This is a genomic window from Halomonas sp. 18071143 (assembly GCF_019211725.1).
GTDB classification, from domain to species: Bacteria; Pseudomonadota; Gammaproteobacteria; order Pseudomonadales; family Halomonadaceae; genus Vreelandella; species Vreelandella stevensii.
Map to the genome: position 1 here is coordinate 849,736 of NZ_CP078120.1, position 114,338 is coordinate 964,073.

Annotated in this window: 99 protein-coding genes, 1 tRNA gene and 6 pseudogenes (2 of these 106 only partly in view); 73 read left to right on the top strand and 33 right to left on the bottom strand. The window is 60.7% G+C overall.

The window, feature by feature from the left end:
• Both KVY02_RS04145 and KVY02_RS04150 read right to left on the bottom strand, forming a co-directional pair.
• Positions 1-1,182, bottom strand: partial view of an AbgT family transporter gene (locus KVY02_RS04145; protein WP_039175630.1) — the 5' portion only. 390 nt of this gene lie to the left of the window's left edge; the window shows 1,182 of its 1,572 coding nt (coding positions 1-1,182); its start codon is at positions 1,180-1,182; its stop codon lies beyond the left edge, outside the window.
• A 179-nt stretch (positions 1,183-1,361) separates the two neighbouring features.
• Positions 1,362-2,003 (bottom strand): hypothetical protein, encoded by a 642-nt coding sequence (locus KVY02_RS04150; protein WP_081136110.1) that lies wholly within the window; start codon positions 2,001-2,003, stop codon positions 1,362-1,364.
• A 183-nt stretch (positions 2,004-2,186) separates the two neighbouring features.
• On the opposite strand from KVY02_RS04150, the gene KVY02_RS04155 reads away from it, so the two are divergent.
• Positions 2,187-3,554, top strand: coding sequence for an L-serine ammonia-lyase (locus KVY02_RS04155; RefSeq protein WP_218314489.1), 1,368 nt, complete (start codon positions 2,187-2,189; stop codon positions 3,552-3,554).
• A gap of 14 nt (positions 3,555-3,568) precedes the next feature.
• Here KVY02_RS04155 and KVY02_RS04160 read toward each other — a convergent pair whose 3' ends face one another.
• The gene (locus KVY02_RS04160; RefSeq protein ID WP_081192448.1) at positions 3,569-4,456 is read right to left on the bottom strand and encodes a LysR family transcriptional regulator; all 888 of its coding nucleotides are present in this window, start codon (positions 4,454-4,456) and stop codon (positions 3,569-3,571) included.
• A gap of 209 nt (positions 4,457-4,665) precedes the next feature.
• Between KVY02_RS04160 and KVY02_RS04165 the strand changes: the two genes are divergently transcribed.
• The 3 genes from KVY02_RS04165 (at position 4,666) to mtgA (ending at position 7,431) form a co-directional block, all read left to right on the top strand.
• Entirely contained in the window at positions 4,666-5,775 is a 1,110-nt protein-coding gene (locus KVY02_RS04165; RefSeq protein ID WP_016916325.1) for an S-(hydroxymethyl)glutathione dehydrogenase/class III alcohol dehydrogenase, read from the top strand.
• Between the two features lie 72 nt (positions 5,776-5,847).
• Positions 5,848-6,702, top strand: a complete 855-nt coding sequence (fghA, locus tag KVY02_RS04170; RefSeq protein WP_016916326.1) for an S-formylglutathione hydrolase — start codon at positions 5,848-5,850, stop codon at positions 6,700-6,702.
• 12 nt (positions 6,703-6,714) lie between these two features.
• A complete protein-coding gene (gene mtgA, locus KVY02_RS04175) occupies positions 6,715-7,431 on the top strand; it encodes a monofunctional biosynthetic peptidoglycan transglycosylase (protein ID WP_016916327.1) in 717 nt (238 codons plus the stop codon).
• A 7-nt stretch (positions 7,432-7,438) separates the two neighbouring features.
• Here mtgA and KVY02_RS04180 read toward each other — a convergent pair whose 3' ends face one another.
• Together KVY02_RS04180 and KVY02_RS04185 are read right to left on the bottom strand one after the other, a co-directional pair.
• The gene (locus KVY02_RS04180; protein ID WP_081192442.1) at positions 7,439-8,128 is read right to left on the bottom strand and encodes an EAL domain-containing protein; all 690 of its coding nucleotides are present in this window, start codon (positions 8,126-8,128) and stop codon (positions 7,439-7,441) included.
• Between the two features lie 114 nt (positions 8,129-8,242).
• Positions 8,243-9,166 (bottom strand): DMT family transporter, encoded by a 924-nt coding sequence (locus KVY02_RS04185; RefSeq protein ID WP_218314490.1) that lies wholly within the window; start codon positions 9,164-9,166, stop codon positions 8,243-8,245.
• Positions 9,167-9,312: 146 nt separating this feature from the next.
• Here KVY02_RS04185 and KVY02_RS04190 point away from each other — a divergent pair, with 146 nt between their 5' ends.
• From KVY02_RS04190 to KVY02_RS04200, 3 genes are all read left to right on the top strand, one after another.
• A complete protein-coding gene (locus KVY02_RS04190) occupies positions 9,313-9,702 on the top strand; it encodes a DUF4168 domain-containing protein (protein WP_039175645.1) in 390 nt (129 codons plus the stop codon).
• A gap of 229 nt (positions 9,703-9,931) precedes the next feature.
• A complete protein-coding gene (locus tag KVY02_RS04195; RefSeq protein WP_218314491.1) occupies positions 9,932-11,842 on the top strand; it encodes a DUF294 nucleotidyltransferase-like domain-containing protein in 1,911 nt (636 codons plus the stop codon).
• A gap of 1 nt (position 11,843) precedes the next feature.
• On the top strand, positions 11,844-12,569 hold the full coding sequence (locus tag KVY02_RS04200) for a 3'-5' exonuclease (protein ID WP_081192434.1): 726 nt from the start codon (positions 11,844-11,846) through the stop codon (positions 12,567-12,569).
• A 95-nt stretch (positions 12,570-12,664) separates the two neighbouring features.
• Here KVY02_RS04200 and KVY02_RS04205 read toward each other — a convergent pair whose 3' ends face one another.
• The gene (locus KVY02_RS04205; protein ID WP_256357560.1) at positions 12,665-14,182 is read right to left on the bottom strand and encodes a BCCT family transporter; all 1,518 of its coding nucleotides are present in this window, start codon (positions 14,180-14,182) and stop codon (positions 12,665-12,667) included.
• Positions 14,183-14,196: 14 nt separating this feature from the next.
• Between KVY02_RS04205 and KVY02_RS04210 the strand changes: the two are divergent.
• A pseudogene (locus KVY02_RS04210) lies at positions 14,197-15,447 on the top strand (IS256 family transposase).
• 634 nt (positions 15,448-16,081) lie between these two features.
• Complete coding sequence (gene ltrA, locus KVY02_RS04215) at positions 16,082-17,362, top strand: group II intron reverse transcriptase/maturase (RefSeq protein ID WP_023006382.1); 1,281 nt, start codon at positions 16,082-16,084, stop codon at positions 17,360-17,362.
• 94 nt (positions 17,363-17,456) lie between these two features.
• Here ltrA and KVY02_RS18255 read toward each other — a convergent pair.
• Positions 17,457-17,675: pseudogene (locus tag KVY02_RS18255) on the bottom strand (BCCT family transporter); the annotation flags it as partial.
• A gap of 445 nt (positions 17,676-18,120) precedes the next feature.
• On the opposite strand from KVY02_RS18255, the gene KVY02_RS04220 reads away from it, so the two are divergent.
• Entirely contained in the window at positions 18,121-18,543 is a 423-nt protein-coding gene (locus tag KVY02_RS04220; protein WP_100731053.1) for a hypothetical protein, read from the top strand.
• A 243-nt stretch (positions 18,544-18,786) separates the two neighbouring features.
• Positions 18,787-18,981 (top strand): hypothetical protein, encoded by a 195-nt coding sequence (locus KVY02_RS04225; protein ID WP_081136101.1) that lies wholly within the window; start codon positions 18,787-18,789, stop codon positions 18,979-18,981.
• A 283-nt stretch (positions 18,982-19,264) separates the two neighbouring features.
• On the opposite strand, the gene KVY02_RS04230 is transcribed toward KVY02_RS04225, so the two are convergent.
• From KVY02_RS04230 to KVY02_RS04255, 6 genes are all read right to left on the bottom strand, one after another.
• On the bottom strand, positions 19,265-20,665 hold the full coding sequence (locus KVY02_RS04230; protein WP_100731054.1) for a sigma-54-dependent transcriptional regulator: 1,401 nt from the start codon (positions 20,663-20,665) through the stop codon (positions 19,265-19,267).
• An 11-nt stretch (positions 20,666-20,676) separates the two neighbouring features.
• The gene (locus tag KVY02_RS04235) at positions 20,677-22,122 is read right to left on the bottom strand and encodes a sensor histidine kinase (protein ID WP_218314493.1); all 1,446 of its coding nucleotides are present in this window, start codon (positions 22,120-22,122) and stop codon (positions 20,677-20,679) included.
• A gap of 32 nt (positions 22,123-22,154) precedes the next feature.
• Positions 22,155-23,357, bottom strand: coding sequence for a PQQ-dependent sugar dehydrogenase (locus KVY02_RS04240; RefSeq protein WP_218314495.1), 1,203 nt, complete (start codon positions 23,355-23,357; stop codon positions 22,155-22,157).
• A gap of 80 nt (positions 23,358-23,437) precedes the next feature.
• Positions 23,438-24,313, bottom strand: coding sequence for an AEC family transporter (locus KVY02_RS04245; protein WP_218314497.1), 876 nt, complete (start codon positions 24,311-24,313; stop codon positions 23,438-23,440).
• A gap of 75 nt (positions 24,314-24,388) precedes the next feature.
• Positions 24,389-25,309: a LysR family transcriptional regulator gene (locus KVY02_RS04250; RefSeq protein ID WP_081136426.1), complete on the bottom strand. Its 921-nt coding sequence runs from the start codon at positions 25,307-25,309 to the stop codon at positions 24,389-24,391.
• Between the two features lie 190 nt (positions 25,310-25,499).
• On the bottom strand, positions 25,500-27,686 hold the full coding sequence (locus KVY02_RS04255) for a TonB-dependent receptor domain-containing protein (RefSeq protein ID WP_218314498.1): 2,187 nt from the start codon (positions 27,684-27,686) through the stop codon (positions 25,500-25,502).
• 244 nt (positions 27,687-27,930) lie between these two features.
• On the opposite strand from KVY02_RS04255, the gene KVY02_RS04260 reads away from it, so the two are divergent.
• The 5 genes from KVY02_RS04260 (at position 27,931) to KVY02_RS04280 (ending at position 33,824) form a co-directional block, all read left to right on the top strand.
• The gene (locus tag KVY02_RS04260; RefSeq protein WP_081192418.1) at positions 27,931-28,923 is read left to right on the top strand and encodes an ABC transporter substrate-binding protein; all 993 of its coding nucleotides are present in this window, start codon (positions 27,931-27,933) and stop codon (positions 28,921-28,923) included.
• 56 nt (positions 28,924-28,979) lie between these two features.
• Complete coding sequence (locus KVY02_RS04265) at positions 28,980-29,948, top strand: FecCD family ABC transporter permease (RefSeq protein WP_218314500.1); 969 nt, start codon at positions 28,980-28,982, stop codon at positions 29,946-29,948.
• 88 nt (positions 29,949-30,036) lie between these two features.
• Complete coding sequence (locus KVY02_RS04270) at positions 30,037-31,119, top strand: FecCD family ABC transporter permease (RefSeq protein ID WP_218315037.1); 1,083 nt, start codon at positions 30,037-30,039, stop codon at positions 31,117-31,119.
• Positions 31,116-31,925 (top strand): ABC transporter ATP-binding protein, encoded by an 810-nt coding sequence (locus tag KVY02_RS04275; RefSeq protein WP_081136089.1) that lies wholly within the window; start codon positions 31,116-31,118, stop codon positions 31,923-31,925. The genes KVY02_RS04270 and KVY02_RS04275 overlap by 4 nt, the downstream gene beginning before the upstream one ends.
• 63 nt (positions 31,926-31,988) lie before the next feature.
• On the top strand, positions 31,989-33,824 hold the full coding sequence (locus KVY02_RS04280; RefSeq protein WP_218314502.1) for an ABC transporter ATP-binding protein: 1,836 nt from the start codon (positions 31,989-31,991) through the stop codon (positions 33,822-33,824).
• Positions 33,825-33,874: 50 nt separating this feature from the next.
• On the opposite strand, the gene KVY02_RS04285 is transcribed toward KVY02_RS04280, so the two are convergent.
• Entirely contained in the window at positions 33,875-34,450 is a 576-nt protein-coding gene (locus tag KVY02_RS04285) for a hypothetical protein (RefSeq protein ID WP_218314503.1), read from the bottom strand.
• A 184-nt stretch (positions 34,451-34,634) separates the two neighbouring features.
• Between KVY02_RS04285 and KVY02_RS04290 the strand changes: the two genes are divergently transcribed.
• The 3 genes from KVY02_RS04290 (at position 34,635) to alr (ending at position 37,163) form a co-directional block, all read left to right on the top strand.
• A tRNA-Ile gene (locus KVY02_RS04290) sits at positions 34,635-34,711 on the top strand.
• A gap of 97 nt (positions 34,712-34,808) precedes the next feature.
• A complete protein-coding gene (locus tag KVY02_RS04295) occupies positions 34,809-35,846 on the top strand; it encodes a tyrosine-type recombinase/integrase (RefSeq protein ID WP_100731063.1) in 1,038 nt (345 codons plus the stop codon).
• A gap of 63 nt (positions 35,847-35,909) precedes the next feature.
• Positions 35,910-37,163 carry an alanine racemase gene (gene alr / locus KVY02_RS04300; RefSeq protein WP_081136085.1) on the top strand — a complete coding sequence of 418 codons (1,254 nt, stop codon included), beginning with the start codon at positions 35,910-35,912 and terminating at the stop codon, positions 37,161-37,163.
• Between the two features lie 122 nt (positions 37,164-37,285).
• On the opposite strand, the pseudogene KVY02_RS18515 reads toward alr, so the two are convergent.
• From KVY02_RS18515 to KVY02_RS04330, 5 genes and pseudogenes are all read right to left on the bottom strand, one after another.
• A pseudogene (locus tag KVY02_RS18515) lies at positions 37,286-37,522 on the bottom strand (type II toxin-antitoxin system RelE/ParE family toxin).
• A gap of 74 nt (positions 37,523-37,596) precedes the next feature.
• The gene (locus KVY02_RS04315) at positions 37,597-38,394 is read right to left on the bottom strand and encodes a hypothetical protein (RefSeq protein WP_139788419.1); all 798 of its coding nucleotides are present in this window, start codon (positions 38,392-38,394) and stop codon (positions 37,597-37,599) included.
• 2 nt (positions 38,395-38,396) lie between these two features.
• Complete coding sequence (locus KVY02_RS04320) at positions 38,397-38,582, bottom strand: hypothetical protein (RefSeq protein ID WP_081136082.1); 186 nt, start codon at positions 38,580-38,582, stop codon at positions 38,397-38,399.
• A complete protein-coding gene (locus tag KVY02_RS04325; protein WP_170919432.1) occupies positions 38,579-39,007 on the bottom strand; it encodes a type II toxin-antitoxin system VapC family toxin in 429 nt (142 codons plus the stop codon). Before KVY02_RS04325 ends, KVY02_RS04320 begins: the two co-directional genes overlap by 4 nt.
• Complete coding sequence (locus tag KVY02_RS04330; protein ID WP_081136080.1) at positions 39,004-39,258, bottom strand: type II toxin-antitoxin system Phd/YefM family antitoxin; 255 nt, start codon at positions 39,256-39,258, stop codon at positions 39,004-39,006. The genes KVY02_RS04325 and KVY02_RS04330 overlap by 4 nt, the downstream gene beginning before the upstream one ends.
• Positions 39,259-39,739: 481 nt before the next feature.
• Between KVY02_RS04330 and KVY02_RS04335 the strand changes: the two genes are divergently transcribed.
• The 3 genes from KVY02_RS04335 to KVY02_RS04345 are packed head-to-tail and all read left to right on the top strand — an operon-like array spanning position 39,740 to position 44,213.
• Entirely contained in the window at positions 39,740-43,006 is a 3,267-nt protein-coding gene (locus KVY02_RS04335; protein WP_218314504.1) for a helicase-related protein, read from the top strand.
• Between the two features lie 23 nt (positions 43,007-43,029).
• The gene (locus tag KVY02_RS04340; protein WP_081136077.1) at positions 43,030-43,401 is read left to right on the top strand and encodes a four helix bundle protein; all 372 of its coding nucleotides are present in this window, start codon (positions 43,030-43,032) and stop codon (positions 43,399-43,401) included.
• Positions 43,398-44,213, top strand: coding sequence for a DUF4391 domain-containing protein (locus KVY02_RS04345; RefSeq protein ID WP_218314506.1), 816 nt, complete (start codon positions 43,398-43,400; stop codon positions 44,211-44,213). The genes KVY02_RS04340 and KVY02_RS04345 overlap by 4 nt, the downstream gene beginning before the upstream one ends.
• A gap of 97 nt (positions 44,214-44,310) precedes the next feature.
• On the opposite strand, the gene KVY02_RS04350 is transcribed toward KVY02_RS04345, so the two are convergent.
• Positions 44,311-45,062 (bottom strand): IS5 family transposase gene (locus tag KVY02_RS04350; protein WP_371317400.1). Its coding sequence is split into 2 segments (ribosomal slippage): positions 44,311-44,736 and positions 44,739-45,062, totalling 750 coding nucleotides; the frame shifts between segments, so codons are not numbered across the junction.
• Between the two features lie 117 nt (positions 45,063-45,179).
• Here KVY02_RS04350 and KVY02_RS04355 point away from each other — a divergent pair.
• The 7 genes and pseudogenes from KVY02_RS04355 to KVY02_RS18520 all read left to right on the top strand — a co-directional run bounded on the left by KVY02_RS04355 (position 45,180) and on the right by KVY02_RS18520 (position 52,117).
• Entirely contained in the window at positions 45,180-46,937 is a 1,758-nt protein-coding gene (locus KVY02_RS04355) for a site-specific DNA-methyltransferase (RefSeq protein ID WP_218314508.1), read from the top strand.
• A 156-nt stretch (positions 46,938-47,093) separates the two neighbouring features.
• Positions 47,094-50,189, top strand: a complete 3,096-nt coding sequence (locus KVY02_RS04360) for a type III restriction-modification system endonuclease (protein ID WP_218314509.1) — start codon at positions 47,094-47,096, stop codon at positions 50,187-50,189.
• Positions 50,190-50,316: 127 nt separating this feature from the next.
• Positions 50,317-50,571 (top strand): annotated as a pseudogene (locus tag KVY02_RS04365) (transposase); the annotation flags it as partial.
• Between the two features lie 187 nt (positions 50,572-50,758).
• Positions 50,759-51,229: a CopG family ribbon-helix-helix protein gene (locus KVY02_RS18260; RefSeq protein ID WP_254893740.1), complete on the top strand. Its 471-nt coding sequence runs from the start codon at positions 50,759-50,761 to the stop codon at positions 51,227-51,229.
• Positions 51,226-51,513 (top strand): type II toxin-antitoxin system RelE/ParE family toxin, encoded by a 288-nt coding sequence (locus tag KVY02_RS04375; RefSeq protein ID WP_254893739.1) that lies wholly within the window; start codon positions 51,226-51,228, stop codon positions 51,511-51,513. Before KVY02_RS18260 ends, KVY02_RS04375 begins: the two co-directional genes overlap by 4 nt.
• Before the next feature lie 186 nt (positions 51,514-51,699).
• A pseudogene (locus tag KVY02_RS04380) lies at positions 51,700-51,930 on the top strand (IS5/IS1182 family transposase); the annotation flags it as partial.
• The gene (locus KVY02_RS18520; protein ID WP_371317401.1) at positions 51,926-52,117 is read left to right on the top strand and encodes a hypothetical protein; all 192 of its coding nucleotides are present in this window, start codon (positions 51,926-51,928) and stop codon (positions 52,115-52,117) included. The pseudogene KVY02_RS04380 and the gene KVY02_RS18520, both read left to right, overlap by 5 nt.
• A 99-nt stretch (positions 52,118-52,216) precedes the next feature.
• Here KVY02_RS18520 and KVY02_RS04385 read toward each other — a convergent pair whose 3' ends face one another.
• A complete protein-coding gene (locus tag KVY02_RS04385) occupies positions 52,217-52,555 on the bottom strand; it encodes an AzlD domain-containing protein (RefSeq protein ID WP_218314511.1) in 339 nt (112 codons plus the stop codon).
• Positions 52,552-53,292: an AzlC family ABC transporter permease gene (locus KVY02_RS04390; protein ID WP_256357561.1), complete on the bottom strand. Its 741-nt coding sequence runs from the start codon at positions 53,290-53,292 to the stop codon at positions 52,552-52,554. Before KVY02_RS04390 ends, KVY02_RS04385 begins: the two co-directional genes overlap by 4 nt.
• 145 nt (positions 53,293-53,437) lie before the next feature.
• On the opposite strand from KVY02_RS04390, the gene KVY02_RS04395 reads away from it, so the two are divergent.
• On the top strand, positions 53,438-53,668 hold the full coding sequence (locus tag KVY02_RS04395) for a hypothetical protein (RefSeq protein ID WP_254893738.1): 231 nt from the start codon (positions 53,438-53,440) through the stop codon (positions 53,666-53,668).
• 78 nt (positions 53,669-53,746) lie between these two features.
• On the opposite strand, the gene sstT is transcribed toward KVY02_RS04395, so the two are convergent.
• Positions 53,747-54,970, bottom strand: coding sequence for a serine/threonine transporter SstT (sstT, locus tag KVY02_RS04400; protein WP_218314513.1), 1,224 nt, complete (start codon positions 54,968-54,970; stop codon positions 53,747-53,749).
• Between the two features lie 415 nt (positions 54,971-55,385).
• Here sstT and KVY02_RS04405 point away from each other — a divergent pair, with 415 nt between their 5' ends.
• The 5 genes from KVY02_RS04405 (at position 55,386) to KVY02_RS04425 (ending at position 62,488) form a co-directional block, all read left to right on the top strand.
• Positions 55,386-55,715 (top strand): hypothetical protein, encoded by a 330-nt coding sequence (locus KVY02_RS04405; RefSeq protein WP_039175695.1) that lies wholly within the window; start codon positions 55,386-55,388, stop codon positions 55,713-55,715.
• 481 nt (positions 55,716-56,196) lie between these two features.
• Complete coding sequence (locus KVY02_RS04410) at positions 56,197-57,780, top strand: SLC13 family permease (RefSeq protein ID WP_256357562.1); 1,584 nt, start codon at positions 56,197-56,199, stop codon at positions 57,778-57,780.
• Positions 57,781-57,933: 153 nt separating this feature from the next.
• Positions 57,934-59,082, top strand: coding sequence for a metallophosphoesterase family protein (locus KVY02_RS04415; RefSeq protein ID WP_218314515.1), 1,149 nt, complete (start codon positions 57,934-57,936; stop codon positions 59,080-59,082).
• Complete coding sequence (locus KVY02_RS04420) at positions 59,079-61,679, top strand: AAA family ATPase (protein ID WP_218314517.1); 2,601 nt, start codon at positions 59,079-59,081, stop codon at positions 61,677-61,679. Before KVY02_RS04415 ends, KVY02_RS04420 begins: the two co-directional genes overlap by 4 nt.
• A gap of 89 nt (positions 61,680-61,768) precedes the next feature.
• Entirely contained in the window at positions 61,769-62,488 is a 720-nt protein-coding gene (locus KVY02_RS04425) for a tellurite resistance TerB family protein (RefSeq protein ID WP_218314519.1), read from the top strand.
• An 81-nt stretch (positions 62,489-62,569) separates the two neighbouring features.
• Here KVY02_RS04425 and KVY02_RS04430 read toward each other — a convergent pair whose 3' ends face one another.
• Entirely contained in the window at positions 62,570-63,952 is a 1,383-nt protein-coding gene (locus KVY02_RS04430; protein ID WP_218314521.1) for an NAD-dependent succinate-semialdehyde dehydrogenase, read from the bottom strand.
• Between the two features lie 167 nt (positions 63,953-64,119).
• Positions 64,120-65,031, bottom strand: a complete 912-nt coding sequence (locus KVY02_RS04435) for a LysR family transcriptional regulator (protein ID WP_016916378.1) — start codon at positions 65,029-65,031, stop codon at positions 64,120-64,122.
• A gap of 139 nt (positions 65,032-65,170) precedes the next feature.
• Between KVY02_RS04435 and KVY02_RS04440 the strand changes: the two genes are divergently transcribed.
• The 10 genes from KVY02_RS04440 to KVY02_RS04485 all read left to right on the top strand — a co-directional run bounded on the left by KVY02_RS04440 (position 65,171) and on the right by KVY02_RS04485 (position 78,021).
• Complete coding sequence (locus tag KVY02_RS04440; protein ID WP_218314523.1) at positions 65,171-66,682, top strand: CoA-acylating methylmalonate-semialdehyde dehydrogenase; 1,512 nt, start codon at positions 65,171-65,173, stop codon at positions 66,680-66,682.
• Between the two features lie 51 nt (positions 66,683-66,733).
• A complete protein-coding gene (locus KVY02_RS04445) occupies positions 66,734-68,401 on the top strand; it encodes a GMC family oxidoreductase N-terminal domain-containing protein (protein WP_218315040.1) in 1,668 nt (555 codons plus the stop codon).
• Positions 68,402-68,591: 190 nt separating this feature from the next.
• Positions 68,592-68,795: a cold-shock protein gene (locus KVY02_RS04450; protein ID WP_009101184.1), complete on the top strand. Its 204-nt coding sequence runs from the start codon at positions 68,592-68,594 to the stop codon at positions 68,793-68,795.
• 222 nt (positions 68,796-69,017) lie between these two features.
• On the top strand, positions 69,018-70,787 hold the full coding sequence (locus tag KVY02_RS04455) for an SLC13 family permease (protein WP_218314524.1): 1,770 nt from the start codon (positions 69,018-69,020) through the stop codon (positions 70,785-70,787).
• 72 nt (positions 70,788-70,859) lie between these two features.
• Positions 70,860-71,525 carry an alpha/beta hydrolase gene (locus tag KVY02_RS04460; RefSeq protein ID WP_016916382.1) on the top strand — a complete coding sequence of 222 codons (666 nt, stop codon included), beginning with the start codon at positions 70,860-70,862 and terminating at the stop codon, positions 71,523-71,525.
• A gap of 50 nt (positions 71,526-71,575) precedes the next feature.
• On the top strand, positions 71,576-72,265 hold the full coding sequence (locus KVY02_RS04465; protein ID WP_218314525.1) for a hypothetical protein: 690 nt from the start codon (positions 71,576-71,578) through the stop codon (positions 72,263-72,265).
• Positions 72,262-73,752, top strand: a complete 1,491-nt coding sequence (locus KVY02_RS04470) for a complex I subunit 5 family protein (RefSeq protein ID WP_218314527.1) — start codon at positions 72,262-72,264, stop codon at positions 73,750-73,752. Before KVY02_RS04465 ends, KVY02_RS04470 begins: the two co-directional genes overlap by 4 nt.
• The gene (locus KVY02_RS04475; RefSeq protein ID WP_218314529.1) at positions 73,749-75,254 is read left to right on the top strand and encodes a complex I subunit 5 family protein; all 1,506 of its coding nucleotides are present in this window, start codon (positions 73,749-73,751) and stop codon (positions 75,252-75,254) included. Before KVY02_RS04470 ends, KVY02_RS04475 begins: the two co-directional genes overlap by 4 nt.
• On the top strand, positions 75,251-77,020 hold the full coding sequence (locus KVY02_RS04480) for a proton-conducting transporter transmembrane domain-containing protein (protein ID WP_256357564.1): 1,770 nt from the start codon (positions 75,251-75,253) through the stop codon (positions 77,018-77,020). The genes KVY02_RS04475 and KVY02_RS04480 overlap by 4 nt, the downstream gene beginning before the upstream one ends.
• Positions 77,017-78,021 (top strand): YihY/virulence factor BrkB family protein, encoded by a 1,005-nt coding sequence (locus KVY02_RS04485; protein ID WP_218314530.1) that lies wholly within the window; start codon positions 77,017-77,019, stop codon positions 78,019-78,021. Before KVY02_RS04480 ends, KVY02_RS04485 begins: the two co-directional genes overlap by 4 nt.
• Positions 78,022-78,090: 69 nt before the next feature.
• On the opposite strand, the gene KVY02_RS04490 is transcribed toward KVY02_RS04485, so the two are convergent.
• Both KVY02_RS04490 and KVY02_RS04495 read right to left on the bottom strand, forming a co-directional pair.
• Positions 78,091-79,500, bottom strand: a complete 1,410-nt coding sequence (locus KVY02_RS04490) for a PhoH family protein (RefSeq protein WP_016916388.1) — start codon at positions 79,498-79,500, stop codon at positions 78,091-78,093.
• Between the two features lie 204 nt (positions 79,501-79,704).
• Positions 79,705-80,574 (bottom strand): LysR family transcriptional regulator, encoded by an 870-nt coding sequence (locus KVY02_RS04495; RefSeq protein ID WP_039175729.1) that lies wholly within the window; start codon positions 80,572-80,574, stop codon positions 79,705-79,707.
• A gap of 109 nt (positions 80,575-80,683) precedes the next feature.
• Here KVY02_RS04495 and KVY02_RS04500 point away from each other — a divergent pair, with 109 nt between their 5' ends.
• The 8 genes from KVY02_RS04500 to KVY02_RS04535 all read left to right on the top strand — a co-directional run bounded on the left by KVY02_RS04500 (position 80,684) and on the right by KVY02_RS04535 (position 89,266).
• Complete coding sequence (locus KVY02_RS04500) at positions 80,684-81,547, top strand: cation diffusion facilitator family transporter (protein ID WP_016916390.1); 864 nt, start codon at positions 80,684-80,686, stop codon at positions 81,545-81,547.
• A 99-nt stretch (positions 81,548-81,646) separates the two neighbouring features.
• Positions 81,647-81,916, top strand: a complete 270-nt coding sequence (locus KVY02_RS04505; RefSeq protein WP_039175732.1) for a hypothetical protein — start codon at positions 81,647-81,649, stop codon at positions 81,914-81,916.
• Positions 81,917-82,095: 179 nt separating this feature from the next.
• Positions 82,096-82,563 (top strand): Cys-tRNA(Pro) deacylase, encoded by a 468-nt coding sequence (gene ybaK, locus KVY02_RS04510; RefSeq protein WP_081139034.1) that lies wholly within the window; start codon positions 82,096-82,098, stop codon positions 82,561-82,563.
• Positions 82,564-82,830: 267 nt separating this feature from the next.
• Positions 82,831-84,228, top strand: coding sequence for an ATP-dependent RNA helicase DbpA (dbpA, locus tag KVY02_RS04515; protein ID WP_256357565.1), 1,398 nt, complete (start codon positions 82,831-82,833; stop codon positions 84,226-84,228).
• Between the two features lie 20 nt (positions 84,229-84,248).
• Positions 84,249-85,106, top strand: a complete 858-nt coding sequence (locus KVY02_RS04520; protein WP_189462635.1) for a PA4780 family RIO1-like protein kinase — start codon at positions 84,249-84,251, stop codon at positions 85,104-85,106.
• A 108-nt stretch (positions 85,107-85,214) separates the two neighbouring features.
• A complete protein-coding gene (locus tag KVY02_RS04525) occupies positions 85,215-86,258 on the top strand; it encodes an AbrB family transcriptional regulator (RefSeq protein ID WP_193461621.1) in 1,044 nt (347 codons plus the stop codon).
• 48 nt (positions 86,259-86,306) lie between these two features.
• Positions 86,307-88,199, top strand: coding sequence for an ABC transporter ATP-binding protein (locus tag KVY02_RS04530; RefSeq protein WP_034072633.1), 1,893 nt, complete (start codon positions 86,307-86,309; stop codon positions 88,197-88,199).
• Positions 88,200-88,258: 59 nt separating this feature from the next.
• On the top strand, positions 88,259-89,266 hold the full coding sequence (locus tag KVY02_RS04535) for a zinc-dependent alcohol dehydrogenase family protein (protein ID WP_081192372.1): 1,008 nt from the start codon (positions 88,259-88,261) through the stop codon (positions 89,264-89,266).
• A 156-nt stretch (positions 89,267-89,422) separates the two neighbouring features.
• On the opposite strand, the gene KVY02_RS04540 is transcribed toward KVY02_RS04535, so the two are convergent.
• Positions 89,423-89,686, bottom strand: a complete 264-nt coding sequence (locus tag KVY02_RS04540; RefSeq protein WP_016916399.1) for a hypothetical protein — start codon at positions 89,684-89,686, stop codon at positions 89,423-89,425.
• A 137-nt stretch (positions 89,687-89,823) separates the two neighbouring features.
• Between KVY02_RS04540 and KVY02_RS04545 the strand changes: the two genes are divergently transcribed.
• Genes KVY02_RS04545 through KVY02_RS04555 form a run of 3 tightly spaced genes read left to right on the top strand, consistent with a single transcriptional unit; the run spans position 89,824 to position 92,587 of the window.
• A complete protein-coding gene (locus KVY02_RS04545; RefSeq protein ID WP_081192819.1) occupies positions 89,824-90,990 on the top strand; it encodes a hypothetical protein in 1,167 nt (388 codons plus the stop codon).
• 8 nt (positions 90,991-90,998) lie between these two features.
• Positions 90,999-91,829, top strand: a complete 831-nt coding sequence (locus KVY02_RS04550; RefSeq protein WP_081192370.1) for a mechanosensitive ion channel family protein — start codon at positions 90,999-91,001, stop codon at positions 91,827-91,829.
• On the top strand, positions 91,826-92,587 hold the full coding sequence (locus tag KVY02_RS04555; RefSeq protein ID WP_016916402.1) for a hypothetical protein: 762 nt from the start codon (positions 91,826-91,828) through the stop codon (positions 92,585-92,587). Before KVY02_RS04550 ends, KVY02_RS04555 begins: the two co-directional genes overlap by 4 nt.
• A 4-nt stretch (positions 92,588-92,591) precedes the next feature.
• Here the strand turns inward: KVY02_RS04555 and KVY02_RS04560 are convergent, their stop codons facing one another.
• Positions 92,592-93,323 (bottom strand): YebC/PmpR family DNA-binding transcriptional regulator, encoded by a 732-nt coding sequence (locus KVY02_RS04560; protein WP_016916403.1) that lies wholly within the window; start codon positions 93,321-93,323, stop codon positions 92,592-92,594.
• Between the two features lie 238 nt (positions 93,324-93,561).
• Here KVY02_RS04560 and KVY02_RS04565 point away from each other — a divergent pair, with 238 nt between their 5' ends.
• Together KVY02_RS04565 and KVY02_RS04570 are read left to right on the top strand one after the other, a co-directional pair.
• Positions 93,562-94,179, top strand: a complete 618-nt coding sequence (locus tag KVY02_RS04565) for a LysE family translocator (protein WP_016916404.1) — start codon at positions 93,562-93,564, stop codon at positions 94,177-94,179.
• Between the two features lie 101 nt (positions 94,180-94,280).
• Complete coding sequence (locus tag KVY02_RS04570; RefSeq protein ID WP_218314534.1) at positions 94,281-94,766, top strand: glutathione peroxidase; 486 nt, start codon at positions 94,281-94,283, stop codon at positions 94,764-94,766.
• Between the two features lie 5 nt (positions 94,767-94,771).
• On the opposite strand, the gene KVY02_RS04575 is transcribed toward KVY02_RS04570, so the two are convergent.
• Positions 94,772-95,155, bottom strand: coding sequence for a DUF7079 family protein (locus KVY02_RS04575; RefSeq protein ID WP_039175751.1), 384 nt, complete (start codon positions 95,153-95,155; stop codon positions 94,772-94,774).
• Between the two features lie 160 nt (positions 95,156-95,315).
• Here KVY02_RS04575 and fabV point away from each other — a divergent pair, with 160 nt between their 5' ends.
• Positions 95,316-96,521 carry an enoyl-ACP reductase FabV gene (gene fabV, locus KVY02_RS04580; protein ID WP_218314536.1) on the top strand — a complete coding sequence of 402 codons (1,206 nt, stop codon included), beginning with the start codon at positions 95,316-95,318 and terminating at the stop codon, positions 96,519-96,521.
• An 82-nt stretch (positions 96,522-96,603) separates the two neighbouring features.
• Positions 96,604-96,819 carry a hypothetical protein gene (locus KVY02_RS04585; RefSeq protein ID WP_218314537.1) on the top strand — a complete coding sequence of 72 codons (216 nt, stop codon included), beginning with the start codon at positions 96,604-96,606 and terminating at the stop codon, positions 96,817-96,819.
• Positions 96,820-96,932: 113 nt separating this feature from the next.
• Here the strand turns inward: KVY02_RS04585 and tnpA are convergent, their stop codons facing one another.
• Entirely contained in the window at positions 96,933-97,349 is a 417-nt protein-coding gene (gene tnpA, locus KVY02_RS04590) for an IS200/IS605 family transposase (protein ID WP_218314538.1), read from the bottom strand.
• A gap of 21 nt (positions 97,350-97,370) precedes the next feature.
• On the opposite strand from tnpA, the gene KVY02_RS18265 reads away from it, so the two are divergent.
• The 9 genes from KVY02_RS18265 to KVY02_RS04635 all read left to right on the top strand — a co-directional run bounded on the left by KVY02_RS18265 (position 97,371) and on the right by KVY02_RS04635 (position 108,145).
• A complete protein-coding gene (locus KVY02_RS18265) occupies positions 97,371-98,432 on the top strand; it encodes an RNA-guided endonuclease InsQ/TnpB family protein (RefSeq protein ID WP_016914375.1) in 1,062 nt (353 codons plus the stop codon).
• A gap of 155 nt (positions 98,433-98,587) precedes the next feature.
• On the top strand, positions 98,588-99,562 hold the full coding sequence (locus KVY02_RS04600; RefSeq protein ID WP_218315042.1) for a GlxA family transcriptional regulator: 975 nt from the start codon (positions 98,588-98,590) through the stop codon (positions 99,560-99,562).
• Positions 99,563-99,662: 100 nt separating this feature from the next.
• Positions 99,663-100,877: an aspartate aminotransferase family protein gene (locus KVY02_RS04605; RefSeq protein WP_081139042.1), complete on the top strand. Its 1,215-nt coding sequence runs from the start codon at positions 99,663-99,665 to the stop codon at positions 100,875-100,877.
• A 35-nt stretch (positions 100,878-100,912) separates the two neighbouring features.
• On the top strand, positions 100,913-101,977 hold the full coding sequence (locus KVY02_RS04610; RefSeq protein WP_081139043.1) for an arginine N-succinyltransferase: 1,065 nt from the start codon (positions 100,913-100,915) through the stop codon (positions 101,975-101,977).
• On the top strand, positions 101,977-103,008 hold the full coding sequence (astA, locus tag KVY02_RS04615) for an arginine N-succinyltransferase (RefSeq protein ID WP_016916412.1): 1,032 nt from the start codon (positions 101,977-101,979) through the stop codon (positions 103,006-103,008). The genes KVY02_RS04610 and astA overlap by 1 nt, the downstream gene beginning before the upstream one ends.
• A 74-nt stretch (positions 103,009-103,082) precedes the next feature.
• Complete coding sequence (gene astD, locus KVY02_RS04620; protein WP_026002008.1) at positions 103,083-104,555, top strand: succinylglutamate-semialdehyde dehydrogenase; 1,473 nt, start codon at positions 103,083-103,085, stop codon at positions 104,553-104,555.
• Entirely contained in the window at positions 104,552-105,901 is a 1,350-nt protein-coding gene (gene astB, locus KVY02_RS04625; protein ID WP_218314540.1) for an N-succinylarginine dihydrolase, read from the top strand. Before astD ends, astB begins: the two co-directional genes overlap by 4 nt.
• A 211-nt stretch (positions 105,902-106,112) precedes the next feature.
• A complete protein-coding gene (locus KVY02_RS04630) occupies positions 106,113-107,090 on the top strand; it encodes a DUF1852 domain-containing protein (protein WP_218314543.1) in 978 nt (325 codons plus the stop codon).
• Positions 107,091-107,116: 26 nt separating this feature from the next.
• Positions 107,117-108,145, top strand: a complete 1,029-nt coding sequence (locus tag KVY02_RS04635; RefSeq protein WP_218314545.1) for a methionine synthase — start codon at positions 107,117-107,119, stop codon at positions 108,143-108,145.
• A 188-nt stretch (positions 108,146-108,333) separates the two neighbouring features.
• Here KVY02_RS04635 and KVY02_RS04640 read toward each other — a convergent pair whose 3' ends face one another.
• Both KVY02_RS04640 and KVY02_RS04645 read right to left on the bottom strand, forming a co-directional pair.
• Positions 108,334-109,386 (bottom strand): SPFH domain-containing protein, encoded by a 1,053-nt coding sequence (locus tag KVY02_RS04640; protein ID WP_016916418.1) that lies wholly within the window; start codon positions 109,384-109,386, stop codon positions 108,334-108,336.
• A gap of 2 nt (positions 109,387-109,388) precedes the next feature.
• Positions 109,389-109,883, bottom strand: coding sequence for an NfeD family protein (locus KVY02_RS04645; RefSeq protein ID WP_039175771.1), 495 nt, complete (start codon positions 109,881-109,883; stop codon positions 109,389-109,391).
• Positions 109,884-110,073: 190 nt separating this feature from the next.
• On the opposite strand from KVY02_RS04645, the gene KVY02_RS04650 reads away from it, so the two are divergent.
• The 4 genes and pseudogenes from KVY02_RS04650 to KVY02_RS04665 form a co-directional block, all read left to right on the top strand.
• Complete coding sequence (locus tag KVY02_RS04650) at positions 110,074-111,132, top strand: transposase (RefSeq protein WP_016916420.1); 1,059 nt, start codon at positions 110,074-110,076, stop codon at positions 111,130-111,132.
• Positions 111,133-111,252: 120 nt separating this feature from the next.
• Positions 111,253-111,933, top strand: a complete 681-nt coding sequence (locus tag KVY02_RS04655; protein ID WP_022521280.1) for a heteromeric transposase endonuclease subunit TnsA — start codon at positions 111,253-111,255, stop codon at positions 111,931-111,933.
• On the top strand, positions 111,926-113,854 hold the full coding sequence (locus KVY02_RS04660) for a Mu transposase C-terminal domain-containing protein (protein ID WP_016916422.1): 1,929 nt from the start codon (positions 111,926-111,928) through the stop codon (positions 113,852-113,854). The genes KVY02_RS04655 and KVY02_RS04660 overlap by 8 nt, the downstream gene beginning before the upstream one ends.
• 65 nt (positions 113,855-113,919) lie before the next feature.
• Positions 113,920-114,338: pseudogene (locus KVY02_RS04665) on the top strand (TniB family NTP-binding protein); it runs 384 nt beyond the window's last position.

Below are 114,338 nucleotides of genomic sequence, written 5' to 3' on the forward strand. Positions count from 1 at the left end.
CCCCAGGGACTCCAGCAGGTCGGCTCCGGCAATGGCGGTCACCGTGCCAAAGTTGCTCCAGTTGAACAGCGCCACGAACTGAGCGGCAAAAAAGACCAGCACGATATAGAGGCCCAGGCTGCTCATGCTCTTGGCCATGGCGTTCACCACGTCGCGGTCATTGTGCATGGTGCCTGCCAAGCGACCATAGATGAAGCCCAGCACGCTGAACGAAACGGCCACGATCACCACGATGCCGCGCAGGAAGGGGGAGCCGCTGATCAGCCCGGTCTCGGGGTCGCGCAGAATGCCGCCTTCAGGCACCACCATGATGGCCACCAGGGCGATGAGTGCCAGAGTGGCCAGGCCGGTGCCCTTCAGTGCCCGCTTTTCGGTGTCGGACAGGCCCTCCATGCGCTGCTGATCGATATCGCTGTCGGCATAGGCCGTGTCGAACTTGCCCAGCTTCGGCTCGACGATGCGTTCCGTGACCAAACCGCCAATCAGGGTGACGAAGAACGTGCTGGCAAACATGAAGAACCAGTTGGCTTCGGCTCCGACGATATACGCCGGGTCCAGCAGACGAGCGGCTTCCTGAGTGATGCCCGAGAGCAGCGGGTCGACGGTACCGATCAAGAGGTTGGCGCTGTAGCCGCCGGAGACGCCACAAAACGCGGCTGCCAGACCGGCCAGCGGATGTCTGCCCAGCGAATGAAAGATCATCGCCGCCAGCGGAATCAGCACCACATAGCCAAGCTCGGCTGCCATGTTCGACATGATGCCCGCAAATACCACGGCATAGGTGACGATGCGCGGTGAGCGGTTGAGTACCAGCGCGCGCATGCTGGCCGACAGCAGGCCCGAGTGCTCGGCCACACCCACCCCCAGCATGGCCACCAGCACGGTACCCAAGGGCGCAAAACTGGTGAAGTTGGTCACCATTTCGGTGACCAGGCGGCGCAGGCCCTCGGCGTTGAGCAATGAATTGACGGCAATCCACTCGCCTTCATTGGCTGGGCGTGGGTCGGCTACCGATACCCCTAGCGCCCCCGCAATGCCGCTGCCGACCACCACCAGTACACACAGGATGGCGAACAGTGTCACCGGGTGAGGCAGCAGATTGCCCAGCCATTCGACGCTATCCAGGAAGCGAGTGAACGCCCCGCGTTTTAGCGTATTTTCACGATTGTTTGGTGTATTCATAACGTTTGTGTCGTCAGTTGGTTGTTTTTTAGCAAAATTGCCCAAAGCGGTGTGGGGGACGACACTACGTGGATGGTCAAGGGGGCGCAAATGGCTTTACGTATAGCGGGATGTAAAAAATGAAATGCCGTCTCTGGTGGTGCTCCCAAAGACGGCAAAAAGAACCGATTGGCAGAGCGTCAGGCGCTTTTCTGGCGAGCAAGGTGCAGGCGTCGGGCCAGCAGGAGCAGCTCGATCATGGCAAACAGAATCAGGCTATAGCCCAGCAGCTCGACCACTTCTTCTGCCACATCCTTGAAAACCCGGACGTACTGCTCCTCCAATACGGCGCGCCAAAACACTTGCCTGCCATATAGACGTGAAAATACATAAGTAACCAGTACGCCGCCTGCAAACAGCCCAAAGGCAAAACTATTGCTGAAGTGGCGAAACTCCTCCAGAAAACGCTGGCGCTGGTACACGACCCAGGCCAGTGAGGGGAGGATGATCATGGCGACCAGGATTTTCCAGGTATGCCGTGCGATGTACTCATCGAGAAAGTAGTCCTGCTCACGTACCAGCGAGGCAGCGAGGAAGGCCAGCAGCAGCAGGGTCACCGTGGGCCATACTTTCAGTACATGGCGTACGTAGAGGAGCAGGGTACAGCAACTGATCAGAATGAAAGTCTGGGTCAGCTCGGTGAACCCCAGCTCGGTATAGCGCACGGTAGGCAGATACAACGCTTCCAGATACGCGCCCTGGGCGATGCCTCCGATGAAGAGTATATAGAGTGTCGCGCGCAGCAGCGCAGTGCGAAAATCAATAGGCCAGGAGGGTGGCATCACGGTTCCTCTACGTCAGGCGAAATCAGTCAAACAACAAACATACATGAATGCATGTTCATTATATCGTCACTTTTCTGTGCTGACACGTCGAACGTGCCAGGAATATCTCGACGAATGGCGAGCAACACTGCAAAGTAACCACATGAAAGCAATAACGACCGTTGAGGGGCGGATGTCACCATGGCCATTAGCGTCTTTGATCTGTTTCGGATAGGCATTGGCCCGTCCAGCTCGCATACCGTGGGGCCCATGCGCGCGGCGCGGGATTTCGTGATGGCGTTGCCGGAAGCGCCCGTGTCACGGCTGGTGGTGCGGCTGCACGGGTCGTTGGCCGCGACTGGGGTAGGCCACGGCACCGACAATGCGGTGGTGATGGGCCTGACGGGTGAAATGCCCGAGTCCATCGAGCCCGACAGCATTGCCGGACGCCTAGCGGCGCTGGACGACGGGACGCCACTGACGCTGCCCAATGGGCATTCGCTGCCCTTCGACCGTGCGCGAGACATCGAGTGGGACGAGAGCTGTCTGGCCTTTCATCCCAATGCCATGGTGATCACGGCCTACCAGCAAGAGCGGGTCATCGCGACCAACACTTACTACTCGCTGGGCGGCGGCTTCTATGTCGACCAGGCCTGTGCCGATCAGGGCGGGCTGGATGAGGACAAGACGGCGCTGCCTTATCCGTTCGAATCGGGTAACGAGCTATTGGCACTGTGCCAGGCGAACGATTTGCGTATCAGCCAGCTGATGCTGGAAAACGAGAAAGCCTGGCGCAGCGAAGACACCATCCGTACCGAACTGCTGAAGATCTGGCACGCCATGCGTGACAGTATCGAGAACGGGTTGAAAGCCACCGGGCGGTTACCCGGCGGGCTGAACGTGCGCCGTCGCGCCAACGCCCTGCATCAGCAACTGCTTTCGCCGCCCGCCCAGCAGCGCCTGATCGTCAGCAGTTTCAGCGTGATGGATTGGGTCAACCTGTTTGCGCTGGCCGTCAATGAAGAGAACGCGGCCGGCAAGCGCATGGTCACGGCGCCCACCAATGGGGCTGCCGGTATCGTTCCGGCGGTGTTGGCCTATTACCTGAAGTTCGAACCCGACGCCTGCGATGCCGACGTGGTCGATTTTCTGTTGGCCGCGGGCGCCATGGGCATACTGTGCAAGAAAAACGCCTCGATCTCCGGGGCGGAGGTGGGCTGCCAGGGAGAAGTCGGCTCGGCGTGCGCCATGGCGGCGGCCGGGCTGGCCGAAGTGCTGGGCGGTACGCCGCGGCAGGTAGAAAATGCTGCGGAAATTGGCCTGGAGCATAACCTGGGGCTGACCTGTGACCCGGTGGCGGGGCTGGTGCAGGTCCCCTGTATCGAGCGCAATGCCATTGCGTCGGTCAAGGCCATCAATGCCGCCCGTATGGCGCTGCATGGTGATGGCGACCACTTCGTCTCGCTGGATAAAGTGATCAAGACCATGCGCGATACCGGACGCGACATGCAGGACAAATACAAGGAGACCTCCAAGGGAGGGCTCGCGGTCAACGCCATCGAGTGTTAATCCGGCAGCGCGTGTCAGGCCTGGGGCAGGGTACGGCCGATATTGGCCACCAGATAGTCCACCAGTTGACGAATCTTGGGTGACAAGTGGCGGTGGCGTGGGTAGACCGCCCACACCGCCGTATCGTGGTGCTGGAAGGGTTCCAGCACCGAGATCAGTTCACCATTGGTCAAGTGCGGAGCGACGTAGTAATCCGGCAACTGAGCCAGGCCCAGCCCTTTCAGGGCTGCATCCAGCAGGGCTGGCCCCGAGTTGCCGCTCCAGCATCCCTCCACCTTGACCTCTCGTCGCTGGCCGTTCACTTCGAACAGCCAGTTGGGGCGCGACCCCAGCAGGCAGCGGTGTTGGCTCAGCTCGCCCAGCGTGTGGGGGCGGGGCGCCTGACGAAAATAGGCCTGTGAGCCCACCACGTATTCGCGGCGTTCGCACAGCCGCCGAGCAATCAGGCTGGAGTCTTTCAGCACCCCCATGCGAATGGCGATGTCGAAACCCTCTTCGATCAACTCCACCGGGCGATTGGTGAAGTGCATGTGTACTTCGAGCTGAGGGTGCAGGCGCTGGAAATCATTGACCAGCGGGGCAACGTAGCGCTCGCCGAAGGTCGTTGCCGAGGTCAGTTTCAGTAGCCCATGGGGTTTGGCCTGCAGCTCGCTGATTGCCTGCTCGGCATCACGCAGCCCATCGAACAAATGGCGGCAGTGCTCCACGTACAAGGCCCCGGCATCGGTCAGCCGAATCTGCCGTGTGGTGCGATACAGCAGCTGAACGCCCAGCTGATTCTCCAACTGGCTGACCAGCCGACTGATATGCGAGGTGGACACCTTCAAGTGGCGAGCCGCGGCCGAAAAGGTGCCGAGCCGTACGACTTCCACGAACGCTTCGATACGATCCCAGCGCTGCATGGCGCTCCTCATGTCCATCTGGCGGTGAAGGGTGGCAGCGAATGAGCAACGCGATTGTTGCTCAGTGGCAATAATCTTGTGAGTGTATCCCACTTTATCCCTTTCGCCTAGCTGGCCTACACTGCAAGCACGTTTATCCATCCACTTTATCGAGCGCTGTTGCGCCCAGCCAGTGGAACGTCGCTGCGCAACACCTCGGGGAGATTTGCATGAAATCACGTGCTGCGGTTGCACTCGAAGCGGGCAAGCCGCTCGAACTGGTCGACATCGATGTCGAAGGCCCCAAGGCGGGCGAGGTGCTGGTGAAGATGGCGGCCACCAGCGTCTGCCATACCGATGCCTATACCTTGTCGGGCGCCGACCCGGAAGGCAACTTCCCGGCGGTACTGGGCCACGAAGGTGCGGGTATCGTACAGGAAGTGGGCGAAGGCGTGACCAGCCTGAAGCCAGGCGACCACGTCATTCCGCTATATACCGCTGAGTGCGGCAAGTGCAAATTCTGCCTGTCCGGCAAGACCAACCTGTGTGGCAGCGTGCGCGCTACCCAAGGTAAAGGGGTCATGCCCGATGGCACGTCGCGCTTCTCGCTGGAAGGCAAGATGCTGCACCACTACATGGGCACCTCCACCTTCAGTGAGTACACCGTGCTGCCGGAAGTCTCGCTGGCCGTGGTTTCCAAGGAAGCGCCGCTGGACAAGATCTGCCTGCTGGGCTGCGGTGTCACCACAGGGATTGGTGCCGTGTTGAACACGGCCAAGGTCGAGCCGGGCTCCACCGTTGCCGTGTTTGGCCTCGGGGCGATCGGTCTGGCGGTGATCCAGGGTGCCGTGATGGCCAAGGCCGCCAGGATCATCGCCATTGATGTCAATCCGGACAAGTTCGAGCTGGCCAAGCAGTTCGGGGCGACGGACTTCGTCAACCCGAAAGACTACAGCGACCCGATCCAGCAAGTGATCGTCGACATGACCGACGGTGGCGTGGACTACTCCTTCGAGTGCATCGGCAATGTCAACGTGATGCGTTCCGCCCTCGAGTGCTGCCACAAGGGCTGGGGTGAGTCGATCGTCATTGGCGTGGCGAGTGCCGGTGAAGAGGTCTCCACGCGCCCCTTCCAACTGGTCACCGGCCGGGTATGGAAAGGCTCTGCGTTTGGCGGCGTGAAAGGGCGTAGCGAGCTGCCGGGTTATGTAGACCGTTATATGAACGGCGAGCTGAACATCGACGACTTCATTACCCATGACATGCCCTTCGAGAAGATCAACGAAGCCTTCGATCTGCTCCATGCCGGCAAGAGCATTCGTACCGTTCTGCATTACTGAGTATGATGAAAGCAGCCTGAAAGAACGCGGCCGGGGCGACCCGCCGCGTTTCACTGTTTAAGGAGCCTGCCTATGAGCATGAGTGAAACGTTGGAGCTGGTGTCGGCAAACCGCAGTTTTGGCGGTTGGCACAAGCGCTACCGCCACTACTCCCGAGCCCTGGACTGCGACATGGTCTTTGCGGTGTACCTGCCGCCACAAGCCGAAAACGAGCGGGTGCCCCTGCTGTGGTGGCTGTCGGGGTTGACCTGCAATGACGAAAACTTCATGCAGAAAGCCGGCGCGCACCGCATTGCGGCAGAGCTGGGCGTGGCGATCGTATGTCCGGATACCAGCCCGCGCGGCACGGAGTTGCCCGGCGAGCATGAAAGCTACGATCTGGGGTCTGGCGCAGGTTTCTACGTGAACGCCACCCAGGCGCCCTGGAAGCCTCACTACCGCATGTACGATTATGTGGTCGAAGAGCTGCCGTCCGTGGTGCGTCAGCATTTTCCGGTCAATGGCCGCGAGTCGATCAGCGGGCACTCCATGGGAGGGCATGGTGCATTGATTCTGGCGCTGCGTCATCCGGGGCGCTTCCGTTCGGTATCGGCCTTTGCGCCGATCGTGAACCCGATGAACTGCCCTTGGGGGCAAAAAGCCTTCACCAGCTACCTTGGGGAAGATCAGACCCGCTGGCGCCAGTACGATGCCTGCGAGCTGGTGGCCAATGGCGCTTCCCGGCAACGGTTGTTCATCGATCAAGGAGAAGCCGATCAGTTCCTGGAAGAGCAGCTGATGCCCGAGCGTCTGGAAGCGGTATGCGCCGAGCATGATCACCCGCTAACGCTGCGCCGTCAGCCAGGCTACGATCATAGTTACTTCTTCATCGCCTCGTTCATCGAGGACCATTTGCGCTATCATGCGGAGCACCTCATGAAACGTTAAGGGTACCGAGACATGGTCAATCGCGCGCTGCGCCGAGTTCTTCGTCTGCTTTGGCGTCTTGTTTGGCGTGGCGCGCTGGCCTTTGTGCTGCTCTCGGTGGCGCTGGTGTGGCTGTTTCGCTTCGTGCCGCCGCCGGGTTCCATGGTGATGGTGGAACGCAAGGTACAAAGCTGGGTCCATCGCGAACCCATCACCATCCAGCACCAGTGGCGTAGTTGGGACAATCTCTCGAATAACGCCAAGCTGGCGGTGATTGCCGCCGAGGACCAACGCTTCCCGATTCATCGTGGTTTCGATGTGGTGGAGCTGCGTCGTGCCTGGGAGGCCAGCCGTGATGGCTCGAGGCTGCGGGGAGCCAGTACGCTCAGCCAGCAAACGGCCAAGAACGTTTTCCTATGGAGTGGGCGCAGCTGGCTGCGCAAAGGGCTGGAAGCGTGGTTCACCCTGCTGATCGAAACCTTCTGGAGCAAGCAGCGGATTCTGGAGGTGTACCTGAACGTGGCCGAGTGGGATACCGGGGTGTTTGGGCTGGAAGCTGCCGCCGACCACTACTTTGGTGCTTCCGGAAGTGCCTTGACCGAGCGCCAGGCCAGTTTGCTGGCGGCCATCCTGCCTAGCCCGCGCACTCGCAGCGCATCGCGACCCGACGCCCAGGTCGAGCGCCGCGGCCAGTGGATCCGCCAACAGATGCGTAATCTGGGTGGCACGGCTTACCTCGAACGGCTTTGAACCTTCTTCAATCGTATTGCTCGTCAGCCACGCTGGCCAGCACACCTACCTGTGGCCTGGCGAAATAGTACCCCTGCTGTACCGAAATGCCCAAGTCCAGCAGGCAGCGTGACTCTGCCCGTGTCTCGACCCCTTCGGCCACCAGTTGGGTGCCCAGCGTGCGCGCCAGGGCGACCAGGCTTTTGAGAATGGCCTGCCGCCGTGGATTGCCGTCGCAGCCCATGACCAGCTCTCGGTCTACCTTCAGCGTATCCGGTCGCAAATCGGTCAACAGGTTCAGGTTGGCATAGCCGTTGCCAAAATCATCCAACGACGTGGTGAACCCCATGCGGCGATAGCTATCGATGATGTTGCGCAGGTGTGTTCGGTCGACCACCCGTTCGGTTTCGGTGATTTCGAAGTTCAGCCGCTCGGTGGGCCAGCCCACCCGGCGTGATGTCTCCAGGGTGGATTGAATACAGGCTTCGGGTTCGTAAACGGCATTGGGTAGAAAGTTGATCGAGAGGCGCGCCTCCATCCCCAGCGCACTGGCCAATTCGATGGCTTTGACCCGACACGCCTGGTCAAAGCGATACAGCAGGTCGTCGGTCACCTGCTCAAGAATGGAAAAAGCGGACTCACCGTTGACGCCTCGTACCAACGCCTCGTAATAGATCACTTTACGACGTGCTACGTCCACGATGGGCTGAAAGGCCATGGTAAACGCGAACGGTACCGGTGTGTCGCAGCGGTTGCAGATGCCGTTTACCCTGGCGCAATGAGGTTGTGCTGTCATGTTCTTCCAAGCCCTGGAACGATCAAAATTATTAGGTTATTTGCTGGCGGATTTGACGACCATCACCACCCCGGCGATGGCAATGAGCATGCCGATGAGCCCCATCAGCGGCAGCCGCTCATCAAATAGCCACCACGCCTGTAGCGCGGTCACGGGAGGCACCAGATAAAAGAGGCTTGCCACGCGAGAAGCCTCCCCCTTCTTTATCAAGGCCATCAGTAACAGGATAGCGGCAATTGACAGAATCAGCACGAGCCAGCCCAGGGTCAGCAGGAAGGTTGTGCTCCACATTATGGAGCGGGTCTCGAACAACAGCGCCCCCAGGCCCAGCAGGGTGCCTGCTGCCAGGTACTGAATCACTGCACCCGACAGCAGCGGCATGCTGGTGCAGTAGCGTTTCTGGTACAGCGTGCCCAATGAAATACCCAGCAATGCGGCCAGTACACTGACCAGTGCCCCCATGCCAAAGCCGCTGAACAGCGAACTGCCAAACTCCAGTTTGCTACCCAGTACCAGGCAGATGCCCACCAGCCCCAGCGCCAGGCCTAGCCACTGCCGCGCGCCCAGGCGTTCGCCCAGCAGTGGGCCTGCACAGGCGGCGGTCAACAGCGGCTGCAAGCCCACCAGCAAGGCCGTCAAGCCTGCTGGCATTCCCAGGTAAATTCCATAGAATACGCCGCCAAGATAGGTGGCATGCACGAGCAGGCCCGATATCCCGATATGCATCCATAGCCTTGGTGAACTCGGCCATGGAATGCGCATCAGCAAGGTCAGCGGTACGAGCAGCAGCAGCGTCAACACGAAGCGGATAAACAAAAACGTGAAGGGTTCGGCGTAGGGCAGGCCAAACTTGGCACCAATGAACCCCGTGCTCCATAACAGCACGAAGAGCCCAGGCATGGCGGCCAGCGCGAGCGAATGGCCGTGCATGTTTTGCAAGGCCTTGAAATGGCTAGACATAAAGCTCCTATTGCCAGCGTGTTGTTTATCTGTTGTTGTTACGTTCTGTTCTTCTTGTAACGTGTTTTTACATAAAAGATTGAACCTGTGCCTGAACCACGCGTCACACTGTGCACATTCATAACGCGCCAATGAGGTTTCTTACCATGCAACGTATGACTGCTTTGTTCTCTGCTGCTCTCCTTGCCACTGGCCTGATGGCGGGCACTGCCCACGCCCAGCAAGCCCAAGACCCGGCACAAGATCCGATGGCGACCCAGCAGGCGCCTGCACAGGATTTTTCTGATCAGCAGCTACAGCAGTTCGCCGATGCTTCTCAAGAAATCGCCGTGATCTCTCAGGAGTACACACAGCGTCTGCAGGAAGCAGAAGACGAAGCTGCCCAACAGGAAGTTCGCGCTGAAGCCAATGACCGCATGATCGAAGTGGTCGAAGACAGCGGTCTGGACGTCGACACGTTCAATGCTATCGGTCAATCCATCCAGCAGGATCCGGAAATGATGCAGCGTGTACAGGAAATGGCTAGCCAGTCATAAGCCTGTTGCCACCGCCTCTGGCGGTGGTGAACCATCGAGACCTGCAGGATAGTGCCAGATTTTCCTTAACGTGCGAAGTACCTGCCTGTTCTGTGGTCCAAAAGCCCAGCGCCAACGCGCTGGGCTTTTTTTTGCGTGGTTCACCCAGGCTGAAAGGTTGTCCTCTACCGACGCACACGCCACACTAAATGGCTGATCATTAACCCTTTGAGCCTCTGCAGGAGAGCGTATGGACGTGGAGCTTCTGGAAATCCGCCAGCACATGGGACAGTTCCCGCCATTCGATGGGCTGTCCGATGAGCTACTGGACGCCATTGCCGCCCGGGTGGAGGTGAGTTACTTCAAGACGGGTAGCGACATTCTCGAGCTGGACGCCACCCTCGATGAGCTGTGCTATATCCGCAGTGGGGCAGTAGAAGTGTATCGGCGGCAGGGCGAACTCTACAATCGCCTGGCAGAAGGAGACATCTTCGGTCATTTCAGCCTGCTGCGTAACCACAAGGTGCGCTTTCCTGCCAAGGCCATCGAAGATACGTTGATCTATTTCATACCCAACGACGTTTTCCAGCGGCTCTGTGAGGAAGACGATGAGTTTGCCGACTTCGTGGAGCTGGAGCGGCCTCGGTTGGAGACCGCTGCCGAGCAGCAGAAAAAGTCCAACGACATGATGGTCACGCGCATACGCAAGCTGGTGACACGTTATCCGGTGATGGTGGAGTCCACCACCAGCGTTCAGCAGGCGGCACAGCAGATCAGCGCTGCCCAGGCATCGGCCGTACTGGTGATCGATGAGGGGAGCAATCATCCTCGCTACAGCTTTCAGGACAGCGAAGGCAAGACCTGGCAGATGTGCGGCATTCTCACCGACAGCGATTTCCGCACGCGGGTAGTGGCTGAAGGGCTGGCGCCCTCCACGCCCGTGGGCGATGTGGTATCAGAGCGGTTGATTACCGTCCAGTCGGATGCCACGGTCTACGAGGCCATGCTGGTGATGCTGCGCAGTAACGTGCATCACTTGCCGGTGCTGTATCGCCAGCGCCCGGTAGGTGTGGTGCATCTTTCCGATATCATTCGCTATGAAACCCAAAGCGGGCTTTATCTGGTCAGCAATATCTTCAACCAGTCCAGTGCCCAGGGGTTGGCCAAGCTGTTGCCTGATGTTCGCGCTGCCTTTGCACGCATGGTGCAGGAGGGGGCCAACTCGCAGATGGTGGGCAGCGCGCTATCGACCATCGGGCGCAGTTTTACCCGCCGTTTGCTGGAGTTGGCCGAAGAGTCGCTGGGGCCACCCCCGGTGCCTTACTGCTTCATGGTCAATGGGTCCATGGCGCGTAACGAGCAGAGCATCGTGACGGACCAGGACAATGCGCTGATTCTGTCCGATGATTTCGACCCGGACGAGCACGACGCCTACTTTCAGGCGCTGGCGGCCTTTGTCAGCGATGGCCTGGCCGCCTGTGGCTATACCTACTGCAAAGGCGACGTCATGGCCACCAACCGCCAGTGGCGCCAGCCGCTGAGCGTGTGGAAACGCTATTTTCAGGACTGGATGGCCAACCCCACCCCGGAGAGGTTGCTGCACAGTTCGATCTTTTTCGACCTGGACAGTATCTATGGCGAAGAACACTACGTGGAAGCGCTTCAGGATCTGATTGCCCAGACGGCACCTCAGTCGCCGCTGTTTCTGGCCGCCATGGCGCGTAACGCCTTGAACCGTACGCCCCCGCTGGGCTTTTTCCGCACGTTCGTGATGGAAAAGGATGGCAAGCACAACAACTCCATCAACCTCAAGCGGCGTGGTACGGCGCCCATGGTAGACCTGATTCGTGTGCATGCGCTGGCCTGTGGCTCCAAAGCGCAGAACTCCTTCCAGCGGCTGAACGATATCAGCAAGACCCAGCTGCTGGCCACCGGGGTCAGCGACAAGCTGAGCTATGCGTTGGAGTTTCTATGCATGTCGCGTATTCGTCATCAGGTCATCGACCTGCAGGAGGAGCGCGAGCCGGATAACAACATCGAGCCCGAGAACGTCGAGGACAGCGAGCGGCATACGCTCAAGGATGCGTTTCAGGTGCTCAGCCATGCGCAGAAATTCCTGAAATTCCGCTATCCGATTCCCACGCAACGGCAGGGGCGCTGATATGCACGGTATTCGCCCACGCCAGAAAATCACTCAGGCCGACTGGGCTGGCTACATGGCAGCCCGCGCCCAGCGCGCGCAGGACGAGGCGCTGCAGCGCTTTTTCCGCACTCCCTTGCCAGACCCGGAGACTCCGCTGGCTCAGGTACCCATGGTGGCGCTGGACCTGGAAACCACCGGGTTGGACGAGCGTCGCCACGGTATCGTCAGCGTGGGGGCCGTGCCCTTTACGCTGGGCCGGATACCGCTTGCCCAGCGACGTTACTGGGTGGTGAAGCCTCCGCGTCCGCTGGACGAAGCCTCCATCGCCTACCACCATATAACCCACTCGGAGGTGGCTGACGCCCCTGATCTGGACGAGGTGCTGGATGAGCTGCTGGAGGTGCTGGCGGGCCGAGTGGTGGTGGTCCATTTTCGCAACATCGAGCGCCCTTTTCTGGATGCCGCCGTGAAGGAGCGGCGCGGCGAGGGCGTGCTGTTTCCCATGATCGACACGATGTCGCTGGAGGCCAGGCTGCATCGGCAGACTCTGTGGGCGCGCTTTCGCCGCTGGCTGGGCAGGCCGCCGGTCTCGATTCGGCTCAATGCCAGCCGTGAACGCTATGGCTTGCCGCCCTACCAGGGGCACCACGCCCTGGTGGATGCGTTGGCCACCGCCGAGCTACTGCAGGCACAAATCGCCAACCGCTACTCACCGGATACGCCGCTCAAGGCGCTGTGGTGCTAATGGACTAGCGTGTGGGTAGTGGCAAACACAAAACGGGCAGCCCATGGGCTGCCCGTTTTGCGTAAGGCCAGCAAGAAACGCTGGCCAAGGAGGGATCAAACGGCTTTGGGTTCGCTCATCAGCCCTTTGATGATGGCGTAGCAGGCCACCAGCAGGATGATGGTGAACGGGAAGCCCGTCGATACGGCCATGGTTTGCAGGGCCGTCAGGCCGCCACCCAACAGCAGGGCGATGGCAATGGCACCTTCGATGATCGCCCAGAACACGCGCTGCGGCTTGGGAGCATCCACTTTGCCACCGGCCGTGATGGAGTCGATGACCAGCGAGCCCGAGTCAGACGAGGTCACGAAGAAGATGATGACCAGCAGAATGGCAATGAACGAGGTGATCTGCGACAGCGGCAACTGCTCCAGCATCACGAACAGCTGCAGGTCCACACCGGCGTCACGCACGGCTTCGATACCCTGGCTCACGTACTGGTCGATGGCAGTGCCACCGAACGTGGTCATCCACAGCACCGAGACGATCGAAGGCACCAGCAGCACCGAGATCAGGAATTCACGAACGGTACGGCCACGGGAAACCCGCGCGATGAACATGCCGACGTAGGGTGACCAGGAGATCCACCACGCCCAGTAGAAGGCAGTCCAGCCCTGGCTGAAGTTGGCATCTTCACGGCCAAAGGGGTTGGAGAGGGCCGGTAGATGCACCACATAGTTGATCAGGTTTTCGAAAAAGCCCGTGGCAATCAGTAGGGTGGGGCCTACCGCAATGACGAAGAACAGCAGTGCCGCCGCCATGGCGATGTTGATTTTCGACAGCAGCTGTACGCCTTTGTCGACCCCGGCAATGATGGAGCCGATGGCAATGATGGTGATGCCGATGATCAACAGGATCATGGTGACATCGCTTTCCGGTGCGCCGAACAGGTAGCTCAAGCCAGCAGCGGCCTGGGTAGCACCCAGCCCCAGCGAGGTCGCCAGACCGAACAGCGTGGCAAACACCGCCAGAATATCGATCAGGTGCCCTGGCCAGCCCCATACGCGCTCACCCAGCAGCGGGTAGAACACGGAGCGCATCGACAGCGGCAGACCCTTGTTGAAGGAGAACAGCGCCAGCGACAGCGCGACCACGGCGTAAATGGCCCACGGGTGCAGACCCCAGTGGAAAATGGTCGCGGCCATGCCCAGCGCAGCGGCAGCAGCCGTGTCACCTTCGGCCCCGGCCAGCGGTGCCCAGTCTCCGCCGTCCAGCGAGGTGCCAAAATGGGTCAGCGGCTCGTTGACGCCGAAGAACATCAGCCCGATGCCCATACCCGCCGCAAACAGCATGGAAAACCAGCCGGTGTAGGTGAAGTCAGGCTTGGCATCTGCCCCGCCGATACGAATCTTGCCGAGAGGGGATACGATCAGCCCCAGGCAAAGCAGCACGAAGATATTGGCGGCCAGGATGAAGAACCAGGCCAGGTTGCCGGTTAGAAAACCGAAAATAGAGTCGTAAAGCGGTGCGATGGTGTCCTGTAGCGCCAGAGTTAAGCTCAGTTCTTGTGTATGGAGGGCAGTAGAGAGGGTGGCGTATCCTGTTGATTGATCTCGCCAGATCACAACCAACATAGGACGGATACGCCATGAGCAATTCTACTCTCCAAGCCGTGACGCAGCCAGACACCGGCGCTACTGATCCGTTGCATGAGCTGCTGCGCAAAGGGGCCCGAGACCTGATCGCCAAGGCCGTGGAGGCGGAGTTGAGCACGTTTCTGGAGCAATATGCCGACAAGACGCTGGAAGACGGCCGCCGTGTCGTCGTCCGCAACGGCTACCTGCCGGAGCGCACCGTGCAAACCGGTATCGGCGACGTCGAGATCAAGGTGCCCCGCGTCCGTGACCGCAGTGGCGACGGGGTGACCTTCAGCAGCGCGCTGTTGCCGCCCTACCTGAAGCGGGCCCGCAGCATCGAGGAGCTGATCCCCTGGCTCTACCTGAAGGGAGTCTCTACCGGCGACTACCAGGAGGCCCTGTCGGCCCTGCTGGGTGACCGTGCCAAGGGACTCTCGGCCAACACCGTGTCGCGTCTCAAGAAGCAGTGGGAGGACGAGCATACCGACTGGCAGAAGCGCGACCGCAGACCAGCGTTACGTCTACTGGTGGGCTGACGGCGTGTACAGCAACGTGCGCATGGATGACCGTCTGTGTCTGCTGGTGATCATCGGCGTCACTGAGCAGGGCCGCAAGGAGTTGGTCGTCGTCGAGGATGGGCAGCGTGAGTCAGAGGCCAGCTGGAAAGAGCTGCTCACGGGGCTACGCGAGCGCGGGCTGACGACGGCCCCCAAGCTAGCGGTTGGCGACGGCGCCATGGGCTTCTGGGCGGCGTTGAGCAAGGTCTATCCAGAGACCGAGCACCAGCGCTGCTGGGTCCACAAGACTGCCAACGTATTGAATAAACTGCCGAAATCCGTGCAGCCCAAGGTCAAGGCCGACCTCCATGAGATCTGGATGGCCGAGACCCGCGATGAGGCGCACAAGGCTTTCGATCGCACGGTGAAACGCTTCGAGGCCAAGTACCCCAGAGCCATGGAGTGCCTGGCCAAGGATCGGGAGGAGCTGCTGGCGTTCTATGACTACCCGGCAGAACACTGGGTGCATATCCGCACCACCAACCCGATCGAGTCGACCTTCGCCACGGTCCGCCTGCGGAGCAAGCGCAGCCGGAACTGCGGCTCCAGAGCGACGACCACGGCGATGGTCTTCAAGCTGCTTCAGAGCGCCCAGAAGCGCTGGAAGCGGATCAAGGGTTCAACAAGCTGGAGCTGGTCGTGAACAACGTCCAGTTCAAGGACGGCGAACCCTTGACCGATCAGTCAGACAGGACTGCCGCCTGACCGGCCATACACAGAATTTGAGTGCGCCAGGCAAAGCCTGGACATCCGGGAAACCGAGAAGGTGGAAAGGATGTCGTGAAACCCAGTGGGTGAAAGTCCCACCCGGCCAAGGCTAGCCACCAGCCGGCAGCGAGTGTTGCGTGGTGTCGGGTAACCGCCGCTGCGAAGCGTACACAGCGAGTGGATAGGCCGTGTGATAGAGCCCCGAAATTGTGGTAGTGGCAGTCGCCGACAGTTTTCAAATGCTGGAAGGCAACACGACCCTGCCGTATGGCTTGGCAGGGAAGGGCCGCCGGGGTCGAAGAGCAGGGCATGTCCATACAGGGGTTTCCCAGGAACCTGGGAGGCCCGTCCTTCTCCTCTGAACGACAAAGGTACAGGCATGGGGCTGCCTGCGGCGAAAGCTCCCGGTCCGGTGCTGTCGTGCCTGACGGTACCGGAAGCAAACAACAGGCACTCAGGGGGTACGGCCAGGCGACCATAAGGAGCCAGCCGGATGGAAGGGCGGGAGTCGGAGTCGCTCATAGTACCGAAGAAGGCGGGGAACCTACTCGACGGGACCCGCTGGAGGAAGGGCGGCCAATCATCAGAACTGCACGAGGGCAACATGACAGGTGCACAGGAACCTGAGGTCATGTCCACGAAACAAGTGCGGATAGCAGCGCTGGCAGAGCGCTTCCCGCAGCGTGCCTTCACGTCACTGGCGCATCATATCGACGCCCAGTGGCTGAGGACGGCCTACCTGATGACGCGCCGTGACGGCGCCGTCGGGATCGACGGCCAGACGGCGGACGACTTCGCGCGCGACTTCGAGGCTAACGTCCAGCGTCTGCTGGAAGCGGCCAAGAGCGGTCGCTACCGGGCGCCGCCGGTGCGGCGCGTCAATATTCCCAAGGGAGACGGGCGCTCCACACGGCCGATTGGCATTCCTACCTTCGAAGACAAGGTCCTGCAACGTGCCGTGGTGGCCCTGCTGGAGCCGCTCTATGAGCATGATTTTCACGAGTGCTCGTATGGTTTCCGGCCGGGGCGCTCGGCGCATCAGGCCATCGGAACGGTGAGGAATGGCCTGATGTCGATGGGCGGAGGCTGGGTCATTGATCTGGACATCAAAGCCTTCTTCGACACGATCGACCACCAGCACCTGCGTGCGTTTCTGCAGCAACGAGTGAAGGACGGCGTGATCCTCCGCCTGATCGGCAAGTGGCTCAAGGCCGGGGTATTGGACGCCGGGCAATGGCAGAAGGGCGAGATAGGCAGCCCACAAGGGGGTGTGATTTCCCCCTTGCTGGCGAATGTCTACCTCCACTACGTGCTGGATGAGTGGTTTGAGCAAGACGTCAAACCACGCCTGCGCGGACGGGCATTCTCGGTGCGCTTCGCCGATGATGCCGTGCTCGCCTTCAGCAACGAAGCTGATGCCCGCAAGGTGCTGGAGGTACTGGCCAAGCGCTTTGCGCGCTTCGGCCTTACCCTGCACCCGACCAAGACTCGGCTGGTACGGTTTCGGCCACATCGCGAGCTACGGGCCGAGACCTTCGACTTCCTGGGCTTTACCTATTACTGGGGGAAGTCCCTGCGTGGACGCTGGATCATCAAGCAGAAAACGGCCAAGGACCGGTTCAAGCGAGGCCTGAAGCGAATTTCGCTGTGGTGCCGAGCCAACCGCCACCTGCCCCTGCGTGATCAGCACCGCCAACTCTGTCGAAAGGTTATGGGGCACTATGCGTACTACGGGATAACCCACAACATCGAGTCTCTGCAACGCTTCCAATACAGGGTTCAGACAACCTGGATCAAGTGGCTCAGGAGGCGATCGCAGAGAGGATGGTTCCCGTGGGAGAAGGCAAGGCAACTGTTGCTGACACTCCCGTTACCGCGAGCGAGAATCGTGCACCGAGCGTCCTTCGTGTGAACCTGACGGCTGAGGAGCCGAGTGCGTCAATCGCGCACGCTCGGATCTGTGGGGGGCCGGAACGAGCAATCGTCCGGTCTACCCGACCAATAACTCGTAGCGCCAGCGTGAGGATCACGAACAGCAGTACCACCAGCGCCGAGATGGTAAATACCTTGCCGTGCAGGTCAAGGCTGAACCCCATGGTGCTGGTGGTAATGTTGTCCTGACCGATCACGTAGTCGGTATCGATCAGGTTGGCCGGGCCATCTGGGGCAGGAATGCCCTCCGAGACCGGCTCTTCAGGGGGACGTTTAGCGTCTGGGTTTTCCACAAAAGCCTCTCCATGTTGGACAAAAACTGCCGAAGGTGACGGGACGGACCCTTGGCAGGCGAATGATGCAATTACTAGGGTAGCAAATGTTGATTAATGTTTATCAACGCAACCGCGACGTATCATGAGTGGAAAGCGTCAGTCGGGTAGCGAAAGCTTTTATAATGTGAAAGCGTGATTTTTTATTTTTTTGATTAAAAATTATTATACATGGTCTGTGCCGGTGTGTCACAACGCGACCGGTAGCTGAGCTGAAAAATGCCACATGTGTCATTTTGAACCTGCCAGATGCCAAGTCGACAGCAACAGTTGGTGTTCATTTTTTGTTTTTAAATTACTGTTTTTATTTTATTTTTATTTTTTATCGCGCTTTTGGCGTGCTGTGTGCAGTTTCTTGGTAAGACTCAGGTCAAGCAACATCTAATCAGTAGTGGAGGCAACTCTTATGGATAAGCAGATTCCCCAGACAACCAAGCGTCGTCCTCGTGTATTGGCGCTCTGCATGCTTGCCGCAGCGGTCAGCACGCTGGCATTGGCAGGCTGTGGAAATGGTGAAGATGAGATGCCCCCGGCGCAACAGCCCGAGACCATGGAGCAGGATGCGACTTCAGGCCAAGTGCCCGGTACTACCGAAGGCGACAGCATGATGGGTGAAGAACCCGCTGGCACCATGGCGGATGATCCCATGGCCGCCGATCCAGGCTTGGAAGATGATGCGGCAGCCACCCAAGAGCCTATGCCCGGTGAGGGTGCTGATATGACCGACCCGCAGGAAGAACCCGGTTTCGGTGAAGGCACCGACCCAATGCCCGGCGCTAATGACGAAGTGCCTGCGGATGATGAAGACGACATGACCACGACTCAGTAAGGTTTACCGCTCCCTACGATGGCAGGTCGCCCAGCTGTCTGTTCCCTGCGGCTGCTCCACACGGCCTGTCATCCTTTCGCCCCCGCGCCCGCGGGGGTTTTTTTGCATCCTGGTCAGTAGCCGCTAAAGTTAAACAGGCAGGCGTTAAACAAGCAGGTGTTTGGCCTGCCAAATGAATTCAACGATTTCGCTTTCAATAGGGGCGTTTTCAAAAAGAAATTTTCAAAAGGGAAGGAGCACGACATGAAGTCACCAAAGCACCAGCGTGTATATGCAATGTTGTTCAGTGCGCTCTTGATGACCGGTGTATTGGCGGGGTGTGGCGACAGCTCGCCGCCTAACGGAGAGCCCGAACCGGAAGAGCCAATGAGCACCGGCCCCATGGCCAATGATGGCACCACCCCTGAAGAGACTCCTGGGGAGGGCGTGGATAATTAGGTTCTACGAAGACTGGAGTGAATCAATTGGCCTCCCACAGGGTGATTCAGGCAAGGTGCTTGCTCAGGTTGTGGGAGGGAGCTTCAGCTCGCGATGATTCCAGCACCCAGCTTGATATGGGTGCCTGCTCAGACAGTCGCCCAATAAAATTGGCCTCCCACAGGTGGGCTGGGCCATGGCTTTCACATGGCTATCCACCATAAACAAGGTTCATCGCACTTTGCCGGGAATTGCTTCGCTTCAACGAAACCGCCCCCTGACATGGGGGCGGCTTCGTTATGGGTCACTCGTCGCTGTCTTCCAGGCGACGGTAGAGCGTTCGCCGCGCGATGCCCAGAACTTCCGCCGTACGGCGCTTGTTGCCGCCAGTGGCTTCCAGCACCTTGCGGATGTAGCGTTTCTCCACCTCTTCCAGACTGGGCCAGCGGGCCGGCGCAGGGGCCGGTGCCGATGTGCCGGGCAATACTTCGCCACTCAAGGTCGGCGTGGGGTCGGCGCTGTTTTGCTGATGGGCCTGGTCGCGTAGACGCTCGGGCAGGTCCTGGTGCTTCAACAGGCCCTCCTCACTCAAGGTGACTGCACGCATGATGGCGTTTTCCAGCTCGCGCACGTTGCCAGGGTAGGTGTAGTTGAGCAGGCTGTTGAGTGCTTCGGGCTCGATATGCTCCACCTGCTTGTGCTGAGACTCGGCGTGCTTGTCGATCAGCGCAAAGATCAGGTGTTCCACATCGGTGCCGCGCTCGCGCAGGGGGGGAATACGCAGCGAGAAGGTTTCCAGGCGATAAAACAAGTCGCTGCGGAAGTTCTCCTGCTCGATCTCCTTTTCCAGGTTGCGGTGGGTGGCCGCAATGATGCGCACGTCCACCGGTTCCTCGCGCTCCCCGCCCACCGGGCGAACGGTCTTCTCCTGCAGGGCCCGCAGCAGTTTGGCCTGCAGGTTGATCGGCATTTCACCAATCTCATCCAGGAACAGGCTGCCCCCCTGGGCGCTCTGGAACAGCCCCTTGCGGGCTTCGTTGGCGCCGGTGAAGGCGCCTTTGACATGGCCGAAAAACTCGCTTTCCATCAGGTCGGCGGGAATACTGGCGCAGTTGACGGGCACAAAAGGGGCGTCGTGGCGGCTGCTCTCCTGATGAATGGCCCGCGCCAACAGCTCCTTGCCGGTGCCGCTTTCACCCAGAATGAGAATGGGGGCGTCGCTTTTGGCTAGCCGCGAGGCATCGTGGAACAGCGACTGCATGGCCGGGCTTTTGCCCACGATGCCGTGGAAGTGGCTCAGCTCGGTATCGTGGGACAGTGAGAGGCGCTGGCGCTCCAGCACACGAAACACCGCTTCGCGAATCGCATCCAGATCCAGCGGCTTGGTCAGAAAATCGTCGGCCCCCAGCTTCAGGGCTTCCACGGCCTGGTCGATGGTGCCAAACGCGGTAATCACGATGATACCCAGCTCGCTGCCGCTCTGGCGAAGCTGCTGCAAGAGTTGAATGCCGGTCATGCCCGGCAGCCGTACATCGGTGATCATCATCGCCACCGGGGTATGGCTAAGTAGCGCAATGGCTTCTTCGGCGCTGGCGACGCCGACGGTTTCATAGCCCGCATCGTGAAGCTCCTCTTCCAATAACTCACGTATAGCGGCGTCATCTTCCACCACCAAAAGCGGTAACAGGTGTTCCTGATGGGTCACAAACGTTGTCCTCAAGCGGATGCGGTGTCACAAAGGGGCAGCGTGATCTCGAAGCCAGCACCGCCCAGGGTGCTGTCAAAAACGCCAATCGTCCCGCCGTGGTCGTTGATAATGCGGTGTACCATGGATAGCCCCAGGCCACTGCCTTGCCCCACCGGCTTGGTGGTGAAAAAGGGGTCGAATACCTGATGGTGATGGGAGGGCGGTATGCCTGGCCCGTTATCCTCTACCCATAGCGTCAGCTCGTCCTCATGGGCCTTCGCGCGGACACGAATATGGTTCACGTCGGGCGCTTGCGCTGCATTGCGAAACAGGTTGGTCAGTACCTGGATGATCTGCTGGCCATTGACCAGTAAATGGGGGGGCGGTGCAGGAAGATCAATATCCAGGCGAATATTTCTTGGCTCCAGCTCTTCCTCGACCAGCTCGCTGGCACTCAGGATAAGCTGGTCGAGCGCCTGATTTCCTTTCTCTACGTTATGTTGTCGGCCCAATTCCATCAATTGGCGCACGATTTCGACGATACGCTCCACTTCGCCGCGTATTCTGCCCAGCCGGGCGCGCTCATCCTCGCCGATGGTGTCCCGGCGTGCCAGGCGCTGGGCCTGGCCGTTGATGACGGTGAGCGGGGCACCGATTTCATGGGCGACCCCTGCTGCCAGTACGCCCAGCTCGGCCAGCTTCTTGGATTTGCGCAGGCGTTTTTCCAGCTCGATCTCGCGGCGCTGACGATCCTCGATATCGCGGTCCTTCTCGGCCATGGCGTCTAGCATGCCGTTCAGGCCTGAGGCCAGCCGACAGTATTCGGTAGGGCCATCCGCGGTGGCCCGTTGGCTGCGGTCGCCGTCCTCTACCAGCAGCATGACGTGCAGCAGCCGGTTCAGGGGGCGCTCGATGTAACGCCGGAAGCCCCACCAGATGCTGAACACGATGCCCGCCGCACCGATGACGAAGACCAGCACGGCCACGATGCTGATGAAGCCGGTATAGTTTTCGATGCCGGTATTCAGGCGGTTGACCTGCAACACGCCCTGCACGCTGCCATCCTGGGTACGCAGCGGGATCAGTGCCGAGTAGTAGGTCCAGCCCTCCTGCTGGCGATAGTTGCTGTAGAGGTCGTCCCGCTCGATCACCTGGCGGATCTCTTCAGGGGTGAACAGGTCCTTGCCGAGCCCCAGACCGTAGACCTCGCGCCCATGGGTGTCGAACACGTAGGCACCGTAGATACGGTGAAACGAAAAGGCCGACTGCAAAGCCTCTTCCAGCGGGGTAGCGCTATCGCGGGCCACGGCATAGCTCAGTGAGGTACCCAGCGCCCGGGTGATGATTTCCACCTCGGTTTGCAGCTTGGAGCGTACGTTATCCTCCAGCGACTTGATGGCCACCAGGCTGAATACCACCAGCACGATGAAAAGCGGCACAATCACCGTGAGAATGATCAAGTTACGTAAGCGCATCGTCTATCCGTGGTGGTCAGTGATTAGAAGTATCAACGCGGGCTGGGGGTCAGCCGATAGAGGCTGCCCTGGGCACCGTCGGAGAGCAGGTAGATGGCATCGTCGGGCCCCTGGCGCACATCGCGAATGCGACCCACTTCGCCATCCAGAATCCGTTCTTGCTGGCGGACCTGGCCCTCTTCGAGGGTCAGCAGCAACAGCTGCTCGCTGGCCAGCCCGCCCGCCAGCAGGCTGCCCTGCCAAGGGCCAAAGGCATCGCTGGTGACTTCCGCCAGGCCCGAGGGGGCAAAACGCCCTTCGAACAGGTGTACCGGGTCTTCCATGCCTGGTTTGGACTCCACGCCAATCGGTTCATTGGTGGCGTAGTCATTGCCCAGACTCACCTCAGGCCAGCCATAGTTGTTGCCCGGCTGGAGCAGGTTCAGCTCGTCACCGGTCCGCGGCCCGTGCTCGGTGGCCCAGGCTTCACCGTTGCTGAGCACGGTCATGCCCTGAATGTTGCGGTTGCCTTGGGTATAGATTTCGTCCAGTGTCGCGTCGTCATCGACGAACGGGTTGTCCTCGGGGGCCGAGCCGGTGGCGGTCAGGCGCAGGGTGGTGCCTGCGTGGTCGTCGCTGGCCTGGGCGCGGGGCGGCTCATTGCCACGGTCGCCAATGCTCATCAGCAGCGTGCCATCCGGCAGCCAGGCGATCCGTGAACCGTAGTGCCTGCCGGGGGCGGAGGCGCGGTCCTGCTCGAATAGATGCTCCACCTCGCCCAGTGCGTCTTCCTGCCACTTCACTCGGGAAAGCGCGGCACGGCTCTGGCTGCCTTCCGGTTTGCTCCAGGTGAAATAGATCCAGTCATGTTCGCCGTCCCCAAACGCTGGGTGCAGCACCACATCCAGCAGGCCGCCTTGCCCATGGTGGTTCACCTCGGGCATGCCCTCCAGCACGCGTGACTCTCCGCTATTGGGGTCGACCAGGTTGAGCTGGCCGTTACGCTCGCTGACCAGGTAGCGCCCATCGGGCAGAAACGCCACCGCCCAGGGGTGTTCGAAACCGCTGGCTACCCTCTCGATGGATACCGGAAAGTGTTCGGTTTCAAGCCCTTGGTGCACGATTTCGGCCTGCGCGACGCTAGTCAACAGCAGCCCACTCGCGGCGATCGCGAGCCAGCCAGCAGGGCGTCCCTTGGCTGGCGTGGAGGCAGTAAGCGGGAAGACGTTCAACACAGCGGGCTGACGTTCGGACATGGTCGATTCTCCGGTCACGTTGGCTAGGTGGGTCGGTTCAGTCTAGCAGTGACTGCGACATGGGGGTGGGGTTCCCCATCCTACATCAGTAGTGCCAGCAGCAGCGGCAGGTAGATCAACGCCAGCAGCGTAGAGCAAAAGACCAGGCTGGCCACATAAGCGGGCTCGCGCTGGGCGCGCTGGGCAAACAGGTAATTGAACACGGCCACCGGCATGCACATCTGCACCACGAGAATGCTTTGGGCCAGCGGTGGCAGCCCCAGCCAGGCGGCGATGAACCAGGCCGTTACGGCGGCCAGCGGGATGCGGATGAGGCTGAAACCCACGCCGGAGCGCAGGCTCTTGACCTGGATGCTGGCCAGTGAAACCCCTAGGGTAATCAGCATCAGCGGCACCGTGAAGCCCGACATCAGGTCGACGGTATTGGCCAGCCAAGGAGGCAGAGGGGTATCGGTGAGCAGCAGCGCCATGGCGATGACGATGGCATACACGGTCGGTGTCTTGACCAGCGTCTTGAGCGGATTGCCCTTGGCATCCAGTACTGCCCCCAGGGTGAACTGAAACAGCGAGACGGTCACCATGACCGTGATGCCGTAGGCAAACCCGGCGCTACCGAAGGCATACAGCACCACCGGCAGCCCCATGTTGCCCGTATTGGGGTACATCATGGGGGCGATGACCACCCGCCAGTGGTGGCCCAGCAGCCTGGCCACCAGAAAGCTGGCGGCCCCCATGGTCAGGATGACCAGCGCAGTGGCCAGCATGACATGGCCAAAGGTCCCCGCATCGATATTGGCCCCGGACAGCGATGCGAGTACCAGCGCCGGGGTGCCGATGTTGAAGACCAGACGCGTAATGAAATCGACGGGGTAGGGGTGCCCAAGGCGTACCCAGGCATAGCCAAGTCCGGCGCCTGCCAGTACAGGGGCCATGACGGCGAACAGTTCGGCGAGCATCAACGTTCCTTGACGGGGTTTAGCGCTCTATTGTCGGTAATAATGCACCCCTCAGGCAAGCAGGGTAGCGGAGTGTCAGGCATTGACCCGTGGGCGAGTGGTTTGCCACTCGGCTGGGACCTGTTCGCGCAGAAACTCCAGCAGGGCGTTGACTCGCCGGGAGTGCTGCCCGTAGGCGTATAGCATGGTGATGGGCAGGGCCGCAGGCTCCCAGCCTGGTAGGCAGCGCACCAGATCCCCGGGATGATGCGTTTCGCGCCGTGCCACTACCCAGTGGGGCAGCAGGCCAATGCCCTGGCCATAAGCAATGGCATCGATGTGCAGTACCGTGAGATCGACGCGTAATCGCGAGCGGGGCGCATCGAACAGGTAGTCGGGATGTTCTGAATGATGCAGCAGCAGCCCGTTGGAAGCCGTATCCAGCAGGTCGATCCAGGCGTGCTCGCCAAGTTCGCTGGGGTGCTGTGGGCGGCCTGCCTGTTTCAGATAGCCTGGGTTGGCATACAAGCCCCGCGAAAGATATCCCAGCCGCTCCTGATTGAGCCCACATTCGTGATTGGCTCCCAACCAGATATGCACGCTGTTGCTGTGCATCTTGCTGGGCGGCGTTTCGCGGGTGTGCAGGGTCAGCTCCACTTTGGGGTAACGCGTCAGAAAGGCATCCACGACCCCCGCCATCCAGCCCCGGGCCAGGGCGCCATGCACTTCCAGGGTGACCTTGCCGCTGATCTCTTCACGCAGCTCGGCCAGCGCCTCCTGGCTATGGGCTGCCATGGCCAGCAGCTCGTTGCAGTAGCTGTGGAACAGCAGCCCCGCTTCGGTCGGGATCAAGCGATTGGCCTGGCGCCGCAGCAGCGGCTGATTCAGGCGGGCTTCCAGTTGGCTGATGCGACGGCTCAGGGTGGACTTGGCCAGCCTCAGCTTCTGGGCGCTGCGGGTCAGGCTACCCGTCGACATCACATCGGCAAATGCGGCAAGTTCATCGAAATCGTACATGGCACGGCCACCGAGCTGAGTCATGGAGCGAATAGTGTGCCATTTATTTTGATGAATGAAAATAATTTATATTTGTGTTTGTATTTGAGGTTTGGAAAAGGTCTTCTCAGCTGCGGATAAAAAAAGCCCTGGCACCAGGCCAGGGCATCAATTCAGCATTGAAACAGTAAGGGTCGTAGGCGACCTACGATCAGAACTCGTAAGTAGCAGACAACCAGAAGCTGCGACCGTTCAGCGCAACACCGTCAGTGGAGCGGCCGGTTTGGGTGTAGCGGTAGGCTGCGTAGGTGTCACCGTTATGCTCGAAGGTGTCGTAGGCGGTGAAGTCCTTGTCCAGCAGGTTCTGGACCGCGCCGGTCAGCCGCACGCTGTCGGAGAAGCGGTAGGTGCTGCGCAGGTTGAACAGCTCATACCCGTCCAGCTTGTTGCCTAGCTGTTGATACAGTGAGAGCGTTTCACCCGACGTGGGCAGGCCTGCCGAGAAGCGCTCGCGAGAAGAGTAGTACTCGCCTTCCAGCGTGGTGCTCCAGCGGTCGTTGATCTGCCAGGTGAGGTCGGCAGTCAGCTTGTGCTTCGGCGTATTGGTCAGAATCATCCCTTCGTTGTCACCGGAGGTGATCTCGGAGTCGGTGAAGGTATAGCCGCCGCTGACACGCCAGTCCGGGGCTATCTGATAGTTGGCGCTCAGCTCGACGCCGCGGGTCTCGGCGCGGTCGATATTGGTCAACTGCCCGAAGCTCTCCTGCTGGGTAAAGTTGCCCACGCTCAAGCAGTTGGCCAGCCCTGCATAGGGCGTATTGCCATTGCTGTCGATGAACTGGCAGTTGGGGATATCGTCTGCGTCGGCAATACGATCGCGGAACTGGGTGAAGAACAGCGTTGCCCCGGCAGAGAAGCGCTCCTGGTCGTCGTAGATGGCGCCAATTTCATAGTTGGTGCTTTTTTCCGGCTCCAGGTCCGGGGTGCCGATATTGACCGTTGCCCCTTGGCCGCCAAACCCATTGACGCCATCATGCAGCTGGTTCAGCGTGGGCGTCTTGTAGCCTTGGCTGACACCACCTTTCAGCGTCCAGTGGGGCGTGGTGTTCCATACCAGGTAGCCGCGTGGGCTGAAGTGCCCGCCAAAGGCGTCGTGGTTTTCGTAGCGGCCACCCAGGGTCAGCGCCAGATCATCGCGCAGCAGCCACTCGTCTTCCACAAAGGCGGCCCAGCTGTTCTGTTCGAAACGCTGATTGCCCGCTGCGCCATCTTCCAGTCGGGCGTCGATGTACTGGCCGCCGACGGTCACCATGTGGTCACCCAGCGGGGCCACGAACTTGCTGTCGACCACGATATCGCGGTTTTCCAGCAGGCGGGGTTCGCCGCCTTGTGCCACGTAGCCGTAGTCGGGGGCATTGCCTGCTGGCAGGGTGCGGCCCAGGGTTTCGGTTTCGCTATGGCTGATGCTGCTTTCCCAGGTGCCCGCTTCGAAACGTCCGGTATGGCCAATGGCGACCTGATCGCGGTTGAAGCGCAGTTCGTCTTCATAACCAAACACCCGCGCGGGGGTGTCCAGGTTGCCCAGGCGGCTGTCGCTGTTGTCGTAGGTCTGGCGGGAGCGCTCGGCATCCAGCCAGAATTCGTTCGTTTCATCCGGCGTGACGTTGATGCGCCCGCCGATGGAGTAAATGCGCGCTTCCGAGGGGCGCGGGTCACGACCTGAGCTGTTCTCGATCATGCGCTCGGAGCTGTCGCGGTCAAACAGGCGGCCGCGCAGCTGCAGACCCACGGTGTCTTCCACCAAGGGGCCAGAGGCATAGAGGTTGATGGCGGAGCTGTTGCCTTCGTCGCGATTCTGCTGGAAGGCGTTTTCCACCGACACCGAGCCTGCCCAATCCTGGCCAACGCGGCGCGTGATGATGTTGATCACGCCACCCATGGCATCGGAGCCGTAAAGCGTGGACATCGGCCCACGAATCACCTCGATACGTTCGATGGCAGAAAGCGGGGGGATGAAGCTGGTGGAGGTCTCACCAAAACCGTTCGGGGTCACATCGCCAGAGGCGTTTTGGCGGCGGCCGTCGATGAGGATCAGGGTATAGCTGCTGGGCATGCCACGAATGGAAATGTTCAGCCCGCCGGTCTTGCCCGTGCCTGCACGTACATCTACCCCCGGTACGTCAGCGATGGCTTCGGCAATGTTGGAAAACTGCTTCTGCTCCAGCTCTTCACGGGTGACCACGGAAATGCTCGCGGGCGCGTTATTGAGCGTTTGCTCGTAACCGGCCGCTGTCACGACCATGTTGTTGAGCTGGGCAGTTTCCTGAGCATTGACGGCGGTGGCGGTCATGCTGACAGCAATGGCGCTGGCCAGTGCAGAGCGTGTAAAGCGTGGCATGGTGATCCCCTTAGATGAAACTTATTTACTAATGAAACTGATTATCAAAAGAGGTTGTGATTCTAAGAAGAAAAGTTCCCATGTGCGAGGCTGTTTCATCGAACGGTGCGTTGCATGAAGCGAAACGGCCCCGAGTCGCTTTCAAGCGTTGCAAGATATGCAACGGTGCATTCGCGTAAATAAGGGTGCAAGTGCTGTTGAGAATCGTTACTATTTTTCCAACACTCAATCGGGAGAGGCTTTCATGGGCCGTACGTTGCAGCGTGGTGGGGTCGGGCGTAGTGGAATCGGGCCTAGTGGGATCGGGCGTGGTGTGATCGGGTTGGCGGGTAGAACAGTCGTGGCGCTGGTGGTCGGTAGCCTGATTGCCGGTGCTGCCCAGGCGCGCACCCTGGAGACCGCTTATGGCGAGGTCGAGGTCAACGACCACCCCGAGCGTGTGGTCACCCTTTACGAGGGGGCGCTGGATGCCTCGCTGGCCGCAGGCCTTCTGCCAGTGGGCGCCGTGACCACCCGGGGCGGTGACAACGTGGCAGAGTATGTGGAAGCCTACCTGGGCGAAGAGCGCCCGGCCATCGTCGGCGTCGTGCGCGAGATCAACATCGAAGCCGTGCTGGCGCAGCAGCCTGATCTGATTCTGGCGGCACCGCAGCTTCCCGAGGCCCAGTACCAGCTGCTGTCGCGTATTGCGCCTACCATCGTGCCTCACACCCAGCCGCTGGCGGCCGATAACTGGGAAGCCGAAGCCCGCCTGTATGGCCAGGCGCTCAACCGCGAAGCGCAGATCGACGAGGCCATTGCCGCCGTGGAGCAGCGCGCCGCAGAGCTGACCAGTGCCATTGCTGAAGCGGGAGTAGGCGGCACGGCCGTGCTGGCCCGTTGGATGCCCAGCGGCCCCATGGTGATGTCGAAGGACCTGATTGCCACGGGCCTGCTGGATAGCGTGGGCCTGGAGGTGCAGGACGCCGGGCTGATCAAGCCAGACAGCGCCCACAGCGACGTACTCAGCCTGGAAAACCTGTCTCAGGTAGACGGTGACTGGCTATTTCTGGCGACGCTCAACGCCGATGGCCAGGCCGCGCTGGATGCCGCCCGCCAGAGCCCGGCATTTACACGCTTGAACGTCGTCGAAAACGACCGGGTCGTGCCGGTCAACGGCCAGCTCTGGAGCAGCGCCAACGGCCCGCTGGCGGCCCAGGCCATCCTGGATGACATCGAGAACGCGTTGTTGCCGTGATGTTTGCTGCTTTTATAGGGAGCAGCGCCGCCCGGCGCTGCTCCGCAACGACCTGGATGCTGATACTGCTCACCGCCTTGTTGGCGGTGTGTGTCGTTAGCCTTGTGATTGGCGCGGGCCAGGTGGGCCCTGCGCGCGTATTGGGGCTGCTGCAAGGCGTGGACGACAGCGAAGCGCTGTTCGTGGTGCAGGAGCTGCGCGCCCCCCGGACCCTGATCGGCCTGACCGTGGGCGTAGCCCTGGGGGTGGCGGGCGCACTGCTGCAGGCCGTTTCGCGCAACCCGCTGGCCGAGCCGGGCCTGCTGGGGGTCAGCGCCGGGGCGGCATTCGCCGTGGCGTTGGCGCTGGTGCTGGGGGCCAGCGCCGCCACCCTGCGTATCTCCGTGGCCCAGCTGGGCGCACTGATCGGCTGCCTGTGCGTGCTCAGCGTGGCGCGCTTTCGCGGTGTCGGCAACGACCCGGTTCGGCTGGTGCTGGCCGGGGCGGCGTTTTCCGGACTGTTGGGCTCGCTCAGCTCCCTGATGCTGCTCTACGATCAGCGCGCTGCCGATGAAATCCGCTTCTGGGTCGTGGGCAGCCTGGCGGGCCGCCGTTTGGAGGACTGGTGGGCGGTGCTCCCCAGCCTGGCGGTGGCGGCGGCCACGGTCGCGCTCATTGCCCGCCCCCTGGCGGCGCTGGCGCTGGGCGAGCGGGCCGCCAGCGGCCTGGGGCATCGCCCCGGGCTGATCCGCTGGCTGGCGATTGGCTGTGTGGCGCTGCTGGTGGGGGCGGCCACGGCCATTGCCGGGCCGATTGCCTTCGTCGGGCTGGTGGTGCCGTTCGTGGCCCGCGCCATTGCCGGGCCGGACATTCGTCGCACGCTCTGGTTCTGCCTGCCGATAGGCCCGTTGATCGTACTCACCGCCGATATCATCTCCCGGGTCATCGTGGCGCCTTCCGAACTGCCGCTGGGCGTGCTCACGGCGCTGTGTGGCGCGCCGGTGCTGATTGCCGTGGTGCGCGCTCGCCGTTTACCCATGCTGTGACCCTCTCTTCATGCTGTGCAAGCCCGCTGCTTGCCTGGACGCTGACGCTATGAAAATGACGGCAAAATCGACGTTGGGTACAAGGCCGATGTGGCCGATGACGACCCCCGCCCCCTTGGCCACGCCCGCCGCTACCCCGGCGGGCTATTGGCGTTTGCAGAGCACGGCAGGGCGCTACCATGTGTTGCTGGAGAAGCGTGCCGTGGCGGTCAATGCGGGGTTGCTGCTGGCGCTGATGGCCGCCAGCCTACTTTATTTGAGCCTGGGCAACGTGGCGCTGGCCCCTCGTGCGGTGCTGGCGGCGCTGGCCGGGCAGGGGGAGATGATGGCCACCTTCATGGTCCGCGAGCTGCGCCTGCCGCGCCTGCTGGCGGCGTGCTATACCGGGGCCGCCTTCGCCCTGGCCGGGGTGCTGATGCAGACCCTGGCCCGCAACCGCCTGGCCACGCCGGGCATCATCGGGATCGACAACGGCGCCACTGCCTTTGCCGTGGCCTCGGTGGTGGGGTTGGGGGTGGGCATTGCCCCGCCTGCCATGGCGCTGGCCGGGGCCACCACGGCGGCCGTGCTGACGTTCGGCCTGGCGGCGGGTAGCGGTACTCAGGGCTATCGGTTCATCGTGGCCGGAATTGGGGTAGGGGCCGTGTTTGGCGCCATTACCCAACTGCTGCTGGCGCGGGTGGCCATCGACACCGCCAACGCCGCCTACCCGTGGACGGTCGGCTCGCTCAACGCACGGCCCAGCGGCAGCGTTCAACTGTTGGGCGTGGGGCTGCTGCTGGGCCTGGTGGCGGCCATGGCGCTGGCCCGCTCCCTGACCGTGCTGCGCTTCAAGGACGCCACGGCCAGTGGCCTGGGGGTCAGCGTCACCGCCCGCCGCTTTCAGGTGCTGATGCTCTCGGTGGTGTTGACCGCCTTCGCCGTTGCCGTGGCAGGGCCGGTGGGCATGGTGGCGCTGATTGGGCCTGAAATCGCTCGCTCACTCTCCAGCGCTCGCCATGTGCCGATTCTGGCCGCCACCCTGGCCGGGGCGCTGGTGATGGTGCTGGCCGACCTGGCCGGGCGAACCCTGTTTGCGCCCATCGAGATTCCGGTGGGCATCGTCACGGCCGTGGTCGGCGGCCCCTGGTTATTATGGATTTTAATGCGCCCGCAGCGGAGTCGCCCATGAGCACTGCCCCCGGTTTACCCACCCTGGCCACCGACGCGCTCAGCATGAGTTATGGCCAACGCCAGGTGATCAAGGAGCTGGGCGTCGAGCTGCCCAGCGGCAAGGTAACGGCCATCGTTGGCCCCAATGGCTGTGGTAAATCCACGCTGCTCTCGGGGCTTGCCCGGCTGCATAAGCCCGACGGCGGCGCCGTACTGCTCGATGGCCACGACATTCAGCGCCTGCCCACGCGCCAGCTCGCCACCCAACTGGCGCTGCTGCCCCAGGAAGCCGTGGCCCCCGAGGGGCTCACCGTCACTGAGCTGATTCGATTTGGCCGCCAGCCCCACCAGGGGTGGCTACGCCAGTGGTCGGCGGAAGACCAGCAGGTCGTGCAGCACGCGCTGACCGCCGCAGGCCTGGAAGCGCTGGCCGACCGGCCGCTGGAAGCCCTCTCGGGCGGGCAGCGCCAGCGCGCCTGGATCGCCATGACCATTGCCCAGCAAACGCCGCTGCTGCTGCTGGACGAGCCCACCTCAGCGTTAGACCTGGGCCACCAGATCGAAGTCTTCGAGCTGGTGCGCACGCTGGCCTGCCATGGCCGCACCGTGGTGATGGTGCTGCACGACCTGGCCAGTGCCTGCCGCTACGCCGACCACCTGATTGCCATGCGCGATGGCCAGATCGTCGCTCAAGGTGCGCCAGCCGATGTGGTGACACCAGCCTTGGTGCGGGCGCTCTATCAGGTAGAATGCACGCTGTTGCTGGATCCGGATACCGGCAGCCCGCTGCTCGCCAACGTGCGCCGCGCCGAACGTTCTGAATGAGCGGAGCCCCGTGCAGGGGTTCCAGGCCAAAAAATACATAACAACACGCTAAAAGGAACCCTCGTGGCCGCTTCAACGCCCAGTTCATCCGCCAGTTCTGCCAACCAAAGTTTTCAGGCGTTGGTCAGGCTGCTGCGCTACGCCAAGGGGTATCGTCGGCGGATTACCGCTGCCACGATCTGCTCCATCATCAACAAGCTGTTCGATATTGCCCCGGAAATTCTCATCGGTGTCGCCATCGATGTGGTGGTCAACCAGGAGAACAGCTTCGTGGCCCGCCTGGGGTTCGAAACCCCGCACGAGCAGATCGCCATCCTCGCGGTGCTGACCTTCTTTATCTGGGCGGGGGAGTCGCTATTCGAGTACCTGTACCAGGTGCTGTGGCGCAACCTGGCCCAGCGGCTCCAGGCCGACCTGCGCCAGGATGCCTATGAACACGCCCAGCGGCTCGACATGGCGTTTTTCGAATCGAAGAGCTCAGGCCAACTGGTGGCCACCATGAACGATGACGTCAACCAGCTGGAGCGCTTCCTGGACGGCGGCGCCAACGCGCTGATTCAGGTGGGAGTGACCGTGGTGGCGGTGGGGGCCGTGTTCTTCGTGCTTTCCCCGCTGATTGCGCTGCTGGCCTTCACGCCCATCCCGCTGATCATCTGGGGAGCGTTCTTCTTCCAGCGCAAGGCGGGGCCGCTCTACAGCGAGGTGCGTGAGAAAGTGGGCGACCTTTCCAGCCGGCTCTCCAACAACCTGAGCGGCATTGCCACCATCAAGAGCTTCACCAGTGAAGCCCGTGAGGCCGAACGCCTGCGCAGCGCCAGTGAAGCCTATGTAGATGCCAACCGTCAGGCGATCAGGGTCAGTTCGGCGTTTATTCCGGTCATCCGCATGGCCATTCTGGCGGGCTTTTTGGCCACCTTCACCGTGGGCGGCATGATGGCGCTCAACGGCAGCCTCAACGTAGGCGCCTACGGCGTGCTGGTGTTCCTGACCCAGCGCCTGCTCTGGCCACTGACCGGGCTGGCCCAGGTCATCGACCTGTTCGAGCGCGCCATGGCCAGCACCAAGCGTATCCTGGACTTGCTGGAAGTCCCCATCACGGTGAAAGACGACAGCACCCAGGCATTGGCCGCACCGGTGAAAGGCGAGGTACGTTTCGAAGCGGTGAGCTTCCAGTACGAGGCCAGCCAGGTAGGCGTGAACGGGGTAGACCTGCACGTTCCGGCGGGCACCACGCTGGCCCTGGTGGGGGCCACGGGGTCGGGTAAGTCGACGTTGATCAAGCTGCTGCTGCGCTTCTACGACCCCGCCAGCGGCCGCGTGCTGGTCGATGGCCAGCCCATCACCGAGGTCAGCATGCATTCGCTGCGGCAGGCCATCGGCCTGGTCAGCCAGGACGTGTACCTGTTCGAGGGCAGTATTCGCGACAACATCGCCTACGGCATGCCCGATGCCGACGAAGCCGCCATCATCGAGGCCGCCAAAACCGCAGAAGCCTGGAGCTTTATCGAGACGCTGCCCCAAGGGCTGGACACCCCAGTGGGGGAGCGGGGCGTGCGCCTTTCCGGTGGCCAACGCCAGCGTCTTTCCCTGGCCCGAGCGCTGCTCAAGGACCCGCCCATTCTGGTGCTGGACGAAGCCACCAGCGCCGTGGACAACGAAACCGAAGCGGCGATCCAGCGCTCGCTGAAGCGCATTGCCCACGGGCGTACGGTCATCATGATTGCCCACCGGCTTTCCACCATCGTGCATGCCGATGAAATCGTCGTGATCGAGAAGGGCCAGGTAGCGGAGCGCGGCAGCCATGCCAGCCTGCTACAGGCCGATGGCCACTACGCCGCCCAGTGGCGGGTACAAACCGGGGCCGCCCAGGCGGGCGATGTGGAAGTGCTGGGCCGCTAAGCCGTCACGTGCCACGTACGCAAGCGCCGCCCCATGGGCGGCGCTTGCGTTTAGCGGTTCACCAACAGCGCGTTCAGCGTCACCGGCACATGCTCATCGATCTGCTGATAGCCCAGCAGGGAAAGCACCGTGCGCAGCGTGCTGTTGGCCATCAGGGCATTGCCATCCAGCGCCATTGGTTCGGCATGGGTGACACGCACTTCGTTCAGCCCGACGCGGGTAAAGCGCAGCGGCACCGCTTCCTTCTGGGTCAGCCGGTCGGTTTGGACTCGAAAGGTCAGGGTTTCCACCAGCTCCTCGCCCATGTCCAGGCGGTCCAGGCGCTCGGGTGGCATCTGCGCCACCAGCGTCACCAGCGGCGTATTGGTCAGCAGGCCCACCCACGGCGGCAGGTCACCCAAACGTTGCAACACGTCGGTCTGGCTCAGCCGGAGCGGCAGGCGCAGCGTGCCATCGGGGGAGATATCGCCCTGCAAATTGCTCACGTGATGATGATGAGTTTGCGGCGCGCTACCGTCCAACTGGGTAATGGACGCCCGCACCTGCGATTGGGCAGGGTCCAACTGCCAGTCGGCCTGAACGGGCAGCGCTAGCAGCAGCGGAAAAAGAGCAATCAAGGCTTTCACAGCGTGTCTCCATAGAAGCAGTCATCAGCAGACCCCGGCCGCGCCGATTAGTGCCCGAAGGCCCGCGGGCAACCGCATCGCGTCCGGTATCGCAGCCTGCCCGAAAAAGTGCCGCCCCACCACAAGATAGCGCCCCAAGGGGTAGCCGTGCCCCCACACATTCGCTATGATATGCACGCTTTTCGGGCCTATAGCTCAGTTGGTTAGAGCAGGGGACTCATAATCCCTTGGTCGTAGGTTCAAGTCCTACTGGGCCCACCATTAAAATCAGTAACTTAGCAATTGTCTCTGGTGAGTCCCCTAGTCCAAGGGTACAGTTTCGGTACACTGCCGATCCTTCAGCCCCCTGGAGATTTTCGTGGCCACCATCGTCAAGACCCCCTCTGGTAGCTGGAAAGCCGTCATCCGCAAGACAGGCTGGCCAACTACTGCCAAGACTTTCCGCACGAAGCGCGATGCCCAGGACTGGGCACGCCGCACCGAAGACGAAATGGTGCGCGGTGTCTATATCCAGCGCAGCGCCTCGGAGCGCATGACGCTCGAGGCCGCCCTCAAGCGCTACCTGGCTGATGTCACCCCCACCAAGAAGCCCAGCACTCAGAAAAGTGAACGCCAGAAGGCCAACACGCTGGTCGAGCATCTTGGCAAATACTCCCTCGCAGCCCTCACGCCGGAGTTGATCGCCAACTACCGCGACACGCGGCTCAATACCCTGGGGCGACGGGGGCAGCCTATCAGCCCCAATACCGTGCGCCTGGAGCTGGCCCTGCTTGGCCATCTCTACACAGTGGCTATCCAGGAGTGGGGGCTGGGCCTGGCTTACAACCCGGTTCAAAATATCCGCAAGCCCAGCCCAGGAGAGGGGCGCAACCGTCGCCTAAGTGTCGACGAGGAAAAGCGCCTGTTCGCCGTGCTTCGACAGCGCAGCAACCCTATGCTGGCGTGGATCGCCAGAATCGCCCTGGAGACGGGCATGCGCTCGTCGGAGATCCTGACCCTCACTCGCTCCCAGGTCGACGTGAAACGCCGCGTGGTGCGCCTCACAGGCACCAAGAACAACGAAGCCCGCTTGGTACCGCTGACCCAAGCGGCTACCGAGGTGTTCAAGCAGGCGTTGAACAACCCGGTGCGGCCGCTCGACTGTGGCTTGGTGTTCTTCGGTGAGCCTGGCAGGGACGGCAAGCGCGGCCCCTATGCCTACACCAAGCTCTGGAACCAGGCGAAGAAGAAGGCAGGGCTCGATGACTTCCGCTTTCATGATCTGCGCCACGAGGCCGTCAGCCGGCTGGTGGAGGCGGGGCTGTCTGACCAAGAGGTCGCCGCGATCAGTGGCCACAAGTCAATGCAGATGCTGCGGCGATATACGCTTAAAGCTACTATAAGGTCAATAGAGTAAAGAATCCGTTGGGGAGGAGGCTGAGCGGGTTCCTAATAATGAAAACTAATCAAGGATTTGATAATGAAATATCCACTAACCCTGATAGCTGCTGCCATCGCTGCTGCTGTTACTGGCACAAGCTATGCGGCCCCGCTGCTTAGCGATCAGGCTCTGCTTGTTGATAGCCCGGAGCACATTAGCGCCAATGCCTGGGTAGAGATCTCTCAATCTGCTTTCGAAGGTAACGTTCGTGGTGTTCAGGAGTTACTGGGGGAAGAAGCGGAGCTCTGCGCCATCATGAAAGCGGATGCTTATGGCCATGGCATTGCTAACTTGATGCCTTCTGTCATTGCGTTAGGTATTCCCTGCATTGGTGTGGCGAGCAATGAGGAAGCTCGCGTGGTTAGGGCAAGCGGCTTCGAGGGACGATTAATGCGGGTACGCAATGCCACACCTGCAGAGATTCGTGGTGCATTTGATTACGAGATGGAAGAGCTATTCGGTGACATAACTGCTGCACGGCAGGCTTCAGAGGACGCGGCTGAAGCGGGTGTTACGCTGCGCTACCATTTAGGCCTAAATGCTGGGGGCATGGGGCGTAATGGCATGGCACTTGAGAGCGAATCAGGGCGCCAGGAAGCCTTAGAGCTTCAAGAGTTAGCGTCGTTGGAGCTGGTAGGCATCATGACCCACTTTGCCTTTGAAGAGGAGGAGTTTGTTCGCCAAGGGCTGGAGCTTTTCCATGAGCAGAGTGCTTGGCTAATCGAGGCCGCTAATCTGGATCGTGATGGATTAATTCTTCATGCGGCTAACTCGTTTGCCACCATGGAAGTGCCCGAGGCGCGGCTGGATATGGTAAGGCCGGGTGGCCTGTTGTACGGTGATTTGCCGCATTATGAGCAATTTAAGCCAGTGATGTCTTTCCGAACGCGTGTTGCATCGGTGAATGATTATGCTCAGGGCAGCGGCGTGGGGTATGACCATGTAAGGGTGTTAGAGCGTGATAGCCTGCTGGCCAATTTACCCGTTGGCTACTCTGATGGTTACCGGCGTGTGTTTACCGATGCTGCCTTTGTGCTGATTAACGGTGAGCGGGTGCCGGTATTAGGTAAAGTGTCAATGAACACGACCATGGTGGACGTTACCGATTTAGAAGGCGTGTCTCCTGGTGATGAGGTGGTGCTCTACGGACTTCAAGGTGAGGAGCGTATTACCATTGAAGAGCTTGAGGAGCTCAACGACGCACTATTAGCCGATCTTTATACGGTATGGGGGAACTCCAACCCCAAGGTATTACGCCCAAGCGATAGTGGGATGAATAGCGATAGCGAGTGATTTTGCTAACAAAGACTGTTGCCTATTAACCTCTGTATTGCGAACCCACTCCGCTCGAATGAGCGGGGTGGGTTCGTGGTGGGGAAAGACTTGGAGGAGATCTTCTGCTAATTTCTCCATACCTATTCACCGGCAGCCAGCGCAATGGCCAGCTGCCGGTCATCAAAGCCAAGCAGATCCTTTGCCACTTCCTGGAGTACCTTCAGTTCCTCCTTGTCGATGTTGGATCGCTCGTTCTTGCTGAAGCCTTAGAGGAAGAACCAGCGCCCTACCATTTTCGTAGCGACGATGTTTCTAACCCCACCACGCTTGCCCTGACCAGGCAGCGCGACTTGCTTCTTCACAACATCGCCACCCATATCCGCATTCACCACGAGCCTCTAGCTCATTTCGCCGACAGCAGCACATTCTACGTAGCTCTCCCGAGCATATCTCATCGCTGCGCCTTACTCCGAGCTTCGAAAAGAACATTGCTGACCGCGCCAGGGTAAGTACTGATGCCGTTCTCGCGCAAAAACTGCGCGCACTGTGCATAGGTGTACCCCTGTTCGCGGAGCTGTAGGAGCTGTGGGACGTAGGGCCTCAAACGTTCGTATAGGGTGGGGCCTTTCACTGGCGGCTTTACGCTCTGCATGAATTTTTCGACGCTCACACTGATGGCGTCGGGATCGCCATCCGTTGTCTCAAGACTAGCTTGGTAGGCGAACTGGTGACGACGTAGTGCATACGGCTGTGCTTCGAAGAGTGCGGCAACCTGGTGCGCCAAGTGGCGCACGGACGTGGCCATCGCATCGAGTGCCTCACTTTCCGGCGATTCCGCCCCTTGTGAGACTCGGATATTCGACATCACGTCGACCACCCCTTCGAGCAGCTCGCCTTGAACATCCGTGCCTACCCGTTCCAAGTCCGCGCAAACTCCGGCACAAACGTCGTCGATTAATGCGTAGCCTGTCGCTTGAGTATCGGCTAGGTTGCCGGACTGGCAGGCAGCCGGGAAGCCAAACATCTCATGCAGTGCATCGTGGTTCCCGTCAGCCGCCAGCATGTCGCGCCCGAAAACCTTACATGCTGCGATGAAGCGGCCAATCAATTGGCGCTGCAATGGGTTGAGCTCACCGCGAACTGAGTGCATGAGCGCCAAAGCGGAATCCAGCTCTTCGAAGATAGTGGCGCACATCGCCGTTGATACTTTGGTTGGGTGATCAACCGATGGAAGGAACTTGCTCGACACGTCTAGGCCTCCCACTGACATTCGAATCTCATCGGCTCGGCCGGCGTCTCGTCGCGGAGCTGGTCAAAATACTCCGCTTCAGCGTCGGTCAGCCCTCCCGCTTCGCGGGCAATTGACTGCAACAATGAACCAAGCTTGATGCGCTCGTCCGGCTGGACAATAGCATCGTCATGTATTCGCTCTTTCATTGCAGCGCCTCCCACGGATTGAGGATGGTTACTCCTGTAGGCTCGAAATCGGCCACATTGCGAGTGACTACCGTCATACCATGTACAAGGGCCGTTGCCGCGATGAGCGCGTCACGCTCGCCCCGCTTGTCGGGGACGTGCAGCCGGGCGCAGCGTTGTGCCACGGCTGTATCAACTGGCAATGTTCGCCCTGAGAACTCCGGCAGTACGTGTTGCTCTAGCCACGAGCGCAGCACGGCCCCTTGCGTGGCGTCCTTGCGCTCAATCGACAACACGCCCAGCTCCAGCTCCATGATGGTGATGGCGGACACAAAAAGCTCGGCGGCATCAACGCTTTCAGTCCATGCCGAAACGTTTGGATCAGCTTTGCCTGCTCGAACCTTTCGCAGTTCGGACACTACGTTGGTGTCGAGAACGAACATCATGATAAATCAGCCGGCTGGGTGCCGATGGTCACACGCGGCGGTTCAAACTCGATGTCCGCAACGTCTGGCATGCCCAGAGAGTCAGCAATGTTGCGACGTTGCCTTGTAAGCCGCTGGTATTCCTCAATGCTCAACAGCACATGAGCAGGCTTGCCGCGATCCGTGATGAATACGGGACCGCTCTTGGTTGCCTTCTTTGCGCGGGTAACGTCTTGGTTAAGCTCTCGACTGGATAGGGTCGTGATGGTCATAGCAACACCTCCTACATGAATCACCTGTGTAGGTATGTTACTACATCGATGGTAGACTGTCCATAAGCGGCTGGCAAGCTATCGTGAGAGGGACAACCGGACGGTACAGTAGGGGTACATTCATTAGATCTGTCCTATTTCTCCAAACTGCGCTAAACTACTGACGCACAAGTGCTTTGTGCTTGTTTGGATTACGTTCGCCTACGCTTGATTTTTCTAGGCATAGAGCTTTGGCGGCAAACTCATAATCCCTTGGTCGTAGGTTCAAGTCCTACTGGGCCCACCATTTCTAAAGGTTTTGCTTTTCCTCGATAGTGATTTATTGATTTCTGGCTCCTTTTGCCATGTTTTGGCTCCCTTCTATTTATATCTTCTCTCATTTTTATTACTGTCTAACGGAAATGAATATTTAGTGCGTTAGTGGGCGTGACGAATAGTCGCCGATGTCTCGAAATCGACCCATACGGTGAAGACAGTGGAAATGATCGACAACATCAACCGTCTCTTGGGCGACGACCTCAAAGCGACCGTCACCCCAGGTGCCAGGCTGAAGATCGCCGCCTCCTGCTTCTCCATCTATGCCTTCGAAGCGCTGAAAAAAGAGCTGACTGGGGTGGAGAGCCTGCAGTTCATCTTCACCGCCCCTACCTTCGTACCCAACGAAGTCACGGACCGCTTGAAAAAAGAACGCCGGGAGTTCTTCATCCCGAAGTCCCAGCGCGAAAGTGGGCTATATGGCACCGAATTTGAGATTCAGCTTCGCAACAAGCTAACTCAGCGGGCGGTCGCACGCGAATGCGCGCAATGGATACGCCAAAAGGCCAGGTTCCGGTCTAACAAGACCAAGGCCCCCATGCAGCCCTTTGTGCATGTTGCCAACCGTGACCAGGCGACTGCCTATATGCCGGTCAATGGCTTCACTGCTGTAGATCTTGGTTACCAGCAAGGCAATGCGGTCTCGAACTTCGTCAATCGCATGGACGAGCCAGCCCATGCGCAGATGTACCTGCAACTGTTCGACCAGATCTGGGACGATCCGGAGAAGGTGGAGGACGTTACCGCTGCAATTTGCGACCATATCGAGTCGGTCTATCAGGAGAACTCCCCCGAGCGCATCTACTTCATCATGCTCTACAACATCTTCCGGGACTTTTTGGAAGATGTTGACGAAGACGTGCTGCCAAATGACCTCACTGGCTATCGCGATACGCTGGTGTGGAACAAGCTGTTCAACTACCAGAAGGACGCCGCCACCGGCATCATCAACAAGCTGGAAACTTATAACGGCTGCATCCTGGCCGATAGCGTAGGCCTCGGCAAAACCTTCACTGCCCTGGCCGTGGTCAAGTATTACGAGCTGCGCAACAAGTCAGTCCTGGTGCTATGCCCGAAGAAGTTGGCGGACAACTGGCGCAACTACAACAGCAACCTGACCACCAATATCTTCGCCAAGGACCGCTTCAACTATGACGTGCTCTGCCATACGGATCTGTCCCGCACCTCCGGAGAGTCCTTTGGCATCCCGTTGAACCGGGTCAACTGGGGCAACTATGACCTGGTGGTAATCGACGAGTCCCACAACTTTCGCAACAACGACGTCTACAAGGACCGCGAAACCCGTTACCAGAAGCTGATGAACAAGGTTATCCGCGCCGGGGTCAAAACCAGGGTGCTGATGCTGTCTGCCACGCCGGTCAATAACCGCTTTGTCGATCTGCGCAATCAGTTGGCGCTGGCCTACGAGGGGGAGTCCGATGCCCTGGGCAAGCACCTGAAAACCAACACCAGCGTAGAAGAGATTTTCCGCCGGGCACAGAAGGCCTTCAATACCTGGTCAGACTTGCCCCCGGAACAGCGCACAGCGGCGTCCATCCTCAAAGCACTGGACTTCGACTTCTTCGAGCTGCTGGACTCGGTCACTATTGCCCGCTCGCGTAAGCATATCCAGACCTTTTACGACACCACCGACATTGGTCACTTCCCCGAGCGCCGCATGCCGCTGTCGTTCCATTGCCCGATTACTGAACGCCAGGGTGTGGCCGACCTCAACGAGATATTCAGCCAGTTATCGGTGCTCAAGCTCTCGGTCTACGCCCCCATCAGTTACATCCTGCCCAGCCGGTTGAGCAAGTACGAAGAGCTGTACGATACCCAGGTAGAAGGCGGCAAAGGCAAGCTGCGCCAGGCCGACCGTGAACGCAGCCTGCAGGCCCTGATGACCACCAACCTGCTCAAGCGTCTGGAAAGCTCGGTAGCCGCCTTTCGCCTGACGCTGGCGTCGCTCAGCGGCAACATTACCCGCACGCTGGAAGCAATCGACGCCTTCGAGTCGAGCGGGAACGCCGCTCAAGTGGGTGATTATCTGGATGATATCGACGCCTTTGATGGCGACGATGAGAGTTTCTCGGGTCTGGACGAATTTACCGTAGGCAAAAAAGTCCAGATCAGCCTGGCGGATATGGACCTGCCTTCCTGGCGTCACGACCTGGCAGCCGACCTGGCCTTGATCGACAACCTGTTGGAGTCCATGCGCCAGGTAGCTCCAGCGGATGACAGCAAGCTGCAACACCTGCTCAAACTGATCAACGACAAGATCGAACAGCCGCTTAACCCCGGAAACCGCAAGGTGCTGATCTTCACAGCCTTTGCCGATACCGCCAATTACTTGTATGACAACCTTGCCCCGATGGCCTTGAAACGCGGACTGCATGTCGGCAAGGTGACAGGATCTGACGCACCCAAGTCGACGTTGCGCAAAGGCTACGACTTTCAGAGTCTGTTGACCCTGTTCTCGCCACGCTCCAAGGAAAAGGCGATAGCGTTACCGGATGAGCCCAGCGAGCTGGATATCCTGATTGGCACCGACTGTATCTCCGAGGGCCAGAACCTGCAGGACTGCGACTACCTGATCAACTACGACATTCACTGGAACCCCGTGCGCATCATCCAGCGTTTCGGACGTATCGACCGTATCGGATCGCCCAACCAGCAGATCCAGCTGGTCAACTACTGGCCGGACATCAGCCTGGATGAATACATCAACCTCAAGGAGCGGGTAGAAAACCGCATGGTAATCGCCGATGTCACTGCCACCGGTGATGACAACGTGCTCACCGCCAAGTCCAGTGACATTGCCTACCGCAAGGAGCAGCTCAAACGTCTGCAGGATGAAGTCATTGAGCTGGAAGACGTCAAGGCCGGCATCTCGATTACCGACCTGGGTCTGAACGACTTCCGTATGGACCTGCTGAACTATGTGAAAGCCAACGGCGAGCTGGATAACGTGCCCTTCGGCATGCACGCCATCGTTCCAGCGCAACCAGACGTCGGCCTACTGCCTGGCGTTATTTTCGCCCTGAAAAACATCCACGACAGCGTCAACGTCAACCAGCAGAACCGCCTGCACCCCTACTACCTGGTGTATATCGGCACTGATGGTGAAGTCATTGCCGACCATACCGAGGTCAAGCGCTTGCTCGACCTGATCCGCAGTAGTTGCAAGGGCGAGGATGAACCCATCCGCGCCCTGTGCCAGCTGTTCAATGAGCGGACCCAGGACGGGCGCAATATGCAGCCCTACTCCGACCTGCTCAGCCAGGCCATTCGCAGCATGATTGAGGTGAAGGAAGAAAAGGACATCGACAGCCTGTTTGGCGGCGGCCGGACCACTGCACTGACCACCACGATACAGGGACTGGGTGATTTTGAGCTGATTGCGTTTTTGGTAATTATGAAGGATGAAGGATGAAGGATGAAGGAGAGGGCTGAAGGATGAGGGATGAAAAACCGGTGAGCGACTTGCGGGAGCGGACCAAGGCATTTGCGTTGCGGGTAGTGCGATTGTATGGAGCCTTGCCCAAGACAACTGAAGCGCAGGTGATGGGGAAGCAGGTGTTGCGTTCGGGTACGTCTGTCGGTGCACATTACCGAGAAGCCTGTCGTGCGCGCTCGGATGCCGAGTTTATCAGCAAGATAGAAGGCGGTTTGCAGGAACTCGAAGAAACCACCTATTGGCTGGAACTGCTGGTGGAAAGCAGTATCGTTTCCAAAGAGAGACTCAGCGATCTTATGGCCGAAGCCAACGAGCTCACGGCCATACTTGTCACCTGCGCCAAAAAAACCAAACAGCGGAGGACTGGATGACATCATCCTTCATCCCTCAGCCCTCAGCCTTATTATTCGCCTGGCCGAAACAGGCGGCCTTTGGCCGGGTGGTGCCCAAGAGCAAGATATACGAGCATGCTGCCGTCAGTGCCGCCCTCAAGGAACGCTTTGTCCAGCAGGTGGAGCAGATCAGCTGGGCCTACAAACTGGCCCCGGAAACGGTCAATCTGCCAGCCACGCCAGCGGTGGCAGAAATTCAGGTGTTTCGCCTTGGCCTCAAGGGTGCCAGTCTGGATCACGAGGTACTCAAGGCCATCGACCGCGCCATTCCTTTTCCGCTGATCTTTGAGCTGGTACAGAGCGGCCGTGTAAAGCTGGTAGCAGCCTACAAAAGGCCCGCACAGAATCCCGGAAGTACTGCGGACATTAGCCATTGGGTGCTGAGCAGCTATTTCGAAACAGATTGGCAGCTGGAGAGTTCTCCGCGTCCGCCGCTCCCGGTGGCACTGGATATGGCCGGGCTTTATGAGCAATTACTCAGCCCGTTGATTTTTGGGAAGGATGAAGGCGGAGGGCTGAGGGATGAAAAAGCATCGTACATTAGCGATGCGCCTGCGGCCCTCTATAGGGTGGGCGCTCAAGCGGAACAATCAGGGCGGTTGACGCTGGAACAGCGCATTGAGCTTGCCGAATCCGTTGCTACCCAGAAGAAAGAAGTGGAACGGATCAACACGCGGCTGGGCCGCGAGAAACAATTCAACAAGCGCGTAGTCATCAATGCCGAGCTGCGCGATGCCAAACAGGAGCTGCAGCGGCTGATAGAAAAGCAGGCTGCCACACAGAGTCATTGAGAGAAAGATGATGGAAAAACTGAAAATGCACAGCCCGGATCTGAGCCAAGACAATATTGCAAAGATTCAGGAGTTATTCCCTAGGGAGCGTTAACAATTAGGCCAGCCATATGACGGCGGATACAAGGTTGAGTAGCGACTGGTAGTTTCTCGCCAGTCGCTCATAGCGTGTTGCCAGCCGCCTGAACTGCTTGATTTTCTGGAAGAACCTTTCTACCAGGTTGCGATCCTTGTAACAGTGCCAATCTATCTCGGGGCATTCCAAGCGATTCTTTCTCGGCGGAATCACCGGCTCGGCGCCCACCGCTCGAATGATGTCCCTCAAAGCGGTGGAATCATACCCCTTGTCGCCAAGCACCGCCGCTGGAGAAAAGCCCGCCAGTAACGCTGGGGCGGCTCCGTACTCAGACGCTTGGCCCGGTGTGAGGATTAGCCGTACCGGGTTGCCGAGGGCATCGACCGCCGCGTGGATCTTGGTGCTCAATCCCCCACGCGATTTCCCCATGGCTTCGGTGCTCTGAGCCGTTTTTTTGCCGCCCCATGCTGATGAACTTTGACGATACTGCCATCTATCATCAGCTGCTCCATGTCGGGATCATCGGCTAATGTGTCGATAACCTGCTGCCAGACCCCCTTCTTAGACCACCGGTTATAGCGCATGTAGACAGTGTGCCAGCGACCGAAGGCGTCGGGCAGATCACGCCAGGGAGCGCCTGTCCGGGCGATCCACAGGACGGCTTCCACGAACAAGCGATTGTCCTTGGCCGTCACCCCGCGATCTGAAGCTTTGCCGGGGAGCATGTGCTCGATGCGCTCCCATTGGTCATCACGTAGCATTAGCCGAGGCATAGATCACCGAAAAATGCTGATATTCTAAATCAGCCCGATCTCCATCAGCAATTGTTAACGCACCCTAGCTGTGTAACGGAGGCACGAGATGAAGCCACTGGCAAGCTACGTCTGGCAGTGGACTTTGATCAGTTGCGTCAGGAGCTGAGCGACTCGATTGTGGAGGGGCCGCAGGAACGGTATCGATTGGATTGGCCGGGTAAGCGAGAGGCCCTCTCGGTTGCCAATGCTCCTATAGCTCGAACCTTGCGACCGAGCCCAGGAGAGAGTGTAGATTTCGAGCTGACAAAGAATCTATTCATTGACGGTGACAATCTTGAGGCGCTGAAGCTACTGCAACAGAGCTTTCTCGGTAAGATCAAAATGATCTATATAGATCCACCTTACAACACAGGGAATGACTTTGTTTACGCCGATAACTTTGCAGAGTCGATGCATGGTTTCTTGGAACGGTCAATGCAGTCTGATGAGAAAGGGAATCGACTGATCGCAAACACAGAAGCCAATGGAAGGTTCCATTCAGATTGGCTATCCCTAATTTATCCGCGTTTAAGGCTTGCACGAAACCTTCTGTCCGATGACGGTTTAATCTTCATTTCTATTGACGATGTTGAACTCGCGAATCTCAATAAGCTTTGCGATGAAATTTTTGGAAGCGAGAATTTCATTGGGAATTTCATCTGGGAGAAGCGTACCAATAGAGAAAATCGAAAAATTGTTTCATCCCGACATGATTATATCGTTTGCTACACGAAGTCTCGAAAGCCAGCCGTTCGACCAATAGCCCAACTTCCAATGTCGGAAAAGGCACTTGCAAACTACAAAAATCCTGACAATGATCCCCGGGGAGACTGGAAATCTGATCCCGCAACCGCTCAAGCAGGACACGGTACAAAGTCTCAGTTTTATACTCTTGAGGCGCCCAACGGAAAAAAACACGAGCTTGAAAGCGGAAGATGCTGGGTTTATACGAAACCCGAAATGGACAAGGCGATTGCAGAAGGTCGCATTTGGTTTGGCAAGGACGGGAATGGAGTGCCCCGTATCAAAACTTACCTTAACGCCAAAGAGCGTGGTTTAACTCCCGAGACAATTATATTCGCTGAGGATGCAAGCACGAATGAAGTCGCAAAGAATGCACTCAAGAATATGTTCGACGGAAAGGCGGTTTTTGAGACACCAAAGCCCGTAAACCTCCTGAAGCTCTTACTGCAAATGAGTTGTAAAGAGGGGACTGTGCTCGACTTCTTTGCCGGTTCGGGCTCTCTAGCACATGCTGTCATGGAGCTTTCCGCAACAGATGGGAAAAAGCGACAGTGTATTTCCGTGCAGCTTCCTGAGGTGACGCCTAGTGATTCAGAGGCTAGAAAAGCTGGGTACAAAACTATCTCAGCAATTGCAAAAGAGCGCATTCGGCGCGCTGGCACAAGAGCACTAGCAGGCGATTGCCACCCCGAGTGGAACCGCGATGTCGGCTTTCGCGTGCTCAAGGTCGACAGCTCGAATATGAAGGACATCTACTACCGTCCTGATGAGCTGTCTCAGAGTGACCTGTTGGAAGCGGTGGACAACGTCAAACCCGACCGAACGCCGGAAGATCTCCTGTTTCAGGTGCTGGTGGACTGGGGTGTGGATCTGACCCTGCCGATTCGCCGCGAAACCCTGCAAGACAAAACCGTGTTCTTTGTCGATGACAACGCTCTGGTCGCCTGCTTTGACACGGGCATTACCGAAGAGCTGGTCAAGGAATTGGCCAAGCATGAACCACTGCGCGTGGTGTTCCGCGACAATGGCTTTGTCTCCGATGCGGTGAAGATCAATGTCGAGCAAATCTTCCGCCAGCTGTCGCCCAGCACTGAAGTGCGCTCCCTGTGACGGTAGCGATTGCTTAGCGATTGGTCCATTAGCAACTCACAGGGAAAACTTGTGAGTTGCTGCAATTGATGCCATGAGCTTGTTATAGAAGATCAGGTCCTTTCTGCACAACTGCGTGCAGAAAGCCTTGCAGAAAGCATGCAGAAAGAGAATGCCATGAAGCTGAAGTTTAAAACCCAGGCCTACCAGACCCACGCCGTGGAGTCCGTGGTCGACTGCTTTGCCGGTCAACCCCTGCTCGACGGTTTGACCTACCGGATCGATCCGGGGCAGCACTCCCAAGCCAGCGCCTTCGACGAAGATGGCTTCAGAAACGCTGATCTGGTGCTCAGCGAAGCCCAGGTATTGGAAAACGTCCAGGCAGTACAGCGCCGCCAGAACCTGCCGGTGGTAACCTCGCTGACCGAGTTCACGACCTACGACAACAAGGGCAATCGGGTGCCCGTCAAGGCGGCTTACAAAAAGGATGCTCTGGCGGCTACGCGCATCCACCTCGACGTAGAGATGGAGACCGGCACCGGTAAGACCTACTGCTACATCAAGACGATCTTTGAGATGAACAAGCGCTATGGCTGGAGCAAGTTCATCATCATGGTGCCGTCCATTGCCATCCGTGAAGGGGTTTACAAATCCCTGCAGATCACGGCTGAGCACTTTACCGAGAGCTATGGCAAGAAGGCGCGATTCTTCATCTACAACTCCAAGCGACTGCATGAGTTGGAGAGCTTCTCGTCGGATGCCGGCATCAATGTGATGGTGATGAACATTCAGGCATTCAATGCCCGAGGCAAGGACAACCGGCGCATCTACGACGAGCTGGATGACTTTCAGTCGCGCAAGCCGATCGATGTGATCGCCGCCAACCAGCCCATCCTGATTCTGGATGAACCGCAGAAGATGGAAGGCAAAGCCACCATGGAAGCTTTGCCCCAGTTCAAGCCACTGATGATCCTGCGCTATTCGGCCACTCACAGGACCCAGCACAACCGTATTCACCGCCTGGATGCGCTGGATGCCTACAACCAGAAACTGGTCAAAAAGATTGCCGTGCGTGGCATCCAGACGCGGGGGCTGGCTGGCACCAATGCTTATCTGTATCTGGAAGGCATCGATATATCCAGGCAGGCGCCAGTTGCCCGTATCGAGCTGGAGGTGAAACTCAAGTCCGGTGAGATCAAGCGTCAGCTACGCCGCTTGCAGTTTCGCGATGATCTGTTTGCCGAGTCCGGCGAGCTTGATCAGTACCGAGACGGCTTCACCATCAGTCAGATCGACGCCACCACCGACACCGTGGAGTTTACCAATGGCTTGGTATTGAAGGCCGGTGAAGCCAACGGCGATGTGTCTGAGAGTGACATCCGGCGTATTCAGATCCGCGAAACCATCAAGGCTCATCTGGACAGAGAAAAGCAGTTGTTTTCTCAGGGCATCAAGGTGCTGTCGCTGTTTTTTATCGACGAGGTAGCCAAGTACCGCGACTATGATAAGCCTGATGAGCGAGGCGAGTATGCACGAATTTTCGAAGAAGAATATGAGCAGATGAAGGACGAATATCTGTCTGAGCTGGCAATCGATAATGAAGCCTACCGGCAGTACCTTGACGATATCAACCCAGCAGCCACACACAACGGTTATTTCTCCATCGATAAGAAGACCAATCGTCTGAAAGACCCTAAAGTTGGAGCGCGATCGGTTGATTCTGACGATGTGGATGCTTATGACCTGATTTTGAAGGATAAGGAGCGCTTGCTGTCCTTCCAGGAGCCGACGCGGTTTATCTTCTCCCACTCGGCCCTGCGTGAAGGCTGGGATAATCCCAACGTCTTTGTTATGTGCATGCTCAAGCACAGCGACAACACCATCTCACGACGCCAGGAAGTGGGGCGCGGGTTACGCTTGTCGGTGGATCAGCACGGTGACCGCATGGATAACCCCGCCGTGGTTCACACCATCAACGTGCTGACCGTGATTGCCAGTGAGAGCTACAAGGATTTTGTCGCCGGTTTACAGCAAGAGATCAGCGACACTCTGAGTGCACGGCCGCGCCAGGCAACCGAAACCTACTTCACCGGCAAGCAGCTGACCACCGAGCAAGGCCCGGTGGACGTGACCGCCGCCATGGCCAAGCAGATATACCGCTACCTGGTGAAAAATGACTACACCGATGAAACCGACCAAATAGCGCCAACTTACCACGAGGCAAAAGAGCAAGGCACTTTGGCTGATTTGCCGGATGAGCTGAAACCCTATGCGGATCAGGTCTTCGCGCTGATCGACAGCGTGTTCAGCGACGCCCAGTTGCCTAAAATCGAGGATGGCCGCAAGCCGAAAACCAACCCCCTAAACGCCAACTTCGACAAAAAGGAGTTCCAGGCGTTGTGGCAAAGGATCAATCGCAAAGCGGTGTACCGTGTCGACTTCGACTCGGATGAGCTGGTCCGCAAGTGCATCGCAGCCCTGGACAAGAACCTGCGTGTCACCCCGCTTCAATACACCGTGCAAAAGGGCATCCAGCATGATGGTCTGACAGATGAGCAACTGAAGCAGGGCGATGGCTTCAAGGTCGAGGAAACCGCGACGGAATACGGCGACTCAATCCACTCGCGGGTCCGCTATGACCTGCTCGGCAAGGTAGCCGAAAACGCCCAGCTGACCCGCCAGACAGCAGCCAGGATACTGCAAGGTATACAACCCGCTGTATTCCAGCAGTTCCGGCAAAACCCTGAACACTTCATCGCCGAGGCATCCCGGTTGATCACCGAACAGAAGGCCGCGATGGTCATCGAGCGTTTGGCCTACGATGAAGTGGACGAGCGTTACGATGTGGATATCTTCACCGCCAACCAAACCGGACAAGACTTCTCCCGGGCCACGCAAAAGCTCAAGAACCACATCTACGACTACGCCATCACCGATTCGGAGATCGAGCGTCGTTTTGTCACCGAACTCGATACCAGCAGTGAGGTAGTGGTTTATGCCAAGCTGCCAAGGGGCTTCCTGATCCCAACGCCGGTGGGCGACTACAACCCTGACTGGGCCATCTCTTTCCGTGCCGGCAGTGTGAAGCACATCTACTTCGTTGCTGAGACCAAAGGCACTATGTCATCCATGAAGCTGCGCGAGATCGAACAGAAAAAGATCGACTGCGCCCGCAAGTTCTTCCAAGAGATCAGCCAGCAGGTGACCGAGGATAAGGTGAAATACGATGTGGTGACCGACTATGCCAAGTTGATGGATGTGGTAGGTCCGTAAGCTGCTCGAGGGAAACGCTGCATAAATCCCGTCGGAGCTGCCTCATAGCCACCGACGAGGTAAAATCTGACCTGTCGTCCAACACCCGCTGACAGAGCCACTCCGATGAAACAGATCTCATTCGCCCAGGCGCAGCACTATCAAGAAGATGGAAGACAGTCCCATGAAAGCGCTGCTGCTGGCGATCGAGAAGGCCAAGGCCAGCATCCGCGCCAAGGTCGAGCACCCATTTCATGTCATCAAGAACCTATTCGGCTACCGGAAGGTTCGCTACAAGGGACTGGCCAGGAACCAGGCGCAGCTGTTCACCCTGTTCGCCCTCGGCAATTTGGTGCTGGCTGGACGATGCCAGGGCCATGCTGACGGGGCCAGTGTGTCTTGAATCTGGCCTGGCAGCCGGATAACCCGGCTGCCAGGGTAAAAAGGCCACCTTCCGTGGCCAGAAAGTGACCGTTGACGCGGTGAATATGCCGCCCTGAGCGCTTCAGCCGCACAGGGGCGAATTGATCAGCGGTTCCCTAGGAAAATCAAGCGTATACAATCGTAATCAAAATAAGTAGAAAGTACTTATGCGTCAGTGGTTTAGCGTATTTATGCGCAGATGGCCAAAACTGATGTATGTACCGCTACTGTACCGCTGGACATGGCAAATTCCGGTGCAGATCACCCGCTGGTATGGGCATCAATCTCATAGAGACATTCAGGGTGTCGTGCTACACTGCACACTGCATGTAACACATGAGGATGGTGCCATGGGTGATGCCACTTTTACTTTTCGAGTCGATGACAGTCTGAAGGCTGAGTTTGCCAATGCCGCCAAAGCCCATGACCGCACCGGAGCCCAGCTTCTTCGCGACTTCATGCGCAGTTACGTGGCCCAGCAGGAAGAGGCACAGCAATACGATGCTTGGCTGGCAAAGAAGGTCGCGCAGTCGCGGACCTCTGCGGAGGTGGGCAATCTGATTCCCGCGTCTGATGTTGAAGCCCGTTTTGCTGCTCGCCGCGCAGCAACCCGCGCCCGTATGGCTGCTCCTGAATGATGGAGCTGCTATGGACGCCTGAAGCCGTCAGGGATCGTGAAGACATTTACGACTACATTGAGGAAGACAACCCTCTTGCTGCCCTGGCACTTGATGATCTGATAGCAGAAAGAACAGCAGTGCTTCAGGATTTTCCAAGAATGGGCCGGGGCGGGAGGGTGCCGGGCACCTTTGAGCTGGCCGTCCACAGCAGCTATATGGTCGTATATGACATCGTAGAAACGCAGGTGCGAATCCTGAATATCGTGCATACGGCGCGGCAGTGGCCACCGCTCGAAGAATGAACCGCCAAAAACGAGAAGCAGCTTGCTCTCACGGCGTGCGGTGGTTGAGTTCATATTGGTGAAACAGCCTTCATATCGACCAGCGCCCTAAGGAAACGCTGCATAAATCCCGTCGGAGCTGCCTCATAGCCACCGACGAGGTAAAATCTGACCTGTCGTCCAACACCCGCTGACAGAGCCACTCCGATGAAACAGATCTCATTCGCCCAGGCTGAGCACCAGAACAAGAAGAAGGTCACCCGCCGCGAGCGGTGTCTTGCCAGGATGGAGGAGCTGGTGCCGTGGCAACGGCTGATCGTAGCACTGTCGCCGTCCTACTTCCCGAATTCAGCGGGCAAGCGAGGCCGACCACCCATTGGCCTGGAGCGCATGCTGCGCATTTACTTTCTGCGGCAGTGGTATGCCCTGGCCGATGAAGCAGACCCGGAAGGGTAAGCAGTATTACTTCGGTATGAAGGCCCATGTCGGTGTCGATGCGGTCACCGGACTGACCCACAGTGTCGCCGCCAGGCGCAGCACTATCAAGAAGATGGAAGACAGTCCCATGAAAGCGCTGCTGCTGGAATTCGAGAAGGCCAAGGCCACGGGAGCAGTCACCGGCTAACCCTGTAGGGTTGCGGCGTTTGGTTTCCCAGCTTTTGATGGTGTCTACACTGGTGCCCATCGCCTCGGCAAACTTAGCGTGCCACACGGTGCTATCTGTCTAGCCCAGGAGGGCGAGTCCTACTTCCACCACCCCAAACACCGCGACCCCCGCCGCCACTGGCCAGCCCAGGGAGCGCAGGCGCCGCCATACCAGCAGCGTCACGCTCAGTCCGATGGCCGTGGCGAGCCACGAGGTCGGGCTGGGGTTGACGGGAATGATGGAAACCCCCAGCACGCCTGCAATCATCAGCGGGCCGAGGATCACCAGCCACTGTGGCATGGCATTGAGGCCGGTGTCGCTACCCAGGCGGCGCTGCATCCAAAGGAAGGGCACCACCCGCATCAATAGCGTGCCCAGCGCGCATATCACCACGGCAACCCACAGCGATGCGCTCATGGCGTGTGCTCCTGGTTGCGAAAGGTCAGGATGTAGAAACACAAGGCGCCGCAAGCCGCCGCCAGCGGAATGGCCACATTGCTCCAGCCTGCCAGGGTCAAGCCCAGTGCGGCCAGCACGGTACAAGTGGTGGCGGCCGCCCAGCGTTTGCTGGTAAAGCGCGGTGCCACCATGGTGAGGAAGAGCGCAGGCAGGGCAAAGGGCATGATTTCTCCCAGCAATGGCCAGCGGGCGGTGACGGCTTCGCCACCGCTGGCTCCGGCGATGGTACCCAGGACCCACACCCCCCAGGCCAGCAGCGACGCGCCCACGAACCAGGCAAAGCGCTTGGCCTCGGGGAGCTGCGGCAGGCGGGTGAGCGCCAGGGCAAATACCTGGTCGGTCAGGCCGTGCATCAGCCAGGGCCAGTGGCGGCTACGGGGTAGCAAAGGCGCGAGGTTTGGCCCATACACCACATGGCGCACGTTGATCAGCAGGGTCAGCGCCACCACCAGCCACAGCGGCGCGCCAGCCGCGATCATGCCCACGAACAGAAACTGCGAGGCGCCAGCGTAGATAAGGGCCGAAATGATCGCGGCTTCCCAGGTCGTGAAGCCTGCCTGGGTCGCGACCAGGCCAAACGACAGCGAAACGGGCACATAGCCACCCAGCAGAGGGATGGCTTCGCGAACGCCCTGAAAACCTGCGCGCAGGGCGGAATGCTGGCTCGTATCGGCTGGCTCGATCGACTGGTTCACGATGGCATACTCCCTTGGCCGTCAGTAGGAAACGTTAGCCTGGCAATTATTATGACCTTCTGTCAGGGGCGTGTCATGTGTAGAGAAGATTTCCAGTGGCATCTTGCATGCATGGTCTGTAGCGAGTCTGCTACGAGGAAGCGCGATGTATTCATTAGCCATGCTCCATCCCGTTAAATCGATACTGCGCAGTGTGGCACTGCTGTTGCTGGGCAACGGCCTGCTCAACACGCTGCTTACCCTGCGAGGCACGGCGGAAGGTTTCTCCAGCGCGGTGCTGGGGATCATCATGTCCGGCTATTTTGTCGGGTTTATCTGCGGCACCTGGGTAAGCGGGCGCTTGAAACATCTAGCGGGTAGTACGAGAGCGTCGTAGAGCAAATCGTGGGTAACCTTCGTGGGAGGGCGTGCGGGGGAGTGGCGGTGGTCAGCCGCCACTCCCCCAGGCAAACGCCTACGCGCGCCTCGCCTCTTGCGCCCGGCAGGCGGCAGCCGTAAACAGCACGTCGGTGGACGAATTGAGCGCCGTCTCGGTGGAGTCCTGCACCACGCTGATGACGAAGCCAATGGCCACGGCCTGCATGGCGACTTCGGTAGGAATGCCGAACAGGCTTGCCGCCATGGGAATCAGCATCAACGACCCACCGGCCACGCCAGACACACCGCAGGCCGCCAGGGCCGAGACGACGCACAGCAGCAGGGCAGTGGGGAAGTCCACGGCAATACCCAGCGTATGGGTGATGGCCAGGGTAATGACGGTAATGGTGATGGCGGCGCCGCACATGTTGATGGTGGCGCCCAGCGGAATGGAGATGGAGTAGGTATCGGCATCCAGCTTGAGGCGGCGGCACAGTTCCAGATTCACCGGGATATTGGCCGCCGAGCTGCGCGTAAAGAAGGCGGTGATGGCACTGCCGCGCAGGCAGGTGAACACCAGCGGGTAAGGATTCTGGCGAGTGACCAGATAGACCAGCAAGGGGTTGCTCACCAGGGCGACGAACAGCATGCAGCCCACGATGACCCCCAGCAATTGGGCATAGTTGAGCAGCGCTTGCATACCGGATTCAGCCAACGTACCCGCTACCAGGCCAAAAATGCCAATGGGGGCCAGCCGAATCACCAGCGTCACGATGCGGGTAATGGCGTTGGAGAGGTCTTGCAGCGCCTGGCGCGTGGTATCGGCCGCCTGGCGCAGCGCCAGACCCAGCGCAATGGCCCAGGCCAGAATAGCGATGAAGTTGCCTTCCATCAGCGCGCTGACCGGGTTGGTGACCGCGTTCAGCAGCAAGTCACGCAGTACGCTGAAAATGTCGCTGGGCGGGTTGCCGTCTACCTGGCCGGCATCCAGCGTCAGTTCGGTCGGCATCCAGAAGCTGGCGGCCACCGCAATCAGCGCAGCGATCAGCGTTCCACATATATATAAAAGCAGCACCGCACGAATGTGCGTAGGTTGCCCTTGGCGATGTGCCGCGATAGCCGCAGCCACCAGTACGAATACCAGAATGGGGGCGACGGCCTGCAGGGCGGCGATGAACAGTTGGCCCAGCAGGGCAATATCGCTGGCGACCGTAGGGGCGAGCAGCGCCAGCAGCACCCCCGCAATGATCCCCATCACGATCTGGGGCACGAGCCCCCATTGTAACAGCGGTCGGAAGAGGGCAGTGGCGGTAGCTATCATGACGGAACTCTCAGGTAGTGGGTGCAGATAGTAGGTGCAAATAGTAGGTGCAGTAGTCGGTGGAGCCGCGAGCTGGCAAGCCGCCAGCCCGTGCCTGAAAGGGGCAGTATTCTATCAGCTACGCAGAAGCTGTGGGGGGCTGCAAAAAAGCGCCTAAGGCTATCTCGAAAATGGCGGGCCGGAGATATACTGCTATTAGGCTTTGCACGAAAACTGCCTACGCTCGCCCATACGGCGTTAAAAATCGGCTCAAAGTACTCATTTACACCTTGTAAACTCCGTCTTTTCGCCGATTTTTGCCTTGTCTGGCCATCGCTCGCCGACTTTTCGTACAAAGCCTAGCGTCTGGGCTCGGCGTCAGCAGGCTTGGCGCGCTAACGTGGTTTCCTCTAAAAAAAACATCAGGAATACACCTATGCGTATCAAAGTGTGGCTCTTCTCTTTATTGCTGCTGTGCAGCTCGTCGCTCGTGATGGCGGACGATTACTATGTGGATATCACCAATCGTACCGGCTACACCATCTATTACATGTACGTGAGCCCAGCATCGTCTTCCAGTTGGGAAGAGGACGTGCTGGGCAGCGATGTGCTGATGAATGGTGATACCCAGCGGGTGACGTTGACGGGCTATCGCAGCCCTTACTTCGATATTCGCCTGGTCGATGAGGATGACGATAGCTATACCTTCTGGAACATCGACGTTTCGCGCCAGGATATCGTGGTCACGTTGGAGCATCTGGACTAAAAAAACGGCTTGCGCTCAGGGAGCGCAAGCCGAAGTAAGCCTTTCAGGAAACTGGGTAAGAGTGGTTCAGGCGACGGCCGCTGGGGCCTGCGAGGCTGTGTTCATCGCTTGATTGGCCACCATCGGAGACTCGGCGTGCTGTGCGGTAGCGCTTTGTCAGTGCTTGTTGTCACACTGTGTTCTGTCTTGAAAGCACCTTGATTCTCTGCGGGCAACATCTTAGCCACTGCTAATAATTACGACCAAAGTGTTTAGACTTTGGTTGTAATTGCCGTCAATTTACTGGACTAATGGCTTATGGCAGTGAATAAAGGGCACCTCAAAAAAGCCAGACGCGCTGGCACATTTGTCCTTGGGTTGGCCCGTACGGCGCCCATTCGTTCACCCTGACTGCGAGCGGTACTTCATAATGCGCAGAACTGCCACGATGACGCTCTGGGACTCCCTTTGGCATTCCCACGACCAAGCAAAAAACCTCCTCATGTGTGCGCTGCCTACTTCTGGCACGGGCAGCACTGGGCGAGGTGGTTCCTCTGACGCACAGCCAGGCAATCAGCCTCCGCGTCCGCCTGCCTTCAATACGGCGCAAAAAATTGGCCTGGTACTCGGGCCAGCTCTCTTTGCCTTTGTTTTGCTGTTTTTCCATCCGGCCGACCTGAGCTTCGAAGGGCGCATGGTGCTGGCTACCACGCTGTGGGTTGCCGTCTGGTGGATCACCGAAGCGATTCCGATCCCGGTCACCTCGTTACTGCCCATCATCCTGCTGCCGATTACCGGCGCCCTGGATGGCAATACGGTGACGGCGGCCTACGGTAACCCGATCATCTTCCTGTTCCTTGGCGGCTTCATGATCGCTCTGGCCATGGAAAAATGGGATCTGCACAAGCGCATTGCGCTGTCGATCATTTCCATTTTGGGCACCAGCATCAATAGCATCGTCTTTGGCTTCATGGCGGCCACCGGCTTCTTGTCCATGTGGGTATCCAATACCGCAGCGGTCATGATGATGCTGCCGATTGGTACTGCCATTGTCTTCCAGGTAACGGAAGAGCTGAAAAAGAGCTCGGAAGACCACAGTGCCGAAATCGACAAGTTCAGCAAGTCGTTGATTTTTGGTGTGGGTTACGGTGGCACCATCGGCGGTCTGGGCACCTTGATCGGCACGCCGCCCAACATCATTCTGGCCGCTATCGTCAGCGAGCTGTTTGGCGTCGAAATTTCCTTTGCGGGCTGGCTGATGTTTGCCTTCCCGGTGGTGGTGATCCTGCTGTTCATGGGCTGGGTCATGCTGACGCGCTTCATCTATCCCATCAAGCTGGCCAAGCTGCCGGGTGGCCGTGCGCTGATTCGCAAGGAGAAAGAGGCGCTGGGCAAGATATCTTTCGAAGAGAAAGCCGTACTGGGCGTTTTCCTGTTCGCGGCATTCTTCTGGATCACCCGCTCGTTCCTGTGGCAGGGGCAAATCATCAACATCCCTGGCATCAACGACACCATGATCGCGATTGCCGCGGCCATTGCGCTGTTCCTGATTCCTTCGCCTTCCAAAGGCGGCTGCCTGCTGGACTGGAGCGTGGCCAAAGACGTGCCTTGGGGCATTCTGCTGCTGTTCGGGGGCGGTTTGGCCATCGCGGCGGGCTTCGGCTCTTCGGGCCTGGCGTCCTGGATTGGCGGTCAGATGAGCGTTCTGGAAGGCGTCAATTTCATGCTGGTGATTCTGCTGGCCACGGGCATGGTGCTGTTCCTCACGGAAATCACCTCGAACACGGCCACGGCCACGATGATTCTGCCGGTACTGGCGTCGCTGGCGCTGGCGTTGAATATCCATCCCTTCGTGTTGATGGTACCTGCGGCCATGGCGGCCAACTGTGCCTTCATGCTGCCGGTGGGCACGCCGCCCAACGCGATCATCTTTGCCACGGGCAAGATCACCATCATGGAGATGGTGCGCAACGGCTTCTGGCTGAACATCATTTCCATGTTCCTGATTGCCGCGGCGGTCTACTTCATGTTGCCAGTACTCTGGGGCGTGGATTTGACCACATACCCGGACGCGTTCCGCAACTAACCCGGTGTGTCGCCGCTGGCTCCTGTGGTGGGCCAGCGGGAAGCCACCAGACTCCGGCCCCGCCCTCGTGCGGGGCTTTTTGTGCTCGGCTTTTGTGCGTCGTTGGCCATCGGGTTGGTATGATGCGGTCATACTTTCTGGATCGAGCCTGTCATGCGACTACTTCATACCGCCGACTGGCATTTGGGTCGGCTGTTTCACAACCTCTCGCTGCTGGACGACCAGCGTCATGTACTGCAACAGCTGCTGACGATCATCGACCGTGAGCGCGTGGATGCGGTGCTGATTGCTGGTGATATCTACGACCGCTCGGTGCCCCCGGCAGCGGCGGTGACCCTGCTGGATGAGATACTGGCCGAGCTGTGCGAGAAACGTGGCCTGCCGGTCATCATGATCTCTGGCAACCACGATGGCGCCGCGCGGCTGGGGTTTGGGGCGCGTCATCTGCGCCAGGCCGGGTTACACATCCTCACCGATTTGGCCACCTGCGATCAGCCGGTGACGCTTGCCGTCGATGGCGTGACGGTGGATGTCTTCGGCATTCCCTACGCCGACCCGGAGTACGTGCGCAGCGCGTTTGGCGCCGACGTGCGCGATTTCGATGCCGCCCACCGCTACCTGCTGGAGCGTATTCACGCCCAGCGCCATCCCGCGCGCCCGGCGCTGCTCATGAGCCATTGCTTCGTGGAGGGCGGGGCGGCCAGCGAGTCCGAACGTCCGCTCACCCTGGGCGGTGCGGAAAGCGTTGCCTGGGAACCCATGCAGGGTTTCGATTACGTGGCGCTGGGGCACCTCCATGGCCCCCAGTACCGCGGGAGCGAGCACATCCGCTATAGCGGCTCGCTGCTCAAATACAGCTTCTCCGAGGCGACGCAGCACAAGGGCGTCACCCTGGTGGAGATGGGCAGCGAAGGCCTGGTGAGCATCACCCAGCATCCGTTGACGCCCAGGCGCGACGTGCGCGTGCTGGAGGGAGAGTTGGCGCAGCTGCTGGCCATGGGGGGCGAAGACCCCCGTGCCGATGACTACCTGCTGGTGCGCCTCACCGACCGGCACGCCATTCTCGACCCCATGGGCAAGCTGCGGGCGGTGTATCCCAACGTCCTGCATCTGGAAAAGCCCGGCATGCTGGAAACGGCAGGTCGCCAGTCGCTGAGCCGTGAACGTCTCGCTTTCAGCGCGCTGGACATGTTCAGCGATTTCTTCACCCAGACCAGCGGCGAGCCCATGAATGACGAGCAGGCCCGCGCCATGGGCGAGCTGATCACCGCCCTTGACCGCGAGCAGGAGGGGCCAGCATGACGCCTTTGACACTGACCCTGCAGGCCTTTGGCCCGTTTGCACGGCGTGACACCATCGACTTCACCGTGCTGGGCAAAAGCCCGCTGTTCCTGATCAATGGCCCCACCGGTGCTGGCAAAAGCTCGATACTCGATGCCATCTGCTTCGCACTTTACGGCCAAACCACCGGCAATGAACGGGATGCTGGCCAGATGCGCTGCGACCAGGCTGCGCCAGACCTGCTCACCGAAGTCACCCTCACGTTTCGCCTGCGGGAAAGCACCTATCGGGTGCGTCGCGTGCCCCAACAGGAGCGTCCCAAAGCCAATGGCGAGGGTACCACCAGCCAGGCTGCCGAAGCCCAGCTGTGGCGGCTGACCCCAGAGGGTCAGGAAGACGAATGCCTGGTGGCGCGCAAGGTCACCGATGCCAACGGCCAGCTGCAGCAGTTGCTGGGGCTGGATGCTCGGCAGTTCCGCCAGGTGATGGTGCTGCCCCAGGGCAAGTTCCGCGAGCTGTTGCTGGCAGGCTCCAAGGAACGCGAGGAGATTTTTGCCCAGCTGTTTCAGACCCAGATCTTCCAGCGCATCGAACAGCGTCTGGCGGACCAGGCCAAGCACATCGTGCGTGAGATGAACGACCATCGCCAGCGTGTACAAGGCATGCTGGCGGCCAGCGATGTCGAGAGCGAAGCCGCCCTGGAAGCTGCCCTCGCTGCGCTGGCCCCTGACCACCAGACCGCCAGGCACGACCTGGCCCTGGCCGCCGAGCAGCGGGAGCAGGCCGTGGCGGCCGCCCAGTCGGCGGCAGCGCTGGCCCGCCAGTTCGCGCAGCACGCCGCGCTGGTCAATGCCAAAGCCGCGCTGCTGGTGCAGCAGCCGGCCGTGCAGCGTGCCCAGCAGCAGCTGCGGCAGCATGAGCAGACCCAGGCCCTGGCAACACCGTTTTATGCCCAGCAAAGCGCCCAGCAAAACGCCACGGCGGCCCAGCGCGAGTGGGCCGCCGCCGAACAGGCCATTGCCCCGCGCCAAGCGGCTCACCAGCAGGCTCAGGAAACGCTCGAGGCGGTCAATGCCCAATATGAACAGCTGCCCGCCCTGCAACGCCAGGCCTATGCGCTAGAGCAATCCCTCGCTCAGTGTCAGGCATTGGCCACGCTGGAGAAACAGCAGCAAGCGCTTGCCCAGCAAGTGGCCCGAGCGCGCGAAAATGCACGGCAGAAGCAGCGTGCGGCCACCCAACAGGAGCAGCACGCCATCGAGCAGGAGATGCGCTGGCACCAGGGTCAGGCGGCTCTGCTTGCTGAGCAGCTGGAGGGTGGCCAGCCTTGTCCGGTGTGTGGCAGCCGTGAGCATCCCGCGCCTGCCTCGACGGCCCAGCTACTGGTCACGCAAGAGGAGGTGAAGCAGGCGCGCAGCGCCCATGAGCGCGCTCGACAGGCATGGGTGAGCGCCCAACAAGACGCCCAGCGCCTGGAGCAGCAGGCCGAGCACGTCGGTGAGCAGTGCCAGAAGCTGCGTGAACAGCTGGGCGATAGCGCATCGCTGGAGAGCGTGAATGCCTCGTTAGCGGCCGTGAAGCGTGAGATGGACACCTGCGAGCGGAGCTGGAAAGCCGCCCAGAGCCAGGCCCAGACCGCCCACACGGCGTTCACCCAGGCGCAAACCAGGCTCACTCAGGCAACCCAGCGCCAGGCCGAGGCGCAGCGGACGCTGGAAGCGGCCCAGGCCGAGTGGCAAACGGCCCTGCAGGGTAGCCCCTTTGAGGATGAGCAGGCATTTATCACCGCCCGTCTGGACACCGCCGAGCAGCAGCGGCTGAGTGACGACGTGGCGCGCTTTCAACGGGAACTGGCCAGGCTGGAAGGGCAGCTCGAAGCCAGTGCGCCGCTGCTGGAAGGCAAGACGCCGCCCGACGTTGCTGCCCTCGATGCCCAGGCTGACAACAGCAAGGCCCGGGAGGAAGCGTGCCGACAGCATTACCAGCGGCTGAGCGCACGGGTAGACCAGCTCACTGCCACCCGACAGCGATTGGCAGAGGCGCGCAATGTGGAGGCGGCCCTGGACGAGCAGTACAAACTGTGGGGTACGCTCAGCGAAGTGGCCAACGGGCGCACCGGGAATCGCATCAGCTTGCAGCGCTTCGTGCTGGGCGTGCTGCTGGACGATGTGCTGATTCAAGCCTCCGCGCGCCTGGTGCGCATGAGCCGCGGGCGCTATCAGTTGGTGCGCCGGGAAGACCCTTCCAAAGGCAATAAAGCCTCCGGCCTGGAACTGGACGTGGCCGATACCTATACCGGCAAGAATCGCCCGGTGGCGACGCTCTCCGGAGGCGAGTCGTTCATGGCTGCGCTGGCGCTGGCGTTAGGGCTTTCCGATGTGGTGCAAGCCTATGCAGGCGGTATTCAGCTGGATACGCTATTCATCGATGAAGGCTTTGGCAGCCTCGACCAGGACGCGCTGGACCAGGCCATCGCCATGCTCAGCGAGCTGCAGATGAGCGGGCGTATGATCGGCATCATTTCGCATGTCAGCGAACTCAAGGAGCAGATGCCGATTCGTATCGACGTGCTGCCCAGCCGTCAGGGCAGCACGGTCGTGGTGAAGGGGGAAGGGTGACGAGCCCGGCGGTTCACGTTGCGTTCATGTTCGATGCTTTATAACCAGAACCGATCAATTCACGATGATGACCCGAAGGGGGAGCAAGGATGAATGCGAGCAAGATTCTCCAGCAGTTGATGAATCAGGCCAGTGGTGGCAAAGGCGGCCGTGGTGGCATGGACGTGCAGGGCATCATGGATGGGCTGTCGCGGCAGTTGGGCGGCAGTGGCAGCCAAGCGGCGCGCTCCGGCGGCAGCTCGGGCGGGTTCGACATGAAGAGCCTGCTGGGTGGCGGGGCCATGGGCATGCTGATTGGCTCCAAGCGAGGCCGCAGCATGGGGGGCAAAGCGCTGAAGTATGGGGCCATTGCCGGGGTGGGCGTGTTGGCCTGGAAAGCCTGGCAACGCTCCCAGGCCAACGGCGGTGCCGCGGCGGCGTCGGCAGAAGGGGAGCGTGTCGAGGTACTCAGCGGTGAGTACCAGGAGCGCCGCAGCCTGGAGCTGTTGCAAGCCATGATCATGGCAGCCCGCGCCGATGGCCATATCGATGAACAGGAGCAGGCGCTGATCACTCAGCAGATCGATGCGCTGGGTGCCGACGAAGAGATGCACCGCTGGGTAGAGCAGCAGCTGCGCGCCCCGCTGGACGCCAGGGCACTGGCTCGCGAAGCAGACTCCCCCCAGGCCGCCCGTGAAATGTACCTGATCAGCGTGGCGGTGACCGACGACCAGAACCCCATGGAACGCGCCTGGCTGGACCAGTTGGCCAGCGCCCTGAACCTGTCGCCCGACATGGTGGCAGAGCTGGAGCATCAGGCTCAGGCCTGACCCACAAAAAACGCCGCAGGTCGCGAAAGCGACGCTGCGGCGTTGTGCTTTTGCCTACCGGAACAGCGTAGGCGTTCGCTATCAGCTTTGAACCACGATCACCGATTTCACATTGACGAATTCGTGCATGCCAAAGCCGCCGTGCTCACGGCCGTAGCCTGAATCCTTCACGCCGCCAAACGGCATCTCGGGCGTTGCCACACCAAAGCCGTTGATGAACACCATGCCGGTATCGAAATACTTGCTGGCCAGCTCGGTGGCACGTTTCACGTCCTTGGAGATGATGCCGCCGCCCAAGCCGTAGCGGCTGTCGTTGGCGATGCGCATGGCGTCGTCGTCATCCTTGGCGCGAATCAGCGCCGCCACCGGGCCAAACAGCTCGTCGTCGTAGGCGGGCTGACCGGGGGTAACGTCATCCAGCACCGTGACCGGGTAGAACGCGCCTTTGCCTTCCGGCTTTTCACCGCCGCAGAGGATTTTTGCGCCCTTGCGCACGCTCTCTTCCACCTGCTCGTGAAGGGTATCGCGCAGATCCACGCGGGCCATGGGGCCCAGGTCGCTGTCTTGCTGGGTTGGGTCGCCCGCTTTCAGGTCCTTCATGCGCGCCACGTAGCGCTCCTTGAACGCTTCGTAGTTCTTCTCGGTGACCACGAAGCGTTTGGCGGCCACGCAGGTCTGGCCGCCGTTGAATACGCGACCGGTCACGCAGGTGTCGATGGCCACGTCCAGGTCGGCGTCGTCCAGCACCAGATAAGCGTCGTTGGAGCCCAGCTCCAGCACGGTTTTTTTCAGGTGCTCGGCGGCCTTGGCGGCCACTTTACGGCCAGCGCCGTCGCTGCCGGTCAGGGTCACGCCTCGCACGGCCTTGTGGGCAATGACGTTGTCGGACACTTCATGGGAAATCACCAGCACCCGGAATACGTTTTCCGGCAGGCCCGCTTCACGATAGATCTTTTCCAGCAGCAGGCCGCTACCGGTGACGTTTTCGGCGTGTTTCAGCAGCACGCCGTTGCCCGCCATGAGGTTATCGATGGAGTAGCGCACTACCTGATAGGCAGGGAAATTCCAGGGCTGAATGCCGTAAATCACGCCCATGGGCGAGTAGGTGACAAAACCGCGCTCGCCATTACCGGGCTGGCGCTCTTCATCGGCCAGCTTGGTGGGGCCGTGCTCGGCGGTGTAGTCACAAATGCCCACGCACAGATCCACTTCCTGACGGGCCTGCTCCGGCAGCTTGCCCATCTCTTTCACCATGAGCTGGGCCAAGTCTTCCCGATGCGCTTTCAGCGCCTGGCCAATGGCCTTGATGACGCGAGCGCGCTCATCCAGAGAGGTCAGCCGCCAATCGAGAAAGGCCTCATGACAGGCCTCGACGACCTGCTGAGCCTGCTGGTCATCCATCAGTGTGTAGGATTCGAGGGTATCACCCGTGGTGGGATTGACGGTCTTGATCGTGTTGCTCATAAGATCTCCTATCTTTAGATCAACGGGACGTGAGGGGGTAGACCATACAGTGGCTAATCGTTCCTTTAGGCCGACTGGTCTATTCACGCTGATTTTCCACTTTAGTAGAAAAATCCCCATTTGCCCAAATTTCGCGGTCTGTTCACCCGCTCACCCTTTGGCGCTTTTTATGGCGCCAGGGAAGGGCGGTGGGCCCACACGGTATCCAGGGTGTCCAGCGCTGCCTTGATGGTGGGCTCGATGGCGCGATCCTGTCGCCAGATCAGGCTCAAGGCGCAGGGCAGGCGAACGTGCTCGGCCACTGCCAGCCCGCTCTCCTGGCGCTCGGCCATGGCCAGCGCGTCGCGGGCCAGGCTCAGGCCGACCCCGGCGCGCACCAGGTCCAGCATGCAGGCTTCCTGGTCGACCTGTGCCACTCGGTGCGGCGTGGCGCCGCTGGCAGCCAGCGCACGCTGGAGCAGGCGCGAGTGGGCCGACACGCTGGGGGTGACGATCCAGGGGAGGCTGGCCAGCGCTTCCCAGCGGGTGTCGGCCAGCTTGGCCTCCCAGCCCGGGGGCGCCACCACGTGGTAATGAAAGTGGGTCAGCTCACGCCAGGCCAGGGCGTCATGGGCTGGGCCTTCACCGGGCGGTGCCAGAAAGAAACCCACATCCAGCTCGCTGTGCACCACGTCTTCCAGCACGCTGCCGCTCATGCCGTGGTGCAGCTCCGTTTCCAGCTGGGGCGCGCGGGCCATCAGGCGGCTCAAAAAATCGCCCAGGCGGATGAATTCAGGGTCCACGATGGTGCCGATGCGCAGCTTGCCACGCAGGGTGCTGTGCAGGGCACTGGCGCTTTGTTCGAATGCCAGCGCACTGGCCAGGGCGTTTTCGGCGGCGGGCAGCAGGGCATAGCCATCGGCAGTGAGGCGCAAGCCCTGAGGGCGCCGGGTGAACAGCGTCAGGCCAAGGTGTTGTTGAAGCTGCTTCAACTTTAGGCTGACGGCAGGCTGAGTGAGGTGCAGCTGTTCAGCGGCGCGAGACACGCTGCCGGTATGGGCAACGGCCACAAAGGCCCGTAGCGTGGCGTACTCCTGCATGGTCGATGACCTTCGTTGTTATGTTATTAGCAGAGCTTATATCCGGGTTAAAAATTACTCAATTGCTTGGCCTGTGGTGCCGGGTAGTCTAGGGCAGACTCTCCTCATCACTTAAACGATGTTTATAAAGGTAGCGACAATGACAACTCACGCCATTCACCACTTCATTAACGGCCAGCGCAGCGAAGGCACCTCTGGTGCTTCCCAGGACGTTTTCAACCCGGCCACGGGTCAGGTCACCGGCCGCGTGGCACTGGCGTCGGCGGCGGATGTGGACACGGCTGTACAGGCGGCCCAGGCGGCCTTCCCTGCTTGGGCCGACACGCCCCCCATTCGCCGCGCTCGGGTGATGTTCAAGTTTCTGGAGCTGCTCAATACACACAAGGATGCGCTGGCCGAAGCGATCACCAAAGAGCACGGCAAGGTGTTCACCGATGCCCAGGGGGAAGTGGCGCGTGGCATCGATATCGTCGAGTTTGCCTGTGGCATCCCTCAGCTGTTGAAGGGTGACTATACCGAGCAGGTGAGTACCGGCATCGACAACTGGACTGTGCGTCAGCCGCTGGGCGTAGTGGCCGGGATCACCCCGTTCAACTTCCCGGCCATGGTGCCCATGTGGATGTTCCCCATCGCGATTGCCGCCGGGAATACGTTCATTCTCAAGCCCAGCCCGCTGGACCCCAGCGCTTCGCTGATGATTGCCGACCTGTTGCAGCAGGCGGGCCTGCCGGATGGCGTATTCAACGTGGTGCAGGGCGACAAGGACTCCGTGGAAGCGCTGATCGATCATCCGGAGGTGAAGGCGCTGTCGTTCGTCGGTTCCACCCCCATTGCCAACCTGATTTACGAGCGTGGCGCGAAGCACGGCAAGCGCGTGCAGGCGCTGGGCGGCGCCAAGAACCACATGGTGGTGATGCCCGATGCCCACCTGGACAAGGCCGTCGATGCGCTGATCGGTGCCGCCTACGGCAGCGCCGGTGAGCGCTGTATGGCCATCAGCGTGGCCGTGCTGGTGGGCGACGTTGCCGATAAAGTCATGCCGATGCTCACCGAGCGAGCCCAGGCGCTGAAGGTCAAGGATGGCATGCAGCTGGATGCCGAAATGGGACCCATCGTGACCCGTCAGGCCCATCAGCGCATTACCGGTTACATCGAAAAGGGCGTGGCCGAGGGTGCACAGCTGATCGTCGATGGCCGTGAATTCGACGGCGCCAACGCGGGAGAGGGCTGTGTCGAGGGGTTCTGGATGGGCGGCACGCTGTTCGATCACGTGACCCCCGACATGACGATCTATAAAGAAGAGATCTTCGGCCCGGTGCTGGTGTGCGTGCGCGTGCCGGACGTGGCCACCGCCATTCAGCTGATCAACGACCATGAGTTTGGTAACGGCGTGAGCTGCTTCACCGAAAGCGGTAGCGTTGCCCGTGAGTTTGGCCGCCGTATCCAGGTGGGCATGGTCGGTATCAACGTGCCGATTCCCGTGCCCATGGCGTGGCATGGTTTCGGCGGCTGGAAGCGCTCGCTGTTTGGCGATACCCATGCCTATGGCGAAGAGGGCGTGCGCTTCTATACCAAGCAGAAGTCGATCATGCAGCGCTGGTCTGACTCCATCGACGCCGGTGCCGAATTCGTGATGCCCACGGCGAAGTAACGCCCGCTCTTCACCGGAGTCATCTGCATGTCCAACAATACAACTACCCCCATGGCGGCTCATACCGCCATGCAATGCTTTGACTATATCGTAGTAGGCGCAGGCACCGCAGGGTGCCTGATGGCCAACCGACTGAGCGCCGACCCGAACAATCGGGTGCTGCTGATCGAAGCCGGTGGCCGAGACAACTACCACTGGATTCATATACCCGTCGGGTACCTGTATTGCATCAACAACCCGCGCACCGACTGGCTGTTTCGCACGGAGCCCGACCAGGGGTTGAACGGTCGCTCGCTGATCTACCCGCGCGGCAAGACCCTGGGCGGCTGCTCCAGTATCAACGGCATGATCTACATGCGCGGCCAGGCGCGGGATTACGACCACTGGGCGGAAGTGACCGGCAGCGATGCCTGGCGCTGGGAGAACTGCCTGCCGGACTTTATCAAACACGAAAACCACTACCGATTGGATAAAGGCAGCGACGGTGATGACACTCACCGCGCGTTTCATGGCCACGGCGGCGAGTGGCGGGTGGAGAAGCAGCGTCTGAAGTGGCAGGTGCTGGATGACTTTGCCGAAGCTGCCGTTCAGGCCGGTATTCCTCGAACCGAGGACTTCAATCGAGGCAGTAACGAAGGCGTTGCCTATTTCGAAGTCAACCAGCGCGACGGCTGGCGCTGGAACACGGCCAAGGCGTTCTTGCGCTCGGCCTTGAAGCGGGACAATCTGACGCTGTGGCACTCCACCCAGGTGAATCGGCTCTGCTTCGAGCGTGATCAGGCCGTCCCGCGCTGCGAAGGAGTCGAAGTGGTGCGAGCAGGCAAGACTCTGCGTGTGCAGGCCAGCAAGGAAGTCGTGCTGTGTGCCGGCGCGATTGGCTCGCCCCACCTGCTGCAGTTATCGGGCATCGGTCCCGCCGAGCACCTTGCCGAGCATGACATCGAGGTCGTGCACGACTTGCCGGGGGTGGGCGAGAACCTGCAAGATCACCTCCAGATACGTTCGGTGTATCGTGTCAGCAATGCCAAAACGCTGAACGCCATGGCCAGCACGTTATGGGGCAAAGCCGGTATCGGATGGGAGTACCTCACGCGGCGCACGGGGCCCATGAGCATGGCGCCGTCGCAGTTGGGCGCGTTCACGCGTAGTTCCGACGACCAGCCGTATCCCAATATCCAGTACCACGTGCAGCCGTTGAGTCTCGAAGCCTTTGGGCAGCCTCTGCACCCGTACCCTGCGATCACCGCCAGCGTGTGCAACTTGAACCCTACCAGCCGAGGCACCGTGCGCCTGAAAAGCGCCGACCCGCGCCAGGCACCGGCAATCGCGCCGAACTATCTGAGCACCCCCGAGGACCGCAAGGTGGCCGCCGATTCGCTGCGGGTGACGCGACGCATCGCCGAGCAGCCCGCCTTTGCCAGATACGCCCCGGAAGAGATCAAACCGGGCGTGGAGTACCAGACCGACGAGGAGCTGGCCCGTTTGGCCGGGGATATTGGCACGACGATTTTCCATCCGGTCGGCACCACGCGGATGGGAAAAGACGACGACCCCATGGCCGTGGTGGATGCGCAATTGCGGGTTCGCGGGGTGTCTGGACTGCGGGTGGCCGACGCGGGAGTGATGCCCACCATCACCAGTGGTAACACCAATTCGCCGACGCTGATGATCGCCGAAAAGGCCGCTGGATGGATTTTGGAAGAAAAGTCATTGCACTGACATTTTTTTCCATCATAGTGTTGACGTGCAGCGTCGTTAAGCGCATGCTGCATGCAGTTGGTTAGCAAGTCGAACGTAGTCAGCAGTATCGAAACGCTCTCGCGTTGAGTCTGGTGAAAGTTTCTTGTTCTACCCACTGCAACTCGGGTATTACCCGGCTCTTCATTAAGCTACATCGAGGATTTCGATCATGGCAACTGGTACCGTTAAGTGGTTTAACGACACTAAAGGCTTCGGCTTCATTTCTCCGGACGACAATGGCGACGACCTGTTCGCGCACTTCTCCGAAATTCAAGCTGACGGCTTCAAAACTCTGCAAGACGGCCAGAAGGTTTCCTTCGACGTCACCCAGGGTAAAAAAGGCCTTCAGGCTTCCAACATCAAAGTTCTGTAATCTGAACGAATGATGTTGTCAGCTGACCTACGGGTCAGTCTGTAGAAAAACCCCGCCTTCGTGCGGGGTTTTTTGTTTGCCACGATTTTCGCTTCACCCCTCACCCCTCACCCCTCATGGTTATATTCTATTTTGTTCTTACTGTGTTTCTAAAAATAACTTTTTAGAATATTGGGCAGGCGGCACAATATCCTCAGGTTCGTTTATCAAGGATATGGGTTTATGTCGCTGGATGCCTGGATTGCCGTTGGGGTGGTGCTGACGATTTTCCCCCTCATGGCGCTGTCGCGCCTGGGCCCCGATATCATTCTAATGGGGGCCGTGGTGGTATTGCTGACCCTGGGGGTCATCGACCCGCAGCAGGCGCTGGGAGGCTTCTCCAATAGCGGCCTGTTCACCGTGGCGTTCATGTACGTGCTGGTGGCCAGCATCCGTGAAACCGGTGGCATCGATTTGATCATTCGCTATGTGCTGGGTCGCCCAGCCACCGAGCGGGGCGCCCTGACCCGGCTGCTGCTGCCGGTGGCAACGCTGAGCGGCTTTCTCAACAATACCCCGGTGGTGGCCACCTATATCCCTGCGGTGATGAGCTGGAGCCGCCGTTTGAAGTTGTCTCCCCAGCGGCTGCTGATGCCGCTGAGCTTTGCCTCCATTCTGGGCGGGACCATCACGCTGATCGGCACCAGCACCAATCTGGTGGTGCATGGGTTGCTGGTGGAGCGCTACCCGGAGCTGGCCATGGGGCTGTTCGAACTGGCCTGGGTCGGTTTGCCGGTGGCTCTGGCCGGGCTTACCTACCTGATCGTGCTGGGCCCACGCATCCTGCCTGCCCGCAAAGGCGTCGCCAATGCCTTTGCCAACCCGAGGGAATTTACCATCGAGATGGAGGTGGACCCCACCGGCGTGCTGGTGAACCGCACCGTGGAGGAGGCGGGGCTGCGGCATCTTCAGGAGCTGTTTCTGGTCGAGATCGAGCGTGATGGTAACGTGGTCAGCGTGGTGGGGCCGGGCGAGCAGCTCAAGGGCGGTGACCGGCTGGTGTTCGTGGGCACGTCGGCGGCGGCCGTGGAGCTGCAGCAGATCCGGGGGCTGATTCCCTCTCGGGATGGCGCTTCCAGCCTGGAGAAGGAGTTCAAGGAGCGACGGTTGGTAGAAGCCGTGGTCTCCAGTCAGTGCCAGTTCATTGGCCAGCGCATCCGCGACGGCCGCTTTCGAACTCTGTACGGAGCGGCGGTGTTGGCGATTTGCCGCGGCGGCGAGCGGGTGACCGGCAACCTCGGGCAGGTACGCCTGCAGCCAGCGGACGTTCTGCTGCTCGAGGCTCGCCCGCCGTTCATCGAGCGCCATCGCCAGTCCAAGGATTTCCTGCTGATCAGTGAACTCAACGGGGCGGCCAGGCCGGTGCATGAAAAGGCGCCGCTGGCCTGGGCGATTCTGCTGGGGGCGGTGATGCTGGCGACCTTTGGCGTGCTCAGCATGCTCAATGCTGCCATGCTGGGCGCTGCCATGGTGCTGCTGACCGGTTGCTGCACGGTAGGCGCGGCCAAGCGGGGGCTGGATACTCAGGTCCTGCTGACCATTGCCGCCTCGTTCGGCGTGGGGGCGGCGCTGCAAACCTCTGGAGCAGCCGACGTGCTGGCGGGCGGTATTCTCTCGCTGGTGGCAGGCAACCCCTGGCTACTGCTGTTGGGCACCTACTGCGTGGTGGCGCTGCTCACCGAGATGGTGACCAATAACGCGGCGGCGGTGATCATCTTTCCGGTGGTAATGGCGGCGGCCGAAAGCCTGGGCGTCAATCCCATGCCCTACGTGGTGGCCGTCATGTTTGCTGCGTCGGCCAGCTTCCTGACCCCCATTGGCTACCAGACCAATCTGATGGTGCATGGCCCAGGGGGGTATCGGCTGGGGGACTTTCTGCGCGTAGGAGGTGGATTGAACCTGCTGACCGGGGCCATTGCGGTGACGTTGATTCCGTGGGTGTGGCCGTTTTAAGTGGGGAAGGACTCGCCCAACGCGTCGCTTTACGCTAGGGTGGCGCTTTTGACAGCCACCAAGGAATGCGACATGACAGCTCCAGGCGAACTGATTATCGAGCCGCAACATGGTCAACCCGCCGATGCGTGCGTGTTCATCATTCATGGACTCGGTGCCGACGGGCACGATTTCGAGCCGCTGGTGCCTGCGCTGGCCTTGCCGGAAAGCGCCCATGTGCGCTTCATCATGCCCCATGCGCCGCGCCTGCCGGTGACCATCAATGGGGGCATGGTGATGCCTGCCTGGTATGACATTCTGGCCATGGACCTGGGGCGTCGGGTCGACGAAGTGCAGCTGAAAACCTCCGCTGCGCGCATTCAGGCGCTGATTCAGGAGCAGATCGATCAAGGCATCGATAGCCAGCGCATCATCGTGGCGGGGTTCTCTCAGGGCGGCGCGGTGGCCTATCAAGCGGCCCTCTCGTTCCCCCAGCCGCTGGGCGGGTTGCTGGCAATGTCGACCTACTTTGCCACCGCCGACAGCATTGAACTTGCCGAGGCCAACCGCCATATCCCCATTGAGGTGCATCATGGTAACTTTGACCCCATCGTGCCTGAAGCGCTTGGCCGCTCTGGCGCTGAGCGTCTCAAGGCGCTCGGTTACTCGGTGAACTATCGTCAATATCCCATGGCCCACGCGCTCTGCCCGCAGCAGGTCAACGATATTGGCAGGTGGTTGAGCGAGCGGCTCGCGTAGTACGGCCTCCTTTTTCGCTGGCCAATGCACAGGATAGGCGGAGGCACTTCATGATGTCGGTGGATATATTGGAAGCTGGGCTGGCGCTTTGCCTGGTGGCAGTGGCGCTTGCTTGTCTGTTGGACCGCCATCTGCCGCGGACCTGTCGGCTGTTTTTGCTGTTCACGCTGCTGATGAGCCTGGCCTGGTGGCAGTGGCAGGCGCCCTGGTTGGGGCTGATGGAGCTGGTGCTGGGGGGCGTGCTCACCGGCGGCAGCTTCTTCTATGCCTTGAAGGCATTTCCCTCGGCTCACCCAGAGGCTGCCCACTACGACCGAGTGCAGCACGGGGCCGGGCATGTCATCAGTCGTGGGCTGCTGGCGCTGGCGTGGAGCGTGATGATCGGCGCCGCGCTGCGCTACCTCTTGCCCGACATGGCCTACTCGTTGAGCGAACACCCCTTGATGCTGGCGGCGGTGGTCATGGTCTCGGCGGCCATGGGGGCTTTTGCACTGCATCGACACTGGCTGCGTCGGCTAATGGCCTTCAACGTGCTGGGGTCGGGTGTGTTTCTGCTGTTGGCAGGCATGGCGGGCCCCTTGCCCAATGCCCAGGCGCTGATTGGCGTGGGCTTGCTGATTGCCTGGCTGGGCACCCTGCTGGGCGTGCTGTTGATACGACATCTGCTGCAGCTGGAAGGGGTGTCGGCCCTGGTCGATGAGCCGTCAGCCCCCCAGGCAACCCGAGAGGCTTCACAATGAGCTGGCGTTTTGGCTTGCATGACAGCACTTTCGAGCCGTTGTGGTCGACCCACTGGGCGCTGCTGGTCGTTCTGCTGCTACCTACCCTGATAGGCCTGCTGGGGGCCTGGTTGCGTCCCGCGCGCATGGTGCCCGTCCTGCTGGCCTGTACGCCGGTGCTGGTAGCAGGCCTGTGGATGGTCATGGATGCCCAGCAGGCGGGCGTGTTGCGCTGGCAGTGGCAGCTGGCAGGGGTGGATCTGGCGCTGCGCTTCAGTGGCGTGAGCGGCTTCATGCTGCTGATTACCCAGTGGGTCGCGTTGGCCGCTGCGCTGTATACCCCTGGGCACTTGGCGCTTTCCCAGGCTGGCCCTCAGGGGCGCTGGCTGTGGCTGCTCATGGGCGTTCTGGTGAGCGCGCTGTCGTTGATCTGGATGGCGGCCGATTTGCTGACGCTCTACGCCGCCTTGGAGCTAATGGGGCTGGCCGCCGTCGGCATGCTGTTGCTGTCGGGCAAGGGCAGTGCGCTCAAGGCCGGTATGCGCTACCTGCTGCTGGCGTTGGTGGGGTCGTTGGCGTTCCTGCTGGGCATTGCCCTGCTGCTGGGGTACTGGGGGGAACTGACGCTGATGGGCCTGGCCCAGGTGGTCGAGCCAGGCCCGGTGAGCTGGATTGCGGCGGCGCTGATAGGCGCGGGGCTGGCGCTGAAGGCGGCGCTGTTTCCGCTACATGGCTGGCTGACCCCGGTGCACGAAAACGCCTGGACGCCGGTGAGTGCACTGCACGCGGCGCTGGTCATCAAGGCCTCGCTGTTCATTCTGCTGATGGTGTGGAGCGTGCTGCTGCCCGATACCCGGCTGGCCCCGCAGCTGGTGGGCTGGCTGGGGATGGCGGCCATCGTGTGGGGCGGGCTGGTGGCATGGCGGGCAGCGTCGCTGAAAACCCTGATCGCCTCGTCCACGGTGGGCCAGCTGGGCTATTTGATGGTGGCATTTCCGCTACTGCTGGGGCCGCAAACCTCGCCACTGCCCCAGGCGCTGGCCTGGGAGGGGTTCTGGCTACAGCTGATGGGGCACTCGCTGGCCAAGGCGGCGATGTTCCTGGCGGCCGGCAATCTGCTGCTGGCCACCGGCAAGAGTGCTCTGCAAGCGCTGGCGGGCACCAGCCGCCGACTGCCGCTCTCGCTGCTGACGTTCGGCATCGCCTCCATCACGCTGATGGGCCTGCCACCCAGCAGCGGTTTCACGGCCAAGTGGCTGCTGCTGCAGGCCATGGTGCTCACTCAGCAGTGGCTTGCCGTTGCCGCCCTGTTGGTGGGCACCCTGCTGACCGCGGCCTATGTGTTCAGGGTCTTTCGCTACTCGTTCGATGAAACCGCACCGCGCCATGACTACCAGCCGTTGGCACCGGGCATGGATGCGGTGGCACTGGCGCTCGCCCTGGCCGCGCTGCTGCTGGGTCTGTTGGCCCACTGGCCGTTGGCCCTGCTACAAGGAGGTGGCGCATGAACGCAGCCTGGTTACCGCTGACCACACTGGCGACCTCTCTGCTGGCCGCCGTGGCCATTTTTGCGCTACCCGAAGAGGCGCGGCGCTGGCGTACCGGCATCAACCTGCTGGCGGCGGTCAGCAAGATCGTGCTGGTCGTGCTGATGGTCGGGCGCGTGGCGGAAGGCTACGAGGACACGTTCAGCTTCCAGATTGTCGAAGGCGTCGATTTCGTACTGCGCGCCGATGCGCTGGGCGTGATGTTCGCCGGGCTCTCATCGCTGCTCTGGCTGTGCACCACGGTGTATGCCATTGGCTACCTGGAGCATGCGGCCAACCGCAAACGCTTCTTTGGCTTTTTCAGCCTCTGCGTGGCCAGCACGCTGGGCATTGCGCTCTCCGGTAACCTGTTTACCTTCCTGATCTTCTATGAACTGTTGACGCTGTCGACTTACCCGCTGGTAGTGCATTCGGGCACCGCCAAGGCGCTGGCGGCAGGGCGCGTGTATTTGCGTTACACCCTGACCGGCGGTGTCGTGCTGTTGTTGGGGGTCGTGCTGCTGTATAGCCTGACAGGCGACCACTCCTTTGCCTCCGAGCGGGGGCTGTCGCCTTACCTGACCGACCACCGTGGCCTACTGACGCTGATCTTCGCGCTGCTGGTCGGCGGCCTGGCGGTCAAGGCGGCCATGGTGCCGCTGCATGGCTGGCTGCCCAGAGCCATGGTGGCGCCTGCGCCGGTGAGCGCGCTGCTGCATGCCGTGGCGGTGGTCAAGGCGGGGGCCTTCGGCATTCTCCGCGTGATCTATGACCTCTATGGGATCGAGCTGAGCGTCGAACTGGGGGTGACCACGGCCTTGGCCATCGCGGCCTCCATCACCATCATCTACGGCTCGCTGAGGGCCATCGCCCAGCAGGAGCTCAAGCCACGACTGGCCTTCTCGACCATCAGTCAGGTGTCGTATGTGATTCTGGGGGTCAGCCTGTTTGGGCCTTTCGGCACCATCGGTGCGCTCGCCCATCTGCTCCACCAGGGGCTGATGAAAGTCACGCTGTTTTTCTGCGCGGGCAACTACGCCGAAGAACTGGGCATTCACCGCATCGATGAGATGGACGGTGCTGGCAAGCGCATGCCGCTGACCAGTCTGGCCTTTACCGTAGGGGCACTGGGCATGATCGGGCTGCCGCCCATCGCGGGGTTCATCACCAAGTGGTACCTGGGCATTGGCGCCATTCAGGCCGAGATGTATTGGGTGGTGGCGGTGCTGGTGGCCAGCAGCACGCTGAACGCCATTTACTTCCTGCCGATCCTGCATCGACTCTGGTTCCGGCAGGGGCCCGGTCACGGGGTGGGGACGTGGCCCAATGAGCAGAAGCTGGGGCGACTGGAAACCCATGGCTGGCTGTTGTGGCCAGCCGTGTTTACCGCGCTGGCCAGCCTGGGGGCCGGGTTGCTGGCAGGCTTGCCGTTTAGCCCCCTGGACTGGGCAACGCGGGTGGCGGTAGGGGAGTATCTACCATGATGACGACACTGCTGCTGGTCGTGGCCTTGCTCTGGCCGCTGTGCGTGGCTGCCGGGGCGGTATGGCATGCCTACCGCACCCCGCCAGCGCAGCGGCGCTACTGTTCGTGGCTGTGGGTCAGCGCCGCCTGGCCTGCGTTACTGCTGGCTTATATGGGTGAAGGCCGTTGGGTGCTGGAAGCCTGGATGCTGGGGGGCTGGTGGGAGCTGAATGCGCTCAGCCGCCCCTGGCTGGCCTTCAGCGCGCTGCTATGGAGCCTGGCAGCGCTGCATGCCCGGGGCTACTTTGCCGCCGAGGAAGCCTTGGCTCGGGGGGGCGATGACGACGCCCAGCGGCGCTTGCAGCGGTTGACGCTGCTGTGGCCATTGGCCCTGCTGGGCAACGTCCTGCTGATCCTTTCCCAGGACATTGCCAGCTTTTACCTGGGCTTTGCGCTCATGACCTTTGCCGCCTACGCGCTGGTGGTGCATAGCGGCAGCGCCGAGGCGCGTCTGGGGGCTCGGGCCTACCTGATTCTCGCCGTGCTGGGCGAAGGGCTGATTCTGGGGGGGCTGCTATGGGCGGCTGGCTCCATCGACACCTTGACCCTGGAGGGCGTTCGCGAGGCCATTGCCCGCTCGGAGCACGGCGCCTGGATGGCACTGCTGCTATGGCTGGGGTTTGGCGTAAAGGCCGGGGTGGTGGGGCTGCATGTGTGGCTCCCGCTGGCCCACCCGGTTGCCCCTGCGCCCGCCAGCGCGGTGCTCAGCGGTGCCATGATCAAGGCCGGGCTACTGGGCTGGCTGAACGTGCTGCCCCTGGGCGAGTCGGGTCTGGCGCCTGAACTGGTACTGCTGGGCCAGGCCATGATGGCGCTGGGGCTGGCCGCCGCGTTCGGGGCTGCCCTGTATGGTGTGTGGCAGCGTCACCCCAAGGCCGTACTGGCCTATTCGAGTATCAGCCAGATGGGCATGCTGACGGCGCTGGTAGGCACCGGGTTGACGGTGCCTCAGGCGTGGCTACTGCTGCTGCCCGGGCTGGTGCTGTTTGCGGCCCATCATGCGCTGGCCAAAGGGGCGCTGTTCATGGGAACCAGCATCAGCGAACACATGCCCCGCTGGCGTGTACCGCTGCTGTTTGCACTGATGGCGCTGCCGGGCGTATCGCTGACAGGTGCCCTGGCTGCCGGGCTGGTCAGCAAGTGGGGAGTCAAGTCAGTGCTTTACGATGCCCAACTGACCACGCTGGTGCTGTTGCTGACCTGGGCGGCCGTGGGCACCTCGCTGCTGGTAAGCGTGTGCCTGTGGCGGCAGTGGCAGCTGCGCAAGAGTGGTGGCAGCCACCCCATGCAGTGGGGCGCCTGGTTGGCTGCCGTGGTGGCCGCGCTGGCCACCCCGCTGTGGCTGCCGCTGCACGGTGCCGAGGTGCCGCCGTTGGCCGAGTGGGCCGGGATCGTCTGGCCTTTCCCGGTGGGTCTGTTGGCGTTGGTGGTAGCACTTTCCCTGCGCCAGCGTGTGAAAGTTTCTCCACCGCCAGCGGGCGATCTATGGTGGCTATACGCGCCGCTGGCAGGCTATGCCCTGCAGGGCTGTCAGTGCTTCAGTGATACGCTGGGGCGCGTCAAAGCTGCGTCGGTGGCGCGCGGTCTGGCTTTCGAGCGCGCTGTCATGCAACTGCTCAGGCGAAGCCTGGATGCAGAGCCCTGGCTGCGCCAGCACGGCAGCGGGTTGATGATGGCCATGGCCGTGCTGCTGGCGCTACTGTTGATGTGGGAGGGGCTGGCATGAGCAAGCCGCAGACGGGGTCGCAAGCATACCAGGAAGACCGAGGGCGTCAGGCCGTGACGCCGGATGACATACCCCGGCTGGGCTGGCTGGATATCGGCTGGCGCGTGTTGAGGGCGTCCCGTCGAGACCGGGTGACCATGTACGCTGCCTGCGTGGCGTTCTACGCCTTGCTGGCGCTGTTCCCCACCATCGCCGCCGTGATTTCCATCTGGGGGCTGCTGTTCGACCCGGTAGAAGCAGGGCGGCAGCTTTATGAAATCAGCCGTTTCATGCCGCCCGATGCGGCCAACCTGATCGACCAGCAGGCCCAGGAGGTGGTGGAAAGTGCCCAGCGTGGCAACGTCATGGCCGCCCTGGCTGGGTTGCTGGTGGCCATGTACATCGCTTCCAAAGGAGTGTCGGCGCTGGTGGTGGGGCTCAACGTGGTTTACGGCGAGCGTGAGAAGCGGCCCGCACTGTTGCGCCTGGTCGTGCTGGTGGCGCTGACGTTCGGGCTCATCGGCATGACCCTGGTGTCGCTGGGGTTCATTGCCGTGGTGCCCATGCTGGTGGAGTGGCTGATGGTGGAACCGCCCTTTGACAGGCTACTGCAGTGGCTGCGCTGGCCAGCGCTGCTGGTGCTGATGAGCCTGCTGATTGCGCTGCTGTATCGCTTTGCACCTTACCGCCGAGCGGCCAAGTGGCGCTGGCTGAGCTACGGCACGCTGCTGGCTACCGCTACGTGGCTGCTGGGATCTGGGGGGTTGTCGCTTTACGTGCGCTACTTCTCCACGTTCAGCGAGCTTTACGGTTCACTGGGCGCCGTAGTGGCGCTGATGATGTGGTTCTGGATGTCGGCTTTCGTGGTGCTGCTGGGGGCCGAGATCAACTGCGAAATGGAGCGCCAGACCTACCAGGACACCACCACTGGCGAGCCGCGCCCGCTGGGTGAAAGAGACGCCTTTGCCGCGGATACGGTGGGCGTGAAGACCCCCTGGCAGGATCGCGACTCTCAGGATTGAGCAGCGGCGACCGCCCAGCCAGGCTGGGCGGTCGTGGGTTGGAGGGTGGGTGGGGACGTTAGCGGCTGTTCAAAGCAGCTCTTCTGCTGCCAGTGCCAGCCGTGAACGCTCGACGCTTTTCAGCGTAATGTGGCCTGCATGGGGCCAATCCCGGAACCGCTCCACCACGGCGGCCATGCCGCAGGTGTTGGCGGTCAGGTAGGGGGTGTCGATCTGTCCCACGTTGCCGAGGCAGACGATCTTGGTGTTACGCCCTGCCCGCGTCACCAGCGACTTGAGCTGCTTGGGCGTGAAGTTTTGCGCCTCGTCGATGATCAGAAACGTATCGTTGAGCGTGCGCCCGCGCATGAAGCTGGGCGAGCGGATCTGCACCCGCGAGCCGATCAGCTGCCGCGTGGCACCGTTGTCCCAGCTCGACTCTCCCTCCTCGTTGCGCAACAGGTTATCCATATTGTCATGGAAGGCCCCCATCCACGGCGACATCTTTTCCTCTTCCGTGCCCGGCAGAAAGCCGATGTCTTCGCCCATGGGAATGGGGGCTCGAGTGAACACGATGCGCTCGAAGTGTTTGCTGTCCAGGGTCTGCTGAAACGCGGCGGCCAGGGTCATGAAGGTTTTACCGGTGCCCGCATTACCGGCAATGGTCACCAGGTCGATCTCGGGGTCCATGAGCAGGTTGAGGGTGAAGTTCTGGCGGCTGTCATGGGCGTGCACCCCCCAGACGCCCGCGTGGTGGCGGTAGTTGGTGAGCAGCTGCAAGCGGGCAGAGGAGGGCGATAGCTCCCGAACGATGGCTTCGAATTCCGCGCCGTTTTCGCTATCCGACACCAGCATGCCGACATGCCAGTCCCGGGGCATGGTGCCGCTGAGCTGGTAGAAAGTGTGGTGCGCGACGCGCTCGACATTGACCTCCACGTTGAGACTTTCCCAAAGCGAGGCACCGCCCAGGCCTGCGGCCTCGTACACCTTGGCTCCTTCGATCATCGCATCGCTGTCGGAGAAGGCGCGGTCGTTGAGGTAGTCCTCGACGGGGACCTTCAGCGCGGCAGCCTTGACGCGGAGATTGATGTCCTTGGTGATCAGAATCACCGAGGCATCCGGGCGCTCGTCACGCAGGCGGCAGGTCTCTGCCAGGATGCGGTTGTCGGGACTGTCATCCAGCGCGTCGAATGGCTTCAGGTCGTTGTAGCATAAAAAGTGCAGCCGACCGGACTCCCCGCTGATACGCGGAATGGGGATGCCTTTCTGGATTTCATCGAAGGTGACCTGATTGGTCAGGTCGGACAGGGTGCGGCTGATCTGGCGAGCGGTGCGGGCAATTTCACGGATGCCGTTCTTGTGCTTGTCCAGCTCTTCAAGCACGGTCATGGGGATGACCACATCGTGCTCATCGAAATGATAGAGCGCGGCGGGGTCGTGAATCAGGACGTTGGTATCCAGCACATACAGCCTGGTGGCTTTCTTATCGAGTCGTACCATCGCGGAAACTACTCCTTGGTTGACGGCAATACCGACACTGGCAGATGCTCTTTACGCTTGGATGACACTTACCTGTGCCGCTTCGCTAGCGTGTCCTGCTCCTCCTTGTTAAGTACTTGCTTATAGCGTGGAAGGCTTTGGCCATTTTCGCCACAGCGTTATTTCAACGCAGTCATTGATCCATATTGCGATGACGTTCGAGGCCTAGCGGGTCGCGCTCAGAAAACGCGTAACGCTGGTCAATAGCGCGGTGGCTACCACGCCAAGGCTTTCTCCCTCCACGTAGCGGTAGTAGTGGCTCTCCAGCGCCAGGTCATGATTGAGCGCGCAGAGCTGACCGTTGGCCAATGCTTCTTTGACCAACGGGTAGGGCAAGAGTGCCCAGCCGGTGCCGTTGATCGCCGCATCACGGATCACCTCGAACATCGTCAACCCCAGGTAGTTGGTCGAAAACAGCGCTTCGCTGACCAGCCTGTCGCCCTGGTCGAAGGTCAGGCACACCTGCGTGTACTGGGCCAGATCATCTCGGGTGACGCTGGGCAGGCGGCTGAGCGGGTGATCGGGAGCGGCCACCAGGCTCATGCTGACCGGTGCCAGATGATTGGCCTTCACCGTGGTGCCCTCGGCGGTATACAGGCCGAAAGCGATGTCCACGGTTTGGCGCACCACGAACTGCGGGTGCTCTTGCGGGGGCAGCAGGTACACCGAAATGGCGGTCAGCGGGTAGCGCTGCTTCAGTTCGTGCATGACCTGACGCCAGAAGGCTTCGGGCAGCGCATCGTCGCGGGCAATGCACAGCTGGCTCTCGACGCCTTGCAAATGCTGCTGGCAATGCTTCTTGATCCGGCTGGCACTGGTCAGCAGGCGGTAGCAGTCCGGCAACACGCTTTCGCCCACCGCCGTGAGCTGCAGGCTGTTGCCCGAGCGTTCGAACAGCGCCACCCCCAGGCTATCTTCCAAGGCGTTCACGGCCGCACTGAGCGTGCTGCGTTTCATGCCGGTATGCCGAGCCGCCGCCGCAAAGGAGCCGTGTTCGGTCACTTCGATAAACGCTTCCACCTGTTCTGCGCGCATGATATTGCCTTCCTGGGTGCCAATAATATTGGCGCTGAGCGATTGGTTTAACGTGATAGGTCCTCCTATGATACCCCGCGCTATACCTACTTTTCATGGAGCAATTCGCGTGACCCCCTTCATCGCAGAGCGCCGTGCGCTCAGATTTTCCGCCATTTCTGCCAGTCTGTTCGCGTTTACCGGCCTGGCGCTCGGCCTGGCCAGTGGCTCGATCACGATACTCTTCGACAGCGGCTATTCGCTATTAAGTTTAGTGCTGGCCTCGCTGTCGCTGTTTGCCCTTCAGCAGGCGCGCAAGCCCGCTGATGATCACTACCCCTTTGGGCGGCTGACGGTAGAGCCGTTGGCAGTGCTGCTCAAAGGCGTGGTGATTGCCCTGGTATGCCTGTTCTCGCTGGTCTCGGCGCTGTGGAGCCTGGCGCAGGGAGGTCGTCTGGTGACCCTGGACTTGGCCTTGATCTTTGGCGTGGTCAACGTCACGGGGTGTCTGGTGACGTGGTGGTGGCTGGCGCGCCATGCGCGGGTTGCCCAGTCTTCGCTATTGAATGCCGAGCTTCGTCAGTGGCAGATGGATACCTGGCTGAGTGCCGCCGTAATGCTGGGGTTCGCGCTGACCTGGGGGCTAACGTTGACGCCCTGGGCACATCTGGCACGGTTCGCCGACCCGGTCATGGTGCTGATTATCGCGGGCTATTTCCTGCCCATGCCGATTCGCATGGTCAAGGATGCCTTGCGTGAACTGATGTTCGGTGAGCCCGTGGGCAGCGTGCGTCAGGAAGTGATTCAGGAAGTGGCGGATTTCGATATTGCCGACGACGATGTGCGCCTGGCCCAGGTGGGCAGTTTCCTGATGGTGGATATCCAACTGGACAAGCAGCAGATCGATGACGCCGAAGAGATCGTGGAAAGCGTCGAACAGCACTGCAAGCAGCGTAATTTGCGCCCGGTCATGAGCATTACACTGGTGACCTGAGCCCGCATCAAAAAAGATTGACGGTAGCGCTGGGTGAGTGATATCTAGCGCTACCGACAACTGGTGTCGGTTTAACACTGCTTGTGAGGGTTGTAAAACATGCCATTGCGCCGCTGTTTGCCCGTACTGCTGGCTACCGTTCTGGTGGCTGGCTGTGCCAGTAATACCGTTGCCCCCCGCTATACCACGGATAACCCAGACGTCATGCGTATCGGTGGTGAGCGCCCCGTCAGCGCTGACCCGCGCACGGAAGATGCAGGCTCCTATTGCCTGGAAACCACCGAGCGCTGGAACGAGCATGGCCGCACGCCGGATGGCCAGACGCTATGGGCCAAGGATACCCTGCGTCGCGTGGTGCCTTGCCCCTGAGCGAAGGCACCTAAAGCCTCGCGCCAGCCTGCGTGCTGGCGCGGTACTCACGCTTCGCGTTTTTGTGGTTTCCCCTTGCGTGGCGTGCCTGCCTGTCGGTTGACTGCCAAAGCGTTGGCACGCTATTAAGTTTGGCAGTAGACGATGAGATGTCCACCGCTTCAACTCACGAGACCTCCATGACCCCGGCCATCAATAGTGCACGGCAAGCAGGCATTGCCTTTCAGGTACACGACTATCCACATGATGCAGCGGCCACGTCCTATGGTCTGGAAGCCGCCGAAAAGCTGGGTGTTTCACCGGCACAAGTGTTCAAGACGCTGGTGGTCAGCCTGGATGGCAAGCAGCTGGCCGTGGGGATCGTACCGGTCGATTGCCAGCTGGGGCTGAAGCAGATTGCCAAGGCCGCAGGGGCCAAGAAGGCGGCGATGGCAGCGCCGGAAGCAGTGGAGCGCAGCACCGGTTACGTGCTGGGCGGCGTCAGCCCGCTGGGCCAGAAAAAGCGTTTACCCACCTTCATCGATGCCTCTGCAAAGGCGTGGCCCACGCTGTATGTCAGTGCCGGGCGCCGCGGGCTGGAGATCGAGCTCTCCCCCGATGACCTGGCGGCCTTGAGCCAAGGGCAATTCGCGGCGCTCTCCGCCTAGGCTTTGTACGAAAACTGCCTACGCTCGCCCATACGGCGTTAAAAATCGGCTCGTGCGCGAGTCCGATCAAAGTACTCATTTACACCTTGTAAACTCCGTCTTTTCGCCGATTTTTGCCTTGTCTGGCCATCGCTCGCCGACTTTTCGTACAAAGCCTGACGCCATGCCAAGGGTGGCCCGCTCCCAGTCAGGCAGGGCAGGGCGCTTTCTGGTATGGTGCTTCACATTATCGAATCGCTAGGCCTTATGCCCCTTCAGGAATTTCTTGTGTCAGATACCTCTTTTGCATCTCTTGCGCTGTCGCCTGCGCTGCTTGCTACGCTGGACTCCCTTGGCTATCACCAGATGACGCCGGTTCAGGCGCAGAGCCTGCCGCCCATGCTGGCGGGCCGCGACGTGATGGCCCAGGCCAAGACCGGCTCGGGTAAGACCGCCGCGTTTGGCCTGGCGCTGCTCTCTCAGCTCCGGGTGGAAGCGTTCAGCGTGCAAGGGCTGGTGCTGTGCCCGACCCGGGAGCTGGCAGACCAGGTAGCCGAAGAGCTGCGCCGTCTGGCGCGCGGCATGGCCAACGTGAAAGTGCTGACGCTGTGTGGCGGCGCGGCCTTTGGCCCGCAACTGGCCTCCCTGGAGCACGGTGCGCATATCGTGGTGGGCACGCCGGGGCGCATTGACGAGCACTTGCGCAGAGGCTCGCTGACGCTGGGGTCACTGACCACCCTGGTGCTGGACGAAGCCGACCGCATGCTCGATATGGGCTTTCAAGCCACCATCGACGACATCATTGCCGACACGCCTGCCGACCGCCAGACGCTGCTGTTCAGCGCCACCTTCCCGGACGAGCAGTCGACCGAAGGCCTGGCCATCATGACACGGGGTGTCATGCGCGACCCGGTCAGCGTCAAGGTGGAAGAGACCCACGATGCCACCACCATCGAGCAGCACTTCTACGCCGTGGCCAACGACGACGCACGCTTTGCGGCGCTGAAACAGCTGCTGCTGGCCACGCGCCCCACCACCAGCGTGGTGTTCTGCAACACCAAGCGCGAAACCCAGGCGGTGGCCGACAGCCTGGTCGATGCGGGTTTCAGTGCGGTGGCCCTGCACGGCGACCTGGAACAGAAGGATCGTGATCGACTGCTGGTGCTGTTCGCCAACCAGAGTGCGTCGATTCTGGTTGCCACGGACGTGGCCGCCCGTGGGCTGGACATCGCCCAGCTGGATGCCGTCTTCAACTACCAGATCGCCCGCGAGCTGGAAGTGCATGTTCATCGCGTAGGCCGCACTGGGCGCGCTGGGGCCAGTGGTATCGCCTGCACGCTGGTGACCCCGCAGGAGCAGTATCGCCTCGAACGCCTTGCGGAGCTGCTGGGCGAGCCGCTGATCACCGAGCCGCTGCCCAAGGCGTCCGACAGCACTCCGTTCGAGCCACCCATGGCCACGCTACAGCTGGCAGGTGGCAAGAAAGACAAGCTGCGCCCTGGCGACATTCTGGGCGCCTTGACCAGTGAAGGCGGCCTGCGGGGTGATCAGGTGGGCAAGATCAAGGTACTGGCCCGCAGCGCTTACGTGGCGGTGGAGCGCGGTGCCGTTCAACGCGCCCAGGCCAAGCTGGAGCGGGATAAACTCAAGGGGCGTGCTTTCCGAGTGCGCCGCATTCGTCACTAACAGGATCAGCGCAGCAAGCCATGAAAACACCCAAACGATTACAGCCCCTGGTCGACGATGGCCTGATCGATGAGGTGCTGATGCAGTTGATGAGCGGCAAGGAAGCGCAGGTGTACGTCGTACGCTGTGGTGACGAGACGCGCTGCGCCAAGGTCTTCAAGGAGGCCAAGCAGCGCAGCTTCAAGCAGGCGGTGCAGTATCAGGAAGGGCGCAAGGAGCGCAATAGCCGCCGCGCGCGGGCCATGGCCAAGAAGACCCGCTACGGTCAGAAAGAGCAGGAACAGGCGTGGCTCACCGCCGAGGTGGACGCGCTGTACCGGCTGGCCGCTGCCGACGTGCGTGTTCCCAAGCCCTATGGCTTCGTGGATGGCGTGCTGCTGATGGAGATGATCAGCGATGCGGCAGGCGACGTGGCCCCGCGCCTTGACGATGTCACCCTGACCCACGAGCAGGCGCTGCGCTATCACGCCAAAGTGATTCAGGACGTGGTGCGTATGCTGTGTGCCGGTCTCATCCACGGCGATTTATCCGAGTTCAACGTGCTGGTGGATGCCGACGGCCCGGTCATCATCGACCTGCCCCAGGCGGTGGATGCCGCAGGTAACAACAGCGCCGCCGCCATGCTCGAGCGCGACGTCAACAACATGCGCGCCTATTTTGGCCGTTTTGCTCCGGAGCTGCTGGACACCCACTACGGCAAGGAGATGTGGGCGCTCTATGAGTCCGGCGAGCTGCACCCCGAAAGCCAGCTGACCGGCCACTTCGAGTTCGACAGCCACATTGCCAACGTGGCAGAGCTGATGGAAGTCATCGACGACGCCAAGGAAGAGGAAGCCGAACGCCTGGCGCGACTGCGCGGCGATGACGACGAAGACTAGCCGCCGATATCGTGTACACTAGGCTATCCATTAGCAGAGTAACGACATGCGCGGGTGTCGGCGGCCAGTCGCCAGTGCTTGAGTAGGTCACGTTTCAGGGAGGGGCGCGTGAAGGGAAGTCGTTTCAGTGCAGCCAGTGCCAGAGCGCTGGCCGTGTCGCTGGGTGTCGGCGCCCTGGGCGGTCTGCTGTTTCAACTGCTGAACCTTCCCCTGGCCTGGATGCTGGGCCCGCTGGTGGCCAATCTGCTGGCCTCCGCCAAGGGCGCCAGCGTTGCAGTGCCCGAGCCGCTGCGCAACGTGTTCCTGGCCGTCATGGGGCTGGTGCTGGGCAGCCAGGTAACGCCGGAGCTGGCACATCGTGTACTGGACTGGCCGCTGTCGGCGGCGCTGCTGCTGCTCGGGGTGGCCGCCTCCACCGCGGTGGCCTCGGCCTGGTACCGGCGCTGCGGGTTCGACCCGGTGAGCGCCTGGTTTGGCGCCGCCCCCGGCGCGATGACGGCGATGATCCTGCTGGGCGAAAAGTGTGGTGGTGACCCTCAGCGCATCGCCGTAGCCCAGTCGCTGCGCATTATTCTGGTCATTCTCTTCCTGCCACCGCTGTTCTGGGCCTTTGAAGGGGGCGAAGGCTCGTTGGGGCCAGCCGCTTCGTCGCTGGAACACGGCTGGATGCTGCTGACCATTCCCCTGCTGATACCGCTGGGCCGCTGGCTGCGCATCCCCAGCTCGGCGCTGCTGACTCCCTTGCTCATGGCCGCCCTGCTGTCGGGGCTGGACATGGCCAGCCTGGCGCTGCCCGAGTGGGGTATGAACCTGATGCTGTGGGTGCTGGGCAGTGCCATTGGCTCGCGTTTCCAGGGCATGACCCGCAGGTTGTTGGGCCGCTACCTGTGGCAATCGGGCGTGGCGACCCTGCTGGCCCTGATGGCCCTGGCGGTATTCGCCGAACTCATTCATCGTACCGTGGGGGTGGGCCGAGATGTGGCGCTGCTGGCGCTGGCCCCTGGCGGCATCGGTGAAATGGCGATTCTGGCCGTTGCCCTGGATATCGACCCGGTCTTCGTGGCATTTCATCACCTGCTGCGCATGATTACCCTGATGGTGTTCGCGCCGTTCTGGGCGCGCTGGCTGTTGAGCCGCCGCCGAGCGCACTGACAGACGCCATTCGGCTCTCTTCAAAGGCTTCTTCGTCAAGGACTTCCCATGTTGTCACGCCTGCTGTTGCCGCTGTTCCAGTTTTTTGAACGCCGCGTAAACCCCTACCCGGAAGGTGAGGTGTCGACGCCTCCCCACGGGCTGCTGCCGTTTATCTGGCACTTTTCGCGGCCAGTCTGGCCCTGGCTGCTGCTGATGTCGCTGATGACTGCCGTGGTGTCAGCCGCCGAGGTGATGTTCTTCAGCTACATGGGCGAGCTGGTGGATTGGCTGGGCCGGGTCGAGCGGGCCGACTTCTGGGCGCAGCACGGGCTGTGGCTGGCGGGCGTCGGGCTGGCGGTAGTGGTCGGGCTGCCCCTGCTGGTGCTGGGCCAGTCGCTGATCACCCACCAGAGCATTTTTGGCAACTACCCAATGATCGGCCGCTGGCTCTCGCATCGCCACATGCTGAGCCAGAGTCTGGCGTTCTATCAGGACGAGTTTGCCGGGCGCGTGTCGCAGAAAGTGATGCAAACGGCGCTGGCCGTGCGGGAGACCGTCACCAAGATCATGGACCTGATGGTCTACGCCATCGTCTACTTTACCGGTGCGGCGATTCTACTGGGGCGGGCAGACCCCTGGCTGCTGCTGCCGCTGGGTGCCTGGCTGGTGGGCTATCTGGGCATCATGCGCTACTTCGTGCCCCGGCTGCGGGACGTTTCCATGGCCCAGGCGGATGCCCGTGCGCAGATGACCGGCCGGGTCGTCGATAGTTATAGCAACATTCAGACCATCAAGCTGTTTGCCGACACCCAGCGCGAAGAGCGCTACGCCAAGGATGCCATGGAAGGCTTCATGATCACCGTACACCGTCAGATGCGGCTGGTCACGTTGATGAGTGTCTGCCTGACGCTGCTCAATACGCTGCTGCTGGTCGGCACCGCCGGTATGGCCATTGCGGCCTGGTTCCTGGAGGCGATCTCGCTGGGGGTGTTGGCCATTGCCATTGCGCTAGTGATGCGTATCCGCTTCATGTCGGACTGGATTCTCTGGGAGGTCGCCGGGCTGTTCGAGAATATCGGTACGGTACAGGATGGCATGAACACCATCGCCCAGCAGCCGACGGTCAAGGATGCCCCCAACGCCAAGGCGCTGAGCGTGCCCAAAGGCGAAATCGTCTTCGACGCCCTGCGCTTCCAGTATGCCCAGGCCAAGGGGCAGAGCCGACACGTGTTCGACGGGCTGAGCCTGACCATTCGACCCGGCGAGAAGATCGGCCTGATTGGCCGCTCCGGGGCGGGTAAGTCGACCCTGGCGAACCTGCTGCTGCGTTTTTACGACTTGCAGGGAGGGCGCATTCTGATCGACGGCCAGAACATTGCGGAGGTCACCCAAACGTCGCTGCGCCACCAGATCGGCATGGTCACCCAGGACACGTCGCTGCTGCACCGCTCGCTGCGCGACAACATTCGCTACGGCAGCCCCCAGGCCAGCGACGACGATGTGTGGCAGGCAGTGTGCCGCGCCCATGCCGATACGTTCGTTCATGATCTGGTCGACCCGCAGGGGCGCCGGGGCCTGGATGCCCATGTGGGCGAGCGGGGCGTCAAGCTCTCCGGGGGCCAGCGTCAGCGCATCGCCATTGCTCGGGTACTGCTCAAGAATGCGCCTATTCTGGTGCTGGACGAAGCCACCTCGGCGCTGGACTCCGAAGTGGAGGCCGCCATTCAGGAGCAGCTGGATGCCCTGATGGAAGGCAAGACCGTCATCGCCATTGCCCATCGGCTTTCGACCATTGCCATGCTGGATCGCTTGATCGTGGTGGATGAAGGCCGCCTGGTTGAGAGCGGCACCCATCAGGAGCTGCTGGCCCGCAACGGCATTTACGCCGGCCTGTGGCAGCGCCAGTCGGGCGGTTTTTTGGGCAATGACCTTGATTCTGAACAGGCGACCCCCATGTAGCCGTAGAGAGTCAATACTAGACCGGTCGCCTATTTTTGGCGCATGCAAAGGAGATAATGATGCAAGCCATACAGCTACGCGCCCCCGGTGGGCTGGACCACCTCGATGTCGTCGACCTCGCTGCGCCCGGCGAGCCCGGCCCAGGCGAGATCAAGGTGCGCCTGCACGCCAGCTCGCTGAACTTCCATGACTATGCCGTGGTGGCGGGGATGATCCCTGCCGCTGATGGCCGTATCCCCATGTCGGATGGGGCCGGGGTCGTGGAGGCCGTGGGCGAGGGAGTAGAGGAGTTTGCCGTCGGTGATGCAGTGGTCTCGACGTTCTTCCCCGATTGGCTGGAAGGCCCCGCTCGGGTAGGCGATTTTGCCACCACACCCGGCGATGGCGTCGATGGCTATGCCCGTGAGCAGGTGGTGCGTCCGGCCAACTGGTTCACCCACCAGCCGAAGGGTTACAGCCATGCCGAGTCCGCCACGCTGACCACGGCGGGGTTGACCGCCTGGCGTTCACTGGTGGTAGACGGCGGGCTGAAAGCGGGCGATAGCGTGATGGTGCTGGGCACCGGGGGCGTCTCCATCTTTGCTCTGCAGTTTGCCAAGCTGATGGGCGCCCGGGTCATCGCCACCTCGTCGTCCGATGCCAAGCTGGAGCGCCTGCGTGAACTGGGCGCCGAGCACACCATCAACTATCGTGACACGCCGGAGTGGGGCAAGCGCGTGCTGGAGTTGACCCACGGTGAAGGGGTCGATCACGTGGTGGAAGTCGGTGGGCCGGGCACCTTGCCGCAATCCATCGACGCCGTGAAAATCGGCGGGCACATTTCGCTGATCGGCGTGCTGACCGGCCGTGAAGGCGAGGTGCCCACGGCAAAGCTGATGGCCAAGCAGGCACGTTTGCAGGGGCTGATCGTGGGCAGCCGCCGCCATCAGATGGAGATGATCAAGGCGATCGAGGCAGCCAATCTGAAGCCGGTGATCGACCGGGAGTTTGCGCTGGCCGATATCGCGGATGCGTTTCGTCATCAGGAGTCTGGCAAGCACTTCGGTAAAATCTGCCTCAGCTATTGATCGGGTGACCGCTTGATCGAAGGCAAAGTGATCGAACCCGAGCAGATCAAGCCCGTGTCAGATAGCGACAAGCACAACGCCCGCCACTATGGCGGGCGTTGGTGGCGGGCGTTGTGTTTCATACCAGCGAAAAGGGAATGACGCTGAACGGGCTCGCTACGCTTTGCAGCTGAATACCACGCCCTTGACCTCGAGCTCCCAGATATCATCGTAGGGCACGGTGACACCATCTATATCCCCGGGGTCACCGGTGCTGTTCTTGATGAAGGTCTCCGGGATCACTTTGACCCCCGTCATACCCACATGCTGTATGCGCGCGCTGAACCGATTACCGTCTTGTTCGATCAGCACCCGCTCCCCAGCAATGCACTTCGCAAGCTTCTCGTGTAGCTCTTCCCTGGTGACGTCAACCACGCTCATCGTTGCCTCCTGCGCATCGCTCATCAATGTATTGGCCTTATCCTAACGACTTTATTCTAGACGATAAGTTCGGCTATCTGCGTGGTCGTACGTGGGGCATGCTAATCTTGATCTACTTTACCGGCGCGAGGCGCGATATGGATCAAGGCCCGACGAATGCAGCGCCAGCTCCGTGGGAAGTAGTGGAACTGGAAGCCTTTCAAACACCGCAGCATACCCAGGCCAGCCAGTGGCAGCGCAGTTGGCGCGTGGCCACTGCCTGGATGCTGGGAAACCGTGCTGACAGGCGTCAGGCGGCACTGGAGAGTGAGCTGCGCGCCTTGCCGGAAGTGAAACTCGCCCACTGGGCGCCTCCGGTGGATTGGACGCCTGCCGCGATGAGCTTGCATCGGGCGCTGGCCGCCTATCAAGAGGCACCGCTGGTGCTGTTCGTGTCGCCTCCCCACGGTGGGCATGCGGATATCGTTGGCCACTGGGCGGGCCAGCACGGCATCGAGTGCCTGGAGGTGCCTACCTTTGCCGAGCGCATGGCTGGAGAGCTGGCGTGGGTAACGGCGGCTGCCCCGGCAAAGCGCTGGGCCATTCCGGCGCTGGAGCGGCATTTCCTGCGTCATGCCTACGGTTTGCAGGGCGTGCGCGCGCTGGTGGAGCGTGCCCAGGGCGGGCGGCTGGGGCAGGGCGTGTTGGGGTGTGATAGCTGGAGTTACGCCTTTCTGAAGCAGGCCGTTGGGCTGGAAGGGGTTCCCGTGTTGGCGCTGCAAGGGCTAGAAGGCGCACAGCTGGCGGACTATTTTTCCCAGGCTGCAGGCCAGTGCCCGCCCGTTTACAGCACCCGTACTCGCCAGCCCGTGCTGGAGGACTCCCCCAAACAAAAGGGCGTGTTCAAGGAGCTCCAGCAGTTGGCGGCCCATAGTCGCGGCCACCTGGGAATTGCCTGGCACTATTGGCGTGAGCGCCTGCGTGAACCGGCCGAGGACGCCCGCGCTCACTCGGGCAACCGTTCCGATCATGGCGAAACATCGCTATGGCTGCTGGATACGCTGGCGGATGCGGAGCTCCCCGCCGACACCGGCGATCTGGCCACCCTGCTGCTGCACACCCTGTTGATCCATGGGGGGCTGGAGGATCAGGCGTTGGCCCACGTGCTGCCTTTCTCGGAACACGAGATAGTGAGCGTTCGGTTCGCGCTGGCCAGTCGCGGCATGCTGCACTGCCATCAGGGGCGGTGGCAGGTAGCACCCTTGAGCTACGCCAGCGTTCGGCAACTGCTGGAATCGAGACACTACCTGGTAGACCCGCTTTAGGAGCCCCCATGGACGATCACGAACAGTATGCCCGCCTGTTTAACGAACTCGACAGCGAAGCCTTCATCACGCTGGGGCTGCTGCTGGCAGGTGCCATCGTGCTGATCATTGCCAGCCAGCGGGGGCTCAACTGGCTGGCCAATCGGTTGCATGGCCCGATCAGGTTTCGGGTTTTTGCGCTGGTGCCACTGACGCGTCTGCTGATCCTGATCACGGTCCTGGCCGTTGCGGTGCCCATCGTCATCGAGCCCTCTTTACGCAACATGGTGACGCTGTTGGGGGCCATAGGCCTGGCCATCGGTTTTGCCCTGAAGGAGTATGTCAGCAGCCTGATTGCGGGCGTGGTCTCTGCCGTCGAGCTGCCCTATCGGCCCGGAGATTGGGTCAATATCGAAGGCACCTACGGAGAGGTCAAGCATGTGGGGATGCGTACGGTAGAGATTCAAACGCCGGACGATGATCTGGTGGCCGTGCCGCACTTGAAGCTTTGGGATTCGGCCATCTACAACGCCAACAATGGCGGCGCCAGCCTCCAGTGTGTGGCCAGCTTCTACCTGCACCCCGAGCACGAAGGCGGCTGGGTGCGCCAGGCGCTGCGCGACGTGGCGTTGACCAGCGCCTACCTGACGTTCGACAAGCCCATCATCGTCGTGGCCGAGGAGAAACCCTGGGGAACGCACTATCGCATCCGTGCTTATCCCGTCGATCCGCGTCAGCAGTTCCTGTTCGTGACCGATTTGACGGTACGCGGCAAGGCGATTCTGAGCGATGCCGGTATTCGTCCCGCGCTACTGTCCCCTGAGATGCTGATGGATGCCCAGGGCGCGGGGCGGACATGAAGGCGCAGGACGAGAAGCTCTACATCGGCTGGGACGTGGGCGGCTGGAATTGCGACCATAACCCGGCCAGCCGAGATGCGCTGGTGGTACTCGATGCGTCACTGACCCTGGTGGGAGCGCCCTGGCGGGGCAATCTGCGCGAGACGCTCAATGACGCCGCCTCGCCTGGTGATCTGATCACGCGCCTGTTGGGGCTCTGCCAGCACATGGCGGACGGTGGTGAACGGGTCTTCATGGCGGTGGATACACCACTGGCGCTGCCGCAGGCACTGCTGGCCCTGGCCAGAGGGGAAGCCGTCGCGGCACTGGGCCGCTCTCAGGAAAATCCCTATCTCTACCGACACACCGAGCGTTGGCTGTTCGAACGTGGCGTCACGCCGCTATCGCCCATCAAAGACATGATTGGCAGCCAGGCCACCAAAGGCATGCACGTGCTGGCGCGTTTTGCGCCGCATAGCGTGGCGTGCGGTCAGTGGCAGAGCGAGCAGGGGGAGCTGACTGTCGTGGAGGGGTATCCATCCCCCGCCAAACGCTCCAAGGGCTTTGCCGCTTTGCGCCAGCGCTGCGTGATCCCGGCCCAATGGCAGGCGGTGCTGCACCAGCCCACCCCCCGCCAGCAGGACATGCACGATGCATGGCAGTGTGCGTTGCTGGCCTGGGCACTGGAGCATGCGCCCCAGCAGGTTGCCTGGCCGCCAGCGGAGATGCCGACGGCCGAAGGGTGGATTTTCGTTCCTGATGATGCGCTGAAGGGCTAGCCGCTCAGGCGTTCTCTTCCGGCAGTTCGGCGCTGTGAAAGACGTTCTGCACGTCGTCCAGCTCGTTGAGCATGTTCAGCAGCTTTTCGAACATGGCGGCGTCGTCACCTTCCACCGGCGTGGTGTTCTGTGGCAGGAACTGGATTTCATCCACTTCGAAGTCGATCTCGCCAAAGGCGTCCAGCAGTGCCTGCTTGGCCTTGGCGTAATCGGTGTTCGGAGCAAATACCGTGATACGACCGTCTTCCTGCTCGATGTCGGTGACGTCCACGTCGGCTTCCATCAACGCTTCCAGCACGGCTTCTTCATCGCCACCGGTAAACGAGAAGATCGCGCAGTGATCGAACATGTGGCTCACACTGCCCGGCGTGCCGATCTTGCTCTTGGTCTTGGTAAAGCAGCCGCGCACATCGCCAAAGGTGCGGTTGGGGTTGTCGGTGAGGCAGTCGACGATGACCATGGCATTGCCGGGGCCGAAGCCCTCGTAACGAGCGGGCGAGAAGTCCTCGCCTCCGGCACCGCTGGCCTTGTCGAGGGCCTTGTCGATGACGTGGGATGGCACCTGATCTTTCTTGGCACGCTCCATCAGGCCGCGCAGCGCCAGGTTGCCATTGGGGTCGGTGCCCCCTGCTTTGGCGCAGACGTAGATTTCACGCCCGTACTTGCTGTACACCTTGGTTTTCGCAGCGGCCGTCTTGGCCATGGATTCCTTACGGTTCTGAAACGCCCTACCCATATTGAAGTCCTTTATTAACCATGAACTGCCTGCACGGCAGGCGTCATTGATCGGCGTTGCCGAACGTTCTGAAAAAGGAAAATTTTACCCAACAGCGTACCATGCTAACAGCGTTATTTAAGGCCGTATTCAAGGCCGGAGGAGGATACCACGATGCGCGGCCTAGGCAGCCACCCGCCTGCGCTTGAGCTGGCGTATACTGGTGCGCTGATCAACCGCTGGACTCATGGAGAAACGCATGCCGCTGACGCTCTGGTTATCGCTGGCCGCCATCTGTGCCATGGGGGCCATGTCCCCGGGGCCAAGCCTTGCGCTGGTACTGCGCCACACTTTGGGGGGCGGGCGGCTGCCCGGCGTGACCGCGGCGGTGTTCCATGCCCTGGGCGTGGGTTTTTATGCCCTGTTGACCGTGCTGGGGCTGGGCGCGCTGGTGGTACGCCACCCCGAGGTTTTTCAGCTGATCACCTGGGGTGGGGCCGCCTACCTGGCGTGGCTGGGGATCAAAGCCTTGCGGGCCGGGCGTGCCAGCTCGCTGGCAGCCAATGCGGTGGTCACCACGCCAGGCCAGGCGGCCCGAGAAGCGGTGCTGGTGGCTCTGGGCAATCCCAAGCTGATCATCTTTTTCGTGGCCCTGCTCAGTCAGTTCGTGACGCCGGACATGAGCCCGTTGGCCAAGGGCATCATCGTGGCTACGGCGATGGTCATCGATGGCGGCTGGTACGTGCTGGTGGCCGTGGGGCTATCGCACTCGCGAGTGTTGCCCTGGCTGCAGCGCCACGCCCACTGGGTCAACCGTGTTACCGGTGTGCTGCTGATCGCGCTGGCGCTGAGGGTCGTGGCGGGGCCACTGCTATAAGCAGCCATGGTGGAAAATTCGCACAGGCGTGAGCCGCCGGGCTGGTGCTGGCAGGCCGCCTCGTGGCAAGGTAGCGTCAGACGACAGCAAGAGGGTGTGTGATGAGCATTTACGAACAGGATTGCTACACCCATCAGGGCCAGCCCTTCAATCTGCGTGCGCTGCGCGGCCAGGTGCTGTTGGTGGTCAACGTCGCCAGTCAGTGTGGCTTTACGCCCCAGCTCAAGGGGCTGGAAAGCCTGTACCAACGCTACCGTGACCGTGGCTTTACCGTGCTGGGCTTTCCCTGCAACCAGTTTGGGCGGCAGTCGCCCGAAAGCGCCGAAGCATTCTGCACCTTCGGGGAGCAGCAGTTCGGGGTCAGCTTTCCGCTCATGGAGAAGGTGAACGTCAACGGGGGCAACGCGCATCCGCTCTTTACGCTGCTCAAGCAGGGAGCGCCAGGCGTGCTGGGCACGCGGGCCATCAAGTGGAACTTCACCAAGTTTCTGGTCGCCAGAGACGGGCAAGTGCTGGCGCGTTTTGGCCCACGAGACCATGGCCCACGCCTGCGCCTGGCCGTGGAGGCGGCGCTGGACAAGGCGTGAAGGGGCTAGAGCTCGCCCCGGCTCACCATCAGCCGCTGCATCAGGTCGTTCCAACGGTGGCGTACCATCATGGTGGTCAAGCCCGAAAACAGCGCCCAGGTTTTGCGCCGCCAACCCTTCAGGCGCAGGTTGTGATTGACCAGCTGCTTCATCAGCTTGTAGTCATCGAACTTGCGCCACTCGCTGGCCACCGACAGCTGATGGCGTGACAGCACCGGGGCCAGCTCGATACGGAACACCCACTCGAGCTCCTTGAGCGGTAGCCCGTGCTGTTCGATGACCTCGATCATGCGAGCGTAGTCGCGCTCGGTGGGTTCGCGGTCCAGCCAAAGCGGGGCGAGCGCCAACCAGAGGTCGCCGCGTTCATCGACTAGCTGCTGTGCATTCATCACGGTTCTCATCGGCAGGAAGTGGGCAGGGCGCTATCCTGCCGTGAATCCCCCATAACCTCAAGAGCGGACAGGGCGCGCCTGGCCCGCTAGAATAGCGCCTACTGGCAAGTGAGCACGAGGGTGCTCCGATGATACTCATCCGATGAAGGGGTCCAATGTGATCATTAAACCGAAAGTTCGGGGCTTTATCTGCACCACTACTCATCCCAAAGGCTGCGAACAGAACGTTCTCGAACAGATCGAAGCGACCCGCGCCCGTGGTTTGGACAAGCGCCAGGGCCCGAAGAAAGTGCTGGTGATCGGGGCTTCCAGCGGCTACGGCCTGGCGGCGCGTATCACGGCGGCCTTCGGCTACGGTGCCGACACCCTGGGCGTGTTCTTCGAAAAGCCCGGCAGCGAGAAGAAGCCCGGCACGGCGGGCTGGTACAACAGCGCGGCCTTCGACAAGTTTGCCAAGCAGGAAGGGCTGTACAGCAAGTCCATCAACGGCGATGCGTTCTCCCATGAAGCCCGCGAGAAAGCCATCGAGCTGATCAAGCAGGACATGGGCGAGATCGACCTGGTGGTTTACTCACTGGCCTCGCCGGTGCGCAAGATGCCCGATACCGGCGAGCTCAAGCGCTCCAGCCTGAAGCCCATCGGTGAGACCTACCGCGCCACGGCCATCGATACCAACAAGGACGCGATCATCGAAGCCGAGGTGGAGCCGGCGACGCAGCAAGAGATCGACGACACCATCACCGTGATGGGCGGCGAAGATTGGGAGCTGTGGATGAGCGCTCTGGCCGATGCAGGCGTGCTGGCCAAGGGTGCCCGCAGCGTGGCGTTCAGCTATATCGGCACCGAAATCACCTGGCCGATCTACTGGCACGGTGCTCTGGGGAAAGCCAAGGAAGACCTGGACCGCGCAGCGGCGGCCATCGATGCCAAGCTGCAAGAGAGCGGCGGCGGTGCTAACGTGGCGGTGCTGAAATCCGTCGTTACCCAGGCCAGCGCGGCGATTCCGGTGATGCCGCTGTACATCGCCATGGTGTACCGCATCATGAAAGAGCAGGGCCTGCACGAAGGCACCATCGACCAGTTGAACCGTCTGTTTGGCGAGCGCCTCTACTCAGGCCAGCCCGGTGAGATGGCCACCGACGAGCAGGGCCGTCTGCGTCTGGACGACTGGGAGCTGCGTGACGACGTTCAAAAAGCCTGTCAGGACCTGTGGCCAAACGTCACCACCGAGAACCTGTTCGACATTACCGACTATGCTGGTTACAAGCATGAGTTCCTGAAGCTGTTTGGCTTCGAGCGTGACGATGTGGACTACGACGCCGATGTGAACCCCGATGTGGCGTTCGATGTCGTAACCTTATGAAGTCGTAACCCTGTAACCTTTGGTGCGACGGAGCGAGAAGCCGCCGCGCTGTTTCATCTAACCGGCCAGGAAGAGGTGGCGTATGGATACCAAAGAGAGCAAGACCCCGGAAGAAGAGAAAGAGCACGTACTGAACCAGCGGTTGCCCGAAGATTTCGACAAGGCGGCGCCCCATAAACAGCCGGAAGCCAAAAAGCCCCCCAGCGGCATGCACAAGCTGCTGCCCGTGGTGATCATTGGCCTGGGCCTGGTGGTGGCGGCCTTCGTGATCTTTGGCATGGGCAACAGCGGCGGTTGACGCAGCACCTTCGTTTGCCGGGCCAGTGGCCCGGCAATTTGCATTTATCGAACATCGCGAAAAACCTCGTACTTCTAGTGCGAGGATGGATAGCGAGGGGCGCGAGAGCGCCCCTAGTCCGGCCTCGATTGTTGCTCAATATACTGCTTGACCATGCTCAGAGGGGCGCCTCCGACACTTCCCGCAAAGTAGCTTGGACTCCACAGCGAGTTCTTCCGGTAGGCGGGCTGCACCAGTTCAGGGTGTAGTAACTTCATCCGCCGGCTGGATACCCCCTTCAAACTATTCACCAGCCTGGATACCGCCACTTTGGGTGGAAAGTTGACAAGCAAATGGACGTGATCGGTTTCACCGTTGAACTCCTGTAGCTCCGCCTCGAAGTCCCGACACACTCGGTCGAAAAGCAATTCGAGGGAGTTGAGATGCGCGTCGGTGAACACCTTGCCCCGATACCTGGTGACAAATACCAAATGGGCATGGAGTTTAAAAACGCAGTGTCTTCCTGTTCTGATAGCTTGTTTGGTTTCCATAGACCAAGTATATTCGAAGCCATGAAGCAGACCAAGACCCTCAAGGTTCGAGTGAAGGACAAACACGCCGCCGAGCTTAACCGCATGGCCCGCAGCGTGAATTTTGTTTGGAACTACCTCAACGAACTGTCTTCCCGAGCCATTCGGGAGAAAGGTCTGTTTCTGTCTGCCTACGACATGCACCCCTATACCAAGGGTGCTGGCAAGGACCTCGGCCTGCACAGCCAAACGCTGCAATGCATCGCTGCTGAATACGTTGCCCGCCGCAAGCAGTTCAAAAAGCCCCGCTTGAATTGGCGCAAGTCCGGCGGTGTACGCCGCTCACTTGGCTGGATTCCGGTCAATACCGGCGCGGCCAAGTGGAAGAATGGGCAGGTATTTCACAACGGCACCTACTTCAAGGTGTGGGATAGCTACGGCCTGTCGACATACAAGTTCCGTGCCGGCAGTTTCAACGAAGATAGCCGGGGCCGGTGGTATTTCAATGTTGCGGTCGAGGTGGACGTGCAGCCGACGCTTGGGCAGGGTGCCGTTGGCATCGACCTTGGGCTCAAGGATGTGGCCACCTGTAGCGATGGAGGAAGGCTGGAAAACAGCCGCTTCTACCGCCGCATGGAAGACCAGTTGGCGACAGCCCAACGTGCCCGCAACAAGCGGCGGGTAAAAGCTATTCACGCCAAGATCAAGAACCGTCGCCAGGACGCGCAGCACAAGTTTTCCCGGAAACTCGTCAACCAGTACGGCGAAATCGTCGTGGGCGATGTTTCCTCAACCAGGCTCGCGAAGACCAGGATGGCCAAAAGCGTCTACGACGCTGGCTGGTCACAACTGAAAACGATGCTGGAATATAAATGCGCTCACGCAGGCATCGTCTTCAAGGTCGTTCGCGAAACCAACACCACCCGCGCCTGTTCGTCGTGCGGCTCGCTTAGCGGGCCGCAGGGCGTCAACGGGTTGCGAGTAAGGGTCTGGGAGTGCGTGGAGTGTGGTGTACTCCACGACCGGGACGTGAATGCGGCCCGGAATATCCTCAGCCTCGGGGCAGGACGTTGCCCTCAAGAAGTTGGAATCCCCGTCCTTTAGGGCGGGGAGGACGTCAAGCGCCGTGTTTTTGTTCCTGCGGTCATGGCGCTGCCTTCCGCGCCGCAATTGGGTAAGATGACGTTTGATTTGAACACGTTATCTCGACAGCCAGCGGCGGTTTCCATGCAGTGCCTCTCACCTTGTCACATCTTCATATGCCCACTCGGCCGTTGACGCCTTCCCCCGATCAGCGTCGGCGGGTTGCCTTTGTGCTGCTTCCCGGGTTTTCGTTATTGGCCCATGCCAGCGCCATCGAGCCACTGCAGATGGCCAATCAGCTCAGTGGCCAGATGCTGTATCACACGCTGACGCTCAGCCTGGACGACGAGCCCGTGCGCAGTGCATCGCAGCTTTCGCTGCTGGCCCAACACCCGCTGGAAGCCGCTCTTGGCCCCTTGGATATGCTGCTGGTCTGCGCACCGACACCGCTACCTTACGTACTGCCCGCCAGGCTTCACGAGTGGCTGCGCGGTCATCAGGGCAGGGGCGTTGCGCTAGGCGGCCTGGCCGGGGGCACCGAAGTGCTGGCCCGCTGCGGGCTGCTGGAAGGCTATCGCGCGACGCTGCCCTGGCAGCGCTTCGACGCATTTGCCCAGGCGTACCCCCAGGTCACGCTTTCCCAGCAGCTGTTCGAGATCGACCGTGACCGTCTGACCTGCGCGGGCGGCACCGCCGCCATGGACATGATGCTGACGCTGATCGGCAAGCATCACGGCCCACGGCTGGCAGAGCAGGTCTCGGAGCAGTTCGTGTGCGATCGCATTCGCCTTGCCGATGAGCGCCAGCACGTCCCCCTGCGCCACCGCCTGGGCCACGCCCCACAAAGCCTGGTGGATGCGGTCACGCTGATGGAAGCCAATATCGAAGAGCCGCTTTCGACCCTGGAACTGGCCGAACACCTGGGCATTTCCCGGCGTCAGTTGGAGCGGCTGTTCAAGAAGTTCCTGCAGGCGGTGCCCAGCCGTTATTATCTGGACTTGCGGCTGCAGGAAGCCCGCAAACAGCTCAGAGAGAGCGACCGTCCCGTGGGCGACATTGCCCTGATGACCGGTTTCTCCTCGGGCGCGCACTTTTCCACTGCCTACCGTAACCACTTTGGGATCACCCCGCGGGAAGAGCGGCTGGGGTAGGCGCAGCTTTTCATAATTTAGCGTCCCAATCGTGAAAGCAGGGCGGCCACCGCCCCTCGTATACTGATGTCATCGCTGACTCCACCGGAGGATTTGTTTCATGAGCCACACCCCAAGTCGCCAGGATTTCGACCACTACATGATGCCCAACTACTCACCGCAACAGAGCATTCCGGTGCGTGGTGAAGGCAGCCGCCTGTGGGATCAGCAAGGCCGTGAATACATCGATTTTGCCGGGGGGATTGCGGTGAACTCGCTGGGCCACTGCCACCCGGTACTGGTCAATGCGCTGAAAGAGCAGGGCGAAAAGCTCTGGCACTTGTCCAACGTGTTCACCAACGAGCCTGCGCTCAAGCTGGCCAGGACGCTCACCGAGCGCACCTTCGCCGACAAGGTATTCCTGTGCTCTTCCGGCGGTGAAGCCAACGAGGCGGCGCTGAAGCTGGCGCGCCGCTGGGCGGTGGATCACCACGGCGAGCACAAGGACAAGATCATCTCGTTCTACCAGTCGTTCCATGGCCGCACCTTCTTCACCGTGAGCGTGGGCGGGCAGCCAAAATACTCCCAGGGCTTTGGCCCGGTGCCCGGCGGCATTCTGCACGCCAACTTCAACGACCTGGAGAGCGTGCGCAAGCTGGTGGGCGATGACACCTGCGCCATCATGGTCGAGCCCATGCAGGGGGAGGGCGGCATCGTGCCTGCCACCCAGGAGTTCCTGCAGGGCCTGCGCGATCTGTGCGACGAGCACAGCGCGCTGCTGATTTTCGATGAAGTGCAAACCGGCGTGGGCCGCAGCGGCGAGCTGTACGCCTACAAGAACTTCGGTATCACTCCGGACATTCTCACCAGCGCCAAATCGCTGGGCGGTGGCTTCCCGATCGGCGCCACCTTGACCACCGACGCCATTGCCAAGTCGCTGGTGATCGGTACCCATGGCTCCACTTACGGCGGCAACGCGCTGGCATCGGCGGTGGCGCTGGCGGCGGTCGAGTTCATCGACACCCCCGAAGTGCTGCAAGGGGTCAAGCAGCGTCACGACCTGTTCCGTGAGCACCTGGAAACCATCAACCGCAAGCACGGCGTGTTCAAGGAAATCCGCGGCATGGGCCTGTTGATGGGCGCACAGATGTCCGATGCCTTCGAAGGTCGCGCCAAGGATATCCTGCCGCTGGCCATGGAAGAGGGCGTGATGGCGCTGATCGCAGGTCCCAATGTGCTGCGCATGGCGCCGTCGCTGGTGATCCCCGAGGCCGACATCGCCGAAGGCATGGCGCGTCTCGAACGAGCCATCGAGCGCCTTGTTGCCAGCGCATGAGCAGGCCGCAAACGTTACCAGAAGGAGCGTTGAGCATGCTGGTTATCCGTCCGGTCACTCTGGCCGACCTGCCTGCCCTGGAACAGCTGGCCGAGCACGCCGTTCCTCGGCTGACCAACCTGCCCGCCAACCGAGAGCGGTTAGAGGAGCGCATCCTGCGCTCCCAGGAGGCGTTTGGCAGCGAGGTCGATTTTCCGGGTAACGAGCAGTACATGTTCGTGCTGGCGGACGATCATCGTCATGAAGTGCTCGGTACCGCCACCATCCGCGCCCAGGCGGGGGCCGCCGAGGCCTATTACACCTACCGCCAGGAGACGCTGATCCACGCCTCGCAGCAGCTCAACGTGCGCCGGGAAGTACAGACCCTGGCGCTGTCCCACGAAGTCTCGGACGCCACGCTGCTCTGTGCGCTGTCGCTCAACCCGCGTTACAAGGGCACCAGCGCCGAGAGCCTGCTGCGGCGGGCGCGGCTGATGTTCATTGCCCAGTACCCGGAGCGCTTCTCGCGGATTCTCGCCGTGGCGTTTCCGGGGTACCTGGATCGCCAGAATGAATCGCCCTTCTGGGAGAGCGTGGGCCGCCACTTCTTTGCCCGCGGCTTCCAGGAGATGAACCACATGGCCGGGGTGCGCTCGAAAAGCTTCATTGCCGAGGTGATGCCCCAGTTTCCGCTCTACCTGCCGCTATTGACGCCGCCTGCCAGGGCAGCCATAGGCCGTGAACATCCGGCCCATGAAGCAGCGCTGGCGGAAATGCTGGCGGAAGGCTTTGTCCGTTCCCGGCATGTGGATATTTTCGATGCCGGGCCCATCGTCAAGGCCGAGCGCGAACGGCTGGAAACCTGTCGTCGTGCTGCCTGGCACCCGGTGCGGGTGCGCCCGGAGCATGCCTTGCCGGATGCCGAACCGGCGATGATCGCCAACCAGACGCTGAGCGATTTTCGCTGCATCGTGGCGCGCTATGCACTTTCGCCCACCGGACAGCTGATGCTTTCCCCGCAGCATGCGCAGCGTCTGGGGGTGGAAGAGGGGCGCGCCGTACTGGCAGCGCCGTTAGCCCTGCCCAGCGCCGTCGATGCGCTCGATGAAGGAGAGATGTAATGCGCATTCGCCCCATTGCCCGTGATGATCTGGATGGGCTCCAGGCGCTGGCGCAGCAGGCAGGCGTTGGCTTTACCTCGCTGCCGGATAACCGTGAGTTCCTGGCGGGCAAGATCGACGCCGCCGCCCGTGCGTTCGAAGAGCGCACGCCAGTGGACGACCGGCTCTACTTTTTTGTACTGGAAGATGAGTCCAACGGCGAGCTGGCAGGCTGCTGCGCCATTGAAGGTCAGGTGGGGCGCGAGGTGCCGTTCTACAACTACCGGCTTGGCACCCTGGCCCACTCGTCGGTACAGCTCGACCTGCATCGCACCATCGACACGCTGTTTTTGAGCTCGGACCATACCGGCGATGCCGAGGTGTGCTCGCTGTTCCTGCGCCCGGAGTACCGTGGCGAGGCCAACAAGCATTTGCGCAACGGTGCGCTGCTTTCCAAGGCGCGCTGGCTGTTCATGGCTCAGTTCCGCGACCGTTTTCCCGAGAAGGTGCTTGCCGAAATGCGCGGCGTGTTCGATGAAAACAACGTCAGCCCGTTCTGGCAGAGCCTGGGCAAGCACTTCTTCCCCATGGATTTCAGCGAGGCAGACCGGCTGACTGGCCTGGGGCAGAAAAGCTTCATTGGCGAGCTGATGCCCAAGTTTCCCATTTACACCACGTTCATGTCGGAAGAGGCGCGGGCCTGTATTGGTCAGGTACATCGCCACACCCGCCCGGCGCTGGAGATGCTCAAGAAAGAGGGGCTGCGCTGGGAAGGCTACATCGACATCTTCGACGGCGGCCCCACGGTGGAAGCCTATATCGATGATGTGCGGGCGATCCGCAATTCACGCTGCTATCAGGTGGAGGTGTCGCCCGACGCTGCCGCAGAAAGCGTCAGCCGCTGGCTGGCGGCCACCACTCAGATGCAGCACTTTACCGCTGGCTGGATTGGCCGAGGCCCCGCCGACGAAAGCACCGTCGTCCTGACCCCTCAGGAGGCCGAGCGGCTGGGCGTCGCCACGGGCGACACGCTGCGTCTGCTGGAAACCTGATCTGCCCACATACCCGACTACCCGGCTCAGCAAAGGAGAGCGTCATGCATAACCCGAACGCACGCACCCCGCGTATGCCCGCCCAACAGCAGCAGTTGATCGATGGGGCCTGGGTGGTCGGCGAGGCCGCCCCCGTGACCAAGCACGACCCCGTGGCAGGCACGCTGCTCTGGCAAGGGGCTTCGGCGTCGCAGCCCCAGGTGGGGCGGGCAGTCGAGGCCGCCAGGGCCGCCTTCCCCGGTTGGGCGCGCACTCCCTTTGCCGAGCGTCAGGCGCTGGTGGAGCGGTTCGTCGAGGTGCTCAAGGCGCGCCAGGAAGACCTGGCCGTGGCGATTGCCGCAGAAACCGGCAAGCCGCTATGGGAAGCGCGTACCGAAGTCGGAGCCATGGTGGGCAAGGTGGCGCTCTCCATCAAGGCGTACCACGAGCGCACCGGCGAACGTGAAAAAGAGGTGGGTACCGCCAGGGCGGTCCTGCGCCATCGGCCCCACGGGGTAATGGCCGTATTCGGCCCCTATAACTTCCCTGGGCACCTGCCCAACGGCCACATGGTGCCCGCGCTGTTGGCGGGTAACACGGTGGTGTTCAAGCCCAGCGACCAGACCCCGCTCACCGCGGATTTGACCCTGCAGTGCTGGCTGGAAGCCGGCTTGCCCGCCGGGGTGATCAACCTGGTACAAGGCGGTGTGGCCGTGGGGCAGGCGCTCTCTGCCCACCCGGGTATCGATGGCTTGCTGTTTACCGGCAGCGCCAAAGTGGGCGGCCTGTTGCAGCAGCAGTTTGCCGGGCAGCTGGATAAAATCCTCGCGCTGGAGCTGGGGGGCAACAACCCGCTGGTGGTCAAGGAGGTGGATGACCAGCGCGCAGCCGTCCTGACCATTTTGCAGTCGGCGTTTCTTTCCGGCGGCCAGCGCTGCACCTGCGCCCGTCGTCTGATGATTCCCCAGGGGGAGGCGGGAGATCGTCTCATCGACGCGCTCTCAGAGGCGATTGCCAAACTGCACGTGGCCGGGCAGTTCGACGAGGAGCCCGCGCCGTTCTATGGCGGCCTGGTGAGCGTGGCCGCGGCCGATGGCCTGCTCAAGGCGCAGGACGAACTGGAAGCCATGGGCGGCACGGTGATCAACCGTATGCAGCGCCTGGCAGAGAACACCAGCCTGCTCAGCCCCGCGCTGATCGACGTGACCGGCCTGGAGGTGCCCGATGAAGAGCACTTTGGCCCGCTGCTGAAAATCCATCGCTATGCCGATTGGGACGAGGCGCTGGCACTGGCCAACGACACCCGCTATGGCCTTTCGGCGGGGCTGATCGGTGGCGAACCGGCGGATTGGGACGACTTCCTGCTGCGTATTCGCGCAGGCATCGTGAACTGGAACCGCCAGACCACGGGGGCATCGGGGGACGCGCCCTTCGGCGGCGTAGGCGATAGCGGCAATCACCGCCCCAGCGCTTTTTATGCCGCCGACTACTGCGCCTACCCCGTTGCCTCCATGGAAGCCGACAGTCTGGAAATGCCCGAAACCCTGCCACCGGGAGTCACCCTATGAGCGTTCACAGCATTCGGGAAGTCAACTTCGACGGTCTGGTCGGGCTGACCCACAACTACTCGGGACTGGCCCACGGTAATGTGGCCTCCATGAGCCACGGGGGCCTGGTTTCCAACCCCCGAGAGGGCGCGCTGCAGGGGCTGGCCAAGATGAAGTCGCTGATGGACGCAGGCTACGCCCAGGGTGTTCTGCCCCCGCAGCAGCGGCCGGACCTGGGCGCGCTGCGCGACTTGGGCTTCAGCGGCAGCAACCGCGAGATCCTCGCTCAAGCGGCGCAGCAAGCGCCACAACTGCTGCGGGCGGTATGCTCGGCGTCCAGCATGTGGACCGCCAACGCGGGCACCATTACGCCTGGCGTGGATGCGCCGGATGGTCGGGTGCACTTTACCCCGGCCAACCTGCAGTCGAGCTTCCACCGCTACCTGGAGCCGCGCACCACGGGGCGCGTACTCCAGGCGATTTTCCGCGATGAGCAGCACTTCGCCCACCACCCGGTGCTGCCCGCCACCCCCGCGTTTTCCGATGAAGGGGCGGCCAACCACACCCGGCTATGCGGTGAGTACGGCGAGCCCGGCGTGCACCTGTTCGTGTATGGCCGCCAGGCGTTTGGCGGCGGGCGCAGCGAGCCCAAGCGCTATCCCGCCCGGCAAACGCTGGAAGCCAGCCAGGCGGTGGCACGCCAGCACGGGCTGAGCGACGCCCAGACCGTCTTTGCCCAGCAGCACCCGGAGGCCATCGATGCTGGGGTGTTCCACAACGATGTGATTGCCGTGGGTAACGGTCCGGTGCTGCTCTACCACGAAATGGCGTTTCTCGATGAAGAGCGCACGCTGGACGAGCTGCGCGCCAAGATGAGCACGCCGCTGATTCCCGTTCGGGTGCCGATGGAAGCGGTGAGCATGGAAGACGCGGTAGCGTCGTACCTGTTCAACTCGCAACTGCTTTCCAACCAGGATGGCACCATGACGCTGGTGGTGCCCAGCGAGTGTCAGGAGCGGGAAGCCGTGTGGCGCACGCTGCAGGACTTCATCCTGGCAGGCAATAATCCCATTGGCGAAGTGATCGTCAAGGACGTGAAGCAGAGCATGCGCAACGGCGGCGGCCCCGCCTGCCTGCGCCTGCGCGTGGTGCTCAGCGACGCCGAGCGCGCAGCCCTAAGCGGTCGAGTGCTGCTCGACGATGCGCTCTATAACGACCTCACCGCCTGGGTGAGCCGCCACTACCGCGACCGCCTCGCCACCGATGACCTGGCCGACCCGCAGCTCGCCACGGAAGTCCTCACCGCGCTGGATGAGCTGACGCAGCTGCTGAACATTGGCTCGGTGTATCCGTTTCAACAGGGGTAAGCGCCCTGCCAAACAGCTCATCATGAGGTTTTCTCATGATGAGTTGAATTAATGTCGCTTTTCATTCATGTGGTGGGTCTGGCATAAAGAACACATCCTTTTCGATGACGTGGCGCTAACGCCCGTGTATCGAAACGTCAAACATGGCATCGAGCGCTGAGCTGCATTGCGGCGCCGTCGCCAATCTCGACCAACAGGGTGTTTGTTCGCGATGAGCTACGACTTTACCTTCGATATCAAGAGCGTCCGGTTCGACGAAAACTACCGTCCTGCCGAGAGCACGCGTACCACGACCAACTTCGCCAATCTGGCGAGAGGGGAGCGCTGCCAGGAAAACCTGCGCAATGCGCTGACCATGATCAACAACCGGTTCAATACTCTGGCGCACTGGGATAACCCCAAGGCGGATCGCTATGCCGTCGAGCTGGATATCATCACCGGCGAGCTGAACATGGCAAACGCGAGCGATGCCTTCCCCGCGATTGAAATGCTGAAGACGACCATCATCGATCAGCATCTCGACAAGCGCATCGAAGGCATGATGGGAAATAACTTCTCTTCCTACGTTCGCGACTACGACTTCAGCGTGTGGCTGGCCGAGCACAATCAGGAGCGCTCGGAGTTTGGCATCCCGGAAGGGTTTGGCGACCTGCATGGCAAGCTGTTCAAGCGTTTCATTCACTCCGACGCCTACCGCGCATCGTTCAGCAAGGCGCCGGTCATCTGCCTGAGCGTGTCCCACAGCAAGGTGTATCGTCAGACGGAAAATTGCCACCCCGTGCTGGGCGTCGAGTACGTCAACGACGAGCCGTCGCTCACGGATTTCTACTTCGCCAAGATGGGCCTGCAGGTGCGCTACTTCATGCCGCCCCATAGCGTGGCGCCATTGGCGTTCTATTTCTCCGGCGACCTGCTGGCCGATTACACCGACCTCGAACTGATCAGCGCCATCAGCACCATGGAGACGTTTCAGAAGATTTACCGCCCCGAGATCTATAACGCCAACTCGGCGGCAGGCAAGCTCTATCAGCCTAGCCTGAAGCACCAGGACTACTCGCTGACGCGCATCGTGTACGACCGTGAAGAGCGCAGCCAACTGGCCATCGAGCAGGGGCGCTTTACCGAGCAATATTTCATCAAGCCCTTCCGCCAAATACTCGACAAGTGGTCGGCCGATTACGCCCTTTGATCCCCTCATCATGAAGGTTATTTCTTATGAAGACACTGTTGCCCACCTCGACCGCCGGTAGTTTGCCCAAGCCCGCCTGGCTGGCCGAGCCCGAGACGCTCTGGTCCCCCTGGAAACTGCAGGGCGACGAGCTGGTGGAAGGCAAGCAGGATGCGCTGCGGGCGTGCCTGCACGATCAGCGTCAGGCAGGCATCGACATCGTCAGCGACGGCGAGCAAACCCGCCAGCACTTCGTGACAACGTTCATCGAGCACCTCGATGGTGTCGATTTCGAGCAGCGCAAGACGGTCAAGATCCGTGATCGCTACGAGGCCAGCGTGCCTTCGGTGCTGGGCCCTGTCTCGCGGGAAAAACCGGTCTTCGTCGACGATGCCAAATTCCTGCGTCAGCAGACCGACCAGCCCATCAAGTGGGCGCTGCCAGGCCCCATGACCATGGTCGACACCCTCTATGACGGCCACTACAAGAGCCGTGAAAAACTCGCCTGGGAATTTGCCAGGATTCTCAACCAGGAAGCCCGTGATCTGGCGGCGGCGGGGGTAGACATCATTCAGTTCGATGAGCCCGCCTTCAATGTCTTCTTCGATGAGGTCAACGACTGGGGCATCGCCGCCTTGGAAAAAGCCATCGAAGGCGTCACCTGCGAGACTGGCGTGCATATCTGCTACGGCTACGGCATCAAGGCCAATACCGATTGGAAGAAGACGCTGGGGTCCGAGTGGCGCCAGTACGAGGAAATCTTCCCCAAACTGCAGGCCTCGAACATCGACATCGTCTCGCTGGAGTGCCAGAACTCCCACGTGCCCATGGAGCTGATCGAGCTGATTCGCGGCAAGAAGGTGATGGTCGGGGCCATCGACGTGGCCACCCACACCGTCGAAACCCCGGAACAAGTCGCCGATACCCTGCGCAAGGCGCTACGTTTTGTGGACGCCGACAAGCTCTACCCCTGCACCAACTGCGGCATGACGCCCCTGCCGCGCAAAGTGGCGCAAGGCAAGCTGAAGGCATTGAGCGCAGGTGCCGACATCGTGCGCCAGGAGCTCTCTCGATAACAGGCTTCTCGATAACCAGGCTCTTGGATAACCAGACTCGATAGCCTTGCCCGATAAACAAGCCAAATCCTTATCGAAACACCTGTGCCGCACGCCATTGGGGTGCCATAGGCAAGTCACCGGCTCTCTCGCGCCTCGCCGACGAGGCGCATCAAGCCGCCGTGGTGGCCCAAGAGGTTAATGCGAGGTTATTGGCCGCTTGCCGCACCCCCCACGATGCCACTGCGGAAGCCGCCCTGGCGAGCGTTGGCGTGATCCAGATGGTTGGCCACGGCGTCTTCCGGGGTGCCCGCCATTTCGCGGAACATGCCCATGGAGCCCAGCAGCGCCGAGGATTCGTAGGGCACGAAGACGCGCTCGCCGTCCTTGGCCATGGTGGGCAGCACCTTGATGTAACTCTGGCCGAGCAGGTAGCCCACTACCGTACGCTTGTGCTCGTCGCTGTCGCCAATGGCGCTGAGCACCAGCTTGATCGACTCCTGCTCGCCCTGGGCACGCAGAATGGCCGACTCTTTATCGCCCTGGGCGTTGAGGATGGCAGACTCACGCTGGCCTTGGGCCATGGCAATGGCTGCTGATTTTTCGCCTTCGGCTTCGGTGACCGTTGCACGACGCTTACGCTCGGCAGCCATTTGCAGGCGCATGGCCGACTCCACCTCTTCCGGCATGGCGATGTCCTGAACTTCGACCCGGGAGATCTTGACCCCCCACTTGGAAGCAGGCTCTTCCATGGCAGCCTGAATCTCGTTGTTCACCTCGGCCCGGGATTCGAACAGCTTATCCAGCTCCATCTTGCCGACCACCGAACGCAGCGTGGTCTTGGCCAGTACCTCCACGGCCTGGCTCATGTTCTCGACTTCATAGACTGCTCGCTTGGGGTCGATGATCTGATAGTAGAGCGCGCCGTTGATCCGCACCGTGACGTTGTCGGTGGTCACGACCGGCTGGCCCGGAAAGTCCATGACGGTTTCCCGACGGTCGATACGAATTTCATCGCTGGTGATGGGGTGATACTCCTCGCCCATCTTCTTGTAGCGAATCATGGTGATGGCGCGGGGCTGCTCGATAAAGGGAATGATGATGTTGATGCCGCTCTCCAGCACCCGGTGAAACGAGCCTAGTCGCTCGATCACCATGACTTCCGATTGGCGAACGATCACCAAGCCCTTGGAAATGATCAGAATACCGATGACCACGATGATCAGGCTGATCAACAGGCCTGGGCTGATGGGTAGATCCATGGTTAAAGCTCCTTGTGTTGCGAATGGTCGTCCTGGGGAACCGGGTTGCTGGCAGGGGCCAGCATGACCAGGGCGGTGGTGCCCTCGAAACGTTTGAACACCACCGGAGTGCCGGAGGGCAGCTCGGTGGCTCCGCTCTCCAGCACGCGTAGTCGATAGAAGTCGCCATTGACCTTGATGCCGGTGGCATTATCGAAGTCGCGGGTCAGGGTGACATAGTGTTGGTTCTTTTCCACACCGGTACCGGTGGTGCCGTAGGCGACCCCCTTGGGCGAAAAGCGCGGGCGAATCACCATCACGCCCACGGGCACCAGAATACCCGCGAAGATGCCCATGCTGAGCAGTTGCCAGGGCAGTGTCAGCCCCAGCGCGGTGACGGCGGCGGTCAAGGCGGCGGCGATGCCCAGCGCCAGGAGGACCATGGCGCCAGAGGTCAGCTCGCCGAGACTGAGCAGCAGCGCGATGACTAGCCAGGTGTAGGCCGGATTCCAATCCATGAGCACTCCTTATCAAGTGGACTCCCCCAAGGGTAACGTACCTTAGGCCTAGCGTCTCCCCACTTTTCCACAGGTGGTGCTGTAACTGCCTGAATAGCGTTGAAAATTTCAGTGCTATCAACGAGATCGGGGCTTTCCCGCCGGTATCATGTTGTTACCCCTAACACCATGAACCAAAAGGAAAGCCCCGATGCTTCAAGATGCCAAAGACCGCGCCAAATGGAAAGCTCGCCTGATCGACTGGTGTGACGACCTGTCGGATCACCTCGCTCGACCCGTCGTGAAGCTGGCGGCAGAAACGCTCTTTGGCATCCTGGCCAGCGGTAGTTTGCGCCAGGCCGAGATCGCCCGCGCCTTGAAGGAACCCTGTCGGCTACACCACACGCAGAAGCGGTTGTCGCGCATGCTGTCCCGGCACAGCGAGCTTGCCTGGGCCGCGGAGCAACTGCAGCTCCAGCGGATCACGCCCTATATCACCGATGACATGGTGCTGGCCATCGATCCGGGCGACCTGAACCGGGATGGCGCCCCGACCAGTGAATACCGAACCCGCGTTCGCGACGGTGATACCGGCGAGATCGTCGGCGGTTATCCGCTGATCAGCGTGGTGGCACGCGACCTGAAGCGGGGCACCACCTGGCCACTGCTCACGCGGCTGCTATCGCCGGCTCGCGGCGGCTACCGCAGTGAAAACACCGATATCCTGAGCGTGATGGATACCGTGCAGCGCCATGTGGAGGGCCGGCCACTGTGGGTCATCGATCGTGGCGGCGATCGAGGGCGGCTGTGGGATGCCTGGCTGCGCGCCGAGCGTCATGTGCTGGTCCGGGCCGCCAATCAGCGCTTCTGGCAGTGGCGAGATACCGCCAAGACGTCGCAGCAGATTGCCCGAGATCTGCCACTGAAGCACCGCGGCCACTTGCGCCGTGGGCAGCATATCCCGGTGCGGTTCGGCATCACCAAGGTCACACTGCGGGAGCATCCGGAGACGCCGCTGTGGATGATCGTTGTCGATCATGAGAAGTCGGAGCGCCTGGTGCTGGTGACGACGCGCCCGGTGCGTGGTCGCCGCCAAGGCGAGCGGATGATTCAGGCTTACCTGGATCGCTGGGCCTGCGAGGAGGGGTACCGGTTCACCAAGCAGGGGTTCGACCTAGAGGGTGTCCAGGCACGCCGTTTCACGACGCTGCAGAACCTGGTGGCGCTGGCCAGCCTGGCCTGGGCACTGCTTGTCATTTTCAGCAATTAGTGCGACCCTCAGGGCGTAATATCGGGCTATTATGGTAGTCTGTACAGGATTGAGTGCGACAGAATTAATAGCAATTGATGCGACAGGTCTTGTTTTATTCAACATTTGGTGCGACTGCCCATGCCACTGCCTACATCCGTTCGTAAAATCGGCCCTACCCGACGAAGTGTGTCTGGCTACTATGCCTTTCGCGGGGAGGAGTCTATTGCGTTCGAGTCGACGCTCGAACGTGATTTCCTCATCAAGGCTGACTTTGATGTGAGCGTCCTTGGTGTGATATCCCAGCCGTGCGAGATCCCGTTTCATCATCCCGTGACCGGTAGGCGCTACACCTACACACCTGACTATTTGGTTTATTACCGTCTCGGTAACCGTCATTACAGGGATTACCCAAAACCTCTCCTGGTGGAGGTCAAACCACGGGAAAAGTGGCAAGCACATTGGCGTGAATGGTCGCCTAAATGGAAGGCGGCGATACGGCATGCCAACAATGAGGGCTGGGCGTTTCGCATTCATGATGAAAGCCGCATTCGTGATAAGACCTTGGACAACATTACCTTCCTAGCGCGCTACAAGCGGATGGTGTTTCCCTCTGTCGAAAGCCAGGCAGTCCTCAACACGGTGAGGGAAATGGGGGTGGCGACCTTGGATTACCTGCTTTCTCGGCACTTTATGGGCGATATTTACCGGGCAGAGGGGATTGCGCATTTATGGCATCTACTGGCGACTCGGCAGTTAGATTGCGATATGGCCCAATCCTTCAGTCCTCTATCGGAGGTATGGGTACCCGATTATGAATAACCATCGTGGCAGCGCAACTGAACCCAATAACGGCGTCGCCCAAACACGCCAACACTTGCAGATTATGGTGGGTGAGCAGGTTCAGAAAGATGGCACCGTTTACCGAATTTCCCAGGTGCTCGATTTTGAGACAGTCATTGGCATTGCCGTTGAGTCCGGGCGTAGTTGCCCGCTTCGCATCAAAGAACTAGCGCCTCTCAATAGCGGGTCCGTATCCCCTGAGCAGGATATGTCCGAGATTGGGGATGCCGATTGGCGGGAGGCCGAGCATCGCTTTTCCATCATTAAGCCCTTGGTGGATCGCCATACGGTGGGGCGGGATGCAGCGGAGGAGCGTGCGAAACAAACGGGGGTTGATACGGCTACGATCTACCGTTGGTTGAAGCGGTATAAAGCGACGGGCTCGGTGCTCGCATTGATTCCTCAAAAGCCAGGGTGGAAGAAGGGAAAGTCGCGTATTCCCGCGCATGCCGAGGCAGTGATTCAGGAAGTCATCAAAGAGGTGTATTTGACGCTGCAGCGTCCGTCCGCACAAAAAGCGGTACAGGAAGTCATGCGGCGCTGCCATGAACGGCGCATCGACCCGCCGAGCCCTGGTACCGTTCGTGCTCGTCTGCGTGATATCCCAGAGCGTGACCGGTTGCGTGGCCATGGTTTTAGAGACAAAGCCATTAACAAGTTCCAGCCGGCTGCCGGAAAATTTCCCAATGCGGACTATCCGTTAGCCGTTATGCAGATTGACCACACGCCTGCCGATATTATTTTGGTCGATGACGTGTATCGCAAGCCGATTGGTCGCCCATGGATTACGTTGGCCATGGACGTGTTTACTCGCATGGTCACGGGGTATTACTTGTCGTTTGACCCGCCCTCTGAAACATCTGTCGGCATGTGTGTGGCGCACTCCATGCTTCCTAAAGATGAGTGGTTGCTACTGCATAATGTGGAGGCTGAGTGGCCGGTATGGGGCACACCCGCCACGATTCATGTCGATAACGGCCCAGATTTTCGCTCTGAGACGTTTCGGCGCTCATGCCTAGCCTATGGGGTCAACCTTGAGTTTCGGCCTGTTAAGCAGCCTCGTTATGGTGGCCACATTGAGCGGGTACTGGGCTCTCTTCTAAAGGAAATCCATAACCTGCCTGGGACGACCTTCTCCTCCATTAAAGAGAAAGAGGGATACGATCCAGAGAAGCACGCGGCCATGACGAAAAGCGAGTTTGAAGAGTGGCTGGTGACGTTGATTTGCAAGGTTTACCACCAGCGCCTTCATTCTGGGATTGGTATGTCGCCGATGAAAAAGTGGGAAATTGGTGTGTTTGGCAATGCGGATGTGCAGGGAGTGGGATTAGCGCCGAGGCCTGCTGACAGGCTCTCTGTATTGCTCGATTTTTTGCCCAGCTTTCAGCGTACGATCCAGACCTTTGGTGTGACCATCGATGGCATAAACTATTACGATGAAGCGCTAAGACCTTGGATCAATGCCAAAGATCCAGACATGCCAGACAAGAAACGCACCTTTGTTTTCCGGCGCGACCCTCGCGACATTAGTGTCATTTGGTTCAAAGACCCGGAGCTCGGGCACTATTTTCGCGTGCCCTTTGCCAATCTTGCCCTCCCCTCGATGAGTGTTTGGGAGTATGCCCAAGCTAAAGCGCGCCTTCGGCAGGAAGGAAGAAACTCGGTCAATGAGACTGAAATTCTACGCGCTATTAGTGAGCTGCGAACCCATGTGGAGGAGTCGCAAGCACGTACTAAGCGAAGTCGCCGTCAGGCACAACGACGTAAAGAGCATGAGAAGAAGGTGACGCCTGCAGATCCCCTTTTACATGCGCCCTCAACTGCGGCCCCTAAAGAGACACCCGCTCAAGGGGACGGTCTTTTAACGGGTGATATCGATGTGAACTGGGACATAGCATGAGCACACACCTTCATCCTGATCTTCGTCACGTCTTGGGGCTGTCCGCTAAAGAGCGAATGGAGTTTATGGATCAACCGCGCTGGTTGGGCTATCCATTGGCCAATCGTGTCATTGAGGTCATGCGTGGGTTGATGGAGAAGCCCAGTCGTCCTCGTATGCCTAACCTCTTGCTCGTGGGTGACTCCAACAACGGAAAGACAAGTTTCGTAAGCAGTACGGTGAAGGCTACGTGAATGAAGACGTAGAGCCCGTGAAGCCTGTTGTTGTCACTCAGGCTCCCCCGAGTGCCGATGAGAAAAGTCTGTATATCGCAGTGCTAGAGAGTTTCTGGGCTCCCTACCGGCCTACAGATCCTGTTCCCAAGCTGCGCTACCAGGTGATTCATCAACTGCGTGCTTGCCATACGCGCTTACTGATCATCGATGAGTTTCACTCTCTGTTAACCGGTGGTGCTGTTAAGCAGCGCGAAACGATGAATGCCATT

Bases quoted from the DNA above. Each gene is read 5' to 3' on its own strand.
- KVY02_RS04275 (WP_081136089.1), top strand. From the start codon at position 31,116: ATGAGCACTGCCCCCGGTTTACCCACCCTGGCCACCGACGCGCTCAGC.
- KVY02_RS04465 (WP_218314525.1), top strand. From the start codon at position 71,576: ATGATGTCGGTGGATATATTGGAAGCTGGGCTGGCGCTTTGCCTGGTG.
- KVY02_RS04240 (WP_218314495.1), bottom strand. From the start codon at position 23,357: ATGTCCGAACGTCAGCCCGCTGTGTTGAACGTCTTCCCGCTTACTGCC.
- KVY02_RS04200 (WP_081192434.1), top strand. From the start codon at position 11,844: ATGCACGGTATTCGCCCACGCCAGAAAATCACTCAGGCCGACTGGGCT.
- KVY02_RS04220 (WP_100731053.1), top strand. From the start codon at position 18,121: ATGGATAAGCAGATTCCCCAGACAACCAAGCGTCGTCCTCGTGTATTG.
- KVY02_RS04600 (WP_218315042.1), top strand. From the start codon at position 98,588: ATGCCCACTCGGCCGTTGACGCCTTCCCCCGATCAGCGTCGGCGGGTT.
- KVY02_RS04480 (WP_256357564.1), top strand. From the start codon at position 75,251: ATGATGACGACACTGCTGCTGGTCGTGGCCTTGCTCTGGCCGCTGTGC.
- astA (WP_016916412.1), top strand. From the start codon at position 101,977: ATGCGCATTCGCCCCATTGCCCGTGATGATCTGGATGGGCTCCAGGCG.
- KVY02_RS04555 (WP_016916402.1), top strand. From the start codon at position 91,826: ATGAAGGCGCAGGACGAGAAGCTCTACATCGGCTGGGACGTGGGCGGC.
- KVY02_RS04550 (WP_081192370.1), top strand. From the start codon at position 90,999: ATGGACGATCACGAACAGTATGCCCGCCTGTTTAACGAACTCGACAGC.
- KVY02_RS04205 (WP_256357560.1), bottom strand. From the start codon at position 14,182: ATGTTGGTTGTGATCTGGCGAGATCAATCAACAGGATACGCCACCCTC.
- sstT (WP_218314513.1), bottom strand. From the start codon at position 54,970: ATGATAGCTACCGCCACTGCCCTCTTCCGACCGCTGTTACAATGGGGG.
- KVY02_RS04415 (WP_218314515.1), top strand. From the start codon at position 57,934: ATGCGACTACTTCATACCGCCGACTGGCATTTGGGTCGGCTGTTTCAC.
- KVY02_RS04185 (WP_218314490.1), bottom strand. From the start codon at position 9,166: ATGTCTAGCCATTTCAAGGCCTTGCAAAACATGCACGGCCATTCGCTC.
- KVY02_RS04520 (WP_189462635.1), top strand. From the start codon at position 84,249: ATGAAAACACCCAAACGATTACAGCCCCTGGTCGACGATGGCCTGATC.
- KVY02_RS18520 (WP_371317401.1), top strand. From the start codon at position 51,926: ATGAAGCAGACCCGGAAGGGTAAGCAGTATTACTTCGGTATGAAGGCC.
- KVY02_RS04340 (WP_081136077.1), top strand. From the start codon at position 43,030: ATGAGGGATGAAAAACCGGTGAGCGACTTGCGGGAGCGGACCAAGGCA.
- KVY02_RS04255 (WP_218314498.1), bottom strand. From the start codon at position 27,686: ATGCCACGCTTTACACGCTCTGCACTGGCCAGCGCCATTGCTGTCAGC.
- KVY02_RS04505 (WP_039175732.1), top strand. From the start codon at position 81,647: ATGCCATTGCGCCGCTGTTTGCCCGTACTGCTGGCTACCGTTCTGGTG.
- KVY02_RS04225 (WP_081136101.1), top strand. From the start codon at position 18,787: ATGAAGTCACCAAAGCACCAGCGTGTATATGCAATGTTGTTCAGTGCG.
- KVY02_RS04455 (WP_218314524.1), top strand. From the start codon at position 69,018: ATGTCGCTGGATGCCTGGATTGCCGTTGGGGTGGTGCTGACGATTTTC.
- KVY02_RS04265 (WP_218314500.1), top strand. From the start codon at position 28,980: ATGCTGATACTGCTCACCGCCTTGTTGGCGGTGTGTGTCGTTAGCCTT.
- KVY02_RS04420 (WP_218314517.1), top strand. From the start codon at position 59,079: ATGACGCCTTTGACACTGACCCTGCAGGCCTTTGGCCCGTTTGCACGG.
- KVY02_RS04375 (WP_254893739.1), top strand. From the start codon at position 51,226: ATGATGGAGCTGCTATGGACGCCTGAAGCCGTCAGGGATCGTGAAGAC.
- KVY02_RS18265 (WP_016914375.1), top strand. From the start codon at position 97,371: ATGAAGCAGACCAAGACCCTCAAGGTTCGAGTGAAGGACAAACACGCC.
- KVY02_RS04485 (WP_218314530.1), top strand. From the start codon at position 77,017: ATGAGCAAGCCGCAGACGGGGTCGCAAGCATACCAGGAAGACCGAGGG.
- KVY02_RS04495 (WP_039175729.1), bottom strand. From the start codon at position 80,574: ATGCGCGCAGAACAGGTGGAAGCGTTTATCGAAGTGACCGAACACGGC.
- KVY02_RS04545 (WP_081192819.1), top strand. From the start codon at position 89,824: ATGGATCAAGGCCCGACGAATGCAGCGCCAGCTCCGTGGGAAGTAGTG.
- KVY02_RS04345 (WP_218314506.1), top strand. From the start codon at position 43,398: ATGACATCATCCTTCATCCCTCAGCCCTCAGCCTTATTATTCGCCTGG.
- KVY02_RS04565 (WP_016916404.1), top strand. From the start codon at position 93,562: ATGCCGCTGACGCTCTGGTTATCGCTGGCCGCCATCTGTGCCATGGGG.
- KVY02_RS04410 (WP_256357562.1), top strand. From the start codon at position 56,197: ATGTGTGCGCTGCCTACTTCTGGCACGGGCAGCACTGGGCGAGGTGGT.
- KVY02_RS04150 (WP_081136110.1), bottom strand. From the start codon at position 2,003: ATGCCACCCTCCTGGCCTATTGATTTTCGCACTGCGCTGCTGCGCGCG.
- fghA (WP_016916326.1), top strand. From the start codon at position 5,848: ATGAGCATGAGTGAAACGTTGGAGCTGGTGTCGGCAAACCGCAGTTTT.
- KVY02_RS04530 (WP_034072633.1), top strand. From the start codon at position 86,307: ATGTTGTCACGCCTGCTGTTGCCGCTGTTCCAGTTTTTTGAACGCCGC.
- KVY02_RS04325 (WP_170919432.1), bottom strand. From the start codon at position 39,007: ATGATGTTCGTTCTCGACACCAACGTAGTGTCCGAACTGCGAAAGGTT.
- KVY02_RS04405 (WP_039175695.1), top strand. From the start codon at position 55,386: ATGCGTATCAAAGTGTGGCTCTTCTCTTTATTGCTGCTGTGCAGCTCG.
- KVY02_RS04535 (WP_081192372.1), top strand. From the start codon at position 88,259: ATGCAAGCCATACAGCTACGCGCCCCCGGTGGGCTGGACCACCTCGAT.
- KVY02_RS04190 (WP_039175645.1), top strand. From the start codon at position 9,313: ATGCAACGTATGACTGCTTTGTTCTCTGCTGCTCTCCTTGCCACTGGC.
- KVY02_RS04575 (WP_039175751.1), bottom strand. From the start codon at position 95,155: ATGAATGCACAGCAGCTAGTCGATGAACGCGGCGACCTCTGGTTGGCG.
- KVY02_RS04635 (WP_218314545.1), top strand. From the start codon at position 107,117: ATGAAGACACTGTTGCCCACCTCGACCGCCGGTAGTTTGCCCAAGCCC.
- KVY02_RS04610 (WP_081139043.1), top strand. From the start codon at position 100,913: ATGCTGGTTATCCGTCCGGTCACTCTGGCCGACCTGCCTGCCCTGGAA.
- KVY02_RS04470 (WP_218314527.1), top strand. From the start codon at position 72,262: ATGAGCTGGCGTTTTGGCTTGCATGACAGCACTTTCGAGCCGTTGTGG.
- KVY02_RS04330 (WP_081136080.1), bottom strand. From the start codon at position 39,258: ATGACCATCACGACCCTATCCAGTCGAGAGCTTAACCAAGACGTTACC.
- KVY02_RS04235 (WP_218314493.1), bottom strand. From the start codon at position 22,122: ATGCGCTTACGTAACTTGATCATTCTCACGGTGATTGTGCCGCTTTTC.
- KVY02_RS04385 (WP_218314511.1), bottom strand. From the start codon at position 52,555: ATGAGCGCATCGCTGTGGGTTGCCGTGGTGATATGCGCGCTGGGCACG.
- KVY02_RS04335 (WP_218314504.1), top strand. From the start codon at position 39,740: ATGATCGACAACATCAACCGTCTCTTGGGCGACGACCTCAAAGCGACC.
- KVY02_RS04630 (WP_218314543.1), top strand. From the start codon at position 106,113: ATGAGCTACGACTTTACCTTCGATATCAAGAGCGTCCGGTTCGACGAA.
- KVY02_RS04270 (WP_218315037.1), top strand. From the start codon at position 30,037: ATGTGGCCGATGACGACCCCCGCCCCCTTGGCCACGCCCGCCGCTACC.
- KVY02_RS04605 (WP_081139042.1), top strand. From the start codon at position 99,663: ATGAGCCACACCCCAAGTCGCCAGGATTTCGACCACTACATGATGCCC.
- KVY02_RS04640 (WP_016916418.1), bottom strand. From the start codon at position 109,386: ATGGATCTACCCATCAGCCCAGGCCTGTTGATCAGCCTGATCATCGTG.
- KVY02_RS04195 (WP_218314491.1), top strand. From the start codon at position 9,932: ATGGACGTGGAGCTTCTGGAAATCCGCCAGCACATGGGACAGTTCCCG.
- KVY02_RS04475 (WP_218314529.1), top strand. From the start codon at position 73,749: ATGAACGCAGCCTGGTTACCGCTGACCACACTGGCGACCTCTCTGCTG.
- KVY02_RS04655 (WP_022521280.1), top strand. From the start codon at position 111,253: ATGCCACTGCCTACATCCGTTCGTAAAATCGGCCCTACCCGACGAAGT.
- KVY02_RS04450 (WP_009101184.1), top strand. From the start codon at position 68,592: ATGGCAACTGGTACCGTTAAGTGGTTTAACGACACTAAAGGCTTCGGC.
- KVY02_RS04425 (WP_218314519.1), top strand. From the start codon at position 61,769: ATGAATGCGAGCAAGATTCTCCAGCAGTTGATGAATCAGGCCAGTGGT.
- KVY02_RS04540 (WP_016916399.1), bottom strand. From the start codon at position 89,686: ATGAGCGTGGTTGACGTCACCAGGGAAGAGCTACACGAGAAGCTTGCG.
- KVY02_RS04570 (WP_218314534.1), top strand. From the start codon at position 94,281: ATGAGCATTTACGAACAGGATTGCTACACCCATCAGGGCCAGCCCTTC.
- alr (WP_081136085.1), top strand. From the start codon at position 35,910: ATGAAATATCCACTAACCCTGATAGCTGCTGCCATCGCTGCTGCTGTT.
- KVY02_RS04430 (WP_218314521.1), bottom strand. From the start codon at position 63,952: ATGAGCAACACGATCAAGACCGTCAATCCCACCACGGGTGATACCCTC.
- KVY02_RS04160 (WP_081192448.1), bottom strand. From the start codon at position 4,456: ATGCAGCGCTGGGATCGTATCGAAGCGTTCGTGGAAGTCGTACGGCTC.
- KVY02_RS04445 (WP_218315040.1), top strand. From the start codon at position 66,734: ATGGCGGCTCATACCGCCATGCAATGCTTTGACTATATCGTAGTAGGC.
- KVY02_RS04260 (WP_081192418.1), top strand. From the start codon at position 27,931: ATGGGCCGTACGTTGCAGCGTGGTGGGGTCGGGCGTAGTGGAATCGGG.
- ybaK (WP_081139034.1), top strand. From the start codon at position 82,096: ATGACCCCGGCCATCAATAGTGCACGGCAAGCAGGCATTGCCTTTCAG.
- KVY02_RS04490 (WP_016916388.1), bottom strand. From the start codon at position 79,500: ATGGTACGACTCGATAAGAAAGCCACCAGGCTGTATGTGCTGGATACC.
- astD (WP_026002008.1), top strand. From the start codon at position 103,083: ATGCCCGCCCAACAGCAGCAGTTGATCGATGGGGCCTGGGTGGTCGGC.
- KVY02_RS04245 (WP_218314497.1), bottom strand. From the start codon at position 24,313: ATGCTCGCCGAACTGTTCGCCGTCATGGCCCCTGTACTGGCAGGCGCC.
- KVY02_RS04650 (WP_016916420.1), top strand. From the start codon at position 110,074: ATGCTTCAAGATGCCAAAGACCGCGCCAAATGGAAAGCTCGCCTGATC.
- KVY02_RS04440 (WP_218314523.1), top strand. From the start codon at position 65,171: ATGACAACTCACGCCATTCACCACTTCATTAACGGCCAGCGCAGCGAA.
- KVY02_RS18260 (WP_254893740.1), top strand. From the start codon at position 50,759: ATGCGTCAGTGGTTTAGCGTATTTATGCGCAGATGGCCAAAACTGATG.
- KVY02_RS04560 (WP_016916403.1), bottom strand. From the start codon at position 93,323: ATGGGTAGGGCGTTTCAGAACCGTAAGGAATCCATGGCCAAGACGGCC.
- KVY02_RS04460 (WP_016916382.1), top strand. From the start codon at position 70,860: ATGACAGCTCCAGGCGAACTGATTATCGAGCCGCAACATGGTCAACCC.
- KVY02_RS04250 (WP_081136426.1), bottom strand. From the start codon at position 25,309: ATGTACGATTTCGATGAACTTGCCGCATTTGCCGATGTGATGTCGACG.
- KVY02_RS04645 (WP_039175771.1), bottom strand. From the start codon at position 109,883: ATGGATTGGAATCCGGCCTACACCTGGCTAGTCATCGCGCTGCTGCTC.
- KVY02_RS04360 (WP_218314509.1), top strand. From the start codon at position 47,094: ATGAAGCTGAAGTTTAAAACCCAGGCCTACCAGACCCACGCCGTGGAG.
- astB (WP_218314540.1), top strand. From the start codon at position 104,552: ATGAGCGTTCACAGCATTCGGGAAGTCAACTTCGACGGTCTGGTCGGG.
- KVY02_RS04155 (WP_218314489.1), top strand. From the start codon at position 2,187: ATGGCCATTAGCGTCTTTGATCTGTTTCGGATAGGCATTGGCCCGTCC.
- mtgA (WP_016916327.1), top strand. From the start codon at position 6,715: ATGGTCAATCGCGCGCTGCGCCGAGTTCTTCGTCTGCTTTGGCGTCTT.
- KVY02_RS04585 (WP_218314537.1), top strand. From the start codon at position 96,604: ATGGATACCAAAGAGAGCAAGACCCCGGAAGAAGAGAAAGAGCACGTA.
- KVY02_RS04395 (WP_254893738.1), top strand. From the start codon at position 53,438: ATGTATTCATTAGCCATGCTCCATCCCGTTAAATCGATACTGCGCAGT.
- KVY02_RS04320 (WP_081136082.1), bottom strand. From the start codon at position 38,582: ATGAAAGAGCGAATACATGACGATGCTATTGTCCAGCCGGACGAGCGC.
- KVY02_RS04435 (WP_016916378.1), bottom strand. From the start codon at position 65,031: ATGCAGGAGTACGCCACGCTACGGGCCTTTGTGGCCGTTGCCCATACC.
- tnpA (WP_218314538.1), bottom strand. From the start codon at position 97,349: ATGGAAACCAAACAAGCTATCAGAACAGGAAGACACTGCGTTTTTAAA.
- KVY02_RS04660 (WP_016916422.1), top strand. From the start codon at position 111,926: ATGAATAACCATCGTGGCAGCGCAACTGAACCCAATAACGGCGTCGCC.
- KVY02_RS04180 (WP_081192442.1), bottom strand. From the start codon at position 8,128: ATGGCCTTTCAGCCCATCGTGGACGTAGCACGTCGTAAAGTGATCTAT.
- ltrA (WP_023006382.1), top strand. From the start codon at position 16,082: ATGTCCACGAAACAAGTGCGGATAGCAGCGCTGGCAGAGCGCTTCCCG.
- KVY02_RS04165 (WP_016916325.1), top strand. From the start codon at position 4,666: ATGAAATCACGTGCTGCGGTTGCACTCGAAGCGGGCAAGCCGCTCGAA.